Genomic DNA, 81,294 nt, shown 5'->3' on the forward strand with positions numbered 1-81,294 from the left:
GGTCCCACTCGTCCTTGCTCAGATCTCCCCGCCCCATGACCAGTACAACGAGCCGATCATGCGACGGTCACAAGATCCGCCGTACAGAACCTAGTCGGCACCATCGGCCGACGAGTCCTGGCCGACCTCATGCCCGACCGGCGCATCCGCACCCGACCCCGCGTCGTCAAACGCGCGATCTCCAAGTACAACGCCAAAGGCACCGTCGACCGGACCAGCTACAAGGCCACCATCAGCATCGACATCCTGACCACACCAGACCCATGACTGGACACGGCGTTGCGGCTAGCTCTTGCAGGCGGGTTGGGTCGACAGCCAGGCGGTGGCGGCGTCCAGGGTGGGGTCGGTGCCCTTACGGGCAGGGGTGTCTATCTCCTCGTCGGGGTGGATCGGGCCGTCATGGACACGGCCGGTGCGGTCCGTCTCGGCGGCGCCGGTGAGAACGATGACGGCGCCGTCGGACAGACGGTGCGGGGCATTGCCGGTGGGCACCCCGAAGGTCTGCTGGCCGAAGCTTCGGGTGACCGGTCGGCCGATGAACGCAATGGTGACGGCCTCGCCCGCGCTGCCGGTCCTCCGGGCGGTGAGCACGGCGACCGGCGGGTTGGGGACGGTGAGCGGGGTGACGCCCTCGGCGGAGGCCTGCGGGCTGTCGTCCTGGTAGGGCACACCACCGCGGATCGACCACACGGCCCGCTTGCCGTCCGGGGTGACGAAGCCGCCGACCGGGCCGTCCCCGAGGATCGGCCCCGCCACCGCGAGCGGCGCCCACATCCCGCCGCCGGTCTCGTCGCGCAGGTCCACCACCCACCCGCAGGCGCCCGCCCGGTCCGTCGCGGCGGCCGCAGCGCGACCTTGCCGAACGTACTCGGCGTAGGTGCGGTCCGAGCCGTTCACCGAGGGAAGCGCCAGGTAGCCGATCCGGTTGGGGAGTTGGCGCGCCGTCGGTGCGTTGACGACGTCGGGGCCGCCGTCGGCCTCGCCAGCCTCGGCAGGTGGAAAGAAGTGGCTGTGGTGGTCGCCGAGTGCGCCCAGGGCGCCGTTGATGGCGGGATATGTCTCGGCAGGGGTGCGGGCCTCGCCGGCGCGGTCGAAGGCCTGGGCGCGGACGGCCTTCCAGTCCACCTCGGCCCTGTGCAGCGACTGCTGCTGCATGAGGTCCAGGGCCTCGGTGAGGTAGTCGCGAGCCTCGGGCGAAAGGCGGGCGCCCTCCTGCGGCGACGGCGTCGAGGCGCAGCCGACGAGCAGTACTGCGGCCCAGATGGCTATCGCCCAGCGGTGTCGTGAACTCATGCGTTCCCCTGATCGGTTCGTGTGTCCGCTGATTCTTTCCCAGAGGGCGATCCTCAGGGAGCGTCGAACTCGGTCTTGGTCGACACGGTTCTAGCCGGAGCTCCGCCCCCGGTCCAGGGGCCGACGCACAGGCCCCACGCCCTATCTACACGGCATTGCGGCTAGAACCGGTCCGGAACCGCCCGGCGGTCACTCGCCGAGCTCGAAGGTGTCCGTCGCCACGCGGTACGGCCCGGAGGCGGCGGCCGAGGCCGGGTTCACCAGCACGACGAAGTCGGCGAGCGCGCTCTCCGAGGGCTTCCCGTCGGCGGTGCTCCCCGGCTCGGCCTCCCAGTCGATCAGGTGGACGACCACCGAGTGGTCGCCGTCCGCCAGGTCGAGCCGAACCGTGTCGGGCCACGGCTCACCGGCGACGGCCTCGATCCCGCTGAGACAGGCCACGCCCCGCGAGCGGAGGAGGTACGGCTTCGAGGACACGACGACGTACGCCGACTCGCGCTCGGTCAGCCGGGCGTCCGCGGCTGCGGAGCCGGCCCGGACCACGACGCCGAAGGCGCCGTCCGAGCGGATGTTGATCGGCACCAACGCCCCGGCCCGGATGTGCCGGAGCTGGCCCTCCTCCTCCGACAGCTCCGGCTCCCAGCTCGCATGGTCGACCACCCCGGAGAACGCGGCCGGGCTCCACAGCGCGAGCATGCCCGCGTCGGTGGCCACGGTCACGGGAGCGGCGGCGGGCCGGGGGTCGCTCATCGGGTTCTCCAAGATCCACGCAGCCCGAACCGGTCGGCACCGAGCCGGGCCATCCTGCCAGGGAGCCGGGCCGGCGCTCGCCCCGCCCCCTCCTTCCGGACCCGTCACCGGCGACGGTCCGGTCAGGCCTCCGCCGGCGGCGCTTCCACCGGTTGCGGGGTGAGGCGCTTGAGGCCCTTGCGGTCGTAGTAGCGCGTCATCGCGAAGCCGAAGGCCAGGGCGGCCGCGAAGCCGACCGCGATCATGATCCAGGCGCGGGTCAGCCCGGCGTCGGCGCGGGCGTCGAAGTAGAGGATGGCCCGGACGCCCGCGCTGAGCTGCCGCATCGGTTCGAAGGCGCCCAGGAAGCGGTAGAAGGCCGGGGTGGCCTCCAGCGGGATGGTCGCCCCGGAGGAGGGCAGGGCCAGGGCGATGAAGACGAACATCGACACCAGTTGCCCGATGCTGCCGAACGCCGCGTTGATGGCCTGGACGCCGAGGCCGACGGCGAGGCAGGCGCAGTAGGAGAAGATCCACAGCAGCGGGATGTGCGAGGCGTCCATGCCGAGCACGACGACGCAGGCCACCATGACCATCGACGTGGTCAGCACCGAGATCCCGGCGGTCATCACCATCTTCAGCACCAGCGTCCGGGTCCGGTCGATCGGGACGGTGGGCCGGCGGGTGTGCCAGGGGCCGATCTCGCTGTCCGCGTAGCCGAGGGCGGTGTCGACGCCGTTGTGGACCAGGTTTCCGCCGATGAACCCGGCGAGCACCAGCAGCAGCGTGTAGTAGAACGCGCTCAGTCCGAGGCCGCTGTGCCTCCCGATCGGGTGGCCGACCTGCACCACCACCGTGACGGGATCGGCCAGCAGCAGCCGAGTGGTCGCGTCGGCCCCGGTCGCGGCCAGCTGTTTCCCGATGGTCAGCGAGGCCTGGTGGGCGGCGTTCTGGTTGATCTGGGACGCGAGCGAGGAGCCGAGGCTGCCCACGCCCGGGTTGGTCAGCACGGTGATGGTGGGCCGCGACGTCGCACCCGACGTGGTCAGCGCCCCGACCGAGGCCGTGAAGTCCTCCGGGATCACCAGCACGCCGTAGACCTTGCCGGAGGCCAACTGGTCCTGCGCCTCGGCCCGCCCGACCTGCCGCCACTCCACCGAGCCCGCGGGCGAGGCCGCGACGACCGCCCCTGTCACCTGCGCCCCGAGGTTCTGCTGCTGCCCGGGCAGCGGCGCGCCGGTGTCCGCGTTCACCACGGCGACCGGCAGGCGGTGCAGGTTGCCATTCGGATCGAGGATGCTGCCCATGTAGAGCAGCGACAGCCCCAGCGCGACCAGCGCCGCGAGCACGGACGGGACCAGCCACAGCATCGGCCGTCGCAGCAGGGCGCCGACGCGCACCTGCGGGCGGGCGCCGTGGGACGGGGCGTTCGGGGAGGGCACGGTGGACCACGCTAGATCGCCGCCGCACCGGTTCGGCGGCGCGACACGACGGCGATGGTCCGCGGTCGGCTGATCACCAGCAAGCAACCGCATCAATCAGGTCACATCTAGAACATCGTATGATGACCCAACTCCCGCGCTACGCGCGAAGAGTTCCATAGATGTTGCATTTGCCTGATTCATCTCCCGCTTCACACGCACGGAGCCACCCTCATGGACAACCTGTCCACCGTCGACGTCGACGGCGCGATAGAGACCCGCGGTATCGAACCCGTCCCCGACCACGAGCGCGGGGGCAGAGTCCGGGAGCTCTTCCCGACCTGGGTCGCGGCGAACATCAGCGTCCTGCTGCTCACCATGGGTGCCGCCCTGGTCGTGTTCAACCAGCTGAACTTCTGGCAGGTCCTGATCGTCGCGGCGTGCGCCGCGCTCGCCTCCTTCGGCATGGTCGGCGTGCTGTCGGTCTCCGGCAAGTGGGGCGGGGCGCCGGGCGCGACCCTCTCGCGGGCCACCTTCGGGGTGCGCGGCAACCTCTTCCCCGGCGCGATCCTCTGGATCGCCCGGTTCGGCTGGGAGACGATCAACGCCGTCACCGGCGCCTACGCCGTGCTGACCGTCCTCGACCTGATGTTCGGCGTCAAGAGCAACACCGCGCTGATCGTGATCACGCTGTTCGCCTTCGTCGCCTGCACCTTCCTGGTCTCCGGCATGGGCCGCAAGGCGCTGAACGTCTGCAACACCTGGTCGACGTACCTCTTCGGCCTCTTCAGCGTCCTGGTGCTGGGCTACCTGATCGCGACCATGAAGTGGAGCGAGGTCTTCGCCAAGCCCGCGGGCACCACCGCGATGATGGTTGCCGGCATCGGAACCATCGCCGCCGGCGGCATCAGCTGGGTCCCGACCGGTCCCGACTTCGCCCGCTACCTGCCGCACGCCGCGTCCGGCAAGAAGATCGTCGGCGTGACGGTCTCCGGCGCCGGCCTGGTCATGGTGCCGATGGTGCTGATGGGCGCCGTCATGGCGGTGGCCTCCCCCGGCCTGGCCGAGGCCGCGGACCCGGTCTCCTTCCTCGGCGACCTGCTGCCGACCTGGCTGGCCGTGCCCTACCTGCTCACCGCGATCGTGGGCATGCTGCTGATCAACAGCCTCTCCATGTACTCGGCCGGCTTCACCGCGCAGACCATGGGCGTCAAGCTCCCGCGCGCCCTGGCCGTCAGCATCAACGCCGTGATCTCGCTGGTCGGCGGCCTGCTGCTGATGCTGGTCGCCAAGAGCTTCCTGGGCTCCTTCATCACCTTCCTGATCCTGCTCGCCGTCTCCTTCTCGGCCTGGATCGGCGTCTACGCGGTGGACATGTACCGCCGCCGGTCGCGCGCGGTGCGCTACGACGCCGCCGCGCTGATGGACACCAGCAGGAACAGCCGCTACTGGTACGCGGGCGGCTTCTGCTGGCAGGCGATGGTGTCCTGGGTGCTCGCACTGCTCTTCGGGCTCGCCTTCACCAAGTGCGACTGGTTCGCCGGCCCGCTCTCCGGCACCCCGGTCGGCAAGTACGGGCTCGCCTGGGCGGCGACCATCGTGATCTCCGCCGTGATCATGGCCGTGCTCCCCGAGCCCCGGGAGAACACCCCCGCCGGGCAGCCCGCCGACATCCAGGCGGAGCAGCCCGAGAAGGTCACCGCCTGACCGCACTCCAGAACACCCCCGGACCGCCCGGGCACCGACTCCCCCGAGCCGGCGCCCGGGCGGTCCGGCTTTCCCCCGCTCAGGTACGACCCGGAGCCGAACGTGCGGTGGTACTCGTGCGTACGAGCCGGTGCTTCCGGTCGTGTCGGAGGTCCAGGCCGATGTCGAGGATCGGCGAGGAGTGCGTCAGGGCTCCGACCGAGAGGTAGTCGACACCCGCCTCGGCGTACGCGCGGACCGTGTCGAGGGTCAGGCGGCCGGAGGACTCCAGTATCGCCCGGCCGTCGACCAGGGCCACCGCCTCGGCCGTCTCCGCCGGGGTGAAGTTGTCCAGGAGGATCAAGTCCGCGCCGGCCTCCAGGACTTCGGCGAGCTGGGTGAGGGTGTCGACCTCCACCTCGATCGCGAGGCCGGGAAAGCTTTCGCGGACGAGCGTGAAGGCCTCGGCCACGCCTCCCGCCGCCACCACGTGGTTGTCCTTGACCAGGGCCGCGTCCGAGAGGGACATGCGGTGGTTGACGCCGCCGCCGCAGCGGACCGCGTACTTCTCCAGGGAGCGCAGGCCCGGGGTCGTCTTGCGGGTGTCGCGGACCTTGGCCCTGGTGCCGTCGAGTGCGTCAGCCCAGGCGCTGGTGGCCGTTGCGATGCCCGAGAGGCGGCAGAGGAGGTTGAGGGCGCTGCGCTCGGCGGTGAGCAGGTCGCGGGTGCGGGCGGTGACCGAGAGGAGTTTCCGGCCCGCCTCGACGCGGTCGCCGTCCTCGACGTGGCGCTCGACCTCGAAGGTGTCCGCGCAGACCACCGAGAGCACTGCTTCGGCGATGTGGATCCCGGCGACGGTGCCCGCCTCGCGCGCGGTGAAGTCGCCTGTCGCCACGGCCTCTTCGGGGACCGTCGCGAGCGTGGTGACGTCCACGCCCCGGGCCAGGTCCTCCGCGAGTGCCGTGCGCGCGATGTCCTCGACCTCGACCGGGTCCAGGCCCGCGTCCTTGAGGAGCCGGGCGAGGACGGGGTCAAGGCCGCCCGCCTCACCGCAGTCGTCGCTGCGGCCGTCGGCCGGGAGGAGGGGAAGGTCAAAGGTGCTCACGGTCATACCTCCTGGAGAAGGGGAGGAACGGTAGGGGGGAATTCCGTGGTGTCCGTGGTGTGGACCGCGAGCGAGCGGTCCGACTGCAGCCGGACGACCAAGTGGCGGCGCCAGTCGGCGTCTTCGCGATCCGGGTGGTCCTCGCGCCAGTGGCAGCCGCGGGTTTCCTCGCGGAGTCGGGCCGCGGCGACCAGGGCGCGGGCCACGCACAGGAGGTTCGTCGCCTCCCAGGCCTCGACGCCGGGGACGGCCGGCTCGCGGCCGTCGGGGGCCTCGGCGTCCGCGTCCGCCCTGATCGCTTCGAGGTGCGCGGCCGCCTCGGCGAGGCTCGCCGCGGAGCGGATCACTCCGGCGCCCCTCGTCATGATCCGCTGGATCGCGAGGCGGGTCTCGGGGGCCAGGAGCGGGAGCGTGGTGCCCTCGGGGAACACCGGGTCGGTGTGCTCGCGCGCGGTCGCCGTGATGTCCTCCGCGATGCGTTCCGCGAAGACCAGGCCCTCAAGGAGGGAGTTGGAGGCGAGGCGGTTGGCGCCGTGGACCCCGGTGCACGCGACCTCGCCGCAGGCGTAGAGGCCGGGGACCGTGGTGCGGCCGCGCAGGTCGGTCCGTATGCCACCCGAGGCGTGGTGGGCGGCGGGAAAGACGGGAATCGGCTCCGTGACCGGGTCGATGCCGTGGCTGCGGCAGACGGCGAGGATCGTGGGGAAGCGGCTCTCCCACATCTCCGCGCCGAAGTGACGGGCGTCCAGGTACACGTGCTCGGTGCCGTGGAGCTGCATCTGGCGCGTGATGCCCATGGCGACGATGTCGCGGGGCGCCAGTTCGGCCAGTTCGTGCTGCCCGAGCATGAACCGGGTGCCCGTTGCGTCGACCAGGTGGGCGCCCTCACCCCGTACCGCCTCGGACACCAGGGGCTGCTGGCCCCCCGCGCCCGGCCCCAGGTAGAGGACCGTGGGGTGGAACTGGACGAATTCGAGGTCGGCGATGTCGGCTCCGGCGCGCAGGGCGAGTGCCACGCCGTCTCCGGTGGAGACCGAGGGGTTGGTCGTCGCGGAGTAGACCTGGCCGATGCCGCCCGTCGCGAGGACGACGGCCGGGGCGCGGACCGCGCCGACGCCGTCGTGCCGGCCCTCGCCCATGACGTGCAGGGTGACGCCGGCCGTACGGCCTTCGGCGTCCGTCAGCAGGTCCAGGACCAGGGCGTTCTCGATCGTCCGGACCACTGCGGCACGGACCGCTTCGACCAGGGCACGGGAGACCTCCGCGCCCGAGGCGTCGCCGCCCGCGTGGACGATGCGGCGGCGATGGTGGCCGCCCTCACGGGTGAGCTGGAGGTCGCCCTCGGGCGAGGTGTCGAAGTGGGCGCCGGCGGCGATGAGGCGGCGTACCGCGTCGGGACCCTCGGTGACCAGGGCGCGGACCGCGCTCTCGTCGCAGAGTCCGGCCCCCGCGACCAGCGTGTCGGCCAGGTGCTGCTGAGGGGAGTCGCCCTCGCCGAGCGCGGCCGCGATGCCGCCCTGGGCCCAGCGGGTGGAGCCGTCGTCCAGGCGGGCCTTGGTGACGACGACGGTGCGCAGGCCGGCTGCCGTGCAGCGGAGGGCGGCGGTGAGGCCCGCCACGCCGGAGCCGACGACCACGACGTCCGCGTCGATCGACCAGCCCGGGGCCGGTGCGTGCAGGCGTATGCCGGTCGCGGTCGGTGTTCCGGTTCCTGTTGCGGTCATTCGGTGCCCCCTCGAGATTGTTTCTAAATCAGAAACACGCGGTGGATGCTAGTGTTTCTGATAACGAAACACAAGGAGGACCATGCCGACACCGCGCCCAGGAACACCGGTTCGTGGATCGACGACCGGCCGTCCGATCATGGCCGCGATGGACCTCTTCGGCCGTCGGTGGGCGCTGCGCATCATCTGGGAGCTGCGGGCCGGTCCGCTCGGTGCGCGGGCGCTGCTGGCACGGTGCGCAGGCATGTCGTCCAGCGTCCTCTACCAGCGACTTCGCGAACTCTCGTCAGGCGGGATCATCGCCCCCTCGGCCGATGGCTACGAGCTCACTCGGCTGGGGACGGAGCTCGGCGACGCTCTCCGGCCGCTCGGCGAATGGGCGGCCACCTGGGCGCAGGCGCAAGAGCAGGACGATCAGGGTCCTGCGGGGGCATGAAGGCCGTCCCGGCAGGCTTCGTGCACCGCAGCCACGGCGAACCCACCCGACCGGGGCGGGCGCTCAGGCTCGGCGGGCGTGGGACGTGAGGCGGTCGGCCAGGGCGAGGACGAGGTCGCGCAGTTCGGCGGGGCGGTCGATGACGAAGGGGCGGTCGAGGGCGGCGAGGACCGCCGGGAGCCAGTCGAGGCGCTCCACCCGCAGCTCGACACGGCGCCAGCACTCGGCCGTCTCCTCCTCCCCCTCCTCCTCCAGGATCGCGACGGCGGCGGGGAGGTGAGCGCGGATCTGCTCGACCGTTCCGTGGATCCGTACGGTCACCTCGTGCCGGTAGTCGGCCGTGGCGAAGGCCGACAGCACCCGCTGGGCCGGATCGGGGCCCTCGGGCGCCTCGAACGAGCCGGGCAGGGGCCTGGCGTCCGCGATGCGGTCGAGCCGGAAGGTACGGCCCTCGCCGAGCCGGGCGTCCTGACCGGTGACGTACCAACGGCCCGCGTGAGCGACGATCCCGTACGCGTGGAGCGTGCGGTCGCTGCGGCGCCCGTCGCGGTCGGTGTAGCGGATCGAGAGCGGGCGGCGGTGGCGCACGGCGTCGGCGACGGTGAGCAGGACCTCGGCGTCCGGGGTCTCGAACTCACCGGGCCGGTCCGTGAAGGCGAGGGCTTCCATGAGCGTGTCGAGCCGGCGGGCGACGTGCTTCGGCAGCACCCGCCGGATCTTCGCCGCCGCCGTCTCGCCCGCCGTGCGCTCCGCCGCCGCCAGGCCCGTTCGACGGCCGGCGACCAGGCCGAGCAGCACGGCCAGTGCCTCGTCGTCGTTGAGCATCAGCGGAGGCAGGCGGTAGCCGGGGGCGAGCCGGTACCCGCCGTAGCGGCCGCGCACCGATTCCACGGGCACGTCCAGGTCGATCAGCTGGTCCACGTACCGCCGCACGGTGCGCCCCTGGACGCCGAGCCGCTCGGCGAGTTCGGCCACGGTGCGGGTGCCGCCCGACTGCAGCAGCTCCAGGAGCGTGAGGACGCGGCCGGTAGGTCGGGGCATGTTCGCAGCCTAACGCGAATAGTGGACCGATTCTGTCCCCTATTTCTCCTAGCCTGCGACGTACAAACCCGTGCACGCCTCGTGCACACCTTCCGAACGGCCGAGGAGCCCGCCATGGAATTCGTCTCGATCCGCATCATCACCGCCGACGTCGCGCGCCTCGTCGACTTCTACGAGCTGGCCACCGGGGCCCGGGCGGCGTGGGCCACCGAGGACTTCGCCGAGATCGCCGTCGGGGGCGCGACCCTCGCGATCGCCGGCACCCGCACCGTCCCGCTGTTCGCCCCGGGCTCCGCCCGGCCGGCGGCCAACGACAGTGTCATCACCGAGTTCCTGGTCGACGACGTGGACCTCGTCCACGAGAAGCTGACCTCCTTCGTCACCGACTTCGTCGCCGGGCCCACCACCATGCCGTGGGGCAACCGGTCGCTGCTGCTCCGCGACCCCGACGGGAACCTCGTCAACTTCTTCACCCCCGTCACCCCCGCCGCCATCGCACGGCGAAAGGACGGCAAATAGGATTGCGCACCGCCCCCGTGAGCTGGCACGGTTTCAGCGCTTCGACGTGCGAAGCGTTCCGACGACCACGGGGGGCCGTCCATGACCACGTCCGTGCCGCCGGGCGGCCTCGCGGCCGGGTACGAGCGGCCGCCCTACTGGCAGCCGCCGGTGCCGCGGCGGCCACCGCGGGACTGGGTGCTCGACGTGGTGCTGCCCTGGCGGCTGGCGAGCCGGTTGTACGGGCCCTACCGGATGATGCGGATGTCGGCCTCCGGGGTCGCGTCGCTGGCGGGGGCGGAGCTGCTGGATCCGATGCTGCAGCCGGTGGTCACGCAGCTGGTGGCGCAGACGCTCGACCCGCTGGTGGAGCGGCTCATGCTGGCCCGGGCGCTGCTCGGTCTCGGCCTGGTCCTCTTCGTCGTGCGGGTGGCGAACGGCGCCTCCGCCAACGAGCTGTTCCTCGACTCGTTCGGGGACAGCATCGTGATGCTGCTCAGCGGGCCGGCCGCGCTGCTGCTCGCCTGTGTGCCGCTGGTGCTGCTGGCCCGGAGCGGCACCAGGCGGCGGGTGGCGCGCCTGGTGGCCCGGCCGGTGTTCACCGGTGTGGCCACGTTCGCGGCGTTCCTGGTGATGATGAAGTCCGATGCCAACGCGTACATCGGCAACACGGTCGGGCTGAACCTGCTGGTGGCGATCTGGCTGCCGGCGTTCACCCTCCCGTCGGTGTACCTGATGCACCGCAACTCCTTCGCCGTGGGCGGTCACCCGCTGGTGCGGCCGTTGGTCGCGGCGCTGCTGGTCTGGCTCACCCTGCTCGGGCACGTCACCCTGGTCGACACCAAGCACACGTCGACGCACGACGCGGCCTCGGTGGCCGGACTGCTGGCCGGGCCGGTCGCGGTGACGGTCACCGCGGTGATCGAACTGGTGCGGCTGAGGTACCGTCACCGGGTCGGCTTCCGCGGGCCGTTGCCGCCTCGCCCCCCGCGAGAACCGCGCGGCCCGGCGGGAACGCGGTAGCGTCGGCCCTGCCCACCCCGGAAGGAGCCACGCCATGACCACGCCCGCCTTCCCGCTGGAGCCCACCCCGATCCACGTGCCCGACGAGGTCCTCGCCGACCTCCGCGCCCGTCTCGCCTCGACCCGGCCGCCGGCGGACGAGGGCAACGAGGACTGGTCCTACGGCGTCCCGGCCGGCTACCTCCGCGAGTTGGTCGCCCACTGGCGGGACGGTTACGACTGGCGCAAGGCCGAGGCCGCGATCAACGTCCACGAGCACTACGTGGTGAAGGTCTCCGGCGTCCCGGTGCACTTCCTGCGCGAGGCCGGCCGCGGCCCGCGCCCGGTCCCGCTGATCCTCACCCACGGCTGGCCGTGGACGTTCTGGCACTGGTCGAAGGTGATCGGGCCGCTCGCCGACCCGGCGGCCTTCGGCGGGGACCCGGCCGACGCGTTCGACGTCATCGTGCCGTCCCTGCCCGGCTTCGGCTTCCCCGGGCCGCTCACCGGCTTTCCGGACGTCAACTTCTGGAAGGTCGCCGACCTCTGGCACACCCTGATGACCGGGACCCTGGGGTACGGGAGGTACGCCGCCGGGGGCTGCGACATCGGCGCGCTCGTCTCCAGCCAGCTCGGCCACAAGTACGCCGACGAGCTGTACGGCATCCACATCGGCTCCGGCCTGCCGCTCGACTTCTTCAACGGTCCCCGCGCCTGGGACTTCGCCCGGAACCGGCCCCTCACCGACGACCAGCCCGCCCACGTCCGCGCGCGCATCGTCGAGCAGGACCACCGCTGGGCGTCGCACCTCGCCGTGCACGTGCTCGACGGTGCCACCCTGGCCCACGGGCTGAGCGACTCGCCCGCCGGGCTGCTCGCCTGGCTGCTGGAGCGGTGGAACGCCTGGAGCGACAACGGCGGCGACGTCGAGTCCGTCTTCAGCAGGGACGACCTGCTCACGCACGCCACGATCTTCTGGGTGAACAACTCCATCGCCACGTCGATGCGTTACTACGCCAACGCCAACCGCTACCCGTGGTCCCCCGCCCACGACCGCGCCCCGGCTGTGGAGGCCCCGGTCGGCCTCACCTTCGTCACGTACGAGAACCCGCCGGGCGTCCACACCGCGGACGAGCGCGTCCGGGCGTTCGAAACCGGCCCGCAGGCCGCCTGGTTCAACCACGTCAACGTCAACGCCCATGACCACGGCGGCCACTTCATCCCCTGGGAGAACCCGGACGCCTGGGTGGACGACCTGCGCCGGACGTTCCGCGGCCGCCGGCCCTGAACGCCCCGGCGGGCTCAGGTGCCGTCGTTCAGGTCGGCGCGCGTCCGCAGGAACGCGAGGTACTCGGGGGCGTCCTCCGCGAAGATCTCCGGCCCGCCGCCCATGTACGCCCTGGTCAGCTCGTCCGCAGCCCGGTCGTGGTCGCCCAGCTCGAACGCGGTCTGGCCCAGGCGGAGGTGGACGTACGGGTTTCCGAGTCCTCCGGGGCACTGGACGGCGTTGTGGAAGCACTTGTGCGACTTGTCGTACACCCTGGTCCGGAAGTGGACGTCCCCGATCGCGACGTAGATCCAGGTCGAGGCCGCCCACTGCCGGGGATCGCCGGGCAACAGCCGCAGCGCTTCGAGGTAGCGCTGCTTGGCTTCGTCGAGCTCGCCCATCCCGGCGACGGCGTCGCCCTCCCGGCACAGGTCGTCAATCTCGGCGCCGACGTCGGCGGGCAGTTGCACCGTTGTCCCCTCTCAAGACTCACACGCGGTGCCCATCCTCCCCTGAGCTATGTGCCGGGGACGTCCGGGGTCCGGGTGGACGGGCGGGCACGCACGACCGGGAGGGCGGAGAGGACGGCCGCCGTCGCGGCACCGAGGGCGGCCAGGGCGAGGACCGTCCAGAGCGACGGGGCCCGCGCGATGCCCGCGCCGATGCCGCCCAGCTCGCCCTGGCGGTCGATCAGCCACCGGACGAACGGGATGCCGGCGGCCGCCCCGGCGGCGACCGTGGGCAGGGCGATGGCCGTGCCGCGAACGGCCAGCACGACGGCGGACTGGCCCGGGGTCAGGCCGAGCGCCCGCAGCAGGCCGAGGTCGCGGCGCCGCTCGTGGAAGCCCGCCGCGGCCGTGGTGAGCAGTTCCACCAGGCAGATGAGGGCGAGCAGGAGCAGCAGCCCGACCACGCTGGCCCGCAGCGCGCCGGGTCGGGTGACGGGGCCAGCCGGGAGGCGCAGCTCGACCTGCCCGGCGAGTCCGGCGCGGGCGGGGAGGTCGCGCTGGACCTCGGCCGGGTCGTGGCCGGGGCGCAGCGCGAGCTGCCAGAAGTCGGGGCGGGTGGGGTCGCCGGGCCGGTCGAGGGTGTCGAAGCCGGTGGAGAGGACGCGGCCGCCGTGCTCGGGTTCGAGGTCGCGCCCGACGACGTGCAGGATGCGCGGGGTGCCGCCGGTGGTGACGCGCACCCACTGGCCGACCTTGGCGCCGAGCAGGTCGAGGGCGCCCTGGCCGGCGACGGCCTCGTCGGTCGCGCGGATCGCCCGGCCCTCGACGACGGTGTACGGGTAGGGCGCGTCGGTGGTGCCGACGGCGCGCAGGGTGAGCGTCGCGGACTGGCCGGGCGCGAGGGCCTGCATCTCGCTGCCGGGGTAGGCGCCGCGGACGGCGGGGTCGGCGGCCAGGGCGGCGGCGATGGCGGCGTCGTCCGGCGTGCGTTCGGGGCTGGCCCGGCGGGCCGTGACGGACGGGGCGGTGACGCCGCCGTCGGGCCGGGTGACGGCGTCGAGCGTGGCCCAGGTGCTCAGGGCCAGGGTGGCGGCGACGACCGGGACGGTGAGCCGGACGGCGCTGACGACCAGGCCGGAGCGCCGGCGCAGCACGCCGCCGAGGCCGAGGACGAGGGCGGGCGGCAGCCGCCGCAGCGGGCCGAGGCGGACCGGGCGAGCCGTCATGGCGGGCGGTCGGGTGCCGTCGGTCGGCGGGACGGGGGCGACCCGGGCGGCGCGCAGGGCGGGCAGGGCGGCGGCGGCACCGACGGCGACGAGCGCGGCGGCCATGACGCCGATGGTGGCGGCGGTGCCGCCGGGGACGAGCCGGTGGAGGACGTCCGTCCCGCCGCCGAGGGCCGGGACGGCGCGCGCGGCGATCGCGGCGCCGCCCGCGCCGAGCAGGACGCCGGTGCCGGCCAGGAGCAATTGTTCGGCGATGAACATCCAGGCGACCTGGCCGGCGGTGAAGCCGAGCGCCTTGAGCAGGGCGATGTCGCCGGTCCTGGTGCGGATCCGGCCGCCGGCCGCGCCGGCCACCGCGAGGGCGGCGGAGAGCAGCGCGGCCAGGCCGCAGAGCCCGAGCAGGAGGCCGGCGAGCCGGTCGTCCTGCTGCCGCGCGTCGCGGGCGTCGAGCCAGGTGGTGATCCGGGAGACCCGGTCGGCGCCGAGGAGGCTGACCGCCCGCTGGGCGGTGTAGGCGGCGTCGGAGGGGTGGGCGAGGCGCAGTCCGAGGGTGAGGCCCTGGGCCGCCCGGTCCGGCTGGACGAGGTCGAGGGTGGCGGGCAGGGTCCAGCCGAGGTCGTAGCCGGCGGCCTGGCTGGGCAGTTGGTCGGGGCTGTCGGCGATGCCGAGGACGCGCAGTTCGACCGGGCCGCCGTGGCCGTCGAGGACGGTCAGGCGGTCCCCGGGGCGGGCCCAGGCGGCGTCGGCCGCGGACTGTTCGAGCACGATGCCGTGGCTGTCGGACGGGTCGAGCCAGCTGCCGGAGCGCAGCAGCGGGCGGGGCGCGTCCGGGGTGTCGCCGCGCAGCACGAGCGTGGTGCGGTCGGTGGGGCCCGCGGTGGCGGCGCCGTCGGGGCGGCGGCCGACGAGGGTGGTCTCGGCCGTGTGCTGGGGCGGTGAGACGGCGACGACGCCGGGTTCGCGCGCGAGCAGGGCGGCGGACGGTTCGTCGCCCCCGGCCTGGGCGCTCTCGGCCCCGGCGGCCCGGGCGGTCGCGGACGGCCGCAAGTCGAGACGGACGTCGGGCGATCCGGCGGCCTGGAACTGGCGCTGCCACGGGTCGGCGGCGGCGCCGAGCAGGGCTCCGGCGAGCAGGAGGGCCGCGGCGGTGCCGCCGGTGGCGAGGACGACGAGCAGGGCGTGGACGCGGTGCGAGCGCAGGTCGGCGCGGATCCAGCGGAGGAGGGCGCGCACCGGCTCAGCCGCCGAAGTCGATGATGTCGCGGACCCCGATGGCGCCGCGCCGCGCGGCCGGGGGCTCCTCGACCCGGGCGTCGTCGGCGATCCGGCCGTCGAAGAGGCTGACGACGCGGTCGGCGGTGCTGGCGGCCCGGGCGTCGTGGGTGACGAGCACGATCGTGGTGCCCTGCTCGTGGTAGCGGGTGAGCAGGGCGAGGACGTCGCGGGTGCTGCGGCTGTCGAGGTTGCCGGTGGGCTCGTCGGCGAGGAGCAGGTCGGGCCGGTTGACCAGGGCGCGGGCCAGGGCGACGCGCTGGCGTTCGCCGCCGGAGAGTTCGCCGGGCCCGGCGGCGGCCTTGTGGGCGAGGCCGAGCTCTTCCAGGAGTTCCTGGCGGCGTTCGCGGGCGGTGCGGGCGGGCAGGCCGGCGAGGACGGCGGTCAGTTCGATGTTGTCGGCGACGGAGAAGTCGGAGAGGAGGTTGCCGCTCTGGAAGACGATGCCGTAGTGGCGCCGGCGCAGGCGGGCCCAGGCGGCCTCGCGCAGCCCGTCGACCCGGCGGCCGTCGAGCCGCAGCTCGCCCTCGTCGGGGCGCAGCAGGCCGGCGAGGAGGTGCAGCAGGGTGGACTTGCCGGCGCCGGAGGGGCCGGTGACGGCGACGAACTCGCCCCGGTCGATCCGCAGGCTGATGCCGCGGACGGCGGGTATCAGGGTCGAGCCGCTCAGGTGCGAGCGCACCAGGGCGTCGGCGGCCAGCAGCGGCGGTATCGGCTCCGAGCCGCTCACGTGAGTTCCTCCTGGCAACGCTCCAGCCAGTCGAGGTCGGCCTGCAGGTGCAGGACGGCGCCCTCGATCAGCAGCAGCGAGGTCCGGTTGCCGCGTTCGGTGGCGGCCAGCTTGTTGAGTCCGCGCATCGTGTTGATGCAGTGCCGGCGCTGGTTGTTGATCAGCGTCAGCCGGTCGGCGAGGTCGGTGCCTTCGGCGAGGATCAGCTTCATGAAGAACTCGTCCCTGACCCTCGGCCCTTCGGTGGGGGCCTCGAACCAGCCGGCGAGTTCCGCGGTGCCCTTCTCGGTGATCTCGTAGACCTTCTTGTCCGGTCTGCCCTCCTGCGTCACCTCGGTGCCGCGGATCAGTCCGGACTTCTCCAGTCGGCTCAGGGTCACGTAGATCTGGCCGATGTTCGGCTGAGGGTACGCCGCGCCGAAGGTCTGCTCAAGCCCCTGCTTGAGCTCGTACCCGTAGGCGGGCTGCCGGGCCAGCAGCGCCAGCAGCTGATGGCGCACCGGGCGTCACCTCTTCCCTGGTCTTCCGTCGTCGCTGGTTACACCTCGGTCACACAGTACGGGCAGGTGGGCGCCGTTGAGCAGGGAGGCCGTATAAAGGGACGTGCGTCGGCGCCCCACCCGCGCCGACCCGATGAAGGAGCTCCATGGCAGACCGGCCGCCCACCGGGCCCCACGCGGGCCGCCGTCGCGTGACGCGCGCGCTGGTGGGCGGGGCGGCGGTGCTCGCGGCCGGGGGCGCGTCCGCCTGGTACGGCCTGGCCGGGCGCTCGCACGCGGCGGGCGATCCGCAGGGCGTCGGGCCGGTCACGCTGGCCACCGGCCGGGACACCACGCACTACCTGGGCGGGCTGCTGGCCGACTGGAACGCCGAGCACCCGGACCAGCCGGCCGAGCTGGTCGAGCTGCCGGCGGCGGCGGACGAGGTGCACGCCCAGCTGGCCGGGGAGCTGTCGGCCGGCGGCAGCCGTTTCGACGTGCTCAACATCGACGTCGTGTGGACGGCCGAGTTCGCGGCCCGCCGCTGGACGGCGGCGCTGGACGAGGCGGAGTTCGCGCTGGACGGCCTCCTGCCGCCGGTCGTCGGCACCGGGCGGTACGACGGGCGGCTGTACGCGGTGCCGTTCGTCGCCAACGCCGCCCTGCTGTACTACCGCAGCGACGTGCTGGCCGCCGCCGGCGAGCAGCCGCCCACGACGTGGGACGAACTGGCCCGGCAGGCCAGGACGCTGGCGCCCGCGCACGGACTGGGCGGGTACGCGGGCCAGTTGAGCCCGTACGAGGGGCTGGCCGTCAACGCGCTGGAGGCCATACGCTCGGCGGGCGGGGACCTGCTGGCGGGCGACGGCTCGGTCGTGGTGGACAGCCCGCAGGCCCGGGCCGGGCTGGAGTTCCTGGCCGGGGGCGTGCGCGACCGGTGGATCCCGCCCGAGGTGCTCGGCTACCAGGAGGAGGAGTCCCGCGCGGCGTTCGAGCGCGGCGGCCTGCTCTTCCTGCGGAACTGGCCGTACGTCTACCACGAGGTCGCCACGGCCGGCTCGCCGGTGGCGGGGCGGTTCGGCGTGGTGCCGCTGCCGGGGCCGCACGGGCCGGGCAGCGGCGTGCTGGGCGGGTCGGGGCTGGCGGTCAGCCGGTTCTCCCGGCACCAGCGCACCGCGCGGGCGCTGATCGGCTACCTGACGAGCCGCCGCGCGCAGTCCCGCGTGCTGACCGACGGCGGACTGCCGCCCGTACGGGCGGACCTCTACACGGATCCGGAGCTGACGGCCCGCTTCCCGTACCTGCCGGTGCTGCGCACGGCGATCCTGGCGGCGGGGGCGCGCCCAAGCGTGCCGCAGTACCAGCAGCTGAGCCTCGCGTTCAGCGAGTCGGCGTTCGAGGTCGTGTCGGGCCGCCGGAGCGCCGATGCGGCGCTGCCCCGGCTGGCGGCCGACCTGCGCGCCATCGTCGGCTGAGCCTTCGCGCCGGCCGTCTTCGGGGGCGTTCCCCCGGTTCCTGAGCACCTACTCGCGAGTACCTAACACGTATCTATGTCGAGCCAGTCTGACTCGTTCGTAATCCCTGGAAAACCCTTTCGAAGAAGGGTCTTAACAGCGGACGTCTCTGCCTGCTATACCTAACGCGAATGCATAACCGTTGGAGTAGCGAGATGCCCCACACCCTCCCCGACGGCGACGCGGCCGCCTTGCCGCGCGCCCGGTCACACGCCCTCATCGCCCCCGCCGCCCGTCCCTGGTGGCGCGACGCGGTGATCTACCAGATCTACGTGCGCAGCTTCCGCGACACCGACGGCGACGGCGTCGGCGACCTCGCCGGCGTCCGTGAACGCCTGCACCACGTGCGGCAGTTGGGCGCCGACGGCGTCTGGCTCAACCCGTTCTACGTCTCGCCCCAGCACGACCACGGCTACGACATCGCCGACCACTGCGCCGTCGACCCGGTCTACGGGGACCTCGCCGAGTTCGACCGCCTGGTGGCGGACTGCCGCCTGCTCGGCCTCAAGCTGGTCCTGGACGTCGTGCCCAACCACTGCTCCAGCGAGCACCCGTGGTTCCGGAAGGCGCTGGCCAACGGCCCCGGCAGCCCCGAGCGGGCCCGGTTCCACTTCGCCGAGGGCCGCGGCGAGCACGGCGAACTGCCGCCCAACAACTGGCGGGCCATGTTCGGCGGCCCCGCCTGGAGCCGGGTCACCGAGCCCGACGGGCGGCCCGGCCAGTGGTACCTGCACCTGTTCACCCCGGAACAGCCGGACTTCAACTGGCGCGACCCCGACGTCGGCACCCACTTCGAGGAGATCCTGCGGTTCTGGCTGGACCGCGGCGTCGACGGCTTCCGGATCGACGTCGCGGCCGGGCTCTACAAGCACCCCGACCTGCCCGACTCCCCCGACCCGGACGTCGACGAGCGCACCCGCGACTCGGTCAACCCGCTGGCCTGGAACCAGCCCGAGGTGCACGGCGTGTGGCGCCGGTGGCGGGCGGTCTGCGAGGAGTACACCGCCCGCGACGGCCACGAGCGCCTCCTCGTCGGCGAGGCCTCCGTGCCCACCCCGGCCGAACAGGCGCTGTACGTGCGGCCCGACGAACTGCACCAGGCCTTCTTCTTCCACCTGCTGCACGCGCCGTGGGACCTCGCGCACTTCCACCGGGTGATCGACGACGCCGTGCGGGACATCACCGCCACCGGCTCGACCGTCACCTGGGTGCTCAACAACCACGACCAGGTCCGCACGACGACCCGCTTCGCCGGCCAGGACCCCGCCTCGGGCCCCGCCCGGGCCGCGGCGGCCGCCCTGCTGATGCTCGCCCTGCCCGGCGCCGCCTACATCTACCAGGGCGAGGAGCTCGGACTGCCCGAAGTCCTCGACCTGCCGGACGAGTTGGTCACCGACCCGATCTTCCGTCGGACCGGCAGCCGCACCGGCATCCGCGACGGCTGCCGGATCCCGCTGCCGTGGTCGGGCACCGAGGCGCCGTTCGGATTCAGCCCGCCGGACGCCCCGGCCGCGCCCTGGCTGCCGCAGCCGGCCGCGTTCGCCGCCCACACTGCCGAACGGCAGCGGGCCGACGCCGGATCCGTCTACCACCTGTACCGCACCGCACTGCAGTTGCGCCGGGAACTCCCCCAGCTCGGCGAAGGCACGCTGCGGTGGCTGGAGGCCCCGCAAGGGGTCCTCGCGTTCGTCCGCGGCGAGGGCCTGGTGTGCGCCGTCAACTTCGGCGACACCTACGCGCGGGCCCCGGTCGCCGGTCCTCCCCTGCTCGCCAGCGGCCCGTGCGGCGACGGCCTCCTGCCGCCGGCCACCGCCGCCTGGTGGATCAAGTCCACTTCCGTACAAGCGATCTGACGCCGATTCGTGCAACCACCCACCCACACGAAGGAAGCCTCGACGATGAGACTCCGCAGCATCCTCCCCACCCTGGCCACCACCGTCGTCCTCGCGGCCACCACGACCGCCTGCGGCAGCGGCGGCGGCTCCGGGTCCGGCTCCGCCACCCAGGAGCTCAAGGGCCAGAGCCTGACCGTCGCCGCCGTCTGGAGCGGCACCGAGCAGGAGAACTTCAAGAAGGTCCTGGACGCCTTCACCGCGAAGACCGGCGCCACCGTCAGCTACACCTCCACCGGCGACAACCTCTCCACCGTCGTCGGCAGCAAGATCGAGGGCGGCGACCCGATGGACGTCGTCATGGTCGCCCAGCCCGGCGTCGTCAAGCAGTTCGCCGACAAGGGCTGGCTCGCGCCGCTCCCGCCCAGCGTCACCGAGGCCGCGAAGAAGAACTACGCGAGCATCTGGTCCACGCTCGGCACCGTCAACGGCACCCAGTACGGCCTCTACTTCAAGGCCGCCGACAAGTCGACCGTCTGGTACAGCCCCACCGCCTTCCAGAACGCCGGCGTCCAGCCCCCGGCCACCTTCGACGACCTGCTCAAGGCCGGCCGCACCCTCTCCGACTCCGGCACCCCGGCCTTCTCCGTCGCCGGCCAGGCCGGCTGGCCGCTCACCGACTGGTTCGAGAACGTCTACCTCTCCCAGGCCGGGCCCGAGCTCTACGACAAGCTCGCCCGGCACGAGATCCCGTGGACCGACCCGTCCGTCGTCAAGGCCCTGACCACGCTCGGCAAGGTCTTCGGCGACCGGCAGCTCGTCGCGGGCGGCGGCCAGGGCGCGCTGCAGACCGACTTCCCCACCTCCGTCCAGCAGGTCTTCGGACCGCAGCCCAAGGCCGCCATGACCTACGAGGGCGACTTCGTCGGCGGGGTCATCGCCTCCGAGCTCAAGAAGCAGGTCGGCACCGACGCGAAGGTGTTCCCCTTCCCCGCCGTCGACGGCGGCAAGGCGCCGGTGATGGGCGCCGGCGACGCGGCCGTCGTCCTCAAGGGCGCCAAGCACGCCGAGGCCGCGCAGAAGTTCGTCGAGTTCCTGGCCGGCCCGGAGGCCGCCGCCGTCTGGGCCAAGGCCGGCGGGTTCATCTCGCCCAACAAGGCGGTCGACCCGGCCGTCTACCCCGACGACACCACCCGCCAGTTCGCCAAGTCCGTGATCGACGCCGGAGACGCCTTCCGCTTCGACATGTCCGACCAGGCCCCCGCCGCGTTCGGCGGCACGGCCGGCCAGGGCGAGTGGAAGGACCTCCAGGACTTCCTCGCCGACCCCTCCGACGTCCAGGGCGCCGCCGCCAAGCTCGAAGCGGACGCCGCCAAGGCGTACAAGGGCTGATCCACATGTCTCTGCGTCCCACCCGCGGGGACCGGGCATCTGGTGGCGCCCTGCGGCGCCACCGGGGCCTCGCCCTGCTGTTCGTCCTCCCCGCGCTCCTGCTGCTCGGCGCCCTCGTCGTCTACCCCATCGGCTACTCGGTGGCCCGCAGCCTCTTCGACGCCTCCGGCCACCGCTTCGTCGGGCTCGACAACTACGGCGCCGCCTTCACCGACCACGCGACCCTCACCGCCGTGCGCAACAACGCGATCTGGGTCGCCGTCGCGCCGGCCCTGGTCACCGCGATCGGCCTGGTGTTCGCCGTGCTGACCGAGAAGGTCCGCTGGGCCACCGCCTTCAAGCTGCTCGTCTTCATGCCGATGGCGATCTCCTTCCTCGCCGCCGGGATCATCTTCCGCACCGTCTACGACGCCGACCCGCACCGCGGCGTCCTCAACGCCGCCGCCGTCGCCGTCCACGACACCTTCACCGACCAGCCCTCCTACCCGGGCGCCCGGCCGCGCCCCGGCACCGGCCTCGACCAGGCCCAGGGCGGCGACGTCACCGCGCCGGCCGCCACCCGCGCCGTCCTGCTGCCACTGGTCGGCGTGCAGCCCGGCGCCATCCCGGCCGCCGCCCAGGCGGCCAGGCTGCCCACCGGCGACGACGGCGTCAGCGGCACCGCGTTCCTCGACTTCGTCCCGGGCGGTGGCGGCCGTCCCGGCCAGTTGGACCCCGGGAAGAAGGGCCTGCCCGGCCTCAAGGTCCAGCTCCGCGACGGCGGACGGACGATCGCCACCACGACCACGGCCGCCGACGGCACCTTCCGGTTCGCCGCGGCCCCCTCCGCCACCCTGACGGTGGTGCTGCCCGCCGCCGACTTCGCCGCCCCCTACCGCGGCGTCGACTGGCTCGGACCCGCCCTCGTCACCCCCGCCATCATCGGCGCCTACACCTGGATCTGGGCCGGCTTCGCCATGGTGATCATCGCCGGGGGCCTCGCCAACCTGCCCCGCGAGACCATCGAGGCGGCCCGGATCGACGGCGCCGGCGAGTGGCAGATCTTCCGCCGCATCACCGTGCCCCAACTCGCCCCGGTGCTCGGCGTCGTGTTCGTCACGATGGTCATCAACGTGATGAAGATCTTCGACCTCGTCTACATCATCGCGCCCGGACCGGTGCAGCAGGACGCCGACGTGCTCGCGCTCCGGCTCTACCTGGTCTCCTTCGGCGGCGGCAACGACCAGGGCCTCGGCAGCGCGCTCAGCGTCCTGCTGCTCCTGCTCGTCGTCCCCGTGATGCTCCTCAACGTCCGCCGCTTCCGCGGGAGTCACACATGACCACCACCTCTCCCGGCCCCGGCGGGCGGCCCTCCGCGCCGCTCGCCGGCCGGCTCGCCGCCCTCACGCGCAGCGGACTCGTCCAGGCCGTGCTGATCGTCGCCGCCGTGGCCTGGCTGGTGCCCACCGTCGGCCTGCTCGTCTCCTCGCTGCGGCCCAAGCAGGCCGCCGCCAACGGCGGTTGGTGGACGGCCCTCACCAAGCCCGCCGAACTCACGCTGCAGAACTACTCGGCGCTGCTCGGCGGGGGCGACGTTCCCAAGGCGCTGTGGAACACCGTGCTGATCAGCGTCCCGGCCACCCTGCTCACCGTCGCCCTCGCCGCGGGCGCCGGGTACGCCTTCGCGTGGATGCGCTTCCCCGGGCGGGACGCGGTCTTCGTCGGCGTCGTCGGGCTGCTGGTCGTCCCCGTGCAGGTCGGGCTCATCCCGGTCGCGAAACTGGAGGGCGCCGTCGGGCTGTTCGGCACCATCCCGGGCGTCGTGCTGTTCCACGTCGGCTACGGGCTGCCGTTCGCCGTCTTCCTGATGCGCAACCACTTCCTCGACATCCCGGCCGAACTCCTCGAAGCGGCCCGGATCGACGGCTGCGGCGAGTGGCGGATCTTCCGCACCCTCGCGCTGCCGCTCGCCGCGCCGGCCGTCGCCTCGCTGTGCATCTTCCAGTTCCTCTGGGTGTGGAACGACATGCTCGTCGCTCTCATCTTCGCGGGCAACGACGCGCAGCCGCTCACCGTCTACCTGCAGTCCCAGATGCGGCAGTTCGGCAGCAACATGGACATCCTCGCGCCGGGCGCCTTCCTGTCGCTGCTGGTGCCCGTGGTGGTGTTCCTCTGCTTCCAGCGGTTTTTCGTCCAGGGGGCGATGGCGGGGTCGGTGAAGTGACGCGTGCCCGCGGGCGTCACTCGGCGTCCGCGCCGAGCAGCGTCCGCGTCTGCACCTCGTGGAACTCGGGCTCGCCGTCCCCGCGCCGGCTCCGGGCGGTGGCCGCCCAGCCGAGCAGGAAGGCGGCCGGCACCGAGACCACCCCGGGCATCTGCAACGGGAACCAGTGGAAGTCGACGTTCGGGAACAGCGCGTCCGGCGCGCCGGAGACCGTCGGGGAGAACAGTTGCAGCCCCACGGAGGCGAGCAGTCCGCCGTACACCGTCCACAGCAGTCCGGTGCGGTTGTAACGGCTCCAGAACAGGCTGTAGACGAGGGCGGGCAGGACGGCCGACGCGGCGACCGTCACCGCCAGGGAGGACAGGAACTGCAGGTTGTAGCCCTGCGCGGCGACCGCGAGGGCGATCCCGACCGCGCCGACGGCCCCCACCGACCACCGCACCGCGCGCACCTCCGCGACCTGCGTCATCCGGCCCCGGCGCACCGCGCAGGCGGCCACGTCGTGGGCGAGCGCGGCCGCCGCCGCGAGCGTGATGCCCGCGACGACCGCCAGCACGGTGACGAACACCGCGCACGCGACGGCGGTGAACAGCGCGCCGCCCGCCGTCGTGCCCGTGCCGCCCTGCAGGTTGCCCGCGAGCAGCAGCAGGGCGGCCTGCCCGTTCGGGTCGACCGCCGAGATGAGCCGGCCGCCGAGCAGCGCGACGGCGCCCAGCCCGAGCACCACGACGGCCAGGCAGAACGCGCCGACCATGCCCACCGCGTGCCGGGTCGAGCGCCGGGCGGCGGCCCCGGTCGGCGAGGCGTTCACCCGCATGATCATGTGGGGCATGCAGGACGCGCCGAGGACCACGGTGAGGTGCAGGCCGACGAAGTTCAGCCAGCCCTCGGCGGAGTCGCCGAACCGCAGGCCCGGACGCAGGTAGGCGTCCGCCCGTCCGCTCCCCTTCGCGGCGGCGGCGAGCAGCGCGTCGACGTCCCAGTGGAAGCGCGCGAGCACCGACAGCACGACCACGAGGACGGTGCCGAGGGTCAGCACGACCTTGACGATCTGGACCAGGCTGGTGCCCTTCATGCCGCCGAGCACCGTGTAGCAGACCATCAGCATGCCGACCAGCACGGTGCAGAACTGCTGCACGCCGCTGTGGGTGAGCCCGAGCATGAGCGCGGTGGCCGTGCCCGCGCTGGAGAGCTGCACGACCAGGAACGGCAGCGAGACGGCGAGCGTCACCACGGCCGCGGCGATCCTCGGCGCGGCGCCGTCCGCGCGCAGGGCGAGGACGTCGCCGAGGGTGTAGCGGCCGGCGTTGCGCAGCGGCTGGGCGAGCAGGAGCAGGACGCCCAGCGAGAGGGCGGTGCTGAGGGCGAGGGTGACCCCGTCGTAGCCGTTCACCGCGACGATCCCGGTGGTGCCGAGCAGGGTGGCGGCCGAGATGTAGTCGCCGGAGAGGGCGAGGCCGTTCTGGAACGGTGTCAGCGTGCGGTTGGCGGTGTAGAAGTCGGCCGTCTCGTCGCCCTCCGGGCCGACCAGCACGCACAGCAGCAGCGTCACGCCGACGAAGACCAGGAAGGCGATGAGCACCATCGTCTGGGTGCCGGCGCCCGGGGTGGCGGGGTTCATCGGGCCTCCGTCCGGTGGCCCGCGCGCAGGCGCTCGGCCTCCGCGTCGCACCGCGCGGCCGCGCGGCGGTCGAAGCGGGCGGCCGTCCACAGCAGCAGGGTGCCCTGCACGACGCCGAGCAGCATGCCCACGGTGAACTGCCCGAGCACCTTCGTCCCCAGCAACCCGCCGGCGGTGCACGCGAGCACCACCGTGAGCGCGAGGGGCACCCCGTTGAGCAGCGCGAAGCCGCGGGTGATCCGCAGGGTGCGGCGGCGCAGGACGGCCAGTTCCCGAGGGCTGACGGCCGGGCGCGCGCCGGGCGGCGGGGTGCCGGCCGACCGGTGGCCGAAGAGTGAGGGCGACGAGGGCATGAGGGTGGTCCTTGCGTCCTTGCGTCGGTGTGTGGGCGGGCGGGCTTCTCTGCTGGTCGGCTGCGGGCGGGTTTCTCTGCAGACGGGCTGCGCGTAGTCCTCCATGATGGGGGCGCACCGGCGAGGTGACTCCTGTGCCGAACACAGAGTTCCGGGTCGGGAGTTGTCACGGATCACAAGTCGGATCACCGAGCAGGTCGCAAGGCGGATCACAGGGCGGCGTGCTCCAGCCGCCGGGTGTCCAGGGCGGCGAGCGCGGCGCTGAGCTTGATGCGGTCGCCGTGCTCGGCGGGGTTCAGGCCGGTCAGGGCGGCGATGCGGCGGATGCGGTAGTCGACCGTGTTCGGGTGGACGTGCTGCTGCGCCGCGACCTCGCGGCGGTTGAGGTTGCTCTGGAGGTAGAGCCGCAGGGTCGGCAGCAGGTCGGGCTTGTCGGCGATCGGGACGAGCAGCTCGGCGAGGTGGTCGCGGGCCGCGCCCGGGCGGGTGAGCTGGTGCTCGATGAGCAGGTCGTCCAGCAGGTAGGCGCCGGGCGGGCGCTGGAAGACGACGGCGGTGTCGCGCACCTCGGTCGCCAGGCGGACGGCGTCCGGCACCCGGTCGGGTGCGCAGATCGCGGCCCCGGCGGTGAGCGGCGCCCGCGCGGCGCGGCCGAGGTCCTCCATCGCGGCGGCCAGCCAGGGGCGGTGATCGGCCTCCGGCTCGGTGCGGGGCAGCAGGGCGACGCCCTCGGTGGCGGTCAGCTGGGCGAGGACGGGTCGGCCGGTGCGCCGGTCGAGTTCGGCGCGGATCCGCCGGATCTTCCGACGGGCGGCGACGGCGGTGTCGACGTCCTCGCGCAGCTCGTCGCGGTGCGTGCCGATCGCCAGCGCGAGCACCAGGTAGGCGGGCGGCAGGGCGGTGCCGCTGTGGCGGGCCGCGGTGTGGATGTCGGTCCCGGTGAGCAGCGCCGACAGCATCGTGTGCCGGGCCGCGTCGCTCTCGCCGGCCTGCGCCTGGCGCTCCTCCAGGTACCCGGCGGTGACCTCGGAGACGGTGACCCGCAGGCCGGTGAGCAGCGTCCGGTAGGCGATGCCCACCTCGGCGGGCGGCAGGTAGCGGGCCAGGAAGTCGACGCACACCTGCGCGCCCAGGTAGTAGGCGTCGACCACGGCCTCGATCGGCACGCCCTCCTCCGCCCGGCGGGCGGCCGAGGCGCGCTGGTAGGCCCGCCACTTCGGCTCCAGCGGCCGGCCCGTCCGCAGCGACTGGGCGATGCCGCGGATGCTCTGCTCGGTGACGCGGCTGACGTCGTGCTCCAACTGCTCGGCGGGCAGCCGCCCGTACACCGGTTGCTCGGCCAGCAACCGCGCGGTTATCTCCGCCTTCAGCCGCGGCAGGTCGGCCAGCAGCCCCTCCGCCATGACCTCCCCGGTCGCCGGGTCACACGCGCTGTCATCCGTCACAACCACGCCTTCCGCTCGCCCGTCACGCACACCCTCCCCCGCACCGGCGGGAGTTGGCCGACCTGCATGCTAGGCGCGCGGCCGGGCATCGGACCGTGTGACGCGTGGCACGGTCACGAAATCGGCACTCTCGGAGGCGGCGAGTGCCGCTCCGGGCCGGCCGGCCCATGACCCGTCACAATGCGTACCGCCCGCTTCGGCGGCGTCCGGGGTTCCGTGCGCCATGCTGGAGGCCGTGCTGCGACTCCTGATGACCTCGGACACCCACCTGCCCACGCGTGCCCGCCGGCTGCCGCCGGTGCTCCTCGACGCCATGGCGGACGCGGACGTCGTCTTCCACGCCGGCGACTGGGTGGACACGGACACGCTCGACCTCTTCGAGGCCCGCTCCGCCCGGCTGGTCGCCGTCCACGGCAACAACGACGGGGCCGCGCTGCGCGCGCGGCTGCCCGAGGTCGCCCGGGTCGAGCTGCAGGGCGTGCGCTTCGCCGTCGTCCACGAGACGGGGCCCGCCAAGGGCCGCGAGGAGCGGTGTGAGGCCCGGTTCCCGGACGCCGACGTGCTGGTCTTCGGGCACAGCCACATCCCGTGGGACAGCTCCGCCCCGGGCGGCCTGCGGCTGCTCAACCCCGGATCCCCGACGGACCGGCGGCGGCAGCCCACGACGACGTACCTGACCGCTCTCGTGGGCGACGGCCGGTTGAGCGAGGTGCACCTGCACGACGTCCCGCGCCCTGTCTGAGGCGGTGCCTCAGTTCGGACAGTACGTCGTCGGCAGCTGCCACTCCGGCCCGACCAGCCGCCGCTCCAGGTCGTCGATCGTGATCCGGATACCGACCGTCCCCGCGAGTCCGACCCGGAAGCGGCTCCGGGCCAACACGAGCAGCGCCGTCAGGCCGTACTTGTTGATCAGCGAGGTGCGGTAGCGCGCGGTGGCGTCCGCGTCGCAGACCCGCGCCCGGGCCGGGATCCGGCGGCCGGTCGGGCGCCCGTGGGCGTCGCAGGGGCCGACCAGCACCCTGGGGTGGCGCCGGATCCGCTCGGCTTCCCCGGATCGGGCGGGGGTCCAGATGCCGAGGGCCGGGCCGTCGGCGACCACCCAGATCTGCGACTCCAGGCGGCTGCCGTCGTCACCGAAGGTGGTGAGCAGGAGAAACCTGCTGTCGGAGAGCTGCTCGGTGCGGTCGTGCACGATGTCCTCCCTCTGGCCTCTAGCGCGACGGGCCGGGGCCGGGTCAGTGGCCGTGGCCGTGGCCGCTGGTGATCTCGTGGTGCTCCTCGGCGGTGGGCTTGGGGATCTGGCTGCCCTCGCCGTAGAAGCCGTGGGAGAGCTTGGCCCGGGTGCGGGTGAGGATGCCGACCTTGCGGGCCACGCCGTTCTCGTCCGTCCGGGCCGGCAGCCCGACCGGCCGGTTCTGCTCATGCGCGGTGAGCCGGTGCAGTTCCGTGGGCGTGAGCTGAGCGTGCACCTCGACGAACTCACCGTGCGGCAGGCGCTTGATGACGCCGGTCTCGCGGCCGTGCAGCACCTTCTCCTTGTCACGGCGCTGGAGGCCGAGGCACCAGCGCTTGGTGACGATGAACACGGCCACCGGGAGGACGAAGAAGCCGACGCGCACCGCGTAGGTGATCGCGTTCAGGGACAGGTGCAGGTGGGTCGCGATCAGGTCGTTGCCGCCGCCCGCGAGCATCACCAGGTACACGCTGATCCAGGCGGCGCCGAGCGCGGTGCGGACGGGCGCGTTGCGCGGCCGGTCCAGCAGGTGGTGCTCCCGCCGGTCGTTCGTCACCCACCCCTCGACGAACGGGTAGACCGCGATCGCGCCCAGGACCAGCGGGAAGAGCGTGAACGGGATGAGCACCCCGAGGTTGAGGGTGTGCCCCCAGAGCCCGACCTCCCAGCCGGGCATGACGCGGATCAGGCCCTCGGCGAAGCCCATGTACCAGTCCGGCTGGGCGTCGGTGGACACCTGGTCGGGGCGGTAGGGGCCGTACGACCAGATCGGGTTGATCGTGGCGACCGCCGACATCAGCGCGATGATGCCGAACACCAGGAAGAAGAAGCCGCCGGCCTTGGCCATGTACACCGGCATCAGCGGCATGCCGACGACGTTCTTCTCGGTCCTGCCGGGGCCAGCCCACTGGGTGTGCTTGTGGTAGAAGACCAGGATCAGGTGCGCCACCAGCAGGCCGAGCATGATGCCCGGGATCAGCAGCACGTGGATCGTGAAGAACCGCGGCACGATGTCGTGGCCGGGGAACTCCCCGCCGAACAGGAACATCTGGATGTACGTGCCCACCACCGGCACGGCCAGCAACACACCCTCGATGAAGCGGATGCCGGTGCCCGACAGCAGGTCGTCCGGCAGCGAGTAGCCGAAGAAGCCGTCCAGCATGCCGAGGAAGAGCAGCAGGAAGCCGAAGACCCAGTTGATCTCACGCGGCTTGCGGAACGCGCCGGTGAAGAACACCCGCATCATGTGCACGAACATGGCCGCCACGAACACCAGGGCCGCCCAGTGGTGGATCTGGCGGATCAGCAGACCGCCGCGGACCTCGAAGCTGATGTTCACCGTCGACGCGTACGCCTCGGACATGCCGATGCCCTTGAGGGGCACGTACGAGCCGTTGTAGACGACCTCGGCCATCGACGGCTTGAAGAACAGCGTCAGGTACACGCCCGTCAGGATGATGATGACGAACGAGTAGAGGCAGATCTCGCCCAGCATGAAGGACCAGTGGTCCGGGAAGATCTTGCGCAGGTTGGCCCTGGCCAGGGTGTAGATCCCCAGCCGGCCGTCCGCCCAGTCGGCCGCCCGCTGCCCACGCCCCGGGCTCTGATTCCGCGTCATGTCCACGCACCTCGGTCGAAAGTGAAACGGGGATAGCTCCCCGTATCAAGCCGAGGCCACGATAACCGGGGAGTGATCCCCGGTTCCAGGCGGGGTGGGCACGATCACAACGGTCGGCCACCCCGCCTGCGGACGGAGTGGCGCCCCTCACGCCTCCCAGAGGCGGTAGAAGGTGTCCTCCAGGTGCTCCGAGCCGACCGGCGCACCGGGCAGCGCGTGCGTCGCGCCGGCCGGACGGAAGGCGTCGAGCAGGAGGGCGAGCGGCCGGCGCCAGCCGTCCGGGTGCTGCTCCGTCAGGGCGGGCATGGCGCGCACCAGCGGGCCCATGAGGATCAGCAGGTCCATGGTGGTCACGTCGCTGCGCACCGTGTGCTGCTCCTGGGCGCGGGCGACCAGGGTGGCGACCGTCGCGGCGTTGCTCTCGGAGAGCTCGGCGAGGAAGCGGGAGTCGCGGGCGGTCGCGGTGACCAGGTCGTTGAGGCCGCGGTCGCCGGCGACCAGGGTGAAGATCCGCTCGAAGTAGCCGTGCAGCGCCCGCCAGCCGTCCGGCTCCGCAAGGGCGTCGGCGGCGGCCTGATCGAACACGGTGCGCGTATCGGCGAAGATCTCCTCGATCAGGGCCTCGCGCGTGGGGAAGTGCCGGTAGAGGGTGGCGTTGCCGACGCCCGCGGCCTTGGCGATGCGGTCCAGCGGCACGTTCAGACCCTCCCGGGCGAACAGCTTGCGGGCGGCGGCGGCCAGGATCTCGCGGTTGCGGGCGGCGTCCCGGCGGCGGGAGGCGGCCCGCACCGGGCCGGCGGGAGAGTCGTTCGGGGTGGCGGGCATGACGGTGGCCTCGATGATCGTCGCGGGCGGGCGGAAGGCGGGACAACGGGAGGAAGCGGGCGCTCGTCAGCCTATCCGGGTCACCACGCCGGCCCGGGTGCCACCGACGACGCCCGCGCCCCGGGCCGTGGTGGCCCGGGGCGCGGGGGTCAGCGGAGGGTCAACGGCCTTGCAGGGACTTGACGTTGTCGCCGAAGGTCCAGCCCTTCGAGCCGTCCCAGTTCAGGGACCACGTCATGAGGCCCTTCAGCGAGCCGCCGAAGGCGTTCCAGGACTGGCCGACGAGGCCCGGGTCCATGTAGCCGCCGCCCGCGCCTGGCTGGGCGGGGAGGCCGGGGACCTGCTTGTCGTAGGGGACCTTGACCGTGGTGCCCTGGATGGTCAGGCCGTTGTTCAGGCAGGTCGTCTGGGCGGTGAAGCCCTGGACGGTGCCGGCCTGGTAGGAGTCGCCGGAGCAGCCGTACATGCTGCCGTTGTAGTACTGCATGTTGAGCCACCACAGCCGGCCGTTGTCGGCGTACTTCTTGACGATCGGCAGGTAGGCGCCCCAGATCGAGCCGTAGGTGACGCTGCCGCCGGTGACGTACGCGGTCTCGGGGGCCATCGTCAGGCCGAAGCCGGCGGGCATCTGGGCGAGGACGCCGTCGATGATGCGCTCCAGGTTGGCCTGGGAGGCGGAGAGCGTGTTGATGTCGCCGCCGCCGGACAGGCCGGTCTCGATGTCGATGTCGATCCCGTCGAAGTTGTACTTCTTCAGGATCGGGACGACGGTCGCCACGAAGCGGTCGGCGACGGTGCCGGAGCTCAGGTCGATGCCCGCGGCCGCGCCGCCGATGGACATCAGGATCGTCGCCCCGGCCGCCTTGGCCTGGCACATCTCGGCGGGGGTCGCGACCTTGACGTTGGTGTCCATGCCGTCCTGCCACTGGACGGTGCCGTCCGAGAGGATCACCGGGAAGGCGGCGTTGATGACGTTGTAGCCGTGGGCGGCGATCCGGCTGTCGGTGATGGGCACCCAGCCCATGCCGGGGTGGACGCCGTTCGCGGCGCCGTCCCAGTTCTCCCAGTAGCCCTGGAGGACCTTGCCGGACGGCTTGGGCTTCGTCGGGCAGGTGTCGCCGGGCGGCGGGGTGGTGGGCGGGGCGCTCGTGGGCGGCGCGCTCGTGGGCGGCGGCGCGCTGGTGGGCGGCGTGCTGGTGGGCGGCGCGGACGTGGGCGGCGCGCTGGTCGGCGTCGTGGCGGTGGGCGACGGGCTGCTGCCGCCGGGGCCGGTGAGCGACACGTCGTCCGCGTAGTACGCGGGCTGCCCGTACCAGCCGTGCAGGTAGACCGTCACCGAGGTGGTGCCGGGCCCGGTCGTGAAGCCGACGCTGAGCTGGCCGTAGGACGCGTTGCCCGGTGTCCAGGTGGACGGGTCGCTGCCGCCGGTGCCAGTGGCGCCCAGGTAGACGTAGCTGCCCTGGACGTAGGCACTCAGCGTGTACTGGGAGTTGGGCTGCACGCTGACGGTCTGGCTGCACTGGGCGGTGTCCTGGCCGGTCGGCGTGGCCTGGAGCGCCGCGGCGCCGGAGTGGACCGGGCTGCCGACGGTCGTCCCGGAGCCGCCGGTGCAGGTCCAGCCGGAGAGGCCGTTCTCGAAGCCGGGGTTGGCCACCAGGTTGGTGGTGGCGGCCCCGGCGGTGACGGAGCCGACCGCGGCGAGGCCGGCGCCGATGACGGCGGCGGCGCTCACCCCGGCGAGGGACCGCCTCAGGAGGGTCGGCCCGTGGTCGACGCGGCTCGTGCGGTTCACCTGCGGTGCGCGTGCCACGACCGCGCGCTGCGGGCGTGGGCCGTGCGGCCTCCGATGGAACATGCGGTGCTCCCTTCCCGCCGAGCGTCATGGACATGACCGACGCGTGGGGGTGTGACGCCCGGCTCTGGGTGAGGTGGGGGGACATGTGGGGCTGTGCCGGTCCGGATCGTAGGAGGGGCGGCAAGGCCCGTCAATAGGTCTGGACCACTTGCGGAGCGGTCCGGCCGAACACGCCCCGGACACCGGCCGAATGATCCCGGGACTTCGCGGTCGGCTGCCCGCTATCCGTGGAATGACCCGATATGGTCGATCTGCCCCGACCCCGACTCGAAAGGCTCCCGCGTTGAAGGTGACCGAGATCATCCCCGGCTCCCCCTGCTGGGCACAGCTGAGCGTCACGGACATGGACGGCGCCAAGCGGTTCTACGGGGAACTGTTCGGCTGGACCGCCGAGACCGACCCGGACCCCCAGTACGGCGGCTACACGACCTTCTCCCTCGACGGCTCCCCCGCCGCGGGCGCCGCCCCGCTGATGAACCCCCAGCAGCCGGTGATGTGGCTGCTGTCGTTCGCCACCACCGACACCGACGCCACCTGCGAGACCGCCAAGGCCGCGGGCGCCCAGGTGTGGATGGGCCCGATGGAGATCGGCGACCTCGGCCGCTGGGCACTGCTCAGCGACCCGACCGGCGCCCCGTTCGCGGTCTGGCGGGCCCGGGCCTTCCAGGGCTTCGGCGTGGTGAACGAGCCGAACGCCTTCGGCTGGGCGGACCTGTCCACCAGGGACCGCAACGCCGCCGTGGACTTCTACAAGTCCGCCTTCGACTGGCAGGTCTGGCCGAACGACGTCTACCCGATGGTCGGACTGGCCGGCGAGATGTTCGGCGGGGTGATGGAGATGGGCGACCAGTTCCCGCCCGAGATCCCGTCCCACTGGATCCCGCACTTCCTCGTCGCCGACGTGGACGCGTCCGCGGCGACGGCGGGCCGCCTCGGGGCCGAAGTCCTGCACGGGCCCGTCGACGTGGAGATGGAGAACGGCCCGAGGATCGCGGTGATCCGCGACCCGCAGGGCGCCGCCTTCGGCGTCTTCGCGCCCCGCACCGGCGGCTGATCACGCCGCTGCGGCTGTCGAACCACCCCGTGCAGGCCCCGGCTGTCGGACAGCCGGGGCCTGCGCGTTCCCGCAGCCGTTGCGGCCGCGCTTCGACGACGCCGGTCGTACGTTCACAAATCATCGGCCCCAAGGGCACATTTTCCTCACTTGCCGTCAGGACGGCGCTCCGGTTGAATAAATTCCGTTGAACCGGACTTCGTGCGCGACCCGTTGAGCATTGAGGGGACGCGCTCCGCCCGTCCGACGGCCATTCGAGGCCGGCCCGCCCGTGCCCGCACCGCTGCACGGAAGTCACCGAAAATCACCTGGAGTTCGTCGCCATGACGCTTCGATCCCTCTCCCGCCACGCCAACTGCCAGGTCAGACCTCAACAGCCCCCGCGCAATGACCACTTCTTAACCCTGGGGTTACTGTGACTTCAAAGCACGTCTCCATTGCCATCGTGGGCGGCGGCCCGCGCGGACTCAGCATTCTGGAGCGGATCTGCGGAATACCACAGATCCCCTGGGAAAGCCTGTCGATCCATCTGATCGACCCGAATCACCCGGGTTCAGGGACTCATTACCCGAGCCAGCCGAACCACCTGCTCATGAACACCATCGCCGGCCAGGTCACGGTGTTCCGCACCGGTGACTCCAGCGCTCCCGGGCAGCCGGTCTCCGGCCCCGGCCTGGCCGAATGGGCCGGCGTCCCCGAGAACACCTACCTGTCGCGCGGCGTCCTCGGCCGCTACCTGGCCCACTCCTACCGGCTCCTGCGCCGACAGGCGCCCGACACGATCAGAGTCCACGAGCACCGGGCGACCGCGCACACGCTGCGGGCCCTGCGGGACCGGTCCTGGGTCCTCAACCTGTCGGACGGCGCGATCGTCGCCGCGGACTTCGTCTTCCTCACCACCGGCCACGGGACGAACCACCCGACGGAGGAGGACCAGGCGGTCCAGCAGTTCGTCGCCGACCACCACCGGGCCAACCCCCGGTTGCGGTACGTCCGCAACTGCTACCCGCTGCAGAAACTCGACACCATCGAAGCCGGCGCGCGCGTCGCGGTGCGCGGCATGGGGCTGTCGGCGATCGACGCGGTCGCCAGTCTGACCGTCGGCCGCGGCGGACGGTTCGTCACGGGGGCGGACGGGGAGCCCGTCTACCGTCCGAGCGGCGACGAACCCCGGATCCACGTCTACTCGCGCAGTGGCCGGGTCTTCTCTCCCCGGGCCGTCAACCAGAAGACCCCGGCGGACGCGCACCGGCCCTCGGTCCTGACGGCGGACGAGCTGCGGAACCTGCGCCGGACCCACGGTCAGCTCGACTTCGAGAGCCACCTGCTCCCCCTGCTGCGGGCCGAACTGCGAGCGGCCGCCGAAGCCGTGGGAGGACCGGCGGACCTCCCGGAGGTCGACTCCCTGCTCCGCCGCCCCGAGCCGGGCCCGCCCAGAACGCTCGGCGCGTACCAGTCGGACCTCGTCGGCTTCCTCGCGACGGACGAGCGCCGCGCCGCCGAAGGGAACCTGAAGAACCCGGTCAAGGCCGCCGCCGACGCCCTGCGCGACCTGCGCGACGAGCTCCGGCTGGCCGTCGAGCACCGGGGGCTGACCCCGGCCTCGCACCAGCGGTTCTGCCAGGTGTACGCCCCGATGCTGAACGCCGTGGCGGCCGGGCCGCCCGCCTCCAGGTCGCGCGAGTGGCGCGCCCTGTTCGCCGCCGGGGTCCTGCACCTCGGCGCGGGCCCCGGGGCGACGGCCCGACTCGACCCGGAGAGCGCCGAGTTCGTCCTCGACAGCCCCCTGCAGTCCTCACCTCCCACCCGCTTCGATGTGCTCGTCGGGGCGAGCGTCGACCCGTTCCTGCCCGAGCACGACGCCTCGCCGCTGACGCGGTCGCTGCTGTCGGCCGGTCACGCCCGTCCCTTCGCGAACGGCTGGTTCCGGCCGGGCGGCTTCGACGTCGACACCGCCGGACGGCTGATCGACGCCGAGGGCTCGGTCGTGCCGAACATCTGCGCACTCGGCCACATCACCGAAGGCGCGCACTACTTCACCAACATGCTGCCGGCCCCCGGCGTCGACTCCCGGATCACCGCGGACGCCGCCGCGGCCGTCCAGGCCATGGTCGACCACCTGCTCGCGCCGCAGCGGTCCCCGCAGCAGGCCTGACGGCCGGGACCCTTCCTCAAGACCCTTGGAGACGACGATGACCACCACCGAGCAACGAGCCCCCTGGATAACGCCGTTCACGGTCAAGGGCGACCACGTGACGCTGGTCCCGCTCGAAGCCGGCCACGAGGCCGAGCTCGTCGACGCCGTCGAGGACGGCAAGGTGTGGGACACCTGGTTCGCCGCCGTGCCCTCCCCCGACGGCATGCGGCAGGAGATCGAGTGGCGCCTCGGGCTCGCCGAGGAGGGGCGGATGGTGCCCTTCACCGTGCTCGACGCCCAGGGCCGGATCGCGGGCATGACCGCCTACATGAACGTCGACGCCGCCAACCGCCGGCTGGAGATCGGGCACACCTGGTACCGCGGGAGCGTGCAGCGCACCTCGCTCAACACCGAGGCGAAGCTCCTGCTGCTCCGCCACGCGTTCGAGCAGCAGGACTGCATCGCGGTCGGCTTCCGGACCGCCTTCTTCAACCAGCCCAGCCGGCGCGCGATCGAGCGGCTCGGGGCGAAGCTGGAGGGCGTCTGGCGCAACCACCTCGTCCTGCCGGACGGGACCCTGCGGGACACCTGCTACTACAGCGTCATCAACGGCGAATGGCCCGCTGTGCAGCGGCACTTGACCTGGCTGCTCGCCCGCGCCGGGTCCGCCTCCGAGTCCGCGTAGTGCCGACTGATCCCGACGCCGCCGGGCCGCTGTCCCTGAAGGCCCGGACGGCCGTCTTCCTGCTCGGCCTGTGCGCGCTGCTCAACATCTACTCCACCCAGCCGCTGCTGCCCGAGCTCGCCCCGGACCTCAACGTGCCCGTCGGGCAGGCCGCCTGGACCATCACCGCGACGACGCTGGGCGTCGCGGTGATGGCCCCCTTCGCCGGCTCCGTCTCCGACTTCCTGGGCCGCAAGCGGGTGATGGTAGCGGCGATCGGCGCGTCGCTCGCCGCCACCCTCGCCTGCGCGCTGGCCCGGGACTTCACCGCGATGCTGGTGTGCCGCTTCGCCCAGGGCCTGTTCATCCCGTTCGTGTTCGCGGTCGCCGTCTCGTACGTCGCGGAGGAGTGCACCGGCGCGGCGGCGCAGGGGGCGAACGCCCTGTACGTCTCAGGCACCGCGTTCGGCGGGTTCTGCGGGCGCTTCCTCTCGGGCGCGGCGGCCACGCACTTCGGCTGGCGGTCGTCCTTCGTCGCGATGGCCCTCGTGCTGCTCGTCACCCTGGCGGTGACGGCGGCCTGGCTGCCCAGGGAGCGGCGGTTCCGGCGCTCGGAGTCGCTGCTGGCCAGCCTGCAGGGCATCGGGCGGCACTTCGGCAACGCGCGGCTGCTCGGCACCTGCTTCATCGGGGCGGCGATCCTGTTCCTCCAGGTCGGATCCTTCACCTACGCGGGGATGGTCCTGGAAGCCCCGCCCTTCGGGCTGAGCAGCTTCGAGATCGGCGCGGTGTTCGCCGTCTTCCTGGTCGCGGTGGTCGTCACGCCGCTCACCGGCCGCCTGATCGGCCGCATCGGCAGGCTCAGGACCTTCGTCCTGGTCAGCGTCGTCTCCCTGGCCGGTCTCGGCCTCACCCTCGTCCCGTCCACCCCCGCCGTGATCGTCGGCCTGGCGGCGTCGTCCACCGGGGTCTTCTCCGGCCAGGCCTGCGCCATCGGCTACGCCGCCGAGGCCGGCGGGCCCGCCAAGTCCAGCGCCGTCGGGCTGTACCTGACCTCCTACTACGCCGGCGGCAGCATCGGCGCCGTCGCACCGTCCCCGCTCTACACCGCCGCCGGCTGGGGCGCGACCGTCGGCCTGCTGGCCGCCGTGGTCGGCGCCAGCGTCCTGGTGGCGCTCGCCGCCTGGTCGGCCGGGGCCGGCCGACCCCATCGAATCGAGGAACCCGTTTCATGACCGACACGACCGACCTGAACAGCCGGGACACGTTCTTCTGGCTCTGCCGGCTGGACAAGGCCTCGACGGTGATGACCGTCGAGGAGGGCATCGCGCCGCGCGAGGTCGGCGCCCGGACGGCGGCCGCGATCGCCAAGGTCGTCTCCGACGCCGAGGCACCCGGGGCCGACCGGCCGACCGACTACCTGCAGGTCGAGCCACTGGTCCGGGACCTGGTGGGCCCCGACAGCTCCCGCATCCACTCCGGGCGGAGCCGTCAGGACATGCTGCCCACCGTCTACCGGCTGCTCCTGCGCGACCGCCTCGTCCTCGTCCACCGCGCACTCGGCGAGCTGCGCACCGGACTGCTCGCGCTCGCCGAGCGGTACGGGACGGCGATCGTGCCCGCGTACACCAACGGCGTCCAGGCCCAGCCGACCACCTTCGGACACCTCCTCCTCGGCTACGAGGCGACCCTCCGGCGCTCGGCCCTGCGCCTGGCCGAGGCCTATCCGCGCGTCAACCGGTGCCCGCTCGGGGCGGCGGCCCTCGCGACGTCGAGCTTCCCCGTCAACCGGGTGCGGCTGGCCGAACTGCTCGGCTTCGACGAGCCCGTGCAGAACTCCTTCGACGCGGCGCAGCTCTCGCCGATCGACATCGGGTTCGAGGTGGCGGCGAACGCCATGACGCTGGCGCTGTCCCTCGGGACGTTCGTCCAGGACGTGCACGCGCAGTACCACCACGCTCGGCCGTGGATCACCCTGGACAACACCGACCTCCTCAGCCCCAGCACCCTGATGCCCCAGAAGCGCAACCCCGTCGCGCTCAACCGGGCCCGGCTGCTGGCCAGCGAGGTGATCGGCGACGGCGTCTCGACGGCACTCGCCGCGCACAACGTGTGCTCGGGCCTCACCGACTACAAGCGGGCCGAGGCGCAGCGGACCCTCGACCGCACGCTCGCCCTGCTCGGGGAGGTGCACGCCATCGTGGGCGGCATGCGGCTGGACGAGGAGGCCGCGCTCGCCGAGGTGCGGTCCGACTACTCGACGACCTCGGAGCTGGCGAACGTCCTGCAGCGCGACTGCGACGTCCCGTTCCACGTCGGCCACCGGTTCGCCTCCGCCCTCGTCACGTATGGGCGCGGCGGCGGGCTGACGGTGGAGCGGCTCGACTTCGCCGAGGCGCGGCGGCTCTACCGGGAGATCGCGGTGGAGTTCGACGGCGTCGACGGCGAGCTCCCTTTGACCGAGGCGCAGTTCCGTGCCGCGCTGGACCCGGTGGACATGGTCGCGTCCTACCGGGGGCTCGGCGGCCCGCAGCCGGCCGAGTTCCGGCGGATGCTCGCGGAGGCCCAGGAGGCGGTGCGGGCCGACGCGTCGTGGCTCGACGCGGTGGCCGGCCGCCTGAGCTCGGCGGAGGCCGCACTGGAGGCGAGCTTCGGCGAACTGGCCGGGTAACCGGCCGCCGACCCGACCGGACAGGCCCGGACAGGAGTGGACAGTCGCCGCTCCTGCCGGGCCTGGATAGTGGACAGCGGCCCGCACGAGTCTGTGCGGCATGAACCTCCACCGCACTCAGCCGGGGCCGCCGACGCCCGGCCCCCGGCCGGCGGCCGTGCTCACGGTGCTCGCCGCCGCGCAGTTCACCGTCATGGTCGCGACCTCGATCGTGAACGTCGCGCTGCCGCAGATCCGCGCCGGGGTCGGCCTGTCCGACGGCGGCACCACGTGGGTGGTCAATGCCTACGGCCTGGCGTTCGGCGCGCTCCTCCTGGCGGGCGGACGGGCGGCCGATCTGCTCGGCCGCCGCCGGGTGCTGACCGCCGGCCTCGCGCTGTTCGCGGGCGCCTCCCTGGCAGCGGGACTGGCCGCCTCCCCGGGCGTGCTGATCGCGGCACGCGTGGTCCAGGGCCTGGGCGCCGCCGCCATCGCCCCGGCCGCGCTCGCCCTGGCCATGGACCTGTACCCGCCCGGCCCCGCGCGCGGCCGGGCGCTGGGGGTGTGGGGCGCGGTCTCCGGCGCGGGCGGGGCGGGCGGCGTGCTGGTGGGCGGTGCGCTCACCCAGGCGTGGGGCTGGCCGTGGATCTTCCACGCCGTCGCGCTCGGGACGGTCGCCGTCCTGGTCGCCGTCGCGGCCCTCCTCCCCCGCGCCGCCGGCCGCGGCGGCGGCGCGTTCGACCTGCTGGGCACGACCACCGTCACCCTCGCCCTGACCTGCCTGGTCTGGGGACTCACCACCGCGCGGGGCGCCGGCTGGACGGACGGCCGGGTGCTGGCCGCCCTCGGCTCCGCCGCCGTGCTGTTCGCGGCCTTCGCCGTGATCGAGCGGCGCCGCCCGAACGCGCTGATCCCGCCGCGCCTGTTCGCCACCGGCCGCGTCGCCGCGGGCAACCTGCTGATGGCCCTGCTCGGGTCCGTCTGGATCGCCCTCTTCTTCTTCCTGCCGCTCTACCAGCAGCAGGTCCTCGGCTCCGGCCCCCTGGCCACCGGCGCGGGCCAACTCCCGCTCGCCGCTGCCAACATGCTCGGCTCCACGCTCGCCCCGCGCATCTCCCGGCGGATCGGCGCCACCGCGACCGTGACCGCGGCCCTCCTCACCGAAGCCGCGGGCCTGCTCTGGCTGTCCCGGATCAGCGCCGACGGGAGCTACCTCGCCGACGTCCTCGTGCCGAGCGTCCTGGTCGGCCTCGGCCTGAGCGTCGCCTTCGTCCAGCTCACCGCGTTCGCCGTGGACGGCCTCCCGCCGCAGGACGCGGGCCTGGCCGGCGGGTTGGTGAACACCACCCGCCAGGTCGGCGGCGCGATCGGCCTCGCCGCCCTGGCCACCCTCGCCGGCTCCGTCACCGGCCGCGCCTCCGCCCACGCGCCGCACCTGGAAGCCCTCACGGCCGGCTACCGGGCCGCCTTCACGGTCTCGGCCGCCGTCCTGGCCGCGACGGCCGTCCTCGCACTGCTCCTCGCCCGCTGCACCGGGCCGCGCATCGCCGTCGAGCCCGCACGTCCGGCCGCCGAACCACGCACCCTGCGAACCTCCCGTCCCTACTGAACAACACCCGTCATCGAGGAAGGAAGCCACCCATGGCCACCATCGACGAGACCGCCCCCGTCATCGTCCGCCTGAGCACCACCATCGACGCCCCGCTCGCGACGGTCTGGGACGTCCACACCGACATCGCGGCCTGGCCTGCCTGGAACGCGGACGTCGATCGGGCCGCACCCGACGGCCCGCTGGCGCCCGGCAGCACCTTCCGCTGGCGGACCCACGGCCTGGACATCGCCTCCACCGTCCTCGAACTCACCCCCGGCGAAAGGATCGTGTGGGGCGGCCCCGCGAACGGCATCGACGGCATCCACGTCTGGACGTTCGAGCAGGACGGCGACCACGTCACCGTCCGCACCGAGGAGTCCTGGGGCGGCGCCCCGGTCGAGGCCGCCGCCGACCAGCTCCGCAACGCCCTCCACGACTCCCTGGTGGACTGGCTCTCCCGCCTCAAGGCCCGCGCCGAGCAGTCCGCCTGACAACGCCGCACACCCTGACAACGCACCACACCCTGACGAGAAAGGCCCCTTCCATGACCACCGACAAGCCCTACCTGCTCGGCCACTACACCCCCGTCGCCGACGAGATCACCGCCACCGAACTCACCGTCGAGGGCGCTCTGCCCCCCGAGCTGACCGGTCGGCTGCTGCGCAACAGCCACAACCCCAAGCCCGGCGTCACCCCCGCCCACTGGTTCAAGGGCAGCGGCATGGTCCACGGCGTCCGCCTGCGCGAGGGCCGTGCCGAGTGGTACCGCAACCGCTGGGTCCGCACCCCCGCGCTCGACGGCGCCCCGTACCTGACCGAGCACGGCCCCGACCTGGCCGCCAGCACCGCCGGCACGCACGTCATCGAGCACGCCGGCCGGCTGCTCGCCCTGTGCGAGGCGAACCTGCCCTTCGAGCTCACCCGGGAGCTGGAGACGGTCGGCGCCTTCGACTTCGACGGCAAGCTGCGAACCGCGATGACGGCCCACCCCAAGCAGGACCCGGTGACGGGCGAGCTCCACTTCTTCGGGTCCTCGCCGTTCCCGCCCTTCCTCGTCTACCACGTCGCCGATGCCGAGGGCCGGATCGTCCGCAGCACCGAGATCCCGGGCGCGACCGCCTCGCTCAAGCACGACTTCGCCGTCACCCGCCGGCACGTGGTCTTCATCGAGGGCAACGTCACCTTCGACCCGGACGAGCATTCCGGCATCCCCTACGGCTGGAGCGACACCCAGCCCGCCCGGATCGGCGTCATGCCGCGCGGGGAGGACGGCACGCGGCACATCCGCTGGTTCTCCATCGAGCCGGGCAACATGCTGCACGTCGCCAACGCCTACGAGGACGGCCAGGGCCGCATCGTCCTGGAGGGCCCGACCGTCGACCGCGAGGGCTTCCGGCTCTCCTGGAACTGGTGGGTCGGCGCCCCCGGGCGCGGCACCGAGCCCAACGCCCGCTCCTACACCCGCCGTTGGGTGATCGACCTGGCGGCGGGCAGCGTCGACGAGCGGATCGTCGACGACCTCCCGGTGGAGTTCCCGACCCTCAACGAGGACTACCTCGGGGTCGAGAACCGCTACCAGTACGCCGTCTCCTTCCCCGACGAGAAGGGCTACGGCGGCTACGGCGTGGTCAAGTACGACCGCACCACCGGCGCCCGCCGCATCCATCGGGTCGGCGACGCCCGCCTGCCCAGCGAGGCCGTCTTCGTCCCCGCGGCCGGCGCCGTCCACGAGGACGACGGCTACCTGCTCACCGTCGTCTCCGACCTCAAGCAGGACGCCTCGCAACTCCTCGTCCTCGACGCGGCCGGCCTGGACCGGGTCGCCGCCGTCCACCTCCCCCGCCGGGTGACCGCGGGCATCCACGGCTCCTGGATCCCCGACACCGCCCTCGACGGCTCGGACGCCTGAAACGCCGCCGGCGCGCCCTCCCCCACGGCAGGGGGCGGGCGCGCCGGCGGTGTCGGCGGGGCTACTGCGGCGTCACGTACGCGCCGGAGATGCCGCCGTCGACGAGGAAGGTGTTGGCGGTCATGAAGGAGGAGTCGTCGGAGGCGAGGAAGGCCACCGCGGCGGCGATCTCCTCGGGCTCGGCGAAGCGGCCCAGGGGGATGTGGACCAGGCGGCGGGCGGCCCGCTCCGGGTCCTTGGCGAAGAGCTCCTGCAGCAGCGGGGTGTTCACCGGCCCGGGGCACAGGGCGTTGACGCGGATTCCCTCGCGGGCGAACTGCACGCCCAGCTCGCGGGACATGGCCAGCACGCCGCCCTTGGAGGCGCTGTAGGAGATCTGCGAGGTGGCCGCGCCCATCACGGCGACGAACGACGCCGTGTTGATGATCGAGCCCTTGCCCTGGCGCTGCATGTGCGGGATCGCGTACTTGCAGCACAGGTAGACGCTGGTGAGGTTGACCTCCTGGACGCGCTTCCAGGCCTCCAGGCCGGTGGTGAGGATGGAGTCGTCGTCCGGCGGGGAGATGCCCGCGTTGTTGAAGGTGATGTCGAGGCGGCCGTACTCGTCGACGGCCCGCTGGAAGAGGTCGCGCACCGCGGCCTCGTCGGTGACGTCGGCCTGGATGAACAGGCCGCCGACCTCGTTGGCGGCCTTGGCGCCGGTCTCGGGGTCGAGGTCGACGCAGACCACCTTCGCGCCCTCGGCGGCGAAGCGGCGGGCGGTCGCCAGGCCGATGCCGCTGCCGGCGCCGGTGATGACGGCCACGCGGCCGTCGAGTCGCTGGGTCATGCTGATCATTCCTCCGTGGAGATGAAGACGTTCTTGGTCTGGGTGAAGGCGTCGAGGGCGTCCGGGCCGAGCTCGCGGCCGAGGCCGGACTGCTTGAAGCCGCCGAACGGCGTGGTGTAGCGCACCGAGGAGTGCGAGTTGACGGAGAGGTTGCCGGCGTCGACGCCGCGCGAGACCCGCAGGGCGCGGCCGAGGTCCCGGGTCCAGATGGAGCCGGACAGGCCGTACTCGGTGGCGTTGGCGATGCGCAGGGCGTCCTCCTCGTCGCGGAACGGGACGACGGCGACGACCGGGCCGAAGATCTCCTCGGTGAAGGCGCGGTCGTCGTGCCGCACGGGCGCGAGGACGGTCGGCGGGTACCAGAAGCCGGGCCCGTCGGGGGCGCTGCCGCGGAAGGCGACGGCCGACGCGTCCGGGACGTACGAGGAGACCCGCTCGCGGTGGGCGGCCGAGATCAGCGGGCCCATCTCGGTCTTCTCGTCGGTCGGGTCGCCGACCCGCACGCCGCGGACGGCGGGCTCCAGGAGCGCCAGGAAGTCGTCGAACACGGAGGCCTCGACGAGGATCCGGGAGCGGGCGCAGCAGTCCTGGCCGGCGTTGTCGAACACGGCGTAGGGCGCGGTCGCGGCGGCCTTGGCGAGGTCGGCGTCGGCGAAGACGATGTTGGCACTCTTGCCGCCGAGTTCGAGGGTGACGGGCTTCACCTGGGCGGCGCAGCCCGCCATGATCTCCTTGCCGACCCTGGTCGAGCCGGTGAACACGACCTTGCGCACGTCGGGGTGGGTGACGAAGCGCTGTCCGACGACCGGGCCGCGGCCGGGCAGGACCTGGAGCACGCCCTCGGGGATCCCGGCCGCCAGGGCGAGTTCGCCGAGGCGCAGCGCGGTGAGCGGGGTGAGCTCGGCCGGTTTGACGATGACGGTGTTGCCGGCGGCGAGCGCCGGGGCGAGGGCCCAGGCGGCGATCGGCATGGGGAAGTTCCAGGGCACGATGACGCCGACGACGCCGATCGGCTCCTGGAAGGTGACGTCGATGCCGCCGGCGACGGGGATCTGCCGGCCGAACAGGCGCTCGGGGGCGGCGGCGTAGTACTCGATGACGTCCCGCGCGTTGCCCGCCTCCCAGTGCGCGTTGCCGATGGTGTGGCCGGCGTTGGCGACCTCCAGGGCGGCGAGGTGCTCGCGGTCGGCGTCGACGGCGGCGGCGAAGGCGCGCAGCAGCCGGGCGCGGTCGGCGGGGGCCACCCGGCGCCAGGTGTCGAAGGCGGCGCGGGCGCGGGCGACGGCGGCGTCGGTCTCGGCGAGGCCGGCCAGTTCGACGGTGGTGATCACCTCCTCGGTGGCGGGGTTGACGACCTCGAAGAGGTCAGGATCGGTCATCGGGCGGTCTCCCTCTGGCTGGCGGTGATGAACGCGTGGAACAGGCGCAGGTCGTCGGGGTCGGTCTCGGGGTGCCACTGGACGCCCAGGGCGAAGCGGTGGCCGGTGAGTTCGAGCGCCTCGACTGTGCCATCGGCACTGTGCGCGGTGGCCTGAAGGCCGCTGCCGAGCCGGTCGACGGCCTGGTGGTGGTAGCAGGAGACCTCGGTGGCGGGCCCGAGGACGGCGGCGAGCCGGCTGCCGTCCGCGAGGCCGACGCGGTGGCGGACGAAGCGGGCGGGGACGATCTGGTGGCTGTCGTCGGGCAGGTGCTGGACGAGGGTGCCGCCGAGTTCGACGTTGAGCAACTGCATGCCGCGGCAGACGCCGAGCAGCGGCAGGTCCCGGGCGAGGGCGGCGCCGAGGAGCCGGCTCTCCCAGTCGTCGCGGGCGTGGTGGGGCGGGCCGGTGCGCGGGTCGGGGGTCGCCGCGTAGCGGGCCGGGTCGACGTCCGGTCCGCCGGCGAGGACGAGTCCGTCGAGGGCGTCGAGCAGGTGGCCGGCGCCGCCTGGCTGCGGCGGCAGGAGCACCGGGGTGCCGCCCGCACGGACGACGGCGTCGACGTACGTCTGGGGCACGAGGGAGGCGCGCTGGTTCCAGACGGACCAGGCGGCGTCGTCCTGGTAGCTGCTGATGCCGATGAGGGGTCGCCGGCGGTCGTCGTGGGTCACAGCCGCTCGAATCCGCGGCGCCGCTCCCAGTCGGTCACCGCCCGCTCGTAGGAGGCGAGTTCGGTGCGCCCGGCGTGGGTGTAGTGCCGGACGACGTCCTTGCCGAAGGCCTCGGTGGCGACGGCGCTGCGCTCGAAGGCGTCGACCGCGTCGCGCAGGGTGGCGGGCACCCGGGGCGCGTCGGAGGCGTACGCGTTGCCGGTGAACTCCGGCTGGAGTTCGAGCTGTTGCTCGACGCCGTGCAGTCCGGCGGCGATCAGGGCGGCGACCGCGAGGTAGGGGTTGACGTCGCCGCCGGGGACGCGGTTCTCGAAGCGCAGCGACGGGCCGTGGCCGACGACGCGCAGGGCGCAGGTGCGGTTGTCGCGGCCCCAGGCGATGGCGGTGGGCGCGAAGCTGCCGGGGACGTAGCGCTTGTAGGAGTTGACGGTGGGGGCGAACAGCAGGGCGAAGTCGGCGAGGCAGGCGAGCTGGCCCGCGAGGAAGTGCTCCATGGTGCGGGAGAAGCCGTGCGGGCGGTCGCCGGCGAACACGGGGGCGCCCTGCTCGTCGCGCAGGCTCAGGTGGATGTGGCAGGAGTTGCCCTCGCGTTCGTCGTACTTCGCCATGAACGTGAGGCTGCAGCCCTCCTGGGCGGCGATCTCCTTGGCGCCGGTCTTGTAGACGGCGTGGTTGTCGCAGGTGGTGAGGGCGTCGGCGTACTTGAAGGCGATCTCGTGCTGGCCGAGGTTGCACTCGCCCTTGGCGGACTCGACGGTGAGGCCGGCGCCGGCCATGCCGTTGCGCAGGCGGCGCAGGAGGGGTTCGATGCGTCCGGTGCCGAGGATGGAGTAGTCGACGTTGTACTGGTTGGCCGGGGTGAGCCGGGTGTAGTCCTTGTCCCAGGCCTGTTCGTAGCTGTCCCGGAAGACGATGAACTCCAGCTCGGTGGCGGCCTGGGCCTCCCAGCCGTAGCCGGCCAGGCGGTCCAGCTGGCGCTGGAGGACCTGGCGCGGGGAGACGGCGACCGGGGTGCCGTCGTGGTGGACGACGTCGCACTGGACCATGACGGTGGCGGGGTGCCAGGGGACGGACCGCAGGGTGGCGAGGTCGGGGCGCAGCGTCAGGTCGCCGTAGCCGTTCTCCCAGGAGGAGATCTCGTACCCGTCGACGGTGTTCATGTCGACGTCGACGGCCAGCAGGTAGCCGCAGCCCTCGGCGGCGCCGGGCACGACGTCGTCGAGGAAGTACTCGGCGGCGACGCGTTTGCCCTGGAGGCGCCCCTGCATGTCGGTCATGGCGAGCACGACGGTGTCGACGGACCCGTCGGCGACGCGGGTGCGCAGCTCGTCGAGGGTGAGCCGGGGGGTGGTCATCGGGTCTCCAGTTCGGTGTCCGGGGCGTCGGGCGTGGACGGCGTGGACGGTGCGGTCGGGGCGGCGCCGACGTGGGGCCCGGTGAACCAGTGCCGGGCGGAGGCCAGCCACCAGAGGCCGGCGAAGCCGACCACGACGGCCACGGCGACGGGGGTGTAGTTGAAGCTCTCGGCGTCGATCGGACTGGCGGTGGGCAGCATGAACAGGACGGTGATCACCGCCGTCCAGGCGACGGCGACGACGCCTATCGGCCGGCTCCAGCGGCCCAGGTGCCAGGGGCCGCGCGGGAAGTCCTCGCCCTGGCGCAGCCGCAGGTACACCGGGATGACGTAGGAGATGTAGAGGCCGATGACGGAGATCGAGGTCACGGCCGTGTAGGCGGTGTTGTTCCAGAGCGCGGGCAGTCCGAGCAGCAGGGCGCCGCCGGTGGCCAGCCAGACCGCATTGGTCGGGGTCTGGGTGCGTGGGGAGATGCGGTGCCACAGGCGGGAGCCGGGCAGCGCGCCGTCGCGGGAGAAGGCGTAGATCATGCGGGAGTTGGCGGTGACGGAGGCCATGCCGCAGAAGAACTGGGCGCCGATGACGATGAGCAGCAGGAACTGGGCGCCGCCGGAGCCGATCGCGTCGATGAAGATCTGCGCGGGCGGGACCTGGGTGTCGCTGTTGAGCGCGCCGTCGTAGTCGCGGATCGCGAAGGTGATGCCGAGCAGCAGGATCCAGCCGGCGACCAGGGAGACGGTGATGGCGTTGACGATGCCGCGCGGGCCGGAGCGGGCGGCGTCCTGGGTCTCCTCGGTCATGTGCGCGGAGGCGTCGTAGCCGGTGAGGGTGTACTGGGCCATCAGCAGGCCGAGCATCGCGACGTAGAACTGGTTGTGGAACCCGGTCTGGTTGACGAACTCGGTGAGGACGAAGGACACGGAGGCGTGCCGCTCGGGGAGGAACGCGAGCGCGCCGACGATGATCGCGACGCCGACCAGGTGCCACCACACGGACACGCTGTTGAGGAGGGCGACCAGGCGCACCCCGAAGGTGTTGAGCAGGCCGTGCACCACCAGGATGACCGCGAAGATCTCCATGGTGTGCGCGGGGGTGGCCGCGACGCCGAAGCGGAGGTCGAGGAACGCGTTGGTGAAGAAGGCGGCGCCGTAGTCGACGCTGGCGGTCACCGCGACCTGGCCGAGGAAGTTGAACCAGCCGGTGAACCAGCTCCAGGCCGGGCCGCTCGTTCGACTCAGCTTGGCGGACCAGTAGTAGAGCCCGCCGGCCGTCGGGTAGCTGGAGCAGATCTCGGCCATCGCGAGGCCGACGCAGAGGGTCAGCAGGCCGACCACCGGCCAGCCCCAGATGATCAGGGCCGGGCCGCCGGTCTTCATCCCCGTCCCGTACAGGGTGAGGCAGCCGGAGAGGATCGAGACGATGGAGAAGGAGACGGCGAAGTTGGAGAAGCCCGACATCGAGCGGGCCAGCTCCTGGGTGTAGCCCAGCTCGCGGAGGCGTTGTTCGTCGGCGGAAACGGGGGAGGAGTCCACCGGAAACACGGCGGGGCCAGGGTGGTCGGGTGAGCGTGCGTCGGTCATGGGCACCCCTGGGGGTTGAGGGTGTGCCGGGGTGCGCGCGGCCACGACGGCGTGGCGCGGTCGCCCCGGCGGGTTCGACGGTCGGACGGCTCTTCAATGGTCTGGAATCAGTCCATTGGGTGGGTGAGCAGCATCGTTCCGGCTGGACGGGGGCCGCGTCAAGAGTGGGACGGGAACGAGTACAGGAATCCCGTTCGTAGGTACGATTCCGGCGTGGACGTGGACGAAACACGTGAGCGGGCGCGGCTCGACTGGCAGGCCGGGGCGATCTTCCGCCCGGTGCGGACCGGCAACGCCTTCGAGGAGACCGTCGAACGGCTGCTCCAGGCGATCAAGCTCGGCGTCTTCGGCCCCGGCGACCGGCTGCCCGCCGAACGCGACCTCGCCGCCCGGCTCGGCGTCAGCCGCGACACCCTGCGCGAGGCGCTCCGCACGCTCCAGCAGGCCGACTGCGTCGAACCCCGCCGCGGCCGCTACGGCGGCACCTTCGTCACCTACCGGATGCCCGAACCGGACGTCGACGACCTGCGCCGCGCGGCCCGTGACCTCGGCGGCGCGCTGGAGGACGCGCTGACCTACCGCCAGGTCCTGGAGGTCGGCGCCGCCGAGGCCGCCGCCCGGCGCCCCCTCTCCCCCGAGCAGCGGGCCCACCTGGAGAGCCGGCTGGAGGAGCTGGAGGGGGCGCCGGCGGAGCAGTACCGCCAGCTGGACTCGCGCTTCCACCTCGCCATCGGCGAGCTCACCGGCTCCCCCACCCTCGCCGCGGCCATCGCCGAGGCCCGGATGCGGCTCAACGACCTGCTCAACGCGATCCCCATGCTGGACCGCAACATCGAGCACGCCGCCGAGCAGCACCGGGCGATGGTGCGGGCGATCCTCGACGGCGACGGCGACGGCGCCCGCCGCGCCACCGAGGAGCACCTCGCCGCGACGGCGGCGCTGCTGCGCGGCTTCCTGGCCTGAGGCCGCTACGACGCCGCCGCGGACCGGTGGTGCAGTGTGTCGTCCAGCCAGTCGTAGATCCGCGCGAGGGCGAGCCGCTGGGCTCCCGCCTGGCAGTGCGCGTCGGCGCCCTCCTCCGTGGTGAACTCGATCAGCGTCTTCGGGCAGGTGAGGTGGTCGTACAGCTGCCGGGCCTGCCCGGCGAAGAACAGGTCGTCGGCGGCCTCGCAGACCAGGGTGGGGCACGCGATCCGCTCGGCGATGCCGTCGCGGAGGTGGTGGTCGAGGTAGGCGGCGCCGAAGGCGCGCGGGGTGTCGGCCCCCATCACGTACATGCCGTGGTTCAGCGCCCAGCGCATCACCGGGTCGTCGGCCATCAACCGGCCGAACCGGAAGTCGAGTTCGGGATCGGAGAGGGCGCGCAGCCGCCGTTCGGCGACGGCCCGGTCGCCGGGCACGGACTTCGTCACGGCCTCGCCGAGGTCGTAGACCCCGTCGAGGGCGATCACGGCGGCCAGCCGGTGCTCGAACGCCGCCGCCCTCGGGGCGAGCAGGCCGCCCATGCTGTTGCCGAGCAGCGCGACGCGCTCGCCGTCGACCTCCGGCAGGGTCAGCGCGAAGTCGAGCACGGGGCCGACGACGTTCTCCCAGTCGGGGCGGAAGACCAGTCCGTCGTGGTGGAGCGGCCCGGGCTGCCCCGGTCCGTCGAAGACGAGCACGGTGTAGCCGCGCTCGACGCCGGCCATCGCGCCGAAGTAGTGCATCTCCTCGGCCGTGCCGTCGAAGCCGTTGTGCATGATCACGGTGGGCCCGGGCGCCCCGGAGTCGTCGGCCCGGTAGAGGTAGCCGGGCAGGGTGGTGCCCTCGTACGGGATGCGGACCGGCTCGATGCGCGGGGTGAACAGCCCGGCCGCGGCGTGGAAGCACTCGACGCTGCGGTCGTAGGCGTGGTCGTGGCGGGGGTCGCACGGATTGCCGTGCAGGAAGAACTCGGCCGAGCGGTAGTAGTTCGACGCCCGCAGGAACCCGTCCCTGGCGCTGACCCGGTGGCCCGCCGCCAGCGCCCGCCCGGCCTCGCCGGCCACCCGGTCGGCGGTGGCCAGCCACTCGTCGTGCCAGCTGCCGTAGTCGCCCTCCACGATGCGGGCGCTCGTCGACACGACCTCGCCGAAGTCGGCACCGCCGTAGGCGATGTGGCCGAACGAGCGGAGGGTCTCGTACCAGAACTGCACGTCGTTCGGGAACAGCAGGGGCTTCATGGTCGCTCCTCGGAGTAGCGGATCGCCGGGGCGCGTCCTGGCGCCCCGGGGATCCACAGCCTCGGGCGCGGCGGTGTCCACTCTCCAGGCCGGGCGGGGGCGGTGGCTGTCCACTCCTGCCCGGGCGTGTCCACCCCTACGGCGTCGGGCCGTGCAACTCCCGCTGCCACAGGGCCTCGCCGAGCAGGTCCAGGCCCTGGCGCAGGTGGCGCCGGTAGGTGCCGAAGGGCAGGCCGAGGCGGCGGGCGGCGGCCTCCTGGGTGGGCGCGCCGGAGAAGTAGCCCGCCGTCAGGGCGTCCCGGGCCCGCACGCCGCGCGGGTCCCGCGCGAGGTCGTCGACGGACCGGCGCAGCAGCGCGCGCAACTCCGCGACGGGATCGGCGAGGTCGGCCGCGAGACGGGCCCGCATCAGCGCGCAGGCGGCGAAGGCGCCCGGGTCGCGCCAGTGCGTCAGCGCCTCGCGCACGGCCTGGTCGAACGCGGAGCGCGAGACGGGCGACGGTCCCGACGAGACGGGCTCGTCGGTGGCCGTGATGAAGCGCTGGAGCCAGGCCTCCACGGGCACCTGGCGCCAGTCGACGCCGAACACCCCGTAGGTGTGCTCACCGACGCGCGGCCGCGCACCGGTGTCGGCGAGGGTCCCCTTGACGCGCTCGGCCCACGTCTCGGCGTCCCGCCAGACGGCGAAGCCGTACGCACGGCCGCGGGCGCGGGCGGACTCCGCCTGGGCGCGGGAACTGCTCAGGTCGATGACGCGCGACGGGACCTGGTAGCGCTCCGGGTAGACCGTGAAGCGGCTGATCCCGATGTGCTCGCCCGGGCGCACCGGCACGGCGGTCTCGGTGTGCGCCCACGCCGCGGCGACGACGGGATCGGTGGCCAGGTCCTCGGGGTCGGGCGGGGCGGGCAGGGCGAGCCGGGCCGTGAACGCCGCGACGCGGCCCGTGCCGACCAGGCGGTAGACGCTGAAGGCCTCCGGCTGGCGCTGCGCCCAGTAGCGGACCAGGTCGGCGGAGGCGGTGCCCTCGGCCTCCTCCGCCATGCGCAGCACGACGGCCAGGTCCTCCGGGTGCAGCGGGCGGTCGTGCACCTCGTCCTCGCGGTCCCAGGTCCGCAGCCGTGCCAGGGCCTTGCCCTCCCGGAAGAGGTAGAAGAGCTCGTCGGTGACGGTCCACGCCCGCTCCTCGGGTTCCTCGCGCAGGATCCGCAGGTACTCGTCCGCGAGGCGCCGGCGCATCGTCGCGAAGGCGTTGGGCGCCCGCCAGCGCAGGTCGGCGGCCAGCGTCTCGCGTGCGGCGTCGTGGGGATGGAGCCCCTGGTGCGTGGACTCCATGAACGGCAGGTCCCTCAGCCAGGAGAAGAGGACGTGGGCGTCCTCCTCGGGCAGCACCGCGGTGAGGAGCTCCTCCGAGGTCGAGAAGGCCTGGGCCGCCACCTCCAGGGCGCGCCGGTGGGCGGCGGTGGGCACCTCGCCGATCAGGCCGGTCAGCAGGGTGCGCAGGACGTCCGCCGAGGGGGCCCAGATCTCCTCCCGGCCGCAGCCCGCCGATCCCGCGGCCGCCGCGAGGGACAGCGCCAGCGGGTTGCCCCCGGCGAAGCGCAGCACGCGGTCCCGCAGTTCCGGGCGGATCCGCGCCGCCACGAGCAGGCCGCGGGCCTGCTCCTCAGAGAACGGCTCCAGCTCGGTCACGTGCAGGAGCCCGGACCAGGCGGGGTCGGCGGCCCACTGCGGCTGCGGCGCGAGCCGGCCGGCCAGCACGACCAGGGCGTCGTCCGCGGCGCGCGGCAGGAAGTGGTGCCACAGCCAGCTCTCCAGCCACTGGCAGTGCTCGAAGGAGTCCACGAACAGCACCGTGCCGGGGACGTCCAGGAACGCGGCGGCCGCACGCTCGAAGTCGGCCGGGTCCCGGCTGACGAAGCGGCCGTCGAGCTCGACGAGCGGCCGTCCCTCCGCGCGGGCGTCGTCCGCCAGGCGCCGCAGCAACGTCGACTTCCCGATGCCGCCCGGTCCGACCACGTAGAAGGCGAACGGCGCCTGCGGCCGCCCGGCCAGAGCGTCGCCGAAGCGCTCCAGTTGCTCGTCCCGGCCTATGAACGCCCGGACGCGCGCGCTGCTGAGCCTCTCCCCCACGGACACCACGGCGGCTCCCCTTCCCTCCGGTTTCAGCCGCCCATCCAACCAGACGCAACTCCTTCGCGTTAGTCTGGACCGCATGAGTGCCCGACCGACCACACGCCCCGGCGGGCGCAGCGCCCGCGTCCAGCAGTCCGTCCACCAGGCCGTCCGCGATCTCGAAGCGGAACTGGGCCGGGACGCCCTCACCGTGCCCCTGATCGCCGCCCGCGCGGGCGTCACGCCGTCCACCGTCTACCGCCGCTGGGGGGACCTGCGGGAACTCCTGTCGGACGTGGCCGTGGAGCGGCTGCGCCCCGACGCCCCGCCGGCCGACCACGGGAGCCTGCGGGCGGACCTGGAGGCGTGGACGGCGCAGTTCGCCGAGGAGATGTCCTCGACGGCGGGCCTCGCGTACATCCGCGACGCGCTGCTGGGCGATCCCGGGCACGGCAACGCGGCGCGCTGCTCCGACTACGCCGCCGAGCAGCTGAAGGCGGTCGGGGTGCGCGCGGCCGGGCGCGGGGAGGCCGTGCCCGACCTGGAGGGCCTGCTGGACGCCGTCGTCGCTCCCCTGATGTACCGGATCCTGTTCCGCCCCTCGGACCTGTCGGCCGCCTACACGGACCACCTGGTGGCGACGGCGCTGGGCCGGATCGCGCCGCCGCCCGCCCTCACGTAAAAGCTAAGGGTTTGCGTTTGAGGGACTGTGAGCCTAGAGTGCTTAACGCAAAGCATTCGCCTTAAGGCTCAGAGGTGCTTCCATGTCCAGCGTCATCGCCTTACTGTCCCGTCCCCCTCGCCTTCCCGTCCTGGGTCGCCACGTCGCCTTCCCGCTCCACGCCTCGGTCCTGGTCGGCCTGCTGGCCGCCTCCAGCGCGCCGACCCCCGTCTACGCGCTCTACCAGGCCGCCTGGCACTTCTCGGCCATGACGCTCACCGTCGTCTTCAGCACCTACGCACTCGCCCTGCTGGTGGCGCTCCTGACCGCGGGAACGCTCTCGGACCACCTCGGCCGCCGTCCGGTCCTCGCCGGGGCGCTGGTCGCCGAAGCCGTCACCATGGCCCTCTTCGCCACCGCCCAGGGCATACCGGCGCTCATCGCCGCCCGGATCCTGCAGGGCCTGGCCACCGGCGTGGCCACCAGCGCCGCCGGAGCCGCCCTGCTCGACTTCGAGGACCCCGACCGCCCCGGCCGGGCCACGGCCGCCAACGGCATCACCCCCGTGGCCGGCATGGCGGCCGGCGTCCTGGCCGCGACAGCCCTCGTGCAATACGTCCCCGCCCCGACCCGGACGGTCTACCTGCTGCTGCTCGTCCTGTTCACCGCCCAGGCCGCCGCCGTCCTGCTCACCCCCGAAACCGCCCGCCCCCACCCCGGCGCCTGGCGCTCCCTGCGCCCCGCGGTCACCGTCTCCCCCGCCTCCCGCCCGGCCTTCGCCCTCGCCGCGCCCGGCATCGTCGCCGCGTGGGCCCTGGGCGGCTTCTACTCCTCCCTCGGCCCCTCGCTCGCCCGCCTCATCGCCCCGCACGCCACCCGCGCCACCGGCGGCCTGGTCTTCTTCACCATGACGGCCGCAGCGGGCCTCGCCGCCCACGCCGCCCGGGCGCTGCCCGCCCGCACCGTCAACCTGGCCGGCACCGCGCTCCTGATCCCGGGCGCCCTGCTCACCCTGAGCAGCCCCCAACTGCACAGCCTGACCGCCCTGTTCGCGGGCACCGCCCTCGCCGGCGCGGGCTTCGGCGCCGTCACCCAGGGAGCCCTGCGCCTGCTGCTCCCCCCGGCCGCCCCCGACGAACGCGCCGGCACCCTCGCCGCCTACTACGTCCTCAGCTACCTCGCCATGAGCATCCCCGCCGTCCTCGCCGGACTGCTCACCAACCTCTACGGCCTTCAGACCGCCGTCGCCGTCTACGCCGCGACCGTCGTCCTGCTGGCCGCCACCGGCCTCACCCACGCCGCGCGGCAGCACCGCCCGGCCCCGCACCCCTCCGGAAGGACCCCCCGATGAACACCGGCTGGAACCTCGGCGACATCACCGTCCGCCGCGTCGACGAGATCGAACTGCCCCGCCAGACCGGCCCCTGGCTGCTGCCCGCCGCCACCAAGGAGGTGCTGGACGAAGCGCAGTGGCTGCGCCCCGACTTCGCCGACGCCGACGTCCCCCGCCTGGCGAGCCACGGCTTCGCGCTGGAGGCCGGCGGACTGCGGATCGTCGTGGACACCGGCATCGGCAACGGCAAGACCCGCGCCAACCCGGCCTGGAACGGCCTCGACACCGACTTCCTGGACCGCCTGACGGCCGCCGGCTTCCCGCCCGAGAGCGTCGACCTCGTGATCACCACCCACCTGCACACCGACCACGTCGGCTGGAACACCCGCCTCGACGGCGAGGACTGGGTCCCCACCTTCCCCAACGCCCGCTACCTCACCAGCCGCACCGAATGGGACCACTGGGCCGCCACCGAGCTGGACGAGGCCCGCGCCCAGATGTTCCGCGACTCCGTGCACCCCGTCCACGACGCCGGGCTGTACCACCCCGTCGACGTCCCCGAGCAGGGCCGCGAAGTGGCCCCCGGCGTCCGCCTGGTCCCGGCCCCCGGCCACACCCCGGGCCAGGTCGCCGTGGAACTGCGCGGAGCCGACCGCCGCGCCCTGATCACCGGCGACAGCATCCACCACCCCGTCCAGCTCTCGCACCCCCATGTGCACAGCTGCGTCGACATCGACTCCGCCCAGGCGATCCGCACCCGCGCCGGGATGCTCGAAGCCCTCGCCGACACCGACGCCCTGCTCCTGGGCACGCACTTCCCGCACCCCACGGGCGGCACCGTCCGCCGCGAGAACGGCCACTACCGCCTCCACGCCGAGCCGGCCGGCCAACTCCCGCCCACGGCGGCCTGATCCAGGCGCCGGCCGCGGCTCACTTGGTGCGCTCGACGCTCCACCCCGGCAGGTACTCGAAGAACGCGACGGCCTCCTCCCGCCACCGCGGACGCCACCCGGCGGCCTCGGTGGCGGCCTCGCGTGCGCGGCGCCGCATGTCCGCCGTCATCTTCCCGGGGACGCCGTGGCGCTCGGCGATGTCCCGGATGGCGGTAATGGCCTCCTCGGTGCAGTCTCCGTCGCCGAGTGCGGACTCCACCAGGGCCCGTTCGGAGCCGGTCGCCACCGCCAGGAGGGCGCGGACGGTGTAGTTGCGGCGCCCTTCCCGGATGTCCGCGCCGGTGGGCTTGCCCATGGCGGCCGCGTCGCCGAAGAGGTCGAGGTAGTCGTCGCGCATCTGCCCGCAGATCCCCACCAGCCGGGCGTAGCGCCGCAGTTCCTCGTCGTGGCGGCCCGGTTCGGCGCCGGCGGCGAGCAGTCCCAGCTGGAGCGGCGCGAGGACGGAGTAGCGGGCGGTCTTGTACTCGGCCACGTCGTGCAGCAGGTCCTCGGCCGGGTCCGCGGTGAAGTCCCGTTCCAGGTCGGCGATCTGGCCGGCGAACGTGGCCGACGCCGCTCGCGTCTGCACCTCCACCATGGCCTGCCGCACCGGGAGCGGGGCCCGGGAGTCGAGGAGGACCCGGAGGGACAGGGCGAGGGCGAGGTCGCCGGCGAGGAGGGCGAGCCCGAGCGCGGCCTGCGGCCGGTCGGGGAACCGGGCGCGGTAGGCGTAGTAGGTGGAGGGACCGCCCCGGCGGGTGGGGCTGTCGTCGATGATGTCGTCGTGGATCAGCCCGTGGGCCTGGAGCAGTTCGATGCTCAGCGCGGCGTCATCGAGCCCCTCCACGGAGTCTGCGGTCACCAGGCGGGCGGCTTCGAAGAGGAGGGCCACCCGCATCCGCTTGCCGCCGCGCAGTGACAGGTCCCGCAGGAGGCCGAGGCACTCCGGGGTGAACCGGCTGGACGTCGGGGCGTCGAAGTCGGCGGCCAGGTCCCGGAAGTACTGCTCGAACCGCGCGCCGAACCGCCGCTCGTACCCGGCGAGGCGGGCCCGGATCTGCTCGGTGAGGACGGCGGCATCGGTCACGGGACGGTCTTCCGTTCTAGGAGGGAACGTGCATCCGGCTTTCGCGGAGCGGCACGGACCAGGGCAGCGGTTCTCATGGCGGTGGTTCGGACACCATGCTCCCCCATCCACAGCGCGGTCCGAGCAGCCGGTGGCCGGCCAGACCCTCACCGCCCCAACGCCAAGACTTGGCAATGATTTCCATCTCAAACTACAAGCCCCTGGTTGTGAAAATCGTTTCCATCTAACGTGGAGGTGTCCACCGGAGCTGGACCCCGCCCACCGGCGGAGCCAGCGGGTTCGAAGGAGCAAGTCCCCATGCGTGCCGCCCCGTCCAGCAAGGCCCGTCCCCGCCCCCTCAGAGTCGTCCTCGGCGCCACCGCCGTCGCCGCCCTCGCCGCCACCAGCGCGTGCTCCACCAGTTCGTCGGCGAGGACCGCGGGCTCGGCGTCCGCAGGGTCGAGCAGCGCCGGCGGCGGCTCGAAGGTGATCCAGGTCGCCGCCGCGGAGAACTTCTGGGGCTCCATCGCCGCCCAACTCGGCGGGGACCACGTCAAGGTGACGAGCATCATCACCAACCCGGACACCGACCCGCACTCCTACGAGCCCACCGCCGCCGACGGCCGCACCGTCGCGGGCGCGGACTACGTGATCGCCAACGGGATCGGCTACGACGCGTGGTCCGACAAGCTGCTCTCCGCGAACCCGGGGCCGAACCGGATGACGCTGAAGGTCGGTGACCTGGTGGGGAAGAAGGAGGGCGACAACCCCCATCAGTGGTACTCGCACGACAGCGTGTACAAGGTGATCGACCGGATCACCGCCGACTACGAGAAGGCGGACCCGGCCGACGCGGCCTACTTCGACCAGCAGAAGCAGACCTTCACCACCCGGACGCTGGCCACGTACAACCAGCTGGAAGCCGACATCAAGGCGAAGTACGCGGACACCCCGATCGGCGCCTCCGAGTCGATCGTCACCCCGCTCGCCGAGAGCGTCGGCCTGAAGATGCTCACCCCGGAGACGTTCCTCGACGCGGAGAGCGAGGGCACCGACCCGACCGCCGCCGACAAGGCCGCCATCGACCGCCAGATCTCCGGCAAGCAGATCAAGATCTACGTCTACAACTCCCAGAACTCCAACCCCGACGTCGTGGCGCAGGTCAACGCCGCCAAGGCGCAGGGCATCCCGGTCGCCCAGGTCACCGAGACCCTGGCCCCGGCCGACGCCACCTTCCAGGACTGGCAGACCCAGCAGTTGCAGGGCATCGCCGACGCGCTGAAGGCGGCCACGGGCAAGTGAGCGGGCGGAACGAGCCGGGCAAGTGAACAAGCGGAGGGAGACGGGCACATGAGCATCCATCCGATCGAGAAGGTCCGTACGGACATCGGGCACACCGCTCCCGCCGGGGAGCCGGTGCTGTCGCTGCGCGGCGCGGCCGTGCGCGTGGGCGGGCGGACCCTCTGGTCGGGGGTCGACCTGACCGTCGGGGCCGGGGAGTTCACCGCCGTCCTCGGCCCCAACGGGGTCGGCAAGTCCACCCTCGTCAAGGTCCTGCTGGGAGTCCTCCCGGCGGCGGCCGGCGAGGTGCGCGTCCTCGGCGGCGCGCCCGGCGAGCGCAACGCGGCCGTCGGGTACCTGCCGCAGCGCCGCACCTTCGACGCGGGCGTGCGCATCCGCGGGGTGGACGTGGTGCGGCTGGGCCTGGACGGGGATCAGTGGGGGATCCCCGTCCCGGGCCTGGGCCGGGCCAAGCGCCGGGCCGCCCGGGAAAGGGTCGAGCAGGCCGTCGAGCTGGTCGGCGCGGGCAGGTACGCGCACCGGCCGATCGGGCAGTGCTCGGGCGGCGAGCAGCAGCGGCTGCTGATCGCCCAGGCGCTGGTGCGGCGCCCGCGCGTGCTGCTGCTGGACGAGCCGCTGGACAGCCTGGACCTGCCCAACCAAGGTGCGATCGCCGGGCTGTTGGGCCGGATCTGTCACGAGGAGGGGGTGTCGGTGGTGATGGTCGCCCATGACGTCAACCCGATCCTCCACCACCTGGACCGGGTGGTGTACATCGCCGAGGGCGGCGCCGTCGCGGGCAGGCCCGCCGAGGTGATCACCTCCGAGACGCTCACCCGGCTGTACGGCACGCCCGTCGAGGTGCTGCGCACGAGCGACGGCCGCCTGGTCGTGGTCGGGCAGCCGGAGGCGCCGGCGCTCCACACCGACCGGCACGGGAAGGGGGACGCCGATGCCGCTCGCGACTGATGCGTGGTCACCACGCTTCTCCTGGAACCTGGTCGCCGACTTCCAGGACATGTGGTCCTACCTGTCCATGGTGAACGCCTTCCGGGCCGGACTGATCGTGGCCGTCGTGTGCGCCGTGGTGGGCTGGTTCGTGGTCCTGCGCCGGCAGACCTTCGCCGCGCACACGCTGTCCGTCGCGGCGTTCCCCGGCGCCTCGCTGGCCGTCCTGGCCGGCTTCTCCACCTCGCTCGGCTACCTCGGGTTCTGCACCGCCACGGCCCTGGTGATCGCGGCGCTGCAGCGCGGGGGCCGGGAGGGCGGGGCGGAGGAGTCCGCCGTCACCGGGACGGTCCAGGCGTTCGCGCTGGCCTGCGGCTTCCTCTTCATCAGCCTGTACAAGGGCCTGCTGGAAGGGCCGATGGCGCTGCTGTTCGGCGACTTCCTGGGCATCACCACCGGGCAGGTGGTGACCCTCGCGGTGATCGGCGCGGTGGTGCTCGCCGTGCTCGCGGTGATCGGACGCCCGCTGCTGTTCGCCTCGGTGGATCCGGAGGTGGCGGCCGGCCGGGGCGTGCCGGTGCGGCTGCTGGGCACGCTGTTCCTGGTCCTGCTGGGCGCGGCCACGGCCGAGGCGAGCCAGATCACCGGCACGCTGCTGGTGTTCGCACTCATGGTGATCCCCGCCGCGACCGCCCAGCAGCTCACCGCCCGGCCGGGGCTCGGCCTGGTGCTGTCGGTGCTCCTGGGCCTGGCCGCCTGCTGGGCCGGACTGATCGCGGCGTACTACCAGCCGTACCCGCTGGGCTTCTTCGTGACGGGCTTCGCGTTCGCCGCCTTCGTCCTCGCCCACCTGGTCCGCCACACCCGCGAGGCCGTCGGCCGCCGCGCGCGGACACCACTCGCGACCGGAGGTGCCGCATGACGTCCGTCGTCACCCAGGCGTTCTTCCAGCACGCCCTGCTCGCCGGGACGTTCATCGCGCTCGCCTGCGGCCTGGTGGGCTACTTCCTGGTGCTGCGCGCCCAGATCTTCACCGGTGACGCGCTCAGCCACGTCGCGTTCACCGGCGCGATGGCCGCCCTGGCCGGCGGCTACGACCTGCGCCTCGGGCTGTTCGCCGCGACCATCGGCGTCGGCCTGCTGATCGGCGGCCTGGGCCGGCACGGGCGCGCGGACGACGTGGTGATCGGCAGCGTCTTCGCCTGGATCCTCGGCCTGGGCGCCTTCTTCCTCACCATCTACACGACCTCGCGCAGCGGCGCCCGGGGCGGCGCCGGCACCAGCGTCCTGTTCGGCTCGATCTTCGGCCTGCACGGGAACCAGACCGCCGTCGCGGTCGCCATCGCGGGCGCGGTGTGCCTGACCGTACTGCTGATCGCCCGGCCGCTGCTGTTCGCCACCCTGGACGAGGCCGTGGCCGCCGCCCGCGGCGTGCCCGTCCGGCTGCTGGGATTCGCGTTCCTCGCACTGGCCGGCACGTGCGCCGGCGAAGCGACCCAGGCCGTCGGATCGCTCCTCCTGCTCGGGCTGCTCGCCGCCCCGGCAGGCGCGGCGATCCGGCTCACCGACCGCCCGTTCCGCGCACTCGCGCTGTCGGCCGCGCTCGCCGTCGCCGACATGTGGGGCGGCCTGCTGCTCAGCGCGGCGGCGCCGAAACTGCCGCCGAGCTTCGCGATCATGGCCGTCGCCACCGCCGTGTACGCCGCCACCTTCCTGGTCCGCCCGGCCCGGACCGCCGGTCCGGCAACCGCCCGAACCGGGCCGTGAGCACGGAGGGTGAGCCGATGACCTCGACGCCGATCACCGAGACGCCGATAGCCGAGACGGAGAACACCGCGCTGACGGAGGCCTTCCGCCGAGCCGCCGCCCGCCGCCGGACCACGCGCGAACAGACCCGGGACGACGGCGGGTTCGGCCGCCTCACCCCGCAGCGCGCCGAGGTGCTGCGCGCCCTCGCCACGTGCGAGGACTTCGTCAGCGCCCAGCTCCTGCACGCCGGACTGCTCGCCGCCGGATCCCGGGTGGGCCTGAGCACCGTCTACCGCACCCTCACCGCGCTCGCCGCCGTCGGCCGCGCCGACGTCATCCGCGACACCAACGGCGAACGGCTGTTCCGCCACCGGCCGGGCACCGCCCACCGGCACTACCTCGTCTGCCGCGCGTGCGGCCTGAGCCGGTCCGTCGAGTCCGCCGCCGTCGAGGCGTGGGCCGACCACGTCGCCCGGACATCGGGCTTCGCGGACGTGCGGCACACCGTCGAACTCACCGGCACCTGCGCCACCTGCCTCGCGGCCGGCTGACCATCCGCGGCCGCCACCGGCCGCGCGGACGACCCGCCACTCCCAGGCCCTCCGCTCCCAGGCTTTCCGCGCGACCGGCCCACCGGGACCTCTAGATGAAGATGATTATCAACGCTACTCTATCCCCGCTCCCCACTTGACGGTGAGCAGACAGTTCTCGCCGTCCATCGGCGGCGAGCGGGCTGAGGGGCGGTCACCTTGGTGGAGACGAGTCTCGGCAGCGCCCGGCACCTCCCGGCGGAACCGGCGGTCACCCCGCCCCGCCGGAGGCCCGCGCTGCCGTTCGGGGTACTGGCGGCAGCGGTGGCCACCGTCGTCCTGGTGCCGGCGTGGGACGCGGGCGTCGTGCGGACCTGGCGGACCGTCATGGTCGCCATCGTGGTGCAGGGCGTGCCGTTCCTGGTGCTCGGCACCGTGGTCTCGGCGGCGCTCGGGGCGTTCGTCCCCGAGCGGGTCTTCACCCGGGTGCTGCCGCGCAACCCCGCCCTGGCCGTACCGGTGGCCGGGGTCGCCGGCGCCGTCCTGCCGGGGTGCGAGTGCGCGTCCGTCCCGGTGGCCGGAAGCCTGATGAGACGGGGAGTCGCCCCGGCGGCGGCCCTGGCGTTCCTGCTCTCCGCGCCGGCCATCAACCCGGTGGTGCTCGTCGCCACCGCGATCGCCTTCCCCGGAATGCCGGAGATGGTGCTGGCGCGCCTGGCCGCCTCGCTCCTGACGGCGGTCGTGATGGGCTGGCTCTGGGTGGCGTTCGGCCGGCCGGAATGGCTACGGCTCCCGAAGGGCCCGGCCGGTGACGGCGACGGCTCGCGCAACCCGCTGGAGGAGTTCCGGCGCGGCTTCCAGCACGACTTCCTCCAGGCCGGCGGCTTCCTGGTGGTCGGCGCCGCGGCCGCCGCCACCTTCAACGTCCTCGTCCCGCCGTCGGTGCTGCGCGTCTTCGCCGACGAACCCTGGCTGGGCGTCCCGGTCCTGGCGTTCCTCGCCGTGGTGCTGGCGGTCTGCTCCGAAGCGGACGCCTTCGTCGCCGCCTCGCTGACCGGCTTCTCACCGATCGCCAGGCTCGCCTTCATGGTCGTCGGCCCGATGGTCGACCTCAAACTCGTCGCGCTCCAGTCCGGCGCCTTCGGCCGCGCGTTCGCCGCCCGCTTCTCCTCCGCGACCTTCGTCGTGGCCGTCGGCACCAGCATCGTGATCGGAGGGCTCGCGCTGTGAAGGCCACGCTCCGGGGCCTCGCCCCGTCCCTGCTCGTCGTGCTCGTGGGCGCGGCACTGCTGCGGATCACCCTCGCCGGGGACGTGTTCCTCCAGTACGTCAAGGAGGGCCTGCGCCTTCCGCTCATCGGCTCGGGACTCGTCCTGGTCGGACTGGGCATCGCGGGCGTCGCACGCCGGCTGGCCGAGCGGCACCGGGAACCCGTCCTGCGCTTCGGCCGGGACGCCGAGGGCAACGCCGTCTGGCACCGGCCCGCCACGTACGAAGGGCACGACTCCGGGCACGGGCACGGACACGACCACGGCCCGCGGGTGGCGTGGCTGCTGACCGTCCCCGCCCTCCTGCTGCTCTGCCTCGCCCCTCCCCCACTGGGCTCGTTCAGCGCCTCCCGCGACGGCACGGACGCCGTCGTCGACCAGGCCGGCTACGCCCAGCTGGCCACACCCGTGCCCGCCGGAACGCCCGGAGCCACCGGTGACACGTGGACGGACGTGGTCACCCCGATGTCGCTCACCGAGTTCATCGGCCGCAGCCACGACCCGCAGCGGAGCCTGGAGCACCGCAAGGTCCGGCTCACCGGCTTCGTCGCCCCCGGCGCGCAGCCGGGCGAGTGGTACCTCAACCGGCTGGTCGTCAGCTGCTGCGCGGCGGACGCCCGCCGCCTGCGCGTCCTGGTGCACGCCGACGGCCCGACCCCGGCCACCGACAGCTGGGTGGACCTCACCGGCGTCTGGCACCCCGCCCCCGGTACGTCGGCCACCGCCGCCCCGCGGATCGACGTCTCCGAACAGCACGGCGTCCCCCAGCCCCGCGCCCCGTACCGGGACGTCTCGCCTTCGGACGGGTAGCCGGACACCGCGTAGCGGCGCCGGGCCGCCTTTCGGGTTCGCCCGCCGGACGCGATGATGTCCGGCGGTCCGACTCGTCCGCGTGGCCACGGCCCTTGAGGAGAACACCGGTGAAGATCTTCATCTCGTCCGACATGGAAGGCACCGCGGGGATCGTCGACTGGGAGCAGTGCCGGCCGACGGGCTCCCAGTACGGCTACTACCGGGAGTTGCTCGAACAGGAGGTCAACGCGGCGATCGAGGGCGCCGCCGCCGCGGGAGCCACCGAGTTCCTGGTCAACGACTCGCACTCCGCGATGTCCAACCTCCGGCCGGACCGCCTCGCGCGCCGCGCCCGCTACCTGTCGGGCCGGCACAAGCCCCTCTACATGATGCAGGGTCTCGACCCGTCGTTCGACGCGGTCTTCTTCGTCTCCTACCACGGCTCGATGTCCGGCGCGGCGTCCGCGCTGTCCCACACGTACAACCCGCGCGCGATCGCCGAAGTGCGGCTGAACGGCCTCGCGGCCGGGGAGGCGGGCATCAACGCGCTGGTCGCGCTCGGGCACCGGGTGCCGGTCGTGCTGATCACCGGCGACGACGTCACCGCCGGGCAGTTCGAACCGTTCTGCCCCGCCGTCGAGGCGGTCGTCGTCAAGACGTCGGTCTCCCGGTTCGCCGCCGACAGCCTGCACCCGGAGCAGGCGCGGGAGTTGATCCGGGACGGCGCCAACACCGCCGTACGGAACCTCGGGGACGCCGCACCGCCCGCGATCGCCCTGCCCGCCACCCTCACCGTCCGCTTCCGCAACGCCGACCTCGCCGAGATGGCGACCTGGATCACCGGCGTGATCCGCGCCGACGACCTCACCGTGCACATCACCGATGACGACCCCGTCCGCCTCTACCGCGCCTTCGTCACCGTCGTGTTGCTCACACGGGGAATAGCCGAGTAGCCCTGTCGCGCGCCGCCGTCTCGAAGGGACCGAGCAGGGGACGCGCGGCCCGCCCCGGGTCGGCATGCCGGAAAACCGTTGGACGGACCGGGCGGGGAGTCGTCATGATCCGCAGTCGTGACGACTCCCGAACACTTCCTGGTCCGGGCCGCCGCCCGCAACAACGCCGAGTGGTGCGCGGCGATGGGCCGATCCCACGGCGTGGCGGGCGAGTTCGGCCCGCACGCCTGGTCCGCGCCGTCCCGCACGCCGGTCTACTACCCGGACGCGGTGACGCTGGCGCCGGGCGCCGACGAGGCCGCGCTGGTGTCGCGGATCGACACCGCCGCACCCGGCGCCTCCGTCAAGGACAGCTTCGCCGACCTCGATCTGACGGCGGCCGGCTTCCGGGTCCTGTTCGAGGCGCAGTGGATCCACCGCCCGGCCGGCGCGCCCGCCGTGGCCCCGGGCCTCGCCTGGGACGTGGTGGCCTCCCCTGACGCGTTGCGCGCCTGGGCACTCGCGTGGGACGGCGGGGGCGGCGACGCGGACCTCTTCCGCCCCGAGCTGCTGGACGACCCCGCCACCTCGGTGCTCGCCGCCCGTTCCACCGACGGCCGGGTGGTCGCCGGAGCGGTGGCGAGCCGCAGCGACGAGGTGGTCGGAGTCTCCAACGTCTTCGCACCGAACGGCGGCCCCGACGCGGCCTGGCCATTCGTCCTGGACGCAATGACCCGGTTGTTCCCCACCCTGCCGGTGGTCGGCTACGAGCACGGCGACGACCTGGCGGCAGCCCTCCGCCACGGCTTCGAGCCGCTGGGCCCCTTGCGGATCTGGCTGCACGAGCGGTAGCCGATCTTTCTGCGCGAACGCGACGCTCACGCCTCGGCTCCAGCGTGGCCCGAGGTTGCTCAGCGGGCGGCTTCCCGAGCCGGATCGCGGAGGAGGGCGAGGCGGCTGGCGGTGCGGTCGAGGTCGCGCATGAGGGTGGAGTCCGTGGGGAGGCCGGCGAGCGGGTCGGCTCCGATCAGGACCAGGCGGACGTCGCGGTCGCAGCAGACGTCGACCAGGTTGGCGAAGCGCCGACGGCCGTCGGGGGACGCCTCGGTGAGCGGGATGACGTCGTCGAGGACGACGGTGGGGAAGCGGTCGGCGAGCGCGAGGTAGTCGGCGACGGCGGTGAGGCCCTCGCACAGGTCCCCGAAGCCGAACCACACGTGGTCGTCGCGAACCGCCCGGGCCGGCAGCTCACGGTGGTGGGCGGCGACCGGACCCGCTTCCTCGGGCCGGGGCGGGGTGAGGCCGGCCGACGTCTCGTCACCGGGGTGGAGACGGGCGCCGAGGGCGAAGCCGTGGCCGCCGTCCGCCCGGGGCCGCTGTCGGAAGTCGACGGGTCCGGAGACGTCCAGCACGTCCATCCGCTCCTCGATCAGCCTGATCGTCGGCTCGAAGAGGTGGTGGTACAGCGGGTCGGGCATCAGGCCGGCGGGCGGGTAGTTGGAGGTGGTGACGAGCGTGATCCGCCGCTCCAGCAGGGTGCGGAGGAGACGGGCGACCAGCATCGCGTCACCCGCGTCGTGGGCGTGGAACTCGTCGAAGACGAGGATCCGGCAGTCGCCGAGGAGCTCGTCGACGGCCCGGTCCACCGCCGCGCCGTCCGCGGGCCGGTTCTCCGTGCCGAGGGCCACGCCCTCGTGCAGCCGGCGGAAGAAGTCGTGGAAGTGCAGCCGCCGCTTGCGCGGGGTCGCCAGCCCGTCGAGGAAGGTGTTCACCAGCCAGCTCTTGCCGCGGCCGACCGGGCCCCAGAGGTAGAGGTGCCGCGGACTGCGGCGCAGCCGCCAGGCCGGGTGGGCCAGTTCGCCGGCCAGTCGGCTGAGTCGTTCGACCGGGAGTTCCTGGGCGGGGTCGAGCGTGAATCCGTGCTGCCCGGCGGCCCGCTGGAAGTGCCCACGCATCGCCTCGTACTGCTTCTGCACCCTGTCCGTCACGGGTCCGGACCCTAGCAGGGCACCGGTGTCAGCAAGATCGTCGGCCACACCCCCATGGTCGTGGACCGCGCCGCACCGACCGGGGGCGGGGGCGCTCCCACGCAATGCGCCCGGGCGCTCCCACGCAGTGCGCTCGGCCGGACACGCCCTCACACGAACGACACCCGACCCCCGCAGAAGTCTCGCGTCGGCCGGGTGTCGCAAAGCGGTCCGGTCTGCGTACGCTCGCATCCCGATCCGATCCGGTCCGGCCTGTGGGCGGCATGGCAGTCACCGCCGGGATCCCGGTCATGCCGCGCCTACGGAAAAGATCCCATGAGTTACTGCACCCCCTGCCGACGCCACCTCAACGGCGCGCTCTCCTGCCCCGGCTGCGGCCGGGCCGCCGAGGCCACGACCGGGGATGGCGCGGGCCGGGAACCCACCCGGCCGGTCGAGGCTCCGTCCACCGCGCCGTCGCGCCAGTCGGCACGACGGTCGGCCCGGCGGCGGGCCGGCCGGGCGCGGGGCCGGGTCCTGGCGGTGTCGGCGGCCGGGGTGGTGGTCTGCGGGCTGGCCACCGTGCTGCTGGCCGGCGGCAACTCGGACGGTGCGGTGACCCCCGCCTCCGCCGGCACCGGGTCACCGTCGCAGAACAACGCGCCGATCCCGGCCGCCCCGGCCGCACCCGCATCGGCCACCACGGCCGCGGCCACCGCCCGCCCGCAGCCGTCGGCTTCCAGCACCCGGCCGAAGCCGTCCAGCAGCACCACGTCCGCCGCGGCGTCCCCGTCCGGCCCGCCCACGTCCGCCGCCGCGCCCCCTCCCCCGGCGGACCCGCCCGCGAAGCCGGCTCCCAGCACGACCACGCCGAACACCGGCCCCGCTCCCCAGCCCTCCCCCACCCAGCACCCGACCACCCCGCCGGCCACACCTGGCTGCAAACCGTTCCTGTTCTGGTGCACCTGAGCGTTCTGGTGCACCAGAGCGACAGCGCGCCCGGGAGGTGTTCAGGCCCGGTACGTGAACCGGCCGAGGTAGTGCAGAGCGGTGCCGTGCGGGGTGGTGACGACGTTGGGGGCGAAGACGCAGATCGCGGCGTCGGCCGGCTCGGTGGACTCCACCTGTGACAGCCACTGGTCGGCGTACGAGGCCCCGCGCAGGAGCACCTCGGGCACGACGGGCGCGCAGTGGCCCTCGTCCCGGGCGTGAACGGCTTCGACGCACATCGGTTCGAGCTCGGCGATGCCGGCCTCCGCCATGAAGGCGGACGGCGTCGCGCCCCCGTTCTCCGACCACTCCGGGTCGACGTGGTCGCGGATGTCCTCGAACGACGGGAACCGACCGCGGGAGAGGAAGACGTGGACGACGCCGGCTTCAGTCACCCGACGATTGTCGCCCACCGCCGACGGGTTCGCCGCGGTCACTTCCGTGGGTCGCCTGCTCCCGCCAGCGGGCCCGGTGGAAGATCGGCTCGACGGCGACCACGCAGAACGCGTGCATGGGCCGGTTCGTGCCCTCGGGGTCGAAGAAGCCGACCATGTCGCCGAGGAGGCTCTCGCCGTGCTGGTGGACGCGGCTGTCCCGGGCCACGCGGTCGCCGACGGCGGTGAGCCAGTCGCCCATCCAGAACAGGAGTTCCGCACGGGCGGTGATGACGATCGTCGCGGCGTGCTCGGTGAAGCGGGCGGGGTGACGATCGGCCCGGCGGCGGACGTCGTCGGGGCGGTCGGGAGGTCGCGCCGCCGGGGCGGTCACGCTCAAGGGCACCGGGGCGCGACGCATCCGGCGCCGTAGATCGGGCCAGTCGGAGGGCCGCAGTTCGGTGTCATCACGAGCCAGGAGCACCGGCAGCGGACGGGTGTCGCGGTCCCCGAAGGTCATCGGTCGGGCATCCGGCGGGACCGGGACGTGCACCGCGCTGTGCGGACTCGTCGCGGCGACGCGGAACAGGGCGCCGAGCCGGAGCAGATCGGCGCGGCTCGCGTTCAGGTACCCGACCTGGTGGTCGGGCGGGTACACGCACGTGTTGCGGAGCATCGGACCGGCGCTCAGGATCCGGCTGAGCCGGGTTCCGGGAGCGGCGACGGGATGGCTCGTCACCCGCAAGCGCATCCGGCCGTCGTCACCCCCCATGCGCCAAGTACAACACGCGCGGCGAGTGGCCTCACACTCCTTTTGCGGGCCCCGGGGGTGCCGCCGGCCTCCTCGGGCCTCCTGGCGGCGACGTGCCTGCACCGGGCTCAGCGCGCGCTCACCGGCACGGCCCGGAGCGGCACCAGGGTCGACGTCCCGAGGCTGGAGTTGGCGCGGCGGAACTGTTCGGCGACCCGTCCGCAGCCGGGGCACTCGCGCAGGTGGCGGGCCAGCTCGCGGCCCCGGCGGCGGCCCGGCCGGCGGGCGTCGCCGGTCAGCACCGACGTGAAGTACCGGCACTCCTTCCCGGCCCCCTCGCCCTCGTGCGCGCTCAGGTAGGCCTCGCGCAGTCCCGCGCGGGCGCGGGCCGCGAGGGAGCGCACACCGCTCGGGGTCATGCTCATCCGCTGGGCGACGGTGGCGGCCGACTCGCCCTCCACGACGAAGAACCACAGCAGCACCTGCCACCGCTCGGGCAGGGCGCGGTAGGCGCCGGCTATCAGGGCCGTCTCCTCGGCCGCGAGCAGCGCGTCGTCGGTCCCGGCCTCGTCGGCCAGGCACTCCGCCCACGTGTGGAAGTCGGCGGCCAGGACGATGCGGTCCCGGGTCTGGGCGCTCCACTCCATGGCGGTGCGCCGGACGCAGGCCTGGAGGTAGGGGCGCCAGGCGTGGCGCGGGCCGCGGCCGCGGGCCACGGACTGGTAGGTGCTGGCGTAGGCCTCGGCGGCGAGGTCCTGGGCCGTCTGCTGGTCGCGGCAGAAGCGGCGGGCGTAGGCGAGCACGGCGCCGTGGTGCCGGGTGAACACCTCGGCCATGACTTCCCTGATGCGCGAACCGCCGGCCGGGGCCGGCGCGGTGAGCACCTCCGCGAGTTCGGCGTCGCTCAGGTCGCTCAGTCCCGGTTCGCGGGTGCTGGTCAGCAGGGTCACCTGGTCCTCCTCGGCTGTGGCCTTCGTCCGGCGGGGATTCCGCGGGCCCGGCCGGTGTGGCGGCAGCAGGGGCCCGCACGGGGGAACCGCCCGGACGAAGGACGCGACGGCGGTCCGGTGCCGGGGCCGTCGGGACGGTGTGGCGGGAAGGGCCACAGCACACCAGTCCCACGGGTTTCCGGGCAACTGTCCGAAAACCTCCGCGCGCCCGGTGATTCCGGATCCGAATGGGGGAAATCCGTGTGCGGGGCGACGGACGCGCCCGGGGTGGCGCCGGAGCCGCCCCGATGACGCGCGGTGGCGCTCGCCGGCACCGTGGCGAGGTCTCGTCAAGCGCGGCGGCCACGGATAACAGAAAAGGTCATACGGCATTCGCATGAGTGAACGGGCCTGCCCCGACGGATTCATGACACTGTGCCAGTTGTCCTGCGCCGACTTCGACTTGGCACACGTGTCGAACCGGTGAACAACGGGGCGAGGGCCCCCACCGGCCCGACACCGGTGGGAACCCTCGCCCTGTCGTTCGCTGTTGTCGCCGGTCACCCACCTCCCGTGTGTGCGTGCCCGGTGTGGTCGGCGCCGTCGACGACCGTACCGCCGAGCAGCCCGTGCAGGAGGTCCGCGGTGGTGTCGGACAGCACGACCACCCACGCGTCGCCCACGAGGTACGAACCCCCGTACGCCTTGGCCTCCTCGATCCAGGCGTCCTTGGCGCGCGGCGTCGGGAAGGTGGCGATCCAGATCTCCTCGTCACCGGAGGTGCACAGGCCCTGGCGCAGGTCCGCCGCGTCGGTGGTGATCTCGGCCGTGCAGCCGATCCGCCGGGCCAGGGCCTCCACGGAGTTCCCGCCGGGGCCGGCCGTCGGCGCCGACGGCACCGTCTGCGCGGCTCCGGCCAACCCGCCGTTGCCCCAGAGGAGTTCGACGGACCCGAGTGCGAGCAGGAGGATCAGCGCGGCCCACTGGAGCGCGGTGCGCACGCGCCGGCTGTTCCCGGCCGGCCCGAGGGCGACGCCCGGGATCCTCACTTGCCCGTCGCCGGCTTGCCCTGCGGGTTGATGGCCGTCCAGAGGCCCCCGGCCATGCCGTTGCCGAGGGCGTCGCCGTAGCCCTTGTCGCCCGAGTAGACGTACGCGGGCGTGCAGTTGATGCTCAGCTGCCAGGTGCCGTCCGGGCGCTGCATCTTGCCGACGAGCTTCGGGTCCACACCCTGGATCTTGGCCGGGTCCACGGGCGCCGCGGGCATCCACGTCTTCAGGCAGTCACCCTCGCAGTTGGAGCGCATGGGCCAGGCGGTGTCCTTCCCGAAGTGGTACAGGGTGCGGCCGTTGGCGTCCACCATGATCGGGCCGAGCTGGGGGTGGGCGAAGATCGAGAGCTGCAGTCCGGCCGGGGGCTGCTGGGTCGGCTGCGGCATCGGGGCGGCGGTGGCGGTGGGCGCCGTCGTGGCCGTGGCCGTCGCCGACGGGGGCGCCTGGGCACCCGCGCCGGTGGCCTTCGACCCGTCCGGCGCCAGGGCGTGCCACGTGCCGCCCACGCCCTCGCCCTTGGTGTCGCCGGGCGCGGTGTCCTGCGCGTAGCGGTAGGCCGGCCAGCCGCCGACCGTCAGCTGGTGCGTGCCGTCGGCCCGGACGATCTCACCCAGCTTGGCCGAGTCGATGCCGGTGCCGGCCATGGTGCTCCCGTCCTTGATGACGGGCGGCCAGGTGGTGGCACACCCCCCGGAGCAGTTCGACATCGGCGGCCTGGCCGAGTCCTTGTCGAACCGGTAGAGCGTGAAGCCCTGGCCGTCCGTCAGGACGGAGCCCAGCTTCTCGTCCACCCGGACGGCCAACTGCCCGCCGGGCGAGCCGCTGCCGGCCGACGAGGGCGAGGCGGAGGCGGACGCCCCGTAGTCGCCGTAGGAGCCGTAGGCCCCGGCCGGAGCCGGCGCCGTCGCACCGGCCAGCTGCCCGGGGTCGGTGGGCCCGGCGGACGGGTAGGCGTTGCCGCTGCCGTTCCCGAAGGCCGCCATGAGCACGAGGCCGGCCAGGAGGAGGCAGAGCGCCACCAGGCCGTACCGCTTCGTTGTCGTCGTCAAGGTATTCCTTGCCTTTCCATCGGTGGAGCCTGGTGTTTCGGGGAATTGCGAGCCCGGAGCGCATGGGTCCGGGAGTGGCGGAGGCGCACGCGGGCCTCGGGCCCGGCGGCGGCTCACTGGATCCGCAGCGCCAGCGCGGGACACCGGTCGACCGCCCTGGCCGCCTGCTGCAGCAACTGCGGCGGGACGGGCATCACGCCGGCAGCGGGGAATCCGTCCGCCTCCAGGCTGATGACCTCGGGCAGGACGCTCGTGCACAGCCCGTGGGCCTCGCAGAGCGTCCAGTCCACGACGATGCTTCCGGCGCTCTCCACGGCCGGCATCGGGAGCACACCCTGGACGGGGCGGCCGCAGCCGTACCGGTGTGTGTGCAGTTGGAGGTCCTCGTCGAAGACCTCCAGGGCCGAGGCCACGAACCGGGAGGCGGCGTCGGGGTGACTGCACGCCCCCCGTCCGGTGACCGCCCGCATCCGGGTCTCGACCGCGTCCAGGGCGGCCCGGCCGCCCCGCACCACCTCCTCCAGTGCTCTGACCAGCGCGGGCAGCCCGAGGTAGCACGGCCCGCACTGGCCGGCCGTCTCGTCGGCCAGCCAGCGGGCGACCCGGAGCGCCTCGCCCAGCGGGCAGGTCGTGTGCGGCAGCGGCAGGATCGCGCCGGCGCCCAGGGCCCCGCCGAGGCTCCGGAGCGACTCGCGCGACACCTCGGCCGCGGCGGCGGCCACCGGGGTCAGCCACGTGCCGTGGTAACCGCCGGTCAGGACGCCCTGCCCGACGTCCAGGCCGAACATCGCGAGCAGCTCGCCGAGCGGGACGCCGGTGGGCGTCTCCACCACCCGGGAGCCGGCGAGGGTCAGCAGGACCGTCCCGGGCTCCGACGGCGTGCCGACCTCGCGGTACGGCAGCGCCCCGAGGCGGGCCGCGACCGCGAGCTGCGCGTAGGTCTCGGCGTTGGACAGCAGGGTCGGCACTCCCCTGACGCCGCTGTCGCTGGTCCGGACGCCGCCGCCGCGCGGGAGGGCGATCCCGCTGGTGATGCCGCGGGCCAGCGCGCTCCCCTCGCCCGAGACGAACCGCTCGGGGAGCCGGGCGACGGAGACCGGCAGCCGGGTGGTCCGCCGCTCGGCCAGCGCCCTGCGCAGCGACTGCTCGGTGTCGGCCCGGGTGACGCCGACCGTCACCTGCTCCGCGTCCAGGGCCTCGGCCGCCAGCAGCGCCCCGTCCAGGACGAGGTGGGGCGTGCGCAGCAGGAGCGCGGCGTCCTTCAGGCAACTCGGTTCTCCTTCCGTGCCGTTGACGACCACGACCGGACGGGTGCGGCGGCGGGCGGCGGCCTTGACGACGGCCCGGAGCTTGCGGGCGAACGGGAAGCCGGCCCCGCCCCGTCCGCGCAGGTCGACGTTCTCGGCGAGGTCGGCCAGCTCGTCGGCCGGCAGCACGGGCATGCCGCCGTGGACGACCAGGTGGGCGCGGTGGTCCAGGCGCTCGTCCCGCTCCAGGCCCGCGAACAGGACCGGCCGGCCGAGCCAGGCGATCGGTGCGCCGCTCATCCGTCCCGCCACCGCCGTCCGGTGCCGACGCCGCCCTGCGGTCGGCCCGCCGCCCCCTCCGTCCGGCCGGGGCCGCCCGGACGAAGGGGACCGAGCGGACGGACGGGTGCGCCGGGCCTGCGCTTGCTGCCGCCGTCCCGGAAGACCAGCCGCAGCCCGAGGGCGATGATCACGCCCACCACGGCCACGCCGTAGAGGACGGAGACCCACGAGGCGGGCAGCCGGCCCGCGTGCAGTCCGTGGTAGAGCGCGGCACCCCACGCCGGGTAGGCGCACATGTGGACGATCCGCCACCGGCGCGCCGCACCGGTCCTGGCCAGCAGCCCGCGGGCGGCCCCGGCGAGGGCGACGGCCAGCAGCAGGTAGCCGGCCAGGGCCCCCAGGCCCAGGACCACCGGCCGGTGCGGGTCGGCGAACGGGACGAAGGCCGCGAGCGCGCCGATCCGGTCCTGGATCAGGTTCATCCACACGTGCAGGACGAGGAACACGACGCCGGCAACGCCCATCGCCCGGTGGATCGTCTGGGCGGCCAGCCGGTGGACCGGGTACAGCAGCAGCCGGTCCGTCGCCGTGAGCCCCCACAGGACGGCGGAGGTGAAGGACACCAGGGTGATGACCCCGGCGGCCACGCCGAGGAACGCCTGCAGCGCGCCGTTCACCATCACGGCCGTCAGGCCGAGCCCCACCGCCAGCAGCGGGAGGAACCGCCACGCCCGGTGTGTGACCGGGCCACCGGGCTCGGGCCGGCCTTCGGCGGTCCCGTCCGGCGTCCGCTCCCCGACGGCGGCGCGGCGCGCCTGGCGCGTCCGGTCGGCGCGGCCCGTGCGGCTCGCGTGGCCCGAGCGGCCCGCGTGCCCCGCCCGGCGCGGCCGGCCCACCGGCGCCGGTCCGGCGGCCGAGTGCCAGGCCAGGCGGCCGTCCTCCGTCGACATTGCTGAGCCCTCCGGGCTGGTGTGGGTCATCCGCAGCGACGCCCCTCGTTGATGCAGGTCGCCATCTGGTCCAGCAGGTCCCGGGACATCACGTTGATGAAGTCCCCGTGGTCCGTGATCGGGTTGTGGAGCTGCTCGGGGAAGGTGTCCACGGCGAAGCGCACGCCGGTCGGCACGTCGTAGGCGATGCGCTGGGTCAGCCGGGGGATCGCCCGGAAGTTCCGCGGGCAGCTACCGTCCGCCCGCGAAAAGGCGGTGTGGGTGCGGTGGTTGGCGCTGTCGGTGTTCCGGCCGTCCCAGCAGTCGGGGAACTTCAGGGTCCGGACGACCCGGCTGCCGTCCGGGCAGATCGGGTACTTGTCGGCGAGCTGGCGGTCCTCGAAGCCGGTGCAGCTCCACGAGGCGTGGGCGTTGGCCGGGCCGTTGGTGAGCGCCTTGGCGTCGCCGGTGATGATCCGCAGGAAGCGGGTCATCGGCTGGACCCTGTTCCCGGCGGCGGAGTCGTACGTGATCCCGACCTCGGCGGGCTGGAGGATGCGTCCGACGTTGCGGTCCTTCCCGCCGCCCGGCGCCCTCGCGTCCTTCTCCGCCTGACCGTCGAGGACCCGCAACACCGGCCAGTAGTAGGCCGACTGGTCCCCGTTGGAGCAGGTGGTGCCGGCGTTGGCGAGCCTGCCGTTGGTGGAGAACGCGTCCGTGACGAGGTTCCCGACGTAGTCGTGCATGTGGTGGGCGCCGTTGCTGACCCCGGGGGCCACGATCACGTTGTCGGGGTTGAGGTGGCGGTTCTCGTTGAGCCCGCACTGCGAGGTGAAGGTGCCGGTGGCCGGCCCGGTGCGGGTGGGCCTGGCGGTGTTCGGGGTGACGGTCCTGATGTCGACGAAACCGCGCCCCAGGGCGGACCGTCCGCCGCTCGACAGGTTCTTCGGCCCGGCCGCGCCGTTCTGTCCGGTGGCACCGTTCTGCCCGGTGACGCCGTTCTGTCCGGCCGCGCCGTTCTGCCCGCCGTCGCCGCTCCCGCCGTCGGGGGCGTAGTCCTGGGCGGAGGAATCGACCACGAGGTCGCGGCGGATCGCGCAGGTCGCCAGTCCGGAGACGTCCTCGGGCAGGCCGGAGTCCGGGCCCGCGCTCGCGACGAGCTTGCGCAGGGTCGCCGTCCGCTTCCCGGCCAGCTCACCCATGACCTGCTGCTCACCGCCGCCGGAGCCCGGCTCGGCGAGGCTGCGGTACGCGTCTGCCACCTGGACGTCGAGGTCGGCGAGGTCCTGGTCGACGTCCTGCTGCGCGCTCTCCGGCACCGAGGCCAGGGCCGTGCCGACGTCCGCGCAGGCGACCGTGCCCGGCCGGGCCCCGGCCTGCTGGGCAGCGGCCCCCTGCGACCGCGACGGCCGCTGCCCGGCGAACGCGGCCGCCGCGAGCGCCGAAGCGCCGGTGACCGCCAATATCCCGGCCAGCAGGAGGGCGAACGCCTTCCGCCTGGCCTTGCCGCGTTTGTGAATCCTCATGTTGCATCCTCGAAACGGGATCGGGCCTGCCTGGCAGGCCGTGGAAAGCCTTGTGCTGCCGCGGTGTCCGGGCAGGGTTTCTAGTGCTGCGTCGCCGGCCCGGAACTCGGCGCCGGGCTCGGGCCCTGACTCGGAGCGGACGTGCCGGACGGCGGTCCGGAAAGGTCGCCGAATTTCACCAGCCCGGTGTTCTCCAGGACCGTCATGTGGTCGAGCACGGTGGAATTCGCCGTGGTCGCGAGATCGCGGACGGTGGAATTCTGGGTCCCGGCGCGCACCTGGGCGACCACCGCGAAGACCTGGCCGTGGGCGTTGCGCACGATGTTCGCGAACAGCCGGTCGAAATCGGGCCCCTGGGCGTCGTCCAGCTGTTTCAGCCACGCCTTCTGCTGGTCGGAGGGCTCGTCGGGCAGGCCCAGGCCGAGGGTCCTGGCGACGTCCACCACGGCCCGGTCCAGATCCGTGTGCCCGTCGATCAGGTGCTGGCCCGCGGTCCTGACCTCGGGCGTGCCGCCCTTGGCGACGGCCATCCGGCCTGCGGGGATCTCCCACAGCCCGGCCAGCCGGACCCGTTTGACGAAGTCCCGGTCGAGCGGTGTCAGCGGCCCGGACGCCGTCTGCAGGGTCGCCACCGCGACCGGGGACGGGTCCGCCCGCGCAGCGGTGCGGTACGAGCCCGCCGATCGCACGATCGGAACCGCCAGGGCCGTGCCCGTGAACAGCACGGCCACGATCACGAGCAGGGTGGCGAACCACCGCGGAAGTCTGGTCGCCCCGGGTATTCCGTAAACCGCCGTTCCGGGTTCGCGTTTCTTCCTCGAAGATGACATCGGCTTCCTCATCGCGCCGGGATTCCGTTCACCGTCACCGGGCGGACGGTTCGGCGGCGACCGCACCGCGGAACCTCCCGGGAACCACCGGCCGCTTGCGGGCCGGTCACCGTGGAAAGAGGCCAAACCCGGGGATCCGTCCCGCGACTTTGCTCATCCTTTACCCAGAGCGCGCCGGGACGCCGCACCGGAGCGCCATTCCCGACGCTTGTTCGACAATCCGTCAGCATGTGCGAACCATGTGCGGAAGGCCACTGTGGCGCGGGGCCCGGGAGGCGGTAGATTGCCGTACCGGTCGGTACCCCAGGGCGCCGCACCGGCCCTGGTGTCCCCCCTTTCCGTCCGGACGCGAGCGAGGCCATGTGCGACTGAACCTCAATCAACTGGCGGTGTTCGCCAAGGTCATCGAATGCGGCGGCTTCTCGGCGGCGAGCCAGGTCCTGTTCCTGAGCCAGTCGTCCGTCTCGAAACAGGTGCAGAACCTGGAAATAGCCCTGCGCACCCAGCTGGTCGACCGGTCCGGCCCGAAGATCCGCCCAACGTTGGCCGGGGAGGTCCTGCTCGCGCAGTCCAAGGAGGTGCTCGCCCTCGCCGACCAGGCCGTCGCGGCCGTCCAGGCCGCGGCACTCCTGCTGGAGGACCCGCTGGTGATCGGCAGCACGAGCACCATCGCCGCGCACTTCCTGCCGTCCGTCCTGCTCGAACTGCGGCACCGGGCGCCCGAGGTGCGCTTCGGCCTCGTCGTCGACAGCGCCGACCGGCTGGCGACCGCACTGGAGGAGGGCCGGATCGGCGTCGCGCTGAGCGGCGGCCCGCTGCCTCCCGGGCGCTACCGGTCGGAGCGCCTCGCCGACGACGACATGCTGCTCGCCTGCCCGGCCGGTCATCCGCTGGCCGGACGGGACGTCACGCCCGCCGACCTGGCGGACGAAACGTTCCTGCTGCGCGAGGCCGGCTCGGACACCCGCCGTCAGCTGACGGACCTCCTGCACGCCTGGGAACTGTCCGGCGCCCGGACGCTGGACCTCTGGGGCACCGAGGGCATCAAGGAGGCCGTACGGATCGGCCTGGGGGTCGGGCTGGTGGCGCGCCGGTCCGTCCGACTGGAGCTCCGGCACGGTGTCCTGGCCGAACTGCGGATCCACCCGGCGCCCGGGCACCGGACCGTGACGGCCGGCTCGACCCTGGCCCGGCCCCTCACCGCGTACGAGCAGATGCTGTTGCTGGTCCTGCGGGACAGCGCTGCTCGGGCGACCGCGGAGGCGTGATCCCCCTCGATCACACGCGCGGCGGATTCCGCTGCAGGTAGCGGAGGCCCTGCTTGAGGTAGGCCCGCGGGTTGGTGTCCAGATGCCGGGCCCAGGCGGGCTTGCTCTCGCCGCGCCGGTAGGCGTAGCAGGCCAGGGCGTAGCCGAGCATCCGCTCGCTCAGGTAGCCGAGCCGCGAGGACGACCAGCCCTGCTTGCCCTGCCGGAAGTCGAACGCGGAGTTGGCCGTGAAGACGCCGAGGCCGAAGTGCACCGTCAGCAGGTCGGTGAGCGGCTCGTGGTCGCGCCGTTCGGTGGAGACGCGCCGCTCGTCGAGGAGGCGGACGTGCCCCAGCTCGTGCGCGATGGTGGCGACCAGCGCGACCGGACGGGCGGCCTGGCGCTGCGCGACGGCGATCACCGGCCGCCCGTTCTCCCGCCGGTAGTGCCCGGCGGCCGAGCGCGACCTGTGGGCGAGCCCGAGGCCGGCGACCATGGCGCCCTCGCCGTCGTCCGGCTCGATCTCGATCGTCAGCCGGTTGGGCGCCACGTCCAGGTACCCGCAGAGCTGGGCGATCAGGCCCCGGATGTCGGCGTCGGAGCCCGCGTACGGCCCCGGGAAGAACTCGGCGGTCGGCAGCACCGGAGCACGCTCCAGCACCCCGCGCCCGAACTCGGCCGCCAGCCAGGCCATGGACTCCTCGATCCAGACCCGCTCGTCCGGCCCGACCGGGCACTTCGGCGGGAACAGCGCCATGACACCCCCCAGTGATCATGGCCATCATGCACCACGACGCGGGCGGCGTCGGCTACCGGGCCGCGGTGAAACGGACCGAGCCGACACCGCCTCCGGCGCTGGCACCACCCGGCCCGACGGTGTCGACCGCGTCCTGGCAGCCGGCGTCGCCGAACACGGTCGCCTCCGCGTCGGTGTCGTTGTACAGCTCGGTGACGTCGCCGCCGAGCTCGTAGCACCGGCCGTTGCCCGGGTTGTCCAGGTAGTGCTCCTGGTTGTCGCTGATGTACGTGAAAGTCCCGTCCGTGGCGTGGGCGTTGGCCGGGAATCCGATGCACAGGGCCACCACGGCGGCGCCGGTGGCCAGCGCCCTTCGGAAGTTCTTCACAGGACTCGTCTCCTTCTGAACGGTGAGCCTGAACGGTGAGCTCCCCCGGCTTCCAGCGCTGCCAGTCTCACCGTTCGGCTGCGCGAAGACGTGGGACCTCACTCGAACGGCCCTTCTCCGGCGCTTCCCGTCCCCCGGAAGGCGGTACGCCGGCACTACCCTCCCAAGGTCACACCCAGGACGGTGCCGGCCACGCCGAGCGGTTATCAGGTGTCGTACAGTCCGTTCCAGGGCGCGCCGAATCCGAGCATGTCGGGCTCCAGTTCGGCGTGCGGGAAGCCGTACGCCTCGGTCTTGTCGAACAGCCCCCAGCTGTGGCCGCCGTGTTCGACGGAGAACGGACGGACGGCGATGTCGCCGAAGCGGCGGCCGGGCAGTTCGTCGACCAGCTCCCTGAGGCGGGCCATCGCGGCGTCCGTGTCCTCCTGCCCCGCCTCCTCCTCGGCGACTCCGATCCGCGAGCGCAGGTGGCGGCCGTCCCGGTCGAAGAGGTGCAGATAGGTGACGTCGTAGAAGCCGGCCAGGAATTGGCCTCCGTCCCAGCTGCCGGCGAGGTCCGTCCGGAAACCCGGCTCGTGGGCGATGGGGATGCGCTGCGGGACGGGGAACCGCTGCATCCACGAGAAGGCCCACTCCCAGGCGTTCGCGCGAACCGCCCAGGCATGGAGAGCCTGGCCCGCCTCGGCGCTGCTGCCGCGCTCGGTATCCCCGGACCGCCCCTGGCCGTCGTCGTGCATGACGAAACACGCGCCGCCTGGCAGCGGGCAGGCGATCGCGTACCGCGCGGAGTCCGCGATGCGCTCCACGCGCACCGATCCGTCGAGCGGCAGCGCGCCGATCAGCTCACCGAGTGCCCGCGCGGACGCGGCCACGACCTCTTGCTCCGGCACGCCCGCCGCCGGGCCGTGGCTCACCACCACGCGGTAGTCCTGTGTCATGGCAGGAATGATGCCGGACGGCTCCGACAGACCCCTGTCCCGGCCGGGGCGAGGTCACGCATCGTCACTATCTCGGTATGCAGAAAGTGACCGGCCGCTCTGCCGGCCCCGTGGATTCGCAAGGCGGCCGTCGGACCGCCGCCGTCAGCGGTCGGAGCGGAAGGGTCCGACAAACGCAACGCGTTTGCTTTAAGGCGGCGGGAGGGTCTACAGTCACTAACGCAAAACATTAGCTTTTGATGTGGGAGCGCTTCGCCGCCCCACCCGGCCAGGAGGAGCGTCCGCCATGCCCGCAGCCGAACTCACACCACCGGAGGCGGCCCGCTGGGCCGATCGTGCCGGGCTGCCGCTGCCCGCCGACCGTCACGCCGCGGTCGCGGCCACCGCGAACCACATCCACTCCGTCGTCGCGACCCTCCGGGAGCTGGACTTCGGGGACACCCCGCCGGCAGGCGCCTACCGCGCGGAAGGAGGGCGGCCCGATGCAGCCGTATGAGCTCTCCCTCACCGCCGCCGCGGACGCCATCCGGTCCCGCCGGCTGTCCCCCGTCGAGCTGGTGGACTCGGTCCTCGACCGCATCGAGCAGGTGGAGCCCGACCTCGGCGCCTACGTCACGGTCGCCGCCGAGCAGGCGCGCCGGGCGGCGCGCGAGGCCGAACGCGAAGCGGCGCAGGGCCGCTACCGGGGGCCGTTGCACGGCATCCCCATGGGGCTCAAGGACCTGATCGACGTCGCGGGCATGGCCACCACGGCCAGCTCCCGGGTCCGCACCGACCATCGCGCGCCGGCCGACAGCACGGTCGCCGCCCGGCTGACGGCGGCCGGCGCGGTGCTGGTCGGCAAGACCCACACGCACGAGTTCGCGTTCGGCCTGACCACCCCGCAGACCCGCAACGCCCGGGACCACGACCGGGTCGCCGGCGGCTCCAGCGGCGGGTCCGCCGTCGCCGTCGCGTCGGGCGCGGCGACCTTCGCCCTGGGGACCGACACCGGCGGGTCGATCCGGGTGCCCGCCGCGCTCAACGGGGTCGTCGGCCTCAAGCCGACCTACGGTCTCGTTCCCCGTCACGGCGTCACGTCCCTGTCCTGGTCGCTGGACCACGTCGGCCCGATCACCCGCACCGTCGAGGACGCGGCCCTGGTCCTGACCGCCCTCGCCGGGCACGACCCGCGCGACCCCGCCTCGCTGCCCCTACCCGCCGAGGACTACCGGCCCGGCACGGGCACGGATCTGACGGGACTGCGCGTCGGCGTGCCGCGCACCTACTACTTCGACCACGTCGACCCGCAGGTGGAGACCGCCGTCCGGCACGCCGTCGAGCACCTGGAGGGCCTCGGCGCACGGCTCGTCGAGGTCGACATCCCGATGACCCGCTACATCCAGGCCACCCAGTGGGGCCTGATGGTGCCGGAGGCCGCCGCCTACCACGAGCGCACCCTGCGCACCGCACCGGAGTTGTACGGGGCCGACGTCCGCATCCTGCTGGAGGCGGGCGAGTTGATGAGCGCCGGGGACTACCTGCGGGCCCAGCGCGCCCGGACCATGATGCGGGAGGAATGGGCCGGCCTGCTGGAGACGGTCGACGTGATCGCCGCCCCGACGGTCCCGACGACCGCGGTGCGAGCCGGCCAGGAGACGGTCACCTGGTCCGACGGCACGGTCGAGAGCGTCTCCGACGCCTACGTGCGCCTCTCCGCCCCCGCCAACATCACCGGGGTGCCCGCCCTGACCGTCCCGGCCGGCCAGGACGCCGAGGGCCTGCCGATCGGCCTGCAACTGCTCGGCCGGCCCCTCGGGGAGCGCACGCTCCTGCGCGTCGGTCACGCCTACGAGCAGACGCAGCCCGTCCGGGGGCTCGCCACGGCGTCCTGAGGGCGGCGTCCGGACCGGGCGGAGCTCCGCTCGACACCGAGGCACCCCTTAAACGCAATGACTCAGCCTTAACGGGTGCCCTGGGCGTCGAGCGACAGCGCGCTCAGCGGCGGGGCACTTGGGCCCAGGGGGATCAGGGCAGGGGCAGCGCGACGGGGGGGGGGCGGCGGGGGGGGGGCCCCGCGCGGCCCCCCCCCCGCGGGGGGGGGGTTGGGGGGCCGGGGGGGGGGGGGCCCCCCCCCACCCCCCCCCCCCACACAAAAACCCCCCC

Annotated in this window: 75 protein-coding genes; 36 read left to right on the plus strand and 39 right to left on the minus strand. The window is 73.2% G+C overall.

Annotation, left to right across the window (positions count from 1 at the left end):
* The first annotated feature begins 129 nt into the window (after positions 1 to 129).
* Positions 130 to 267: a hypothetical protein gene (locus ACFVU9_RS19675; protein WP_387594801.1), complete on the plus strand. Its 138-nt coding sequence runs from the start codon at positions 130 to 132 to the stop codon at positions 265 to 267.
* A gap of 18 nt (positions 268 to 285) precedes the next feature.
* Here the strand turns inward: ACFVU9_RS19675 and ACFVU9_RS19680 are convergent, their stop codons facing one another.
* From ACFVU9_RS19680 to ACFVU9_RS19690, 3 genes are all read right to left on the minus strand, one after another.
* The gene (locus ACFVU9_RS19680; protein ID WP_387594804.1) at positions 286 to 1,293 is read right to left on the minus strand and encodes a S41 family peptidase; all 1,008 of its coding nucleotides are present in this window, start codon (positions 1,291 to 1,293) and stop codon (positions 286 to 288) included.
* Between the two features lie 189 nt (positions 1,294 to 1,482).
* Positions 1,483 to 2,043: a hypothetical protein gene (locus ACFVU9_RS19685; protein WP_387594806.1), complete on the minus strand. Its 561-nt coding sequence runs from the start codon at positions 2,041 to 2,043 to the stop codon at positions 1,483 to 1,485.
* 122 nt (positions 2,044 to 2,165) lie between these two features.
* Entirely contained in the window at positions 2,166 to 3,392 is a 1,227-nt protein-coding gene (locus ACFVU9_RS19690) for a YhgE/Pip domain-containing protein (RefSeq protein ID WP_387594953.1), read from the minus strand.
* Positions 3,393 to 3,677: 285 nt separating this feature from the next.
* Between ACFVU9_RS19690 and ACFVU9_RS19695 the strand changes: the two genes are divergently transcribed.
* Entirely contained in the window at positions 3,678 to 5,150 is a 1,473-nt protein-coding gene (locus ACFVU9_RS19695) for a purine-cytosine permease family protein (RefSeq protein ID WP_380500333.1), read from the plus strand.
* Positions 5,151 to 5,229: 79 nt separating this feature from the next.
* On the opposite strand, the gene nadC is transcribed toward ACFVU9_RS19695, so the two are convergent.
* Both nadC and ACFVU9_RS19705 read right to left on the minus strand, forming a co-directional pair.
* Positions 5,230 to 6,234 (minus strand): carboxylating nicotinate-nucleotide diphosphorylase, encoded by a 1,005-nt coding sequence (gene nadC / locus ACFVU9_RS19700; protein WP_387594809.1) that lies wholly within the window; start codon positions 6,232 to 6,234, stop codon positions 5,230 to 5,232.
* Between the two features lie 2 nt (positions 6,235 to 6,236).
* Positions 6,237 to 7,958, minus strand: a complete 1,722-nt coding sequence (locus ACFVU9_RS19705; RefSeq protein WP_387594812.1) for an L-aspartate oxidase — start codon at positions 7,956 to 7,958, stop codon at positions 6,237 to 6,239.
* Between the two features lie 139 nt (positions 7,959 to 8,097).
* Between ACFVU9_RS19705 and ACFVU9_RS19710 the strand changes: the two genes are divergently transcribed.
* Positions 8,098 to 8,394 carry a winged helix-turn-helix transcriptional regulator gene (locus ACFVU9_RS19710; RefSeq protein ID WP_387594956.1) on the plus strand — a complete coding sequence of 99 codons (297 nt, stop codon included), beginning with the start codon at positions 8,098 to 8,100 and terminating at the stop codon, positions 8,392 to 8,394.
* Positions 8,395 to 8,457: 63 nt separating this feature from the next.
* On the opposite strand, the gene ACFVU9_RS19715 is transcribed toward ACFVU9_RS19710, so the two are convergent.
* Positions 8,458 to 9,435, minus strand: coding sequence for a helix-turn-helix transcriptional regulator (locus tag ACFVU9_RS19715; RefSeq protein WP_380446603.1), 978 nt, complete (start codon positions 9,433 to 9,435; stop codon positions 8,458 to 8,460).
* A gap of 114 nt (positions 9,436 to 9,549) precedes the next feature.
* On the opposite strand from ACFVU9_RS19715, the gene ACFVU9_RS19720 reads away from it, so the two are divergent.
* From ACFVU9_RS19720 to ACFVU9_RS19730, 3 genes are all read left to right on the plus strand, one after another.
* A complete protein-coding gene (locus ACFVU9_RS19720; RefSeq protein ID WP_387594814.1) occupies positions 9,550 to 9,954 on the plus strand; it encodes a VOC family protein in 405 nt (134 codons plus the stop codon).
* Positions 9,955 to 10,035: 81 nt separating this feature from the next.
* Positions 10,036 to 10,956 (plus strand): hypothetical protein, encoded by a 921-nt coding sequence (locus ACFVU9_RS19725; protein ID WP_387594817.1) that lies wholly within the window; start codon positions 10,036 to 10,038, stop codon positions 10,954 to 10,956.
* A gap of 34 nt (positions 10,957 to 10,990) precedes the next feature.
* On the plus strand, positions 10,991 to 12,223 hold the full coding sequence (locus ACFVU9_RS19730) for an epoxide hydrolase family protein (protein ID WP_387594820.1): 1,233 nt from the start codon (positions 10,991 to 10,993) through the stop codon (positions 12,221 to 12,223).
* 14 nt (positions 12,224 to 12,237) lie between these two features.
* On the opposite strand, the gene ACFVU9_RS19735 is transcribed toward ACFVU9_RS19730, so the two are convergent.
* From ACFVU9_RS19735 to ACFVU9_RS19750, 4 genes are read right to left on the minus strand one after another with little or no spacing between them, the layout of a single operon-like run.
* The gene (locus ACFVU9_RS19735; RefSeq protein WP_387594823.1) at positions 12,238 to 12,672 is read right to left on the minus strand and encodes a tetratricopeptide repeat protein; all 435 of its coding nucleotides are present in this window, start codon (positions 12,670 to 12,672) and stop codon (positions 12,238 to 12,240) included.
* A gap of 47 nt (positions 12,673 to 12,719) precedes the next feature.
* Positions 12,720 to 15,110: an FtsX-like permease family protein gene (locus ACFVU9_RS19740; RefSeq protein WP_387594826.1), complete on the minus strand. Its 2,391-nt coding sequence runs from the start codon at positions 15,108 to 15,110 to the stop codon at positions 12,720 to 12,722.
* Positions 15,111 to 15,114: 4 nt separating this feature from the next.
* Positions 15,115 to 15,879 (minus strand): ABC transporter ATP-binding protein, encoded by a 765-nt coding sequence (locus tag ACFVU9_RS19745; RefSeq protein ID WP_387594829.1) that lies wholly within the window; start codon positions 15,877 to 15,879, stop codon positions 15,115 to 15,117.
* Complete coding sequence (locus ACFVU9_RS19750) at positions 15,876 to 16,379, minus strand: PadR family transcriptional regulator (RefSeq protein ID WP_359970602.1); 504 nt, start codon at positions 16,377 to 16,379, stop codon at positions 15,876 to 15,878. Before ACFVU9_RS19750 ends, ACFVU9_RS19745 begins: the two co-directional genes overlap by 4 nt.
* Positions 16,380 to 16,525: 146 nt before the next feature.
* On the opposite strand from ACFVU9_RS19750, the gene ACFVU9_RS19755 reads away from it, so the two are divergent.
* The 5 genes from ACFVU9_RS19755 (at position 16,526) to ACFVU9_RS19775 (ending at position 23,299) form a co-directional block, all read left to right on the plus strand.
* Positions 16,526 to 17,833: an ABC transporter substrate-binding protein gene (locus ACFVU9_RS19755; protein ID WP_380492905.1), complete on the plus strand. Its 1,308-nt coding sequence runs from the start codon at positions 16,526 to 16,528 to the stop codon at positions 17,831 to 17,833.
* 194 nt (positions 17,834 to 18,027) lie between these two features.
* Positions 18,028 to 19,725: a glycoside hydrolase family 13 protein gene (locus ACFVU9_RS19760; RefSeq protein WP_387594833.1), complete on the plus strand. Its 1,698-nt coding sequence runs from the start codon at positions 18,028 to 18,030 to the stop codon at positions 19,723 to 19,725.
* Positions 19,726 to 19,770: 45 nt separating this feature from the next.
* On the plus strand, positions 19,771 to 21,096 hold the full coding sequence (locus ACFVU9_RS19765; RefSeq protein ID WP_387594836.1) for an ABC transporter substrate-binding protein: 1,326 nt from the start codon (positions 19,771 to 19,773) through the stop codon (positions 21,094 to 21,096).
* A gap of 5 nt (positions 21,097 to 21,101) precedes the next feature.
* Positions 21,102 to 22,415, plus strand: a complete 1,314-nt coding sequence (locus ACFVU9_RS19770; protein WP_387594838.1) for a carbohydrate ABC transporter permease — start codon at positions 21,102 to 21,104, stop codon at positions 22,413 to 22,415.
* Positions 22,412 to 23,299, plus strand: coding sequence for a carbohydrate ABC transporter permease (locus tag ACFVU9_RS19775; RefSeq protein WP_387594841.1), 888 nt, complete (start codon positions 22,412 to 22,414; stop codon positions 23,297 to 23,299). Before ACFVU9_RS19770 ends, ACFVU9_RS19775 begins: the two co-directional genes overlap by 4 nt.
* Positions 23,300 to 23,315: 16 nt before the next feature.
* Here the strand turns inward: ACFVU9_RS19775 and ACFVU9_RS19780 are convergent, their stop codons facing one another.
* The 3 genes from ACFVU9_RS19780 to ACFVU9_RS19790 form a co-directional block, all read right to left on the minus strand.
* Complete coding sequence (locus ACFVU9_RS19780) at positions 23,316 to 24,920, minus strand: cation acetate symporter (protein ID WP_387594844.1); 1,605 nt, start codon at positions 24,918 to 24,920, stop codon at positions 23,316 to 23,318.
* The gene (locus ACFVU9_RS19785; RefSeq protein ID WP_380448447.1) at positions 24,917 to 25,273 is read right to left on the minus strand and encodes a DUF485 domain-containing protein; all 357 of its coding nucleotides are present in this window, start codon (positions 25,271 to 25,273) and stop codon (positions 24,917 to 24,919) included. The genes ACFVU9_RS19780 and ACFVU9_RS19785 overlap by 4 nt, the downstream gene beginning before the upstream one ends.
* A 209-nt stretch (positions 25,274 to 25,482) precedes the next feature.
* Complete coding sequence (locus ACFVU9_RS19790) at positions 25,483 to 26,718, minus strand: PucR family transcriptional regulator (protein WP_380500325.1); 1,236 nt, start codon at positions 26,716 to 26,718, stop codon at positions 25,483 to 25,485.
* A gap of 238 nt (positions 26,719 to 26,956) precedes the next feature.
* On the opposite strand from ACFVU9_RS19790, the gene ACFVU9_RS19795 reads away from it, so the two are divergent.
* On the plus strand, positions 26,957 to 27,460 hold the full coding sequence (locus tag ACFVU9_RS19795) for a metallophosphoesterase family protein (protein WP_380448451.1): 504 nt from the start codon (positions 26,957 to 26,959) through the stop codon (positions 27,458 to 27,460).
* 9 nt (positions 27,461 to 27,469) lie between these two features.
* On the opposite strand, the gene ACFVU9_RS19800 is transcribed toward ACFVU9_RS19795, so the two are convergent.
* The 4 genes from ACFVU9_RS19800 to ACFVU9_RS19815 all read right to left on the minus strand — a co-directional run bounded on the left by ACFVU9_RS19800 (position 27,470) and on the right by ACFVU9_RS19815 (position 32,205).
* Positions 27,470 to 27,910, minus strand: a complete 441-nt coding sequence (locus ACFVU9_RS19800) for a PPOX class F420-dependent oxidoreductase (protein WP_387594847.1) — start codon at positions 27,908 to 27,910, stop codon at positions 27,470 to 27,472.
* 43 nt (positions 27,911 to 27,953) lie between these two features.
* Complete coding sequence (locus ACFVU9_RS19805; RefSeq protein WP_387594850.1) at positions 27,954 to 29,570, minus strand: cytochrome bc complex cytochrome b subunit; 1,617 nt, start codon at positions 29,568 to 29,570, stop codon at positions 27,954 to 27,956.
* 147 nt (positions 29,571 to 29,717) lie between these two features.
* Complete coding sequence (locus ACFVU9_RS19810; protein ID WP_387594853.1) at positions 29,718 to 30,395, minus strand: TetR/AcrR family transcriptional regulator; 678 nt, start codon at positions 30,393 to 30,395, stop codon at positions 29,718 to 29,720.
* A 160-nt stretch (positions 30,396 to 30,555) separates the two neighbouring features.
* Entirely contained in the window at positions 30,556 to 32,205 is a 1,650-nt protein-coding gene (locus ACFVU9_RS19815) for a carbohydrate binding domain-containing protein (RefSeq protein ID WP_387594855.1), read from the minus strand.
* 334 nt (positions 32,206 to 32,539) lie between these two features.
* Between ACFVU9_RS19815 and ACFVU9_RS19820 the strand changes: the two genes are divergently transcribed.
* From ACFVU9_RS19820 to ACFVU9_RS19855, 8 genes are all read left to right on the plus strand, one after another.
* Positions 32,540 to 33,304, plus strand: a complete 765-nt coding sequence (locus tag ACFVU9_RS19820; RefSeq protein WP_380437689.1) for a VOC family protein — start codon at positions 32,540 to 32,542, stop codon at positions 33,302 to 33,304.
* A 445-nt stretch (positions 33,305 to 33,749) separates the two neighbouring features.
* Positions 33,750 to 35,459, plus strand: a complete 1,710-nt coding sequence (locus ACFVU9_RS19825) for an FAD/NAD(P)-binding protein (protein WP_387594959.1) — start codon at positions 33,750 to 33,752, stop codon at positions 35,457 to 35,459.
* Between the two features lie 37 nt (positions 35,460 to 35,496).
* Entirely contained in the window at positions 35,497 to 36,126 is a 630-nt protein-coding gene (locus ACFVU9_RS19830) for a GNAT family N-acetyltransferase (protein ID WP_387594858.1), read from the plus strand.
* Complete coding sequence (locus ACFVU9_RS19835; protein WP_387594860.1) at positions 36,126 to 37,340, plus strand: MFS transporter; 1,215 nt, start codon at positions 36,126 to 36,128, stop codon at positions 37,338 to 37,340. Before ACFVU9_RS19830 ends, ACFVU9_RS19835 begins: the two co-directional genes overlap by 1 nt.
* Entirely contained in the window at positions 37,337 to 38,776 is a 1,440-nt protein-coding gene (locus ACFVU9_RS19840; RefSeq protein ID WP_387594863.1) for a lyase family protein, read from the plus strand. Before ACFVU9_RS19835 ends, ACFVU9_RS19840 begins: the two co-directional genes overlap by 4 nt.
* A gap of 100 nt (positions 38,777 to 38,876) precedes the next feature.
* Complete coding sequence (locus tag ACFVU9_RS19845) at positions 38,877 to 40,364, plus strand: MFS transporter (protein WP_387594866.1); 1,488 nt, start codon at positions 38,877 to 38,879, stop codon at positions 40,362 to 40,364.
* A gap of 32 nt (positions 40,365 to 40,396) precedes the next feature.
* Positions 40,397 to 40,837: an SRPBCC family protein gene (locus ACFVU9_RS19850; RefSeq protein ID WP_387594869.1), complete on the plus strand. Its 441-nt coding sequence runs from the start codon at positions 40,397 to 40,399 to the stop codon at positions 40,835 to 40,837.
* 53 nt (positions 40,838 to 40,890) lie between these two features.
* The gene (locus tag ACFVU9_RS19855; protein ID WP_387594872.1) at positions 40,891 to 42,255 is read left to right on the plus strand and encodes a carotenoid oxygenase family protein; all 1,365 of its coding nucleotides are present in this window, start codon (positions 40,891 to 40,893) and stop codon (positions 42,253 to 42,255) included.
* A gap of 61 nt (positions 42,256 to 42,316) precedes the next feature.
* On the opposite strand, the gene ACFVU9_RS19860 is transcribed toward ACFVU9_RS19855, so the two are convergent.
* The 5 genes from ACFVU9_RS19860 to ACFVU9_RS19880 are packed head-to-tail and all read right to left on the minus strand — an operon-like array spanning position 42,317 to position 48,108.
* Positions 42,317 to 43,084, minus strand: coding sequence for a 3-oxoacyl-ACP reductase (locus tag ACFVU9_RS19860; protein ID WP_030557237.1), 768 nt, complete (start codon positions 43,082 to 43,084; stop codon positions 42,317 to 42,319).
* 5 nt (positions 43,085 to 43,089) lie between these two features.
* Positions 43,090 to 44,463 carry an aldehyde dehydrogenase family protein gene (locus tag ACFVU9_RS19865; RefSeq protein ID WP_387594876.1) on the minus strand — a complete coding sequence of 458 codons (1,374 nt, stop codon included), beginning with the start codon at positions 44,461 to 44,463 and terminating at the stop codon, positions 43,090 to 43,092.
* Positions 44,460 to 45,173 (minus strand): gamma-glutamyl-gamma-aminobutyrate hydrolase family protein, encoded by a 714-nt coding sequence (locus ACFVU9_RS19870; protein WP_380500315.1) that lies wholly within the window; start codon positions 45,171 to 45,173, stop codon positions 44,460 to 44,462. Before ACFVU9_RS19870 ends, ACFVU9_RS19865 begins: the two co-directional genes overlap by 4 nt.
* Positions 45,170 to 46,528 carry a glutamine synthetase family protein gene (locus tag ACFVU9_RS19875; protein ID WP_387594879.1) on the minus strand — a complete coding sequence of 453 codons (1,359 nt, stop codon included), beginning with the start codon at positions 46,526 to 46,528 and terminating at the stop codon, positions 45,170 to 45,172. Before ACFVU9_RS19875 ends, ACFVU9_RS19870 begins: the two co-directional genes overlap by 4 nt.
* The gene (locus ACFVU9_RS19880; RefSeq protein ID WP_387594882.1) at positions 46,525 to 48,108 is read right to left on the minus strand and encodes an amino acid permease; all 1,584 of its coding nucleotides are present in this window, start codon (positions 48,106 to 48,108) and stop codon (positions 46,525 to 46,527) included. Before ACFVU9_RS19880 ends, ACFVU9_RS19875 begins: the two co-directional genes overlap by 4 nt.
* Before the next feature lie 219 nt (positions 48,109 to 48,327).
* Between ACFVU9_RS19880 and ACFVU9_RS19885 the strand changes: the two genes are divergently transcribed.
* Positions 48,328 to 49,071 (plus strand): FadR/GntR family transcriptional regulator, encoded by a 744-nt coding sequence (locus ACFVU9_RS19885; RefSeq protein ID WP_380437767.1) that lies wholly within the window; start codon positions 48,328 to 48,330, stop codon positions 49,069 to 49,071.
* 5 nt (positions 49,072 to 49,076) lie between these two features.
* On the opposite strand, the gene ACFVU9_RS19890 is transcribed toward ACFVU9_RS19885, so the two are convergent.
* Together ACFVU9_RS19890 and ACFVU9_RS19895 are read right to left on the minus strand one after the other, a co-directional pair.
* The gene (locus tag ACFVU9_RS19890; protein ID WP_387594884.1) at positions 49,077 to 50,309 is read right to left on the minus strand and encodes an alpha/beta hydrolase family protein; all 1,233 of its coding nucleotides are present in this window, start codon (positions 50,307 to 50,309) and stop codon (positions 49,077 to 49,079) included.
* Between the two features lie 136 nt (positions 50,310 to 50,445).
* Positions 50,446 to 52,446, minus strand: coding sequence for an AAA family ATPase (locus ACFVU9_RS19895; protein ID WP_387594886.1), 2,001 nt, complete (start codon positions 52,444 to 52,446; stop codon positions 50,446 to 50,448).
* Between the two features lie 76 nt (positions 52,447 to 52,522).
* Between ACFVU9_RS19895 and ACFVU9_RS19900 the strand changes: the two genes are divergently transcribed.
* The 3 genes from ACFVU9_RS19900 to ACFVU9_RS19910 all read left to right on the plus strand — a co-directional run bounded on the left by ACFVU9_RS19900 (position 52,523) and on the right by ACFVU9_RS19910 (position 55,327).
* The gene (locus ACFVU9_RS19900; protein WP_380437709.1) at positions 52,523 to 53,104 is read left to right on the plus strand and encodes a TetR/AcrR family transcriptional regulator; all 582 of its coding nucleotides are present in this window, start codon (positions 52,523 to 52,525) and stop codon (positions 53,102 to 53,104) included.
* 82 nt (positions 53,105 to 53,186) lie between these two features.
* Positions 53,187 to 54,434 carry an MFS transporter gene (locus ACFVU9_RS19905; protein WP_387594889.1) on the plus strand — a complete coding sequence of 416 codons (1,248 nt, stop codon included), beginning with the start codon at positions 53,187 to 53,189 and terminating at the stop codon, positions 54,432 to 54,434.
* On the plus strand, positions 54,431 to 55,327 hold the full coding sequence (locus ACFVU9_RS19910; protein ID WP_387594892.1) for an MBL fold metallo-hydrolase: 897 nt from the start codon (positions 54,431 to 54,433) through the stop codon (positions 55,325 to 55,327). Before ACFVU9_RS19905 ends, ACFVU9_RS19910 begins: the two co-directional genes overlap by 4 nt.
* A 19-nt stretch (positions 55,328 to 55,346) precedes the next feature.
* Here ACFVU9_RS19910 and ACFVU9_RS19915 read toward each other — a convergent pair whose 3' ends face one another.
* Positions 55,347 to 56,435 carry a polyprenyl synthetase family protein gene (locus ACFVU9_RS19915; protein ID WP_387594895.1) on the minus strand — a complete coding sequence of 363 codons (1,089 nt, stop codon included), beginning with the start codon at positions 56,433 to 56,435 and terminating at the stop codon, positions 55,347 to 55,349.
* A 297-nt stretch (positions 56,436 to 56,732) separates the two neighbouring features.
* Here ACFVU9_RS19915 and ACFVU9_RS19920 point away from each other — a divergent pair, with 297 nt between their 5' ends.
* The 9 genes from ACFVU9_RS19920 to ACFVU9_RS19960 all read left to right on the plus strand — a co-directional run bounded on the left by ACFVU9_RS19920 (position 56,733) and on the right by ACFVU9_RS19960 (position 64,766).
* Entirely contained in the window at positions 56,733 to 57,716 is a 984-nt protein-coding gene (locus ACFVU9_RS19920; RefSeq protein WP_387594898.1) for a metal ABC transporter solute-binding protein, Zn/Mn family, read from the plus strand.
* A gap of 48 nt (positions 57,717 to 57,764) precedes the next feature.
* Positions 57,765 to 58,664, plus strand: coding sequence for a metal ABC transporter ATP-binding protein (locus ACFVU9_RS19925; RefSeq protein WP_387594901.1), 900 nt, complete (start codon positions 57,765 to 57,767; stop codon positions 58,662 to 58,664).
* Positions 58,648 to 59,565, plus strand: a complete 918-nt coding sequence (locus ACFVU9_RS19930; protein WP_387594904.1) for a metal ABC transporter permease — start codon at positions 58,648 to 58,650, stop codon at positions 59,563 to 59,565. The genes ACFVU9_RS19925 and ACFVU9_RS19930 overlap by 17 nt, the downstream gene beginning before the upstream one ends.
* Complete coding sequence (locus ACFVU9_RS19935; RefSeq protein WP_387594907.1) at positions 59,562 to 60,410, plus strand: metal ABC transporter permease; 849 nt, start codon at positions 59,562 to 59,564, stop codon at positions 60,408 to 60,410. The genes ACFVU9_RS19930 and ACFVU9_RS19935 overlap by 4 nt, the downstream gene beginning before the upstream one ends.
* A 17-nt stretch (positions 60,411 to 60,427) precedes the next feature.
* Positions 60,428 to 60,943, plus strand: a complete 516-nt coding sequence (locus ACFVU9_RS19940; RefSeq protein WP_380437723.1) for a Fur family transcriptional regulator — start codon at positions 60,428 to 60,430, stop codon at positions 60,941 to 60,943.
* Between the two features lie 198 nt (positions 60,944 to 61,141).
* The gene (locus ACFVU9_RS19945; RefSeq protein WP_387594910.1) at positions 61,142 to 62,152 is read left to right on the plus strand and encodes a permease; all 1,011 of its coding nucleotides are present in this window, start codon (positions 61,142 to 61,144) and stop codon (positions 62,150 to 62,152) included.
* Positions 62,149 to 63,000, plus strand: a complete 852-nt coding sequence (locus ACFVU9_RS19950; protein WP_387594913.1) for a TIGR03943 family putative permease subunit — start codon at positions 62,149 to 62,151, stop codon at positions 62,998 to 63,000. Before ACFVU9_RS19945 ends, ACFVU9_RS19950 begins: the two co-directional genes overlap by 4 nt.
* 110 nt (positions 63,001 to 63,110) lie before the next feature.
* Positions 63,111 to 63,935, plus strand: coding sequence for a M55 family metallopeptidase (locus tag ACFVU9_RS19955; protein ID WP_387594916.1), 825 nt, complete (start codon positions 63,111 to 63,113; stop codon positions 63,933 to 63,935).
* A gap of 117 nt (positions 63,936 to 64,052) precedes the next feature.
* Positions 64,053 to 64,766 carry a hypothetical protein gene (locus tag ACFVU9_RS19960; protein WP_387594919.1) on the plus strand — a complete coding sequence of 238 codons (714 nt, stop codon included), beginning with the start codon at positions 64,053 to 64,055 and terminating at the stop codon, positions 64,764 to 64,766.
* Between the two features lie 59 nt (positions 64,767 to 64,825).
* Here the strand turns inward: ACFVU9_RS19960 and zapE are convergent, their stop codons facing one another.
* The 11 genes from zapE to ACFVU9_RS20015 all read right to left on the minus strand — a co-directional run bounded on the left by zapE (position 64,826) and on the right by ACFVU9_RS20015 (position 75,741).
* A complete protein-coding gene (gene zapE, locus ACFVU9_RS19965; protein ID WP_387594922.1) occupies positions 64,826 to 65,902 on the minus strand; it encodes a cell division protein ZapE in 1,077 nt (358 codons plus the stop codon).
* Between the two features lie 320 nt (positions 65,903 to 66,222).
* Positions 66,223 to 66,846 (minus strand): hypothetical protein, encoded by a 624-nt coding sequence (locus tag ACFVU9_RS19970; protein WP_387594925.1) that lies wholly within the window; start codon positions 66,844 to 66,846, stop codon positions 66,223 to 66,225.
* A 45-nt stretch (positions 66,847 to 66,891) separates the two neighbouring features.
* A complete protein-coding gene (locus ACFVU9_RS19975) occupies positions 66,892 to 67,266 on the minus strand; it encodes a hypothetical protein (protein ID WP_380492978.1) in 375 nt (124 codons plus the stop codon).
* Positions 67,259 to 67,921 (minus strand): hypothetical protein, encoded by a 663-nt coding sequence (locus ACFVU9_RS19980; RefSeq protein ID WP_380500297.1) that lies wholly within the window; start codon positions 67,919 to 67,921, stop codon positions 67,259 to 67,261. The genes ACFVU9_RS19975 and ACFVU9_RS19980 overlap by 8 nt, the downstream gene beginning before the upstream one ends.
* A gap of 203 nt (positions 67,922 to 68,124) precedes the next feature.
* A complete protein-coding gene (locus ACFVU9_RS19985; protein ID WP_380437739.1) occupies positions 68,125 to 68,946 on the minus strand; it encodes an RNA polymerase sigma factor in 822 nt (273 codons plus the stop codon).
* A gap of 539 nt (positions 68,947 to 69,485) precedes the next feature.
* Positions 69,486 to 69,926, minus strand: coding sequence for a hypothetical protein (locus ACFVU9_RS19990; RefSeq protein WP_380492984.1), 441 nt, complete (start codon positions 69,924 to 69,926; stop codon positions 69,486 to 69,488).
* A 44-nt stretch (positions 69,927 to 69,970) separates the two neighbouring features.
* Complete coding sequence (locus ACFVU9_RS19995; protein WP_387594930.1) at positions 69,971 to 71,026, minus strand: SCO0930 family lipoprotein; 1,056 nt, start codon at positions 71,024 to 71,026, stop codon at positions 69,971 to 69,973.
* 113 nt (positions 71,027 to 71,139) lie between these two features.
* Positions 71,140 to 72,573 (minus strand): NADH-ubiquinone oxidoreductase-F iron-sulfur binding region domain-containing protein, encoded by a 1,434-nt coding sequence (locus tag ACFVU9_RS20000; RefSeq protein WP_380437745.1) that lies wholly within the window; start codon positions 72,571 to 72,573, stop codon positions 71,140 to 71,142.
* Positions 72,570 to 73,535, minus strand: coding sequence for a hypothetical protein (locus ACFVU9_RS20005; protein WP_387594933.1), 966 nt, complete (start codon positions 73,533 to 73,535; stop codon positions 72,570 to 72,572). Before ACFVU9_RS20005 ends, ACFVU9_RS20000 begins: the two co-directional genes overlap by 4 nt.
* Positions 73,532 to 75,010, minus strand: coding sequence for a DUF1996 domain-containing protein (locus tag ACFVU9_RS20010; RefSeq protein WP_387594936.1), 1,479 nt, complete (start codon positions 75,008 to 75,010; stop codon positions 73,532 to 73,534). The genes ACFVU9_RS20005 and ACFVU9_RS20010 overlap by 4 nt, the downstream gene beginning before the upstream one ends.
* Positions 75,011 to 75,090: 80 nt before the next feature.
* On the minus strand, positions 75,091 to 75,741 hold the full coding sequence (locus tag ACFVU9_RS20015; RefSeq protein ID WP_387594939.1) for a DUF4142 domain-containing protein: 651 nt from the start codon (positions 75,739 to 75,741) through the stop codon (positions 75,091 to 75,093).
* Between the two features lie 461 nt (positions 75,742 to 76,202).
* Between ACFVU9_RS20015 and ACFVU9_RS20020 the strand changes: the two genes are divergently transcribed.
* Entirely contained in the window at positions 76,203 to 77,108 is a 906-nt protein-coding gene (locus tag ACFVU9_RS20020) for a LysR family transcriptional regulator (RefSeq protein WP_387594942.1), read from the plus strand.
* Between the two features lie 10 nt (positions 77,109 to 77,118).
* Here ACFVU9_RS20020 and ACFVU9_RS20025 read toward each other — a convergent pair whose 3' ends face one another.
* The 3 genes from ACFVU9_RS20025 to ACFVU9_RS20035 form a co-directional block, all read right to left on the minus strand.
* Positions 77,119 to 77,844, minus strand: coding sequence for a hypothetical protein (locus ACFVU9_RS20025; RefSeq protein WP_380492998.1), 726 nt, complete (start codon positions 77,842 to 77,844; stop codon positions 77,119 to 77,121).
* Positions 77,845 to 77,896: 52 nt separating this feature from the next.
* Positions 77,897 to 78,211, minus strand: a complete 315-nt coding sequence (locus ACFVU9_RS20030) for a hypothetical protein (protein ID WP_387594945.1) — start codon at positions 78,209 to 78,211, stop codon at positions 77,897 to 77,899.
* A gap of 206 nt (positions 78,212 to 78,417) precedes the next feature.
* Positions 78,418 to 79,149: a hypothetical protein gene (locus ACFVU9_RS20035; protein WP_387594948.1), complete on the minus strand. Its 732-nt coding sequence runs from the start codon at positions 79,147 to 79,149 to the stop codon at positions 78,418 to 78,420.
* A gap of 286 nt (positions 79,150 to 79,435) precedes the next feature.
* Between ACFVU9_RS20035 and ACFVU9_RS20040 the strand changes: the two genes are divergently transcribed.
* Together ACFVU9_RS20040 and ACFVU9_RS20045 are read left to right on the plus strand one after the other, a co-directional pair.
* Complete coding sequence (locus ACFVU9_RS20040) at positions 79,436 to 79,645, plus strand: hypothetical protein (RefSeq protein ID WP_380437759.1); 210 nt, start codon at positions 79,436 to 79,438, stop codon at positions 79,643 to 79,645.
* Positions 79,632 to 81,023, plus strand: a complete 1,392-nt coding sequence (locus ACFVU9_RS20045; protein WP_387594951.1) for an amidase — start codon at positions 79,632 to 79,634, stop codon at positions 81,021 to 81,023. Before ACFVU9_RS20040 ends, ACFVU9_RS20045 begins: the two co-directional genes overlap by 14 nt.
* Positions 81,024 to 81,294 lie beyond the last annotated feature (271 nt).

Source organism: Kitasatospora sp. NPDC057936 (assembly GCF_042887525.1).
Lineage (GTDB): Bacteria > Actinomycetota > Actinomycetes > Streptomycetales > Streptomycetaceae > Kitasatospora.

Excerpts from the sequence above, each read along its gene's own strand:
- ACFVU9_RS19685 (WP_387594806.1), bottom strand. The coding sequence starts at position 2,043 with ATGAGCGACCCCCGGCCCGCCGCCGCTCCCGTGACCGTGGCCACCGAC.
- ACFVU9_RS19865 (WP_387594876.1), bottom strand. The coding sequence starts at position 44,463 with ATGACCGATCCTGACCTCTTCGAGGTCGTCAACCCCGCCACCGAGGAG.
- ACFVU9_RS19860 (WP_030557237.1), bottom strand. The coding sequence starts at position 43,084 with ATGACCCAGCGACTCGACGGCCGCGTGGCCGTCATCACCGGCGCCGGC.
- ACFVU9_RS19755 (WP_380492905.1), top strand. The coding sequence starts at position 16,526 with ATGGCAGACCGGCCGCCCACCGGGCCCCACGCGGGCCGCCGTCGCGTG.
- ACFVU9_RS19980 (WP_380500297.1), bottom strand. The coding sequence starts at position 67,921 with ATGCTCCGCAACACGTGCGTGTACCCGCCCGACCACCAGGTCGGGTAC.
- ACFVU9_RS19785 (WP_380448447.1), bottom strand. The coding sequence starts at position 25,273 with ATGCCCTCGTCGCCCTCACTCTTCGGCCACCGGTCGGCCGGCACCCCG.
- ACFVU9_RS19715 (WP_380446603.1), bottom strand. The coding sequence starts at position 9,435 with ATGCCCCGACCTACCGGCCGCGTCCTCACGCTCCTGGAGCTGCTGCAG.
- ACFVU9_RS19940 (WP_380437723.1), top strand. The coding sequence starts at position 60,428 with ATGACCTCGACGCCGATCACCGAGACGCCGATAGCCGAGACGGAGAAC.
- ACFVU9_RS19920 (WP_387594898.1), top strand. The coding sequence starts at position 56,733 with ATGCGTGCCGCCCCGTCCAGCAAGGCCCGTCCCCGCCCCCTCAGAGTC.
- ACFVU9_RS19675 (WP_387594801.1), top strand. The coding sequence starts at position 130 with ATGCCCGACCGGCGCATCCGCACCCGACCCCGCGTCGTCAAACGCGCG.
- ACFVU9_RS19830 (WP_387594858.1), top strand. The coding sequence starts at position 35,497 with ATGACCACCACCGAGCAACGAGCCCCCTGGATAACGCCGTTCACGGTC.
- ACFVU9_RS20005 (WP_387594933.1), bottom strand. The coding sequence starts at position 73,535 with ATGACCCACACCAGCCCGGAGGGCTCAGCAATGTCGACGGAGGACGGC.
- ACFVU9_RS19780 (WP_387594844.1), bottom strand. The coding sequence starts at position 24,920 with ATGAACCCCGCCACCCCGGGCGCCGGCACCCAGACGATGGTGCTCATC.
- ACFVU9_RS20025 (WP_380492998.1), bottom strand. The coding sequence starts at position 77,844 with ATGGCGCTGTTCCCGCCGAAGTGCCCGGTCGGGCCGGACGAGCGGGTC.
- ACFVU9_RS19810 (WP_387594853.1), bottom strand. The coding sequence starts at position 30,395 with ATGCCCGCCACCCCGAACGACTCTCCCGCCGGCCCGGTGCGGGCCGCC.
- ACFVU9_RS19680 (WP_387594804.1), bottom strand. The coding sequence starts at position 1,293 with ATGAGTTCACGACACCGCTGGGCGATAGCCATCTGGGCCGCAGTACTG.
- ACFVU9_RS19880 (WP_387594882.1), bottom strand. The coding sequence starts at position 48,108 with ATGACCGACGCACGCTCACCCGACCACCCTGGCCCCGCCGTGTTTCCG.
- ACFVU9_RS19905 (WP_387594889.1), top strand. The coding sequence starts at position 53,187 with ATGTCCAGCGTCATCGCCTTACTGTCCCGTCCCCCTCGCCTTCCCGTC.
- ACFVU9_RS20035 (WP_387594948.1), bottom strand. The coding sequence starts at position 79,149 with ATGACACAGGACTACCGCGTGGTGGTGAGCCACGGCCCGGCGGCGGGC.
- ACFVU9_RS19765 (WP_387594836.1), top strand. The coding sequence starts at position 19,771 with ATGAGACTCCGCAGCATCCTCCCCACCCTGGCCACCACCGTCGTCCTC.
- ACFVU9_RS19875 (WP_387594879.1), bottom strand. The coding sequence starts at position 46,528 with ATGACCACCCCCCGGCTCACCCTCGACGAGCTGCGCACCCGCGTCGCC.
- ACFVU9_RS19705 (WP_387594812.1), bottom strand. The coding sequence starts at position 7,958 with ATGACCGCAACAGGAACCGGAACACCGACCGCGACCGGCATACGCCTG.
- ACFVU9_RS19930 (WP_387594904.1), top strand. The coding sequence starts at position 58,648 with ATGCCGCTCGCGACTGATGCGTGGTCACCACGCTTCTCCTGGAACCTG.
- ACFVU9_RS19900 (WP_380437709.1), top strand. The coding sequence starts at position 52,523 with ATGAGTGCCCGACCGACCACACGCCCCGGCGGGCGCAGCGCCCGCGTC.
- ACFVU9_RS20040 (WP_380437759.1), top strand. The coding sequence starts at position 79,436 with ATGCCCGCAGCCGAACTCACACCACCGGAGGCGGCCCGCTGGGCCGAT.
- ACFVU9_RS19690 (WP_387594953.1), bottom strand. The coding sequence starts at position 3,392 with ATGCTGTGGCTGGTCCCGTCCGTGCTCGCGGCGCTGGTCGCGCTGGGG.
- ACFVU9_RS19935 (WP_387594907.1), top strand. The coding sequence starts at position 59,562 with ATGACGTCCGTCGTCACCCAGGCGTTCTTCCAGCACGCCCTGCTCGCC.
- ACFVU9_RS19850 (WP_387594869.1), top strand. The coding sequence starts at position 40,397 with ATGGCCACCATCGACGAGACCGCCCCCGTCATCGTCCGCCTGAGCACC.
- ACFVU9_RS20010 (WP_387594936.1), bottom strand. The coding sequence starts at position 75,010 with ATGAGGATTCACAAACGCGGCAAGGCCAGGCGGAAGGCGTTCGCCCTC.
- ACFVU9_RS19805 (WP_387594850.1), bottom strand. The coding sequence starts at position 29,570 with ATGACGCGGAATCAGAGCCCGGGGCGTGGGCAGCGGGCGGCCGACTGG.
- ACFVU9_RS20000 (WP_380437745.1), bottom strand. The coding sequence starts at position 72,573 with ATGAGCGGCGCACCGATCGCCTGGCTCGGCCGGCCGGTCCTGTTCGCG.
- ACFVU9_RS19710 (WP_387594956.1), top strand. The coding sequence starts at position 8,098 with ATGGCCGCGATGGACCTCTTCGGCCGTCGGTGGGCGCTGCGCATCATC.
- ACFVU9_RS19695 (WP_380500333.1), top strand. The coding sequence starts at position 3,678 with ATGGACAACCTGTCCACCGTCGACGTCGACGGCGCGATAGAGACCCGC.
- ACFVU9_RS20045 (WP_387594951.1), top strand. The coding sequence starts at position 79,632 with ATGCAGCCGTATGAGCTCTCCCTCACCGCCGCCGCGGACGCCATCCGG.
- ACFVU9_RS19720 (WP_387594814.1), top strand. The coding sequence starts at position 9,550 with ATGGAATTCGTCTCGATCCGCATCATCACCGCCGACGTCGCGCGCCTC.
- ACFVU9_RS19770 (WP_387594838.1), top strand. The coding sequence starts at position 21,102 with ATGTCTCTGCGTCCCACCCGCGGGGACCGGGCATCTGGTGGCGCCCTG.
- ACFVU9_RS19910 (WP_387594892.1), top strand. The coding sequence starts at position 54,431 with ATGAACACCGGCTGGAACCTCGGCGACATCACCGTCCGCCGCGTCGAC.
- ACFVU9_RS19925 (WP_387594901.1), top strand. The coding sequence starts at position 57,765 with ATGAGCATCCATCCGATCGAGAAGGTCCGTACGGACATCGGGCACACC.
- ACFVU9_RS19760 (WP_387594833.1), top strand. The coding sequence starts at position 18,028 with ATGCCCCACACCCTCCCCGACGGCGACGCGGCCGCCTTGCCGCGCGCC.
- ACFVU9_RS19855 (WP_387594872.1), top strand. The coding sequence starts at position 40,891 with ATGACCACCGACAAGCCCTACCTGCTCGGCCACTACACCCCCGTCGCC.
- ACFVU9_RS19725 (WP_387594817.1), top strand. The coding sequence starts at position 10,036 with ATGACCACGTCCGTGCCGCCGGGCGGCCTCGCGGCCGGGTACGAGCGG.
- ACFVU9_RS19845 (WP_387594866.1), top strand. The coding sequence starts at position 38,877 with ATGAACCTCCACCGCACTCAGCCGGGGCCGCCGACGCCCGGCCCCCGG.
- ACFVU9_RS19730 (WP_387594820.1), top strand. The coding sequence starts at position 10,991 with ATGACCACGCCCGCCTTCCCGCTGGAGCCCACCCCGATCCACGTGCCC.
- ACFVU9_RS19775 (WP_387594841.1), top strand. The coding sequence starts at position 22,412 with ATGACCACCACCTCTCCCGGCCCCGGCGGGCGGCCCTCCGCGCCGCTC.
- ACFVU9_RS19890 (WP_387594884.1), bottom strand. The coding sequence starts at position 50,309 with ATGAAGCCCCTGCTGTTCCCGAACGACGTGCAGTTCTGGTACGAGACC.
- ACFVU9_RS19840 (WP_387594863.1), top strand. The coding sequence starts at position 37,337 with ATGACCGACACGACCGACCTGAACAGCCGGGACACGTTCTTCTGGCTC.